The sequence below is a fragment of the Collinsella ihumii genome, assembly GCF_030385545.1.
Lineage (GTDB): Bacteria > Actinomycetota > Coriobacteriia > Coriobacteriales > Coriobacteriaceae > Collinsella > Collinsella ihumii.
Genome location: NZ_JAUEIQ010000001.1, coordinates 286523 through 398982 on the forward strand (window position 1 = coordinate 286523; position 112460 = coordinate 398982).

A 112460-nucleotide genomic window follows, 5' to 3' on the forward strand; every position below is an offset into this window, starting at 1 on the left:
CGATGCACGTCTGCGCGGGGGCGCCGAGCGCGGTCAGCGCGGCGGCGAGGGGGACGAGCTTGGTGAGCGCCCCGTGCGCCAGGGCGGCGGCCGCGTATCCGGCGATGGCATCATGCGGGGTGACGGGCAGGGCGCACACCGCCTCCATCTCGATGGCGGCGGCGCGGGAGCTCCAAGACGCGATCGCGTCGGCCGCCATGGCCACGGAGGTCGCGGCGAGCACGACCGCGGGGGCGATGTTAAACGTCGGGTTCAGGCTCTGCGCGGCCAGGTAGAGTGCAAGCGCCGCGACGAGCGGGCCGATGACCGCTTTCGGCCCTCGTCCGAAATACATCTGCATGAACGCCCTACAGCTCGTCATGGCCCAGCACGCTCCTAATCGATGCCGGCGAGATCTCCTCGCCGGAAAACGTCTTGCGTGTGCGCCCGGCGCCGTCCGTGCGCTCGAGCACCAGCACGCGGTCGCAGGTGAGGCACACGCTCTCCAGCACGTGCGAGGAGAACAGCACGGACCCGTGCTCGCGGTAGCCTCGGATGAGGCGGTACAGGTACTCGGTGCTCTCGAAGTCCAGCCCGTTCACGGGCTCGTCGAGGATGAGCAGGTCGGGGGAGAGCGCGAACGCGGCGATGAGCGACGCCTTCTTGCGGCTGCCGAGCGACAGCTCCCGCAGGGGCGTCTCCACGTAGCGTTCGAATCCGAAGCCCTGCACGATGCGGGAGCAGTCCGCGAGCGGCGTGCGGTAGGCACGAAACACGAACGACAGGTACTCGAGGAAGGTGAAGTTGCCGAAGGCCCGCTCATCGGAAAACACCATGATGCGGCGGCGCTTCACGGCGCGGTCCGTGAGGCCCACGCGTCGTCCGTCGAGGCGGGCCTCGTCATAGCGGCAGGTGCCCAGCACGCCGGCGATCGCCTTGAACAGGGTCGTCTTGCCCGCTCCGTTCATGCCGATGACGCCGACCACCTCGCCGCGTGCGATCGAGAGCGCGACGTCCTCGATGACGGGGTCGGCCGTTCCGTACCACGCGGAGAGCCCGGAGATTCCGAACAGCTCGGAGGTCTCCATGACTAGCGCCCCTCGCGGTCGCGGCGGGCGGCGATGCGCGCGCCCTGGGCCATGATCGCGGACAGGGAGCCGCAGAGCAGAAGGCCCGAGACGTTCATGGTCGCCAGGCAGATGAGCGCGGCGATGCCGAGGATGATGGCGATGGCGATGCGGATATAGACGTGGCGGCTCATGGGATGCTCCTTTTGTCTGGTTCCTGCGGTGCATCCCGAGCATCGCAAAAGAGAGGGCCCCGTGCATATTTGTCCGTGAATCGCAGGGTATTGTCCGCGAATTGCGGGTGGGTTTTCGTCCGTTCGGGGGGGCGGGTGCGCTCGGCACGAAAGCGCTAATCGCGCACGCCGTCGAAGCACATGGTCGCGATCGCGCAGAAGCTGTCGTCGGTGCTGGTGAGCGACAGGCTCCCATCGTAGCGGTCGAGCGTCGCCTCGACGCTTTTCAGACCCCAGCCGTGATGCTCCGCGTCCTCCTTGGTGGTCGCGATGCGGCCCTCGCCGTCCGCCTCGACCGGCCCTGTGGCCGTGTTCTCGACCTTGATGATCACCATGTTGTTCACGCGCCTTGCCGTCAGGCGGACGGTGCGCGCACGGCCCTCGGGAACCTGCGCGGCGGCTTCGATGGCGTTGTCCAGCAGGTTTGCCACCACCGTGCTGAGGTCCGCCGGTCGGATGCCGGTGTTGGGAGGCAGGCAGACGTCGAAATCCGCGGCGATGCCCAGCTCGGCGCAGCGCGCCTGCTTGAGGGCGAAAAGATGGTCGATGGCCGGATCGCCCGTCCACGCGGCGCTGCCGCCCGCGTCCTGCGGCCCTACGAGCGCGTCGATGTAGGCGCTCACGGCGGGCATGTCGCCTGCGCGCGCATAGCCCTTCAGGGTTGCCAGGTGGTTGCGAAAATCGTGGTAGAGACGGGAATTCTGCTCATACGACTCGCGGAGCGTGCGGTAGTTGCGCTCGAGGAGCTCCGCTTGCGCCGCCGCGGCGTCTGCCAGGCGCTGCTGCTGGGCCGCATGGGCGTTGACGGCGTTTATCGGGTAGAGAAGGATGAGCGTGGCGCAGATCACGAGCCGGACGGGCGCCCCGGCATCGCCCGCCGCGCCCGCCTCGCCTATGGTCGCTACGGTGAGTGCAAGGCAGGCGACCGCCGCGAATCCCAGGCGCTTCAGGCCCGGGGTCGACAGCGGCGTCAGGCGGTCCGATTCGCCGGCGGGGTCTTCGCCGGACGCGCTGAGGGCGAGCGCGAGCGCCGACCCGATGACATGGGGCAGGACCGGGTCGAGATGGGAGAACGCGGCGGGGGCGGCTGCCGCCAAGGTATCGCCGCAGGTGAAAGCGGTGGCCGCGGCGGCGTAGGCGGCAAGGATCGACGCCTGGGCGCCGCGGCGGGAAAGCAGGATGAGCCCGATGGCGAGCGCGACGGCAAGCGCCGCCTCCCCCGAAAGGGGCAAAGAGCCGATGAGGTCCACGGCACCCGCTATCGCGCCCGCGACGGCGCCGAGGGCCGCGGCGATGAGCCGCTGGCGCCTGTCGGTTTCAAGCAGGGCGAGCGCGGCGGGGGCGGTCAGCGCGCCGAGCGCCGCGAGCAGCGCGACGTGCGCGACGAGGGGCGCGCTCATAGCTTCGACCCCCAAAAGACGGCGAGCGCCCGCTTCGTCTCCTTGAGGCGCCCGCGGCTGATGGGCAGCTCGGTGCCGTCCAAAAGGAGGGCGGACTGCCCGCGCACGCGCTTGACCTTCGTGAGGTTCACCACGATGCCCCGGTCGATGAAGATGAACTCATCGGAATCGAGGGCGCAGACCAGCTCCTGCAGGCTCATGCGCACGCGCGATTCCGATCCCGCATGGTGGATGACGCAGTCTTTGCCGCTGCGGTCGATGTAGTCCATCGCGCGGTAGGCGATGCGCTCCATGCGGCCCGCGCGCTCGAATGCAAACGAACGGTCCGCGTCGACCGCGATGATGCGCAGGGCGTCGTCGAGCGCGCGCGGCAGGCGCTGATCGATGTCCGATTTGGGGACGTAGCGAAACACCGAAAGCTCGAAGGCGTCTATGGCGTATTCGGTGTGCGAGGTGATGAAGATGATCTTGGCATCGGGAAGATGGGGCTTGATCTGCGCGGCGAGGTCCATGCCGTCGACGTTCGGCATCTCGATGTCGAGAAGCAGCAGGTCGAAATGGGTCCCGTCCTCGATGATGTCATACAGGAGCGCGTCGCTGCGCGTATAGGGAACTACGTCGGCCTGGAGGTGCAGGCGCGCTGCGCTGGAGCGCGCCTGCTCGCTCGAGCGCTCCAGCGAGGGCTGCTCGTCATCGCAGACGGCGATCTCGATCATGTGGCTCACCTCCCAATGAGGCGGACGGTCGTGCTATAGCATAGCGCTGATTCGAGGGCGACGTGACGAACGCGCCCGATGCGCTGTTTGCGCGGGATGTGGCCCCTTTTGCGTCGCCTGGCGTGCGGGGCGGCTCTCACGGTAAGATGGAGATACGGTACGTGCTGTGAGAATGCAGCAGAAAGGGGCGCGCGGCATGTCATCTACGCAGTTGCAAGGCATCATCGACGCGGCGGAGGGGCGCGTGACGGCGGATACGCTGTTCACGAACGCCCAGATCGTGGACGTGTACGGCCATCGGGTCGTTTCCGGTCGGGTGGCGGTGAAGGACGGGGTCATCGTGGGCGTCCTCTTCGATGGCCGTGACGACGATGCACGCTACGACGCCGAGCGGGTCGTCGACTGCGAGGGACGCTATCTCTGCCCGGGTCTCATCGACGGCCATCTGCATATCGAGTCGTCAAACATCCGCCCGGCGGAGTACGCGCGCATGGCGCTCGCCCGCGGCACGACGACCGCCATCGCCGACAGCCACGAGATCGCCAACGTGTGCGGCCTCGACGGCCTCGCGTTCATGATCGCCGACGCCCGCCGCGCTCCGCTCGACATCAAGTTCATGATGCCGTCTTGCGTGCCGGCGCTGCCCGACGAGCAGGCCGGCGCCGAGATCTCGGCGGCCGACATGGAGGCGTTTTTCGCAGAGCATCCGGGCGAGATCTTCGGTCTGGGCGAGATGATGAACATGCCGGGCGTGACGGGGGCGGATTCGGAGACCTGCGCGCGCATCGATGCCGCCCGCCACACGGTTACCGGCCTGACCGACGGGCACGCCCCCTTGGTGTCGGGCCTCGACCTGAACGCATACGCCGCGGCGGGCATCATCGCCGACCACGAGTGCACCCTGCCCGAAGAGGCGCTCGACAAGCTGTCGCGCGGCATGTACATCATGCTGCGCGAGGGCACGTGCAGCCATGACCTGGAGCAGCTCGCGCCGCTTCTGATCGAGGACCCCGCGCGCTCGCGGCGTTGCTGCTTCGCGACCGACGACCGCGCGCCCTCCGATGCGCTGGCGACCGGCATGATCGACAATGCCTGCCGCCTGGCGATCGAGCACGGCATCGATCCGGTGCGCGCCATCTCCATGGCGACCCTGTCGGCGGCCGAGTGCTTCGGTTTCGATCACGGGATGGGCGATGCGCGCGAGCGTCGCGGCGCGGTGGCGCCCGGCAAGCGCGCGGATTTGCTGCTGCTCGATGACCTGACGTTTGCCGAGGCCCCTGCCGCCGTGTATGCGGCGGGCGTGCTCGTCGCCGAGCACGGGCGCTTCGTGGGCGAGATCGCCCCGGCAAACGATGAGGTCCGTCGGCTTGCCGACGAGCTGCGCGGCTCGGTGCATCTGCCCGAGCTCTCGCTCGACGTGTTCTCCTATCCGTTCCGTCCGGGCGAGGCGGTCATCGACGTCATCCCGGGCAACGCCGTGACTGGGATCGCGCATCCGGAGTCGGCCGACGGGCTGCGCCGCATCGCGCTCATCGAGCGCCACGGGCGCGGCTGCTTTGCGCAAGAGGCCGGCGCGGACGGCGACGGGCCCGCGGGGTTGGGCCTTGTGGGCAAGCATATCGGATGCGGATGGCTTCGCGGCTACACGATCACGGGCGGCGCCATCGCCTCGACGATCGGTCATGACTCGCACAACATCTGCGTGGTCGGCGACAATCCGGAGGACATGCTTGTCGCCGTGAGCAACGTGCACCAGGGCGGGCACGTTCTCGTTCGCGACGGCGAGGTCGTCGCCCGCATCGACCTGCCGCTCGGAGGGCTTATGAGCGAGGGGACCGCCGAGGAGGTCGCCCAGGACCACGAGCGCTTCATGGAGCAGGCGCGCGCTATGGGCATCGAGCCCCCGCTCGATCCCATCATGGGCGTGATCTTCCTGCCGCTGCCGGTCATCCCGACGCTGCGCATCCGGCCCGAGGGCATGTTCGACGTCACGACGTTCTCCTACGCGAGCTGACGTCGCGGGGGCGACATCGGTCGCATCAGCCTACAGATCATGATTTCGGGCGGCCGCACGGCCGCCCGATTTGTTTGCGCGCGGAGTGCCCGCAGCCTGCTTGCGGCCTACAGGATGCGCACGCCGGCTTTCTCGCAGCGCATCTTCAGCTCGTCCGGCAGGTCCCCTTCGGTCACGATGACGTCGAGGTCGCTGATATCGCAGAACGTGAACGTCGATGTGCGGTCGACCTTGCTCGAGTCGAGCAGCATGATCCGCGTGTCGGCGCGCGCGATGGCGACCCGCTTGAGCTCGGCCTCCTCGTCGGAGCCGCAGGTGAACCCGGAATCCGGGGAGTAGCCGGAGGCGCCGATGAACACTTGGTCGAAATGCATGCGCGAGACCTCGCGCACCGCTCGGCTCCCGTGCAGGCACATGTTGAAGCGGTTGAGCGCACCTCCGGGGACGATCGTCTTGATGTAGCTGTACTTGCCGAGTTCCAGCACGTTGTAGATGCCGCAGGTGAACACCTGGAGCTGCACGTCGGGAAGGCTCGCGGCAAGCGCGGCGACCGTGCTGCCCGAGTCGAGGTAGACGTGCGTGTTCGCCGCGATGAGCCCCGCCGCCTTGCGGGCGATGGCGCCTTTTGCCGCGACGTTTCTGCTGCGGCGCAGGTCGATGAGGCCGTCCGCGCCGACCGCGGTCTCGATGGAGCGCACGCCGCCGTAGATGCGCACGAGGCGGTGCTCGGCGTCGAGCGCCTTGATGTCGTTGCGGATGGTCATCTCCGACACCTCGGGGAAGGCGTCCTTCAGCTGCGTGATGGTGGCGCTGCCCTGGTTGTTGACCAGGCGCACGATGGCCTCGCGGCGTTCGTTCATCATGGGCGTGTCCTTTCGGTTCTCATTGAAATTCTAAAAGACCTCTCGAGTATTCGCCTCGTTTTTCAGAAAAGACTTTAGAAACTACAATTAAAGTTTGAGAAAGATGCTATAAACACTTGCTACAGTCGCTAAACAGATATAAATTCTAAAGTGTCATATAGCTCTCAGCGATCAGAGGGAGACTGATTGTCATGCTCGAGCCGATGCGGGATCTGCTCATCGAGGCGAAGCGGGGCGGATATGCTGTCGCGGCGCCCAACGTGTACAACGAGGAGAGCGTCAAGGCGGCGTTTCGCGCGGCCGAGGAGCTCGACGCGCCCATCATCCTCGACGTGGGCTTTGCCATGGATATCGAGGTGACCGGCGATATCGCGCGCTTCGTCGGGGCGCGCCACCCCAGGATCCCCTGGGCGCTCAATCTCGATCACGGCGGGCCGTTCGAGCACATCATGCGCGCCATCCGCGCGGGGTACAGCTCCGTTATGGTCGACCGCTCGACGCTTCCGTTCGAGGAGAACGTCGCCCAGACCGCGGAGGTCGTGCGCATCGCCCATGCCGTCGGCGTCTCGGTCGAGGCGGAACTCGGGCATGTCGGCGTGGGAGCGGAGTACGAGCAGACCCGCGACGCCGGCCTCACGCGCCCCGAGGAGGCGTCGGCGTTCGTCGAGCGCACGGGCGTCGACTGCCTCGCGGTCGCCGTGGGCACGTCGCACGGCACCTACAAGGGCACGCCGCATCTCGAGTTCGACCTGCTCGAGACCCTGAGCGGCATGCTCGATATCCCGCTCGTGCTGCACGGCGGCTCGGGCACCGGCGACGACAGCCTGCGCCGCGCCGTGAAGACGGGCGTGCAGAAGGTGAACCTGTACACGGAGCTGGGCGAAGCGTGGTTCGATGCGCTCGAGCGCGAGCTCGCCGAGCGCGCGCAGGCGAGCGTCAAGAAGAAACCCGCCCAGGTTATGGAGGACAGCTGCCGTGACGGCTATCAGCAGAAGCTCATGCACTACATCAGGCTGTTCGATTCGGCCGGCAGGATCTGATACCGCCTTCGCAACCGTTGTGCGCCGCCGGGCGTGAGGTCGCGGCGGCAGAAAGGGGAGACCATGAAACCCATCGTCACCGAGACCCGCGCGGCCATCATCGCAGGCGTCCGCGACGCCCGGATCGTCACGCGCCGCCTGCGCGACCTCGCTCCGCATGACGTGCTCGTCAAGATCCTGTCGTGCAACCTGTGCACCTCGGAATTCGGTCTGTGGAGCGGCAAGCGGACAAACCGCCCGCTGCCCATGACGTTCGGCCATGAGTGGGCGGGCGAGGTGCTCCAGGTCGGCGAGGCGGTGCGCGGCATCGAGCCCGGCGATTTCGTGGGCGGCTCGCACGAGTACGACCCCTATTCGGACGAGGCCCGCGCGGGTCGCACCTCGGAGGCGCCGGGCGTGAAGTCTTACGACACGCAGTGGGACGACGGCTACTTTGGACGCTACGAGGGCTGCGCCGAGCATGTCGTGCAGTCGCAGGAGTCCATCTACAAGTTCGCGCATCGCATCCCGGCTCCCGAGGCGGGCTTCCTGGAGCCGCTCGCGACGGTGGTGAACGGCCTGCGCAAGATCGACCCGCACGAGGGCGAGACGATCGTCGTGATCGGCGCGGGCACCATGGGCGTGCTGAACGCCCTCGTGGCGGCGCGCAGCGGTGCGCGCGTCATCGTGACCGAGGTGAGCCCCGAGAAGGTCGGCGTGGCCGAGCGGCTCGGGCTCGAGGTGGTCGACGGCTCGGCGTGCGACGCCGTGGAGGAGGTCCGCCGCCGCACCGGCGGGCGCGGGGCCGACAGCGTCGTGATCGCCGTGGGCCTCACGCTCGCCGACCAGCAGGCCTTCGCCATGCTCAAGAAGTTCCACGGCAAGGTGCTCTTCTTCGCGGCGGGCTACCCCGCGCCCGAGGTCGGCGTCGACGTGAACAAGATCCATTACGGCAAGATGGAGCTCTACGGGACCCTCATGGCCGACTACGTCGACTTCAAGGAGTCGTGCCGGCTTCTGGGCGAGGGCATCATCGACGTGTCGACGCTCGTGAGCGCCCGCTACCCGTTCGACGACATCACGGCGGCCTTCGAGCACGCCGTGCAGCCCGGCGGCTACCGCACCGCCGTCATCATGGGGAAGGAGTGACAGATGGCCCATCAATTCACCGTGCCCGGCCGCATCGTGACGGGAGAGGGCGCGCTCGAGGCGTCGCTTGAGGTGCTGCGGTCGTTCGGCACGCGCGCCTTCGTGGTATGCGACCCGCTGATGGTATCGCTCGGCAATCTCGAGGTGCTGACAGGCGCGCTCGCCTCGGTCGGCATCTCGTGCGAGGCGTTCAGCGAGATCACCGGCGAGCCGACCGACGAGATGGTCGCGCGCGGGGTCGAGCGCGCCCGCGCCTGGCCGTGCGACATGTACATCGGGCTCGGCGGCGGCAGCCCCATCGACGCCATGAAGGCCATCGCCTGCATGGTCGCCCTCGACGCGGATATCGACGACCAGATGGGCGCCGAGATCGCCTGCGACCGGCCGCCGCTCGTGGCGATTCCCACCACGGCGGGAACCGGGTCGGAGGTGACGCGGTTCACCATCATCAGCAACACGCGCGATGACGTGAAGATGCTGCTCGCCGGTCCCTCGGTCATGCCGGACGTCGCCATCGTGGATCCGCGCTTCACGCTCACGGCGCCGGCCGACGTCACCGCCAACGCGGGCGTGGACGCGCTGTGCCATGCGCTCGAGGCGGCGACGTCGAGAAGGATGCAGCCGATGAGCTACACCTTCTCGGTCTCCGCCATCAGGCGCATCTTCGCGAACCTGCCGGCGTGCTGGCGCGACGGGGCAAACGTGGGGGCGCGCGAGCAGATGGCCATCGCCGCGACGGAGGCGGGCATCGCCTTCTCGAACGCCAGCGTCACGATCGTGCACGGCATGAGCCGGCCCATCGGCGCGCTGTTCCATGTGCCGCACGGCCTGTCGAACGCCATGATCGTGCTCGAGTGCCTGCGCTTCGTGGTCGACGGGGCCTATCCGCAGTTCGCCGCCGTCGCGCGCGATGCCGGCGTGAGCCGCGCCGAGGACGATCGGGCGGCCGCCCTGGAGCTGCTCGACGCGCTGCAGGGCCTGCTCGAGGAGCTGCGGATCCCGACGCTGCGCGAGCACGGCATCGATGAGGCCGCGTTTCGGGCGCAGATCCCCAAGATGGCGGCCGACGCCATGGCGAGCGGCAGTCCCTCCAACACCATCAAGCCGCTTTGCGCGGCAGACCTCGAGGCCATCTACGATCGCCTTATCAGCGCATAGGCGCCCATGGCGTCATCCGGCGCGAGCGCAGCCGGTCTGGCGCCGCTGTGCGCCACGCGCGTGTCATGGAGACGTAAAGGTATGGTCAGACAGCCCGGATTCCTGTTAGGTCCGGGCTGTTTTTGGGTAGGAAGCCCCACAGTGTGCTAAAGGATAGGAAATGAAGGGAATGCCCCTATGATCAAACTCATCGCATCCGATATGGACGGCACGCTGCTCGACGAGCGCAGTCAAGTGCCGCCCGAGACCTATGACCTCATCCGCGCGCTGCGCGAGAAGGGCGTGCGCTTCGCCGCCTCCTCGGGCCGTCGCTACGATCGCCTGTGCGAGTTCTTCGAGCCCGTGGTCGACCTGATGGATTTCGTCGCGTCCAACGGCGCGCAGGTGTATGCGGAAGGCGAGCTCGTCGACCGCGAGGTCTATTCGCACCTGGCCATAAAAAGGCTGGCGCGCACCGTCGGCATGTTCGACAACCTGCACCTGGCGCTGTTCGACCGCACGAAGTCCTACCTGCTCGACGACGAGGGCAAGTTCGTGCGCGAGGTCGACAAGGACCTTCCAAACGTCGAGCGGATCTGGGAGCTGCCGAGCGCCGAGGTCAACATCATCAAGGCGAGCGTGTTTTGCGACGACGGCGCGGTGATGGATTACGCGTACGTGCTGTCGCGCGAGCTGGGCGACGAGTTCGTGTTCGCGCCTTCGGGCAATGCGTGGATCGACGCCATGCAGGTGGGCGTGTCGAAGGCGACCGGCATCGCGCAGCTCATGGACCATTACGGCATCGCGCCCGAGGAGGTCATGGCCTTCGGCGACTCCATGAACGACTACGAGATCATCCGTCTCGTCGGATGCGGCTGCGCGATGGCGAACGGCCGCCCCGCCCTGCGCGCCGTGGCGGATCGCGTGGTCGGCTGCAACCGCGACCATGCCGTGCAGGCGGAGCTGCGCCGCGTGCTGGAGAGCTTGAGCTAACTGAAAAAGGGGGCCGAATAGATAGGCGGAGGGGCGCTGGCCGACGACATGCACGGCCAACGCCCCTTCATGTGTTCAAACGAACCCGTCCCCAACGAACCCATCAGCAGGTGCTAAGGCGTTCGAGGATGACGCTGGCCACGCCGTCCTCGTCGTTGCTCGCGCAGCACATGTCCGCCGCCTCGCGCACCTCGGTCTCGGCGTTCGCGACGGCCACGCCGAGACCCGCAAGCTCGATCATGCTCATGTCGTTGAAGTTATCGCCGAACGCGACGGCATCGGCAGCGCTCATGCCCAGCTGATCGCACAGCCACGCCATCGACGCCGCCTTGGACGCATCCTTGTCCATGACCTCTATGTTCATGGGGTAGGAGCGGGTCACGGTGATGTTGTCGACATGGCGGAGCGCCTCGACGATGGCGTCGCGGTCGCTCGGGTCGTACCAGTACATGGCGAGGCGCTCGAGCGTGTCGACGCGCGCGATCGTCTGCTCGGGCTCCTCGTCGACCGGCGTGCGGTTCCAGCGCATGGATGCGAGCGTGCTCGGGTCCGGGACGAACTCCGCCATGCGGTCGTACAGGTCGCGGCGCAGGTAGCTGTGGCCGTCGGCGAAGATGTCGAACGTCACGTCGTGGTCGCGCGCGATGTCCCAGACCGCAAGGGCGCTCTCGGGCGCCAGGGGGACCAGGCGCAGCGCGGTGGCCGCGTCCGCGGTCTTGTTCTCGGGGTCGAGCCTGCTGACGACCGCTCCGTTCGAGCTGATGGCATAGTGCACCGCCGGGTGGCCGAGCACCTCGGGCGGAATGCCCACGAGCGCGCGCCCCGTGCAGGGGACGAACTCGATGCCGCGCGCGGCAAGCGCGTCGAGCGCTTCCAGGGAGCGTACGCTCACGGCCTTGGTGCTCGTGAGGAACGTTCCGTCCATGTCGGAAAACACAATCATGGCGTCCCTTTCGTAAGGCGCGCGGGGGCTGCGCGGACCTTTTGGCTCTACAGGCGGTACATGAAGTTGAAGACGTCCTCGCGCTGGACGGTCACGGTGACGCCCGAGAGCTCGCCGGCTTCGGTGAGCGCGCCCTGCAGCTCGTGGAAGTCGAGCTTTGAGGCGGAGATGTCGGCAAGCATGGTCATGGTGAAGATGTCGTCGAGGATGGACTGGGTGATGTCGCGGATGTCGACGTTCGCCTCGCCCAGGACGCGCGTGACGCCGGCGACGATGCCCGGACGGTTCTTGCCCAGCACGGTGATGACGATACGGTTGGATGCGGTCTCGGCCATGGGGGACCCTTCTCTTATGCGGTGAATATGCGACCCCATTGTACCGATTGGCGGCAACGCGTGCGCGCACGGCGGGCAATGTGTGCGAGACATTGTGATGAAGCGTATGAGGGGGGGGTGCTGGGTAGGATGATAAGTAGTCGAGCGATGGGAGGAGCCATGGAGACGGTCGGAATTTCATTGGCGCAGATCGTTCTGGGCGTGCTTGCGGTCGCGCTCGCCGCCGCGGGCGCAATCCTGCAGAGGAGACACGGGCATGTGTACTCGCAAGCTTTGCTGCAGCGCTGGCCTCGGTTGTCCTGACGGTCGTGTACTTCAAGTGCGAGGCCGAGACGGGCGACCTCGCGGCGATTCTCGACACAGCCGATGCGTTCGTGCTCTGCTCGGTCGTGCTGGGCGTCATCGTCCTCGCGCTCGATGCGGTGGCGCTCGCACGGGCGGGACGGCGGGGCTGACGTGCGGTCCGCGCGCCTGCATGCAGCGTTGCGTGTGCCTTTTGTGGCCATGATGCGGATGTGGTATTCTAGGCAGGCTGTTTTGTCTTGGTCGGAAACCAAGACACCCCTTATGTCCTGATTGGTAACCAGGACAACGAAGAAGAGGAGCCCTGCCATGAAGTCTGGAATCCATCCGGAGTACGTCGAGTGCACGGTGCGCTGCAGCTGCGGCAACACCTTCAAGACCCGCTCGACCAAGTCCGAGATCGTCGTCGAGCTCTGCAATGAGTGCCACCCGTTCTACACGGGCCAGCAGAAGTTCGTCGACACCGGCGGACGCGTTCAGCGCTTCGCCGACAAGTTCGGTGGCGCCGCCCAGGCCGCTCTCGAGCGCGAGGCCGCCAAGAAGGCCGCCCGTGCCAAGAAGGCCGAGGAGGAGCAGGCCAAGCGCGCTGCTGAGCGTGAGGCCAAGGCCGCTGCCAAGGCCAAGCGTGCCGCCGAGTTCGAGAAGAAGGCTGCCGCCGAGGCCGCCAAGGCCCCTGCTGTGGCTCCCGCCGAGGAGACCGCTGCTGAGGTCGAGGCCACTGAGGCCGCTGCCGAGTAGCATCTGCTGCACAAGCTTCGAGCTAAAAAGGGTCCCGCCACGCGGGACCCTTTTTGCAAATCGGGGACGCACCTTCCGCGTGCACAAGTGCACGCGGAAGGTGCGTCCCCGATTTGCACTCTTATGGCTCGCGGTTTTCCTTTGGCTTGCGTTCCTTGGCGGTGAGCTCGTTCGCGTCGAGACGGAAGATGGCGACCCGCGCGAGCCCCTCCGGCGAAAACGATGCGGCGGAGCCCGGGGCGGCGTGCTTCATGATGCGCTCGAGGGCGCACCGGCGCTCGGTCTCGTCCTCGACCGCGCGGACGGTGCCGTTTCCCATGATGCTTGCATAGGAGCGCGAGTATGCGCAGCTGTAGTCACCGACGATGTTGCCCCGGTCGCAGTCGAGCTCGAACGCGACGGGCACCCCGCGGTCCCCGCCCGCATAAAACGCGTCCGCCTTGCGGCCCTCGCGCGCGGAGTGCAGGTAGAAGCAGGGGAGCGCCTGATCGGCCTCCCACACGTAGCCGAAGTTCACCGGGACGATGAACATCCCTTCCGCATCGACGACGCCGAGGCGCAACACCTGGCACGCCTCGATGATGGCGCGTATCTGCGCGGGGTCGGTGACGGCGCGTTTGCCGAGTCGCATGGGGCGCATGGTTCCTCCCTGGTTGTCGCGGAGCACGATTACTCCATGGTAGCGCTTCGTTGATGGAGTGAGACGCTCCGAGTGCGGGATGGATCGTGCAGCCCCCTCGTGAAGGCGTCAGGGGGTCAATGACACAAACTGGGCAGTTTGACACGCTAAAGGGGTCAGCAGAAGCTGTTAGCGTGCCAAATTGCCCATTTTGTGTCATTGACCCACCTTGGCTGACCATTCCCGATGCTATGTGGCGGCGCGACCGCGTGTTCGCAGCGTGGGTGTTCTGGGGAACGCGTCGAGCACATGCCGCCGCTCGGCTGCCTTATTCGAAAGCAACTATAATGGAGGCTTGGTAATCCACACGACAAGGGGACATATGTCTGTTCGATTCCTTTCCCTGCGAGCGAGTCTCGCGGTTACCTGCGGCCTGATGCTCTGCGCGACCGGGGCCCTCGTGCCCGTTTCCGCTTTCGCCGCCGATGAGACGGCTCCGGCGATCGGCGCGCCCGCGCCCGCAGATGCGGAAGATGCCGCCGACGACCTGCCGGCAGGCGACGATTCCGCTGGCGACGCCGACGCGGAGCTGTCCGGCTCCGATGACCCCGACACCGACGGCGGCTCCGATGCGGTCGATCCCGAGGATCCGGACGCGCCGGGAGATGCGGATGATCCGGGTGATCCAGAGGATCCGGATACACCCGAGACTCCTGACAATCCCGACAACCCCGATCAGACCGGACCCGAGGCTCCTGCGGGAGGCACCGGCTGGTCGGCATGGGCGGGCGAGCGCTACTGGTACGACGACGGCGTCATGGCCCGCGACAAGCAGGTCTACGACCCCGAGACGGACGCCTGGTACTGGTTCGACGCCGACGGCACGATGGCGACGGACAAGGACGTGTTCATCCCGGTGTCCAACGAGGACCGCTCCCGCGGCAAGTGGGTGCGCTACGACGGCGAGGGCCACATGGTCAAGGGGGAGGACTTCCGCTACGGCGGATGGTATTACCTCGATCCGATAACCGGTGAGATGGCCAAAGGTTTCCGCTATATCGAGCAGAGCCAAAAGTGGGTGTTCTACGACTACACCACCGGAAAGATGCTCTACGGCGAGCAGGGTATCGACGGTAGCTGGTACTACCTCGACGAGGTGACGGGCGCGGTGACGTACGGCTGGCGCTACCTCGCGTCCCAGAACAAGACCGTGTACTACTCGTGGCCCGCAGGAACCATGGTCCACGGGGATTGCCTGATCGGCCAGACCTGGTACCGCTTCGACCCCTATACCGGCGCGCTCGCTGGCGGCCAGCAGCGCCCTTCCACGACGATCCCCGCCGGGTTCGCGTCCGCGCTGCCCCTCGACACGCTGCTGAGCTCCGAGGGGGTGGACTCGGTGCGCATCCTCGGCGACAGCATCATGGCCGGTCTGGGGGCTCCCGGGTTCGTCCCGGGCTCCGAGAACCTCCTGTTCTCCCTCGATGGCGAGTCGTATTACGAGCCGTCCGCGTCGGTCGACTGCGCGGCGAACCGCCTGCGCTCGGCGCTTGCCGCCCGCGGTGCGACCATGGTGAACGCAAGCGTGAGCGGCAGGGGGAGCATGAACTTCTTCAACCGCTTGGGCGAGGACGCGCTGGGCGATGAGGACGCGGCCATCGTCATCTTGGGCACCAACGATCGCGGGGCGTACGACCGCACCGAGACGCTGACGGATTTTCGCAGGTATGCCGAGGAGCTGCTCACACGCGTGGCGGAGCGCTACCAGGGCCGCATGATCGTGCTGTCGAGCATGCCGGTCGTGCGCGAGACCTACAACTTCTCGCTCGCCGAGGTCTCGAGCACGCTGAGGTCGCTGTGCTCCGAGCACGGCTGGGCATTCGGATCGCTCTACGATGCGTACCGCTACGTCGCCTCTGCCGAGGGGTTGCCGCTGGAGGCCTTTTATACCGACGGCACGCATCCCAACCGCCTGGGGCAGGAGGTCCTCTGGAGCGCCCTGAGCCAGGTGCTGAAGATGTAGGGATGCGCCGACCGACCCGCCTCGCACGGCATGATGCCCTGCGAGGCGGGTCTCGGCGATTTTAGGGCGCGTCTCGCCCGGCGCCTTCGGTGCGCGGCGGACGCGCGGTATGCTTATCCCATTGTGTCGGCTATCGGGTATCGGTGCGGAGGTGCGGGTACATGGCGTCAAGCATCTTCAGGGAAAAGAGCCTCAAGCGCATTTCTTCCTCAGAGCAGCTCAACGATTACATCAAGGTGTCCCAGCCGAGCGTCTGGATCGCCTTGGCCGCCGCCGCGGCCTTTGTCGTGGCGGTGCTCATCTGGTCTGTTGCGGGCACGGTGCCCACGAGGGTGGAGGCCGTGGCCGTGGAGGACGGCGGCGGGCTCACATGCTACCTGTCGACCGAGGACGCTGCGGACGTGGCTCCCGGCATGACGGTGGAGCTCTCGACCGGCGAGCACGGCGCCGTCGCTGCGGTGGACGACCTGCCGCTTTCCGTCGAGGAGGTCTCGCAGAGCCTGACGAGCGACTACGCCCGCGACAGCGTGGTCACGTCCGACTGGAGCATCCCGGTTCAGATCGATGTCGACGGGGCGCTCGAGCCGGGGCGCCTCTACCAGGTCTACATCACGACGGGCTCGGTGAGCCCCATATCGTTTTTGCTGAGCAGCTAGGGGAGGGCCATGGCGAACACGATCGCGCGCGTGCCCATCATCATGCAGATGGAAGCGCTCGAATGCGGCGCCGCCAGCCTGGCCATGGTGCTCGCATACTACAGGAAATGGGTCCCGCTCGAGCAGGTGAGGCTCGACTGCGGCGTCTCGCGCGACGGCTCGAACGCCGCGAACCTGCTCAAGGCCGCGCGGGCCTACGGGCTCGAGGCCAAGGGCTATCGCTTCGAGCCTGTGGCGCTGCGCGAGCACGGGCAGTTCCCCTGCATCCTCCACTGGAACTTCAACCACTTCGTCGTGCTGTGTGGCTTCAAGGGCGACCGCGCGGTGCTCGCCGATCCGGCGCGCGGCAGCGTGACGGTGACCATGGAGGAGTTCGACCAGGCGTTCACGGGCATCTGCCTCATGATGAAACCCGGGCCGTCGTTCGAGCCCGGCGGAAAGCCCCACAGCGTGCTCGGGTTCGCGCGCGAGCGCCTGCGCGGTTCGGCGCCGGCGTTCGCCATCGTCATCGCGACGACGCTGCTCGTCACCGCGACGGGTATCATGACCTCGGTGTTCTCGCGCGTCTTCACCGACCGCATCCTCACGGGCGACAATCCCGACTGGCTCTATCCGCTGCTGGCGCTCATGGCGGGCGTCGTGGTGGTCCAGGCGGCGGTGAGCATCGTGCGGGCCGTCTGCATGGAGCGTATCGAGGGCAAGTTCGCCATCGTGGGCAACGCGACCTTCATGTGGCACGTGCTGCGCCTGCCCATGGAGTTCTTCTCGCAGCGCATGGCGGGCGACATCGCGTCGCGCCAGGCGACCAACGCGACGATCGCCTCCACGCTCATCTCCGCGGTGGCCCCGGCGGCGCTGAACCTCATCATGCTCGTGTTCTACCTGGTCGTCATGCTGCGCTACAGCGTGGTCCTGACGGTTGTGGGTCTGGCGACGACCGTCATCAACGCCGCGGTCGCGCGCATCGTCTCGAACAAGCGCACGAATATCACGCGCGTGCAGATGCGCGACGAGGGCAAGCTGGCGAGCACGACCGTGGCGGGCATCGAGATGATCGAGTCCATCAAGTCGTCGGGCGCCGAGAACGGCTTCTTTGCGCGCTGGGCCGGCTATCAGGCGTCGGTGAACTCCTCCGAGGTGCACGTCCATCGCGTGAACCAGCTTCTGGGCGAGATCCCGACCCTCGTCCAGGGCATCGCCAACGCCGTGGTCCTCGTGATGGGCTGCGCGCTGATCATGTCGGGCGAGTTCACGCCCGGCGCGCTCATGGCGTTCCAGGGCTTTTTGGCCTCCTTCCTGGCACCGTGCCAAAGCCTCATCGCGACGGCGCAGAGCCTGCAGGAGATGCGCACGAACATGGAGCGCATCGAGGACGTGATGGACTATCCGGTGGCGGTCGACCCCGAGCCGGGAGAGCGCTCGGTGCACGACGTCCGCGTGTCGGGCGGCATGCCGAAGACATCCGTGACCTCGGGGGACGTGCGCGACCTTGCGCAGGCTGGATCCGGCCCCGCATCCGCCGCGGCATCCGACGCGGAGGGACTCTCCTTCGACAAGCTGTCCGGTCGCCTCACCATGGAGCACGTGACCTTCGGCTACTCGCGCCTCGCCGCCCCGCTCATCGAGGACTTCAGCCTGGACCTCAAGGCGGGCGGCAGCGTGGCGTTCGTCGGCCCCTCCGGCTGCGGCAAGTCGACGCTCGCCAAGCTCATCTCGGGCCTGTACGAGCCGTGGGAGGGCGCGATCCTATTCGACGGCAAGCCGCGCGAGGCATATATGCGCGAGGTCCTGACCGGGTCGCTTGCCGTGGTCGACCAGGATATCGTGCTGTTCGAGGACACCATCGCCAACAACATCAAGATGTGGGACAGCTCGATCGAGGACTTCGAGATGATCATGGCGGCGCGCGACGCCCATATCCACGATGCGATCATGGAGCGCGACGGCGGCTACAGCTACAAGATCCTCGAGGGCGGCCGCGACTTCTCCGGCGGCCAGCGCCAGCGCCTGGAGATCGCGCGCGTGCTCGCGCAGGATCCGACCCTCATCATCATGGACGAGGCCACCAGCGCGCTCGACGCCAAGACCGAATACGACGTCATGCGCTCGGTGCGCGACCGCGGTATCACGACCATCGTCGTGGCGCACCGCCTGTCGACGATTCGCGACTGCGACGAGATCATCGTGCTCGATCGCGGGCACGTCGTCGAGCGTGGGACGCACGAGGAGCTGTACCGCGCGGGCGGGCTGTACACCACGCTGGTCACGAGCGAGTAGGGGAGGCGAAGATGGGACTGTACGACGAGCAGATCAAGCAGCGCAAACGCAACGACGAGAAGCGCTTCTCCGACTCCTTCGCCGACCTCGCCTCGGTCATCATGGGCGAGAAGGCCGCCGCCAAGACGCTGAACGAGCAGGAGAAGGCCACCAACGCCATCGGCGAGATCCTCAAGTTCTTCCATGCGCCCGCAGGCGAGCTACCCGCGCATCCGGGCGGCATCGACGACCAGATCGAGTACCTGTGCCGGCCGTCGGGCATCATGCGGCGCACGGTTGAGCTCGAGGGCGGCTGGTATAGGAACGCCTCCGGTCCCTACCTCGGCTTTTTAGAGGACGGGTCGCCGGTGGCGCTCATCCCGCACGGGAACGCGGGCTACCGGTATTTCGACTGGGGCGAGCAGCGCACGGTGGACGTCGACGCCGCAAGCGCGAAAAGACTGCAGCGCGAGGCCATCTGCTTCTACCGGCCCCTGCCGCTGCGCGAGCTCGGCGTGGCCGATCTGGCACGCTTCGCCCTCGACTCGTTCACGCCCGCCGACTACGCCATGATCCTCGTGGCCACGGGCGCCTCGACGCTGCTCGGATTCGTCACGCCGGTCATCACGCAGTTCCTTTACGGCACCGTGATCCCCGTCGGCGCCTCGACGGCGCTGATGTCGACGCTCGTGCTGCTCGTGGGCATGGCGCTGTCCTCCTCGCTCATCAACATCGTGCGCAGCGCGGTGCTCGCGCGCATGCAGACGCGCCTTTCCGTCTCGATCGAGGCGGCGGTCATGGCGCGCGTCCTGTCGCTGCCTGCGTCGTTTTTCAAGCGCTACGGCTCCGGCGACCTCGCGAGCCGCGTGCAGGGCGTGCGCCAGGTCTGCACGGTGCTGTCCGACATGGTGCTGACGGTCGGCTTGAGCTCGGTGTTCGCGCTGGCGTACCTTGTCCAGGCCATCGGGTTCGCCCCGCAGCTCGTGCTGCCGTCGCTTATCGTGACCTTGGTGAACATCGCGATCGTCGTGGTGTCGGGCCTCGTCAAGGCCTCCTTTGCGCGCCGCCAGCTGCAGTATTCGGCCAAGAACTCGAGCGTGGTGCTGGCGCTGATCGGCGGCATCCAGAAGATTCGCCTCGCCGGTGCCGAGCGGCGCGCCTTCGCCCATTGGGCCGACGGGTATCGCAAGCAGGCGAGCTGTCAGTACGGGCTGCCCAGGGTCGCTGTCGTCGGCCCGGCGCTCACGGCCGCCATCACGCTTGCGGGCAACATCGTGATCTACCATGTGGCTGCGACGGCGGGCATCGCGGTCGCCGACTACATGGCGTTCAGCTCGTCGTACGGCATGGTGTCGGGCGGCGTGGCCCAGCTCGCGTCGCTCGCGCTGGTGGTGGCGCAGATCCAGCCGCTGCTCGAGATGGTCGAGCCGGTGCTCAAGGAGGTGCCCGAGGTGTCCGAGGGCAAGCGCGTGGTGACGCGCCTGTCCGGCTCCATCGAGCTGTCCCGGGTGAGCTTCCGCTACACCGAGGGCGGTCCCGACATCATCCACAACCTGTCGCTACGCATCCGTCCGGGCCAGTATATCGCGGTGGTCGGCGAGACCGGTTGCGGCAAGTCGACGCTCATGCGCCTCATGCTCGGATTCGAGAAGCCGCGCAAGGGCGCCATCTACTTCGATGGGCGCGATATCGACAAGATCGACCTGCGCTCCCTGCGTCGCCATATCGGCGTGGTGATGCAGGACGGCAAGCTGTTCCAGGGGGACATCTTCTCGAACATCGTCATCTCAGCACCCCAGTTGACGCTGGACGATGCGTGGGAGGCGGCCGAGATGGCGGGCATCGCCGACGATATCCGCGCCATGCCGATGGGGATGCACACCATCATCTCCGAGGGCAGCGGCGGCATCTCGGGCGGCCAGCGCCAGCGGCTCATGATCGCGCGCGCCATCGCGCCGAAGCCGAAGATCCTGTTTTTCGACGAGGCGACCAGCGCGCTGGACAACGTGACGCAAAAGATCGTGTCCGACTCGCTCGACAGCCTGCGCAGCACGCGCGTCGTCATCGCGCATCGCCTGTCGACGATCCGGCACTGCGACCGCATCCTGGTCATGCGGCAGGGCGGGATCGTGGCAGACGGCACCTACGACGAGCTGCTGGAGACCTGTCCGTACTTCGCCGACCTCGTGAGCAGGCAGCGCGTCGAGGCGTAGATGCGGGTTGTGCCCGTGCGGGGTCCGGCCCCGCCATGGGGCTTAGGGCTACTCGATCGTGAGGATGTCGATGAAGCCCGTCATCTCGAAGATCTCCATGATCTCGTCGTTCACGCCGGTGAGCGTGAGGCTCGTGCCGCGCGCGGCGCTCTGCTTCTGGGCGGCGAGCAGCACGCGCAGGCCCGCGGAGCTCACGTACTCGAGGCGGGAGAAATCGAGCACCACGTCATGGGTGCCGTCGATGGCGGGAATCAGCTCCTCGTGCAGCTTCGGGCTCGTCGTGGTGTCGAGTCGCCCCTCGAGGGAAAACGTCAGGATACCGTTCTGTTCGGCGCGCGTAACGTTCATGTCTTCGGATCCTTTCGGTTGCGGCGCAGACGCGCCGTGAGCTCAAGTTCCCATTGTAGGCCACAGGGGACGGGTATGATGGGGCTGAAGCGTTTTCGTATGAAAAGGGGGAGCCATGGATACACCGGTGCGGTTTCGCTTCGCTGAGCGCGAGGACACGCCGCTCGTGCTCGAATTCATCATCGAGCTTGCGCGCTATGAGAAGCTTGAAGACCAGGTGGTCGCCGATGTGGAGACGCTCGAGCGCGAGCTGTTCGACGAGGGCGGGGCGCAGGTCCTGATCGCCGAGGTCGATGGGCGGCCGGTCGGGTTCGCGCTGTTCTTCCACAACTTCTCGACGTTTTTGGGCAGGCGCGGCCTGTACCTCGAAGACCTGTACGTGCGTCCCGCGTGGCGCGGCCGCGGGATCGGGCGCGCGCTGCTGGCGCGCCTGGCGCGCATCGCATGCGAGCGCGGGTGCGGCAGGCTCGAGTGGTGGTGCCTTGACTGGAACGAGTCGAGCATCGGGTTCTACCGATTTTTGGGCGCCGAGGCCATGGACGAGTGGACGGTTTATCGAATCGCGGGCGACACGCTCCGCCACCTCGCCCACGAGTCCGCCCCCGAGTAAGTGCAAACTGAAGGTACGTCCCCAATTTGCAAAAATGCAAATTGGGGACGTACCTTTTGTTTGCACTCGTGTGTCTACCAGGTGTTTGGGGAGAGGATGCCATGAAGATCACGGTACTGATGGAAAACGCCACGCCTTCGAGTCGGTTTGTGGCAAAGCATGGGCTGAGCCTGCTGTTGGAGGCCAACGGGGCGCGCGTACTGTTCGATATGGGGCCCGACGGCAGCTTTCTCGACAACGCGCGGACGCTGGGTGTCGATGCCGTGCATGTCGACTGCGCCGTCATCTCGCACGGGCACTACGACCACGGGGGAGGCCTGCGCGCGTATCTGGAAGCGAGCGAGGCCGCGCAGGCGGACGCGCCCATCTACGTGCGACGCGGTGCGTTCGCCGAGCACGTTTCGGGGACGGCCGATCACCATCACGATATCGGGCTCGACGCTTCGCTCGGCACGTGCCCGCGCCTGGTTCCGACCGATGATATGCGCCTGCTTGGACGCGGCATGATGCTGTTCTCGGGTGTCGAGGGCGCATGGCCGAGGCCCTCGTCGAACGGCCGGCTGCTCGAGCGGCGCGATGCGGGGCTCGTGCCGGACCCCTTTGTCCACGAGCAGAGCCTGCTCGTCCATGAAGGCGATCGCTACCTGCTGGTCTCGGGGTGCTCCCATGCGGGCATCTTGAACATCATGGACCGCGCCGAGGCGCTGGCGGGCGCGCCGATCGATACGGTGATCGCCGGCTTCCACCTTACGGCCCCGAGCGCGGGAGGCGTGCCGGATGCGTCGTCGGTGCGCGAGATGGCGCGCGAGCTCGCGCGCAGGCCGACGCGGTATGCGACGTTTCACTGCACGGGGCTCGATGCCTACAGCATCCTCCGCGATGAGCTGGGCGAGCGCATCCGCTACCTCTACACCGGGTCGTCGGTCGAGCTGTAAGGTACGATCGGCTGTCCGAGGCGGAGCCGGGTCATGCGCGCATCCCCAATCGCGGCTGATTCTGTGCATTCCGGCCGGGTGATACCGCCGGTGTTGCAGCCGAGACCTTCCCAGAGAGGCATCGGCCACATGCTGCCGCCCCGAGCGCGATCCCGGCCCGCTCGCCTACATGATGCGGGTCGATTCGAGCGCGTGCTCGAGCTTCTCGTTCGCGCGGATGACCGGACGGCGGGCGACGAGGCCCAGCAGCAGCGCGGGTACCAGGTACAGCGCGAGCAGCCCCAGCTCGATCCAGAAATCGGCGCCGTACATCCCGAACATGGCCGACCTCAGGGTCCCCTCGGCGTGCACGAACGGAAGCCAGGGGTAGACCGCCTGGAACGCCGCAGGCAGCATCTGGGGCGGGAACGTGCCGCCAGCGCCGGCGACCTGCAGGACCATGAGGACGACGGCGATCGCCTTGCCCACATCGCCGAACGAGGTGGTGAGCGCGAAGATGATGTTGACGAACACGAGCGACGCGACGCACCCCGCGAGCAGGAACAAGGCGGGATGGGCGCACTGGACGCCCAGATAGCACAGGTCGCCTCCGCAGATCAGAAGCGCCTGCGCGATGCCGGTCCCGGCGAACAGGGCGAGTCTGCCCAGATAGGACTGCGTGAGCGTGCAGCCGGTCTCGCGGAGGGCGGCCTCGCTGGGCGTCGCCTTCACGAGCGCGGCGAGCACGACGCCGCCGATCCAGATGGAGAGCGTCGTGTAGAACGGGGCCATCGCGGATCCGTTGTTCTCAACCGGGTACACGGCATGGCGCTCGACCGTGACGGGGGACGCCACGAACGCGCCGAGCTCGGCCGGCGAGGTCAAGAGGATGGAGCGCAAGCTGTCCATATCCGAGGATGCGAGGGCGTCCCCGATGCGCCCGGACAGCTGGTCGAGCGCGGATGCGCGGTCCTCGAGCTCGCCTGCCGCCGTATCGAGCGCCGTGCGGGCGTCGGCAAGCCCCGCGCCGGCGTCGCGCGCCGCGGCTCCCGCGGCGGACATGGTCGCAGAAAGGCTCTGCATCGTGGTGTCGACGCCGGCGACCGAGCTCTCGATGCTTGCGGCGACGTCGCTCAGCGTGCCGCGCAGCGAGTCGTTGTACGCGCCTTGCGCCGACGCGAGGCTCGCCCGGGCGTCGTCGACGAGCTGCGCGAGCTCGCCGCGCGCCGCGTCGGCGTCGGTCAGGGAGCGCTCGATGTCCTGCGAGGTCTGCTGCAGGCCGCTCGACAGCTCCTCGAGCTCGGCGATCGCTTGCTGCACGCGCTCGTTTATGCCCTCGATGGTCACGCGGATCTCGTGGACGCGGCTGAATTCGACAGAGCCCACCTGGAAGTGGTCCTCGTAGCGTTTCACGAGCGTATCCTGCCCGTTCAGGCTGTCCGACAGCTTGCGCAGCGCATCGATACGCGCCCGCACGCTCTCGTCGATCTCGCCGAGCGCCCCGGAGAGTTCGTTCGCCTGGCCGGAGGCGGTGTCGAAGGCCGCGTCGATGGCGTCGCCCACGTCGTCGAGACCCGAGGTGCTGCCGGCGAGCGCACCGTCCACGGCGCCGACGGCGTCATCGATCGCGGCGTCCAGACCGCGCAGGCCGTCCGCGCTCTCGACGAGCGCATCCTCAAGCTCGCGGTTGGGGGCGCTCGCCGCGTCGAGCGTCACGACGCTGGTGTCGAGCAGCGCCTGCGAGGAGCCGGCGAGGGAGGAGAACGACCGGGCGATGCCGGCCGTCTCCCTGAGGGTCTGGGACGCGCCGCCGAGCGCTCCTTCGAGGTTGGCAGCGGCGCCGGCCAGCTGGTCGTCGTCCAAAAGACCGCTCAGCTCCTCGAGCGCGCCGGCGCCCACGTCGGTCACGGCCTCGGCGAACCCACTGTCGATGTCCTGCTGCACGGCGGCCGACGCCTTGTTCGTGACGATCTGGGCGATGGCGTTGGCCTTCTGGTTCTGATAGAACGGCACCTCGGCTTGGCGCGGATCGCTCGAAAGCCCGCTCAGCAGGCATGTCGAGAAGTCCTCCGGGATGATCACCGCGGCGTAGTAGGCGCCCGAGCGGACCCCCTCGATCGCCTCGTCATGCGTGGTGGGCGTGTAGCCGATCGACGTCGATTCGGTCAGCTCGGACACCACGCGGTCGCCGAGGTTGAGCTTGACGGGGACGAGCTCGCCCTCAAAGCCCGCATCGTCGTTGGCGACGGCGACCTTGAGGTTGCTCGTCTCGCCATAGGGGTCCCAGCTTCCGGCGATGTTGAACCATGCGTAGAACGAAGGGACCGTGATGATGCCGACCATGACGACGATGCTGATGGCGTTCGCGTAGGCGTGGCGCGCGTCACGACGGATGAATGCCCAGATGCGGTTCATGGAGCTTCACGACCTTTCCGAGTCGGAGGGGAAATGGCTGCCCGTGCCGGCGCGCCCATGCGCCGCTGCGTGCACCGCCGCAACCGGTGCCGCCAGGCTGTGCAGGTACTCGATGACGATGAGGTAGGCGCACGAGCAGGCAAGCGAGACGATCCAGCAGATGAGCAGCGGGAGCTTCGCGGGCAGCACGAAAAGCGCGAGCAGCAGCACGGCGGGGACCCATCCGAGGGCGATGAGGCCGCGGTGCACGAGGCGCGGGTAGGCCCGCTCGAATCCGCGGGCGCGGGCGGGATCGGCGAGCAGGGCGCCCGCGCCGCCGAGATTCTCGGGCGCGCGGACCGCCTCGGTGGCGTCGGTGCGCTCGGCGATCATGAGGTCGGTTTGCGCCAGGCGCCGGTCGAACAGGGTGTTGATGCGCAGCAGCCGGCGACGGGCGCCGATGCCGACGATGAGCGCGGGTGCGCAGAACAGCATGAGGACGGCGAGGTTCTGGACGTAGTACATGCCGTAGAAGCCGGCGACCGCCTCGCGCATGGCGTCGATGCCGTAGGTGAACGGCAGCCAGGGGTGCAGCGCCCGGAAGAACCCGGGCATCATCTCGATGGGGTAGGTGCCCGCCGCTCCCGGAATCTGCAGCACGACGAGCAGGACGCCGAGCGCCTTGCCGATATGTTTGAACGAGACGGCGAGCGCGTAGACGATGAGCACGTAGACGAGCGATGCGACCATGCCGGCGAACACGTACGCGACGGGCGAGACGCACTGGATCCCGAGGAGCACGTCGCCGGTGCAGCAGATGATCGCCTGGATCTGCCCGAGTGCGGCCAGAAGCAGCCAGCGTCCGAAGAACGCCTGGTAGGGGAGCACGGTCCCGATGCCCTCCGCGTCGACTTCGAGCTTGTAGATGGCGACCAGCACAAAGCCGCCGACCCACAGGGCGAGGTTCGTGTAGAACGGCGCCACGCCCGAGCCGTAGTTCTCGACCGGGAAGACCGCCTTGTCGACCATGGTCGCGGGCGACCCCATGAAGGAGCCGACGCGCGTGGGGTCGAGGTCGACGAGACGGGAGAGCTCGCTGGCCGCCTGCGCGCTGCCGAGCGCATCGAGGTCGTCGGCGAGGCCGCGCACCCGCGCGGACGTGTCGCGGATGGTGCCGGACGTGTCGCGCGCTGTCGAGGCGGTCTGGTCGAGCAGCGTGTCGAGTTGGCCGAGCAGGGAGGAGGCCTGCTCGGTGAGTGGGCGGACGGATGCGAGCGCGCCGGACAGGCGGCCACCGGCGCTGGCGAACGCGTCGAGCGACGAGGTGAGCTCGGGCAGGGCGCCGCCGGAAAGCTGGGCCTGCAGGTCGGCGATGCGCTCGGTGCCGTCCTGCACGGCGCCCGCGACCGAGCCCGACAGGTCGCGCACGTCTCCTGCGGCCCGCTTGATGTCGTCGGAGATCTGCTGCAGGCGGTCGAGCTGGGCATTCTGTGCGTCGGAGAGCTCCACGAGCGCCTGGATCTGGACGTCGAGCTCCTTGACGATATCGGTCTGGATGGTCGTCTGCTCGCCGTCTTGCGGGGTGAGGGTCACGATGGTGGAGCGGACGGTCTCGAGCGAGGTCTTGAAGGTCTGGACCGTTCCGTCGAGCGCACGGATCCGCGCGATGGCGGCATCGACGGTGCTCTGTGCCCACGCGACGTCGCCGGCGAGCGCGCTCAGGTCGTAGGCGGAGGTCGAGGAGATGCGTGCGATGGTGCCCGTTCCGGTACCGAGGGCGTCCGAGAGCGTCGACGCCATCTCCCGCATGCCGCTCCGCGCGTCGCCCAGCGTGCCCAGCGAGGAGTCGAGGGTGCCGGCGAGCGCGTCGGAGGTGCCGGCGATTGAGACGAGCGAGGCGCGCGCGTCGGCGATTGCGTCGCGCGACGAGGACAGCGTGGCGTCGAGCCCGTCGATGTCGCGGGAGAGGCCGTCGAGGGAGCTCGCGGTGTCGCGCAGCGCGCTTGCGGCACCCGTCGTACCCCGGTCGATATCGGCGAGCGCGCCGGCTGCCGCCCCCTTGAGCTTTTCGGAGGCGACCTCGCCCACCACGCGGACGAACTCGTTGGAGATCTGGTCCTCGAGGGTGGTCGCCCCGGTGTCGGTGACCTTGGGCGCGATGGCGTTTTCCTTCTCGTTGACGTAGTAGGCGATATGCGCCGGCTGCGCGTTCCCGTCGAGCACGCCCGCGAGCGTGGACGTGAAGTCGCGTGGGATGATGAAGGCGGCATAGGCATCTCCTGCCCGCACCTTGTCCGTCGCCTCCTCCTCGGTGTCTACGAACGTCCATCCGAGCTGGTCGTTTTCCTCCAAGCGCTCGCGCACCATCTCGCCCGCGTTCGTGGGTCCGCGGTCGGGGATGTCCGCGCCCGCGTCCTCGATCACGACCGCTACGGGCACGGTGCTCGTGTTCTCGTAGGGGTCCCAGTTGGCCAGGATGTTGATCCACGCGTACAGCGACGGGATGATGCATACGCCGAGGGCGATGACGACGGCGGCGGGGTTGCGCACGATGCGTTCGAGGTCGCGCGCGAAGATGCGAAAGACGGTTCTCATGGGTTCTCCTCGGCATCGCCTGGGCGATGCCCTCGACAGCACACTGCAGATACCCGTTTTCTTACCATGATTCCAATATTTTTGAGAAAAATTCAAAAAACTTAAGTGATGATACAATTTCGAGTGACCGAGGGAGATCACCGCGTCCGTCTCGGATGGCTCCGCGTTTTCCCCGATGAGGGCTTCGGCAGAGGGTACAGGCATGAAGAAACAAGTCGAGAAGCGCGACGCTGCGGGAGCGGCCGGCGCCCAGGCGCGGACGCGCAAGAGCGCGGCGACGCGCGAGCGCATCATGGCGGCGGCGACCGAGCTCATGCTCGAGCACGGGGGCACCGGCTTTCAGATCGGTGAGGTGTCGGAGCGCTGCGGCATGTCCAAGGGGTCGCTGTACTATTACTTCGCCGACAAGGGCGCGCTCGTGCAGGCGATCTTCGACCGCTCGATGGACGGGCTCGTCGCCGACGTCGAGGCCGCGGTGGCGCACGCCCCGTCGGCGAGCGCGTCGATTTTGGGCTTGGTCGAGGCGGTGGCGCGCGCGGTCCGCCCGGGCAGCGCGCTCACGTTGGCGCTCGCCCATGGCATCTGGGACGTGGAGCACGAGGTCCTGCCGCACATCAAGGAGCATCTCGACCGCATCATCGCCGTGCTGGAGGCCCAGCTGGAGCGCGCCAAGGGGGAGGGGATCGTGCGCCCGGGCGCCAACAGCCATCTGGTGGCGGTCGCCATCATCGGCGCCTTTGCGATCACGGAGTACGCGGGTGAGGTCGTCGACGAAAACGACGATCCCGAGGCCTTCGTCCACGGCGTGCTCGACGTCGTCTTCCATGGCATCGGCGCGGACGGGCAGCACTGAGCTGCTCATTAGATGGTTATTGGTTTATAAGGTGGTAAGGTGAAAGCTTATGAAACGTTGTCTTTTAATTGCATTACTACTGCTCATAGCATTTGCTTTTATCGTGCTATCCAATAGGTTCCTTCCAAGTACCCGGATTGGATGCTACCCGATAACCATCGGCTGACGAGGGCAACCACTGCTAAAAGTCGTGACAGGTTGGGGAGTAAAGCAGCTTTCGCAATACAGCTCGCCATCAACAGCGGAAAGCATGGCAAAGGCTCTATAGCTTGCATGTTCATCGTCAATCGAGCGCGTCGAACGTCCGCTTTTGCGTCGAGTGCCCCGCGCGTGGCACGGTAAGATGTATTCACGTTCGCGATGGAGAGGGAGTTCCATGGCAGATATCGATCGGGTGTATCGACAGATCGCGCAGATTGCCGAGAGGGAGGGCGCGCAGCGGGTCATCTTGTTTGGATCCCGCGCGCGAGGGACCAATCTGCCCAAAAGCGACATCGATATCGCCGTCGAGGGCTGTCCCCATCCAGAAGCGTTCGAGGATGCCGTGCAAAACGACCTCTGGTCGTTGCTCATGGTGGACGTCGTCAATCTCGATGAGACGGTTTCGCCTGCTCTGCGCGCAGAGATCGAGCGGGACGGAAGGGTGCTGTATGAAAAAGCTCGATAACTACCGCTCGGCGCTCAGGGTGCTCGAGCAGGCTCCTCTCCAGGACCGGACCAATGAGTTTGTGCAAAGCGGCATCATCGGCAAGTTTTCCCTTCAGTTCGAGCTCGGCTGGAAGCTGCTCAAGGCACTGCTGGTATACGAAGGGGATCAGGTCTCGGCGTCGGGCTCTCCCCGGGAGATCATCAAGCGTGCGTTTCGGTATTTCGACGGCATGGATGAAGAGGCATGGCTCTCCATGCTACGCGACCGAAACGACATGACACACATCTACGATGCGGTGCGCGCCTCAGCGCTCGTGGAGCGCATCGTTGATGACTACATCCCCGTTTTCCAGCGGCTTGAGGCATTCGTGCTCGAGCGCTATGCATCGGGCGAGCTCGACGAGCTGGCCTGAGGGGGCGTCTTCGCAGTTGCGCTGACGGTGCCGGAGCATTGGCAGGTGCCGATTTTTATCGACGCCACCGAGGGCATGCCCAGAAGATGTACCCAGATAACGGGCCCAGAACTGGCAGAGAAGAGCTCAAAGGAGGCTCTCACTGCAAGTTCTGGGCCCACGTGGCGGGTGTTCAACACTTCGTGCCGCCGGGGCGCCGGCGCCCTGCTATCCCTCGCGCACGGTGAACAGGTAGCCCACCGTGCCCGCATCGAAGGTCGCCTCAAAGAAGTACCGGTATCCGGGCTCGATCGTGAACACATATGCCCCATCAGACGCAGTGACCTGCACGTCCTCTCCGGGAAGGTTGATCGAGTTGGGGTCTGTAGCGCCCGCGATATCCGCTTCGCTCCAGCGGGTGACGCGGAGGTCGGAGGCGGGCACGTCAAAGGACACGGCGGCGTCGGTCGGGCCGTCAACCTGCGCGTCGATAAGGTCGTCCGCCTTGGCCTGAACCGGGTCGGCAACGTCCGCCGTCACGGTCACTCCCTCGCCGTTCTCCTCGTAGCTCCAGGTGTAGCCGTTGGTTTGCGGCATGAGCGAGACGACGGCCTGCTCGGTCCGGTACTCGACGGTCGCCTGCGCCGGCTCGGCGGGGTCGCGCTCCACGTTCAGCTCGGAGATCATGTCCGCGTACGGCTCGAGGTTTTCGGGTGCACCCTCGTCGACGATCTCGACGTCGGTGATGCCGGGGTATTGGCCCGGATAGCTCTCCAACATGATGCCGTTGCCGGTGACGCGCACGACGTTGCCGCTGGTGAGTGCGTCCGCGGAGGTCTCGTTGCCGTCCGCATCGACGATGCGCGCGGTGTCGAGGCCCGGGTAGTAGGGCGATTCGGTGTCCCGGTCGATGAACAGGACGCTGCCGTTGTCGAGAACGACGGCCAGCGCGGTGCTGCTAAACGATTGGGCCACGTCATCACTTCCTCGGTCGATCGACGTGCTCCCCTCGGTCGGGAGCGACGGTTGGGCGGAGCAGCCCGCGGTAAGGGCAAGGCTGGCTGCAAGCGAGGCCGTGGCGAACAGGGTGAGGCACGGATGCGTCTTCATGGCCGGTCTCCTCTCAGTCGGGGCACATCGTATCATGCCCGTCGTCTTGTCTGCCGAGGAAGGAGTCGAGGGCGGATATGCCCGCCTCGAGGCGCTCCTGGTGATGTTGCATATGGTTGCCGGGCCCCATCGCGATGTCGACGTCGCATCCATATGCGCGGCAGAGTTCCGCGCAGCGCTCCATGCGGGCCTGTACGCGCCGCATGATCGGGGCGCCCGAGCGCGGCTCCTTCTTGCCGAGCGAGAAGTACGCGTAGCGGCCCGCGCCGTCGAAGGGGTGCCGCTCGAGGTCCTCAACCAGCCCTTCATACCACAGCGAGCCGGAGAGGCTCGCGCAGGCGATAAGATGCGCGTCGCGGCAAAACGCGTGGAAGGCGAACAGCCCGCCGAGGGAGTAGCCGCAGATGGCGAGCGCACGGGGCCGGATGCCATGGCAGCGCTCGAGGGCGGGGACGACGGAATCGAGCAGCTCGCGGAGCGTGCGGTCGCCGTGCCCTCCGAACGGGGCGTCGCCATCGCGCAGGCCCGGCTCCGGCCACGGGGTGAGGTTGTCGCCCCATGCCGCGATCGGAATGCGCGCGACCGAGGCGCGTCTGCCCTGCGCGGCCTCGGCGATGCCGAAGGGATGCTCCGGCAGGTCGATGACGCAGATGAGGGGAGCGGTCGGCCCTTCGGCCCCTTGGAACACCTCGCATGTCTCAAGATCGATGCAGTCCATGATGCACACCTCCTCGTTCAGTATACGAGGCTCCCAGCCGTTTCGTTCCCGGCCCAAAAAGCACCAGCCCCTGCCCTTCGTGTGCGACAATGGTGAGCGCAGCAATCGGTTGGAGGAGGCGTGCATGAAGCAGGCGGTGGTGGGGCTTTTGGCCCATGTCGATGCGGGCAAGACGACCCTTGCCGAGGCGATGCTGTTCGCCGCGGGCGCCATCCGCACGCGCGGGCGCGTCGACCACGGCGACGCCCATCTGGACACCGACGCCATGGAGCGCGAGCGCGGCATCACGATCTTCTCCAAGCAGGCGCACTTCGACCACGACGGCACGCACTACATGCTGCTCGACGCGCCGGGCCACGTCGATTTCTCCGCCGAGGCGGAGCGCACGCTGCAGGCGCTCGACTACGCGATCCTCGTCATCGGGGCGAACGACGGCGTGCAGGGCCACACCGAGACCATGTGGGATCTGCTGGAGCGCTACGGCGTGCCCACGGTCCTCTTCGTGAACAAGATCGACCTGGCGACAGCCGATACCGCGGCGCTCATGCATCAGGTGCGCGCACGGCTTTCGGCTTCGTGTCTGGACGGGGTCGCGCTCGCCTGCGCGGCGGGGGCGAGCGTGCCGGAGGGCTGCGCGACGGACCCGGGCGCTCTGGAAGATGCCGCGGCGACCGACGAGGCGGCGCTCGACGAATACCTCGAGACCGAAACCCTGGCGCGCACGACGGTGCGCCGCCTGGTGTCGGAGCGGCGCGTGTTTCCCGTGCTGTTCGGCTCTGCGCTCAAGGGCGAAGGCGTCGAGGAGCTGCTGTGTTGTCTCGATGCGCTGGTTGACGAGCGGACCTGGCCCGACGAGTTCGCCGCGCGCGTGTACAAGGTGAGCCGTTCTCCCCGCGGCGAGCGGCTCGCATGGCTCAAGGTGACCGGCGGGACGCTGCGCGCCAAGATGTTCGTATCGGGCACCGAGCGCGGAGAGGCGTGGGAGGAGAAGATCGACCAGGTCCGCATCTACCAGGCCGAAACGTTCCAGACGGTCACCGAGGTCCCCGCTGGCCAGATCTGTGCGGTCACGGGACTCACGCATGTGGTGCCCGGCAGCGCGCTGGGCGCCGAGCCCGCGGGCATGGCGCCGCAGCTCGCACCGGTCCTGTCCTATCAGGTGCTTCCCGGGTCCAACGACGTGCACACCGTCGTGCGCGCCCTGCGCGAGCTCGCCGACGAGGATCCGCTGCTGGGCGTGTCGTGGCAAGAGCACCTGCAGGAAGCGCACGTGCAGCTGATGGGCGCGGTCCAGCGCGAGGTCATCCAGCAGACGCTCTCCGAACGCTTTGGGCTGGATGTCGAGTTCGGCCCGGGAGGCATCTTATATAAAGAGACCGTGACCGCGCCGGTCGAGGGCATCGGCCACTACGAGCCGCTGCGCCATTATGCCGAGGCGCACCTGCTGATCGAGCCGCTGCCGCGCGGCGCGGGCATCGAGGTGGGCACGAGGTGCTCGGAAGACGACCTCGACCGCAACTGGCAGCGCCTCATCCTCACGCATGTGCTGGAACGCGAACATCTGGGGGTGCTCACCGGCTCGCCGATCGCCGACGTGCGCATCACGCTGCTCGCTGGCCGCGCGCACTCCAAGCATACCGAGGGCGGTGACTTCCGGCAGGCGACGTATCGCGCCATCCGGCACGCGCTAATGTGCGCGCGGGAGCAGGGCACCTGCATGCTGCTGGAGCCGTGGTATCGGTTCCGCCTGACGGTGCCTGCCGACAAGGTGGGCCGCGCGCTCGCCGACGTGCAGCGCATGGGCGCCGAGTTCGATGCGCCGGAGATTGCGGGCGACACCGCGCAGCTTGTCGGCACGGTGCCCGCGTCCGAGATGCGCGAGTACGCGCTCGAAGTGAGCGGCTATACGGGCGGCATGGGACGCCTGGCGCTCGAATACGCAGGGTACCGGGCGTGCCATGATGCCGAGCGCGTGATCGAGGAGGCTGCCTACGATCCGGAGGCCGATCTGCCCAACACGCCCGACTCGGTGTTTTGCAGCCACGGCGCGGGATACACGGTCAAGTGGTTCGATGTGGCCGAGCACGCGCATGTCGAGGTGGATCCCGCGCGCCTGCGCCCCTGGCGCAAGGCGGACGCGGCGTTCTTCTCGCGCGGGTAGCGGGGGATTGCGCGGGCTGGCGGCGGGTCTTCCGGCGCGCTGGCCTGCCCGGATTTTGGCATGTATAAAGCGCTGATAAACCAGCAGGTAGCGAGCATTCTCATGCATAAAAATCAGACCGAAGTAAAACCCATCAAGGACATAGGTTGAGTTTGGTGCGATTTTTGAGTGCCTTTTCACCCTATGCGCCGTACCCCTCGACAAAACCGCAGGATTCAACTGGGCTTTTGTCGAGAGGTATGGCGCATGTGGACAGAAGGCACTCAAAAATCGCACCAAACTCGTATACATGGCTTTTGGGCCGAACACCATGGCAGATGCTCGACGGATCTCATGCCGGCGATCGATGCGGACTGAATCAACGATCGTTTCCCGAGGCGAGTGCACCCAGCTGAAAGACGTGGAGCTTCCGCAGGCGCCCCCACCACCCACTCCATCCAACTAAAACATTTCCAGCACTTTTCCAAACCGTTAACGGACGGTTCGATGCTTTACTTAACCAGAGTGCTGGTTTATACCATTATCCACGGAGGATGAGATATCTAGGAGGTACGGAAGATGGCAACCGAATCGAATCGTATGCCCATGATGGGCCGCAGGCGGTTTATCGGCAGCGCCCTTGCGGTGAGCGCCCTGACCGCGCTTGCCGGATGCAGCGGCGGCACCGGGTCCACGAGCGGGTCTGCGCCGGCCGGCGATACGGGCAGCGCCTCGTCGGGCGACAACGTCATGAGCATCTACACGAGCGAGCCTGCGTTCATCGATCCGTACAACGCAAAGGAAGTCCAGGGCACCATGGTTGTGCTCGCGTGCTTCGACACGCTCGTCTCCTGGGACTGGGACACCAACACCGCGGTGCCCCTGGCCGCAGCCGAGCTTCCGTCGCTTTCGGACGACAAGCTCACCTACACCTTCAAGCTGCGCGAGGGCATGACCTTCCACAACGGCGATCCCGTCGATGCCGCCTCGTTCAAGCGTGCATGGGAGCGCCTGGCCGACCCCACGATGTCCACGCCGTCCGATATCGGCTACCATCTGCAGCCGGTCGCGGGCTATCAGGACATGGTCGACGGCAACGCGACCGAGATGAGCGGCCTTGCCTGCCCCGACGACCTCACCTTCGAGGTGACGCTCACCGCACCCATGGCTGACTTCCTGGCCGTCTGCTGCCACCCGGGCCTCTCGCCCGTGCCGCAGGCCGCCATCGACGACCCGGCGACCTTCCTCGAGCAGCCGATCGGAAACGGCCCGTTCATGCTCGATGAGCCCTGGCAGCACAACCAGTACATCTCCTGCTCCCGCTTCGAGGATTACTACGGCGACGCGCCCAAGCTCGACGGCGTGTACTTCGCCATCCATAGCCAGCCCGACACGGCGTTCAACGAGTTCGAAGCCGGCTCGCTCGATTTCGCCCAGATTCCGTCCGGCCGCATTCAGCAGACGATCGACGCGTACGGTCAATCGGATGACGGCTACACGGTCGAGCCGGGCAAGCAGGTGCTCGTGGGCAGCCAGGTCTCCACGTACTTCATCGCCCTCAACACGCAGGACGATTTGCTTTCCAACGTGGACTTGCGCCGCGCCGTGTCGCTCGCGATCAATCGCCAGAACATCGTCGACACGCTGTTCGAGGGGACGCGCGAGGTGGCCGACACCATCTTCCCGCGTGCCATCGACTCCGACGACGAGGACATCTGGCAGTACTGCACCTACGATCCCGAGCAGGCCGCCCAGCTGCTCGACGCAGCCGGCTACCCGGCGGCCGACGACGGCAGCCGCGGGCTCACGCTCACGCTGAGCTACGACAGCGGGCGCGGCCACGAGGACATCATGAGCTCCATCCAGGCGGACCTCGAGGCCGTGGGCATCACGGTCACCCAGGACACGGCAGAGTGGGCGGTGCACCTCACCAAGATGAGCGAGGGCTCGTTCCAGATGGCGCGCAGCGGTTGGACGGCGGACTATCCGACCATGGACAACTTCCTGTACCCCAACTTCTACAGCACCGCGGCCGACAACTACCCGCACTACAACAACCCCGAGGTCGACGCGGCGATCGACGCCGCGCGCCAGATCGAGGACGAGGACGAGCGCAAGGCCGCCTATCGCAAGGTCTGCCATATGATCGGCGAGGACATGCCGCTCGTGCCGATCATGTACTACGCGCATAACTACGTGGGCTCCGAGCGCGTCCAGTCGTTCTACTACGACGCGCAGCAGCATCCCGACTTCAGGAATGCCGAGCTGGCGTAAGCGATTTCGCCTTTCTCGTGCCGTCCCGCGATCCCGCCATCCTCCTTGTATCGTTGCGGACGGCGTCATGAACCTGCCCCTGGCCACCTTTCTCCAACGGCCAGGGGCATCGCTGTATCGAGCGGTCGGGTCCGTTTTCGATGGCGGGCCCGATGGCGGGTATCGGAAAACGAGGGACGGGTGCCATGGGCCTGCCGTTTGCCAGGGAGGCGGCAGGCCCATGGCACCCGTCCCGATCTGCTCGTCGGTCAGCCTACTTGAGCATCCAGATGAAGCTCCAGCTCGGCATGTCGACGGTGGTGACCTCGGCGGTCGTGCCGCTCATCAGGTCGGTGTGGGTCGCCGTCTCCGGCATCCAGACCGTCTTCGCGTCGTCGCTGAAGTTGAAGACCGCGTGCAGCTCGCGCCCGCCGGCGCGGCGCACGATCCACAGGATCGAGGTGTCGCTGTAGTCCTTGGTGCAGACCTCGGCCTCGGCACCGAAGATCGCCTCGGTGCGGCGGATATCCTCGAGCTGCGCGAGCGCGCTGAAGATGCGCTGCTGGATCGTGCCGGGCTTCTCGATGTTTTCCGTCAGCCCCCAGTCGAACGCGCCGCGGTGGATGTAGCGGGAGTCGGCGGCCTTCTCGGGATCCTCCTTGTAGGAGTAGTCGTTCACCTGGCCGATCTCGTCGCCGCTGTAGATGATGGGCAGGCCGGACTGGGTGAACATGTAGGCGTGCAGCATGATGTCCTTGCGGATGGCCACGTCCATGGCCGCCTCGTCGCCCTCGAAGCCCGCCGCCTCGATGCCGCACATGGACGCGGTGGTGCCGCAGAAGCGCGCGTCGCCCGTCACGGGATCGGCGTTGTACAGCTCGCCGCGCGAGACGCTGCCGGGCGCGACGCCGCAGAAGTAGTCGTTCAGGAACTGCTTGTGCGGCACCTCGGCCATGCCCCATGCGGACAGCGTGCCGTAGTCGAGGCCCCAGCCGATATCGTCATGGCAGCGCAGGTAGTTCAGGAACGTGTACTCGCGCGGCAGCCCGAAGACGGCGTCGAGCTGGGAGCGCAGCAGGCGCGTGTCGCGGCAGGCCACGGTGTTCCAGGTCGTCGCCATGGTGGTGACGTTGTAGAGCATGTGGCATTCGGGCTTCTCGACCGTGCCGAAATACGGCACGACCTCCACCGGCGCCATGACGACCTCGCCCAAAAGCACGATGCCCGGGCAGACGATCTCGCCGATCATGCGCATCATGCGCACGATGGTGTGGACCTGCTTGAGGTTGCGGCAGTTGGTGCCGAGCTGCTTCCAGATGTAGGGCACCGCGTCGATGCGGATGATGTCCATGCCCTGGTTCGCCAGGAACAGGAAGTTGTACATCATCTCGTTGAACACGCGCGGGTTGCGGTAGTTGAGGTCCCACTGGTAGGGGTAGAACTGCGTCATGACGCACTGGTCGAGCTCGGGCAGGTAGGTGAAGTGGCCGGGCGCGGTGGTGGGGAAGACCTGCGGGACGTCGCGGGTGTAGCGGTCGATGATGCCCTGGTCCTTCACGAAGAAGTAGCGGCTCATGTACTCGCCCTCGCCGGCGCGGGCGCGGCGGGCCCACTCGTGGTCCTCGGAGGTGTGGTTCATGACGAAGTCCATGCACAGGCTGATGCCGCGCTCATGGCACTCGTCGGCGAGGTGGGCAAGGTCGTCCATGGTGCCGAGCTCGGGCTTCACGCGGCGGAAGTCGGAGACCGCGTATCCTCCGTCGGAGCGGCTCTTGTCCGCCGGCGTGTCGAGGAACGGCATGAGGTGGAGGTAGTTGACGTTGCACTGCTGGACGTAGTCGAGCTTCTCCTCGACGCCCTTGATGGTGCCGGCGAAGTTGTCGATGTACATCTGCATGCCGAGCATGTCGCTCGCGCGATACCAGGCGCCGGCGGCCTCGCGCTGGGCGTCGAGCTCCTTGAGCTTGGTGCTGCGCTCGTCGAAGAAGTGCTTCATCTGGTCGCAGAGCTCGGCGAACATGTCGCCGTTGTCGTAGAGCTCCATGTAGAGCCAACGCAGCTCGTCGTGATGGCGGGCGAGGCGCTCGGCGAAGATTTTGTCCGCGGCCTCCTTCTGGGCCTTGGTCATGCGGGCGCTTGCAGGCTTTGTGGCTGCGGGGGACGCGGTCTTGGGCGCGGCCTTCTTCGCGGCGGCCTTCGGCTTGGGTGCGGCCTTGGCCTTGGGCGTCGCGGCGGTCGGCTTCTTGGCCGTCGATGTCGCGGAGTCGGCCCGCGGCGTCGTCTTCTTGGTCGCGGCGGTCTTCGTGCCGGCCGCCTTGGACGTCGCCTTCTTTGCGGCCGACGGCTCCTTGCCCGCGGCGCTCGCGGAGCCGGATGCGGCGCGGGTGGCCGCCCTCTTCGCGGCGGGCTTGGCCTTCGGGGCTGCGGGGGTGTCGGTTACGACGGTTTCCTGCGATGCGGCAGGTTTAGGAGTCTCTGCCATGTGACGTGTTCCTTTCGCGGCGAAGCATGGGAAAATGAACGGGACAATTGTATGCTCTCGCGCGTCACCCGCATGCCGGACCGATGCAAAATAGCCCGATGAGCTGCAAGGATGTATATTTTCAACGGCATCCAGCAGGCATGAGGGAACATTATGTGTAATCGGTTTCACATATGGGCGAACCGTATCCGGCAGGACGGCGGGACGGGATGCGGCGAGGCGGGAAGGGGTTTCTCATGGCTATCGAGAAGGTCGCAATCGTCGGCAGGGGAGCGGTCGGGCTTCTGCACGGCACGGTCATCGCCGAGCATCTCGGCTGCGACGCCGTCGAGTTCGTGATGGATGACGAGCGCTTTGCGCGCAAGGGCGCCGATGCTGTCATGGTCAACGGGTCGCCCTGCCCGATCCGGACGATCCCGGCGAGCGCGGCGACGCCGGTCGACCTGGTCATCCTGACTGTCAAGGGGCCGGGGCTCGCGGGTGCCCTCGACACCATGGAGCCGCTGGTGGGCCCCGACACCAAGATCATGTCGCTGCTCAACGGCGTGATGAGCGAGGAGCGCGTGGCGGAGCGCTACGGCTGGCAGCGGACCGTGATCTCCATCACGCAGGGGATGGACGCCGTGTTCATCGGGGGAGAGCTCACGTTCTCGCATCCGGGCGAGATCCGCTTCGGCGCCGCCCCGGGCACCGAGCCGGGCGTGGTCGAGGACATCGACGGGTTCTTGGACCGCGCGGGCATCGTGCACGCGGTCGAGGAGGACATCCGCCACCGGATCTGGACGAAGCTCATGCTCAACGTGGGCGTGAACCAGACCTGCATGGTGTACGGCGGGACCTATGGCTCGGTGTGCGATGAGGACGGCGAGCAGTACCGCAGCCTGGTCGCCGCCATGCGCGAGGCGCGCGTCGTGGCGCGTGCCGAGGGCGTCGCGGTGACGGAGGACGACCTGACCCAGATGGTCGAACTGCTCCGGACCCTCGATCCGGAAGGCATGCCCTCCATGGCGCAGGACCGCATCAACAGGAAGCCGACAGAGGTCGAGGAGTTCTCGGGCACGATCATCCGCCTAGCCGAGCGCCACGGCGTGCTCGTGCCGCAGAACCGGTGGCTGTACGCCCAGATCCGCGCCATCGAGGCCGCCTGGTAAGCTCGGTCGTGCAGGAGGGGGTTCGTTGGGGACGGGTTCATTTCAACCCATGGCGGCGCGCGGAGCGCCGCCATGGGTTGAAATGAACCCGTCCCCAACGAACCCCCTGCCGGCTCACACCCGCATGCTCTGGTCGCGCACCGAAATGAAGAGCTCTTGGCGCTGGTCGGCGCCCCCGCGGAACACGCCCGCCTCGATGGGGCAGTCGGAGAAGTCGCGCCCGTGCGCGAGCTCGATATAGTCGTCGTCGACGTCGCGGTCGTTGGTGGGGTCGATGCCGCGCCAACGGGATCCGTCGTGCACCTCCACCCAGGCGTGTGTGGCCCCGTCGCCCACGATGAGGCCGTTGACGTAGCGGGCCGCCGCGCCCAGCGACCGCAGCGCAGCGATCAGGATGTGTGCGTAGTCCTGGCAGACCCCTCGACGCTGGGCGAACGCCTCGGAGGCGCTGGTGGTAGTAAACGTCGACCCCGGCTCGTAGGACATGGCCGCATGCAGCGCGCCCGAGATGCGCCGCACGCAGCCCCACAGGTCGCCCGCCACATCCGCTGAGTCCCGCCCGGCCGCGTCGCGCGCGAAGGCCGCGATGCCCTCGTCACAGGCGGCGAGGGCGGACGGCCGCCGGTACATGGGGTGCGCGTGCTCGCAGGGCTGGTCGGCGCGGTCGACCAGTACCCGACCGGCGGACAGAAACGAGAACTCGTCGTGCTCCGCCGCGATCCTCCCGGCGAGCACGGCGTTTCCGAACCCGTCGGTAAGCTCGAGCAGCCGCGTGTCGGGTGTCACCACGGTCTGGGTGCTCAAGACCGTCTGGCCGCCCGCGCTTTTCGGGCGGCACCGCAGCAGGAAGTCGTGCTCGCGCACGGGCTCGCTCAGATGGAGGGCGGTCTCGAACGAATAGCTGAGGATGCGCATACGCCTCACCCCGTCCTATGCGAAGATGCCGTTCGCGCACGCGATCATGCGCTCGAGGCCCTTGTCATCGACATTCTGGGGAAACGCCGGGTCGAAGGCCTGCGCCGCCAGCTCCTTGACCGCCTGGCGGCTGTAGGAGGCCCCGGTGCGGTCCAGCCTGCTGGCCAGGCGGTCGACCTCGTGCGGAATGCCGTCCAGCCGGTAGCGCAGGCGCGCGCACAGGTCGATGCGCTCTACGGTCATGCCGCATTTCACCAGGCAGCGCGCCGCGTCGTCCACCACGAAGTCGTCGATGCACCCCTTGAAGGCCATGATGTTGTCCTGGACCAGCTGCAGGTCGAGCAGGGGGCTGTCCGACGCGCTCGAGGCCTCCAGCGCGTTGACCGCCATCTGGATGTAGCCGAGGCTCTCGGTTCCCAGCGCGTCGCGGCAGGCGATGGCGTTGTCGTAGGCGGCGTCCATGGAGCGCGCCACCGACGAGGGGTTGTCGCGGTTGAACAGGCACCGCTGGAAGAACTCCAGCGGCGTCTCGGTCTCACAGTTGAATCCCAGGTCGACGAGCTGCCCTTTCCAGTCCCCGTCGATATCGTCGAGCGCCCGGTCCGCGACGCGGTCGTAGGCGGTCAGGATGAATCGCTGCGTGGTGAAGACGCGTTCCAGGTAGCGCCCCAGCCACAGCAGGTGGTCTATGCGGTTCAGCGAGAGAGTACCCATGTGTCCTTGAAACCTCCTCCTTGGCTTGAATTGACGATGGCCGAGCCCTCCTGCCGCGCGTAGCGCGTGAGGCCGCTGGCCCAGACGGTGGTGGTGGGGCCGCTCAGCACGAAGGCGCGCAGGTCCGCCTTGCGGGGCACGACCTCGCCGCCGATGTAGGTGGGCAGGCAGGTGAAGTCGACCACCTCCTGCGCGATGAAGCGCCGCGGCTCTGTGCGGATGGCGCGCTTCATCGCCTCGAGCCCGTCGGCATCCAGGGTGGATCCGAAGACGACCCCGTAGCCTCCCGCCTCGGCGACGTCCTTGATGACGAGCGAGTCCGCATTGTCCAGCACGTAGGCCATGTCGTCAGGATAGAACGGCAGGTAGGTGGGAGCGTTTTGCAGGATGGGCCGCTCGCCCAGGTAGTACTCGACCATCTTGGGGACGAAGTAGTACAGGCCCTTGTCGTCGGCTGCGCCGTTGCCCGGTGCGTTGACGATCGCCACGGACCCCGCGCGGTAGGCCGCCATGAGGTTGGGGACGCCGATGAGGCTGTCGGGGCGGAAGCACAGCGGGTCCAGGAACTCGTCGGACAGACGACGGTACACGGCGCCCACCCGGCGCATCGCCGCGGCATCGCGGTAGTACAGCCTGCCGTCCTCGCAGAACAACTCGTCGGGGGTCGCCAGCAGCGCATCGGCCTGCTCGGCCAGGTAGGCGTGCTCGAAGTACGCGGCGTTGTAGCGTCCCGGGGTCAGCACCACGTTGATGCCGCCGCGGTTCACGTGGTTCATGACCTCCTTCAGCCTGCGCCCGTAATCGCGGTTGTCCACCACGGGCACGCGCCGGAACGTGGTGTCGTCGCAGCGGCGGCACAGGCTGCGGGCGATGAGCGGGTAGGAGGCGCCCGACGGGATGCGCAGGTTGTCCTCGAGCACGTACCAGCTGCCGTCGGTCCCCTCCACCAGGTCGATGCCCGAGATGTGGCTGTAGATGCCGCACGAGGGCGTCACGCCTTCGCATTGGGGGAGGTATCCCGAGCTCGCGAACGCGAAGTCCTCGGGCACCACGCCCTCGCGCACAATCTCCTTTGCGCCGTAGATGTCGCGCAGGTACGCGTTCAGGGCGTCCACGCGCTGGGCGAGGCCGCGCTCGAGCGTGGCCCAGGTGCGCGCGTCGATGATGCGCGGGATCGCGTCGAAGGGGAAGAGCCGCTCGTTGAAGGTCCCGTCTTTATAGATGCCGAACTTCACGCCGTAGCGCGCGAGCTGCTGGTTGATCTTGGGCGTGTGGGGGACGAGCCCGGTGTAGGGGGCGACGTCCGTACGGCCGGCGGGGTCGTGTGCATCCATGGGGTCCTCTTCCGTAGCAAACCTGTCGAGCGGTCCGTCCGCTCGATTCCGAGTATCGGTGTCATTTATTTCCGGAAGAAGAACGGGGCCGAGGTGGTCCAACGCGTTGCGATTCTGTTGCCATTCGGAAAACTGCGGGCCGGTGCGGGTGCAAATTCGGGGACGTACCTTCCGCGTGCATTTTTGCAAACTGGGGACGTACCTTCGGGGTGCATTTATGCAAATTCGGGGACACCCCTTCGGCGGGCCGTCGCCCCGCTATTGCTCCGAGCTCACGTAGCTCTCGTCGATGGTGATCTTGGCGACGGTGCGCGGGTAGTGGTCGCTTACGATCTGCTTCACGCGGCGGCGCAGCTGCTCCTCGGAGAGTTCGAGGTCGGCGGGGCGCACGCAGTCGAAGATCACGTTGGTGTGCGTGGGCCCGGGGACCGTGCGCAGGTCGTGGATGGTGATGCGCGGGTCGATGATCTTGACGGCCTGGTCGATCCAGTTGCGCATGTCGGTGACGGCGGGGTCGTCGGTCACGATGGGGTCGTAGTGCAGCGTCACGATGAGGCCGTCGTCGTTCTTGAAGTCCTGCTCGATGTTGTCGATCAGGTCGTGGCTCTCCATGGGGTCCGCCTCCACGGGCATCTCCACGTGCGCGCTCGCGAACTGGCGGCCGGGACCGTAGTCGTGCACCATGAGGTCGTGGGTGCCGAGCACGCCGGGATAGCTCATGATCTTGGCGCGGATGTGCTCCACGAGCTCAGGCGAGGGCGCTTCGCCCAGCAGCGGGTTCACCGTGTCGCGCACAAGGCCGATGCCGCTCCAGATGATGAAGACGCCCACCGCGGCGCCCACGATGCCGTCGAGCTGGATGTCCGCATAATGCGCCACCACGGAGGAGAGCAGGACCGCCGCGGTCGAGATGACGTCGTTGCGCGAGTCCACGGCGGTCGCCTGCAGCGTCTCGGAGTCGATGCGGCGCCCGATGGAGCGGTTGAAGGCTGCCATCCACAGCTTGACGACGATGGAGAGCAGCAGGATGACCACGAGCACGCCGTTGAACTCGACCGGCGTGGGATGGACGATCTTGTCGACGGAGGAGCCGACCAGGTTGATGCCGATGGCGAGCACGAGCGCGGCGACCACGAGCCCGGCCAGGTACTCGTAGCGGCCGTGGCCATAGGGGTGCTCGGGGTCGGCGGGCCGGCTTGCGAGCTTGAAGCCCAGCAGGCTCACGATGTTGCTCGCCGCGTCGGACAGGTTGTTCACGGCGTCGGCGACGATGGAGACCGAGCCCGCGACAATGCCGATGGCGCCTTTCGCCACGCACAGGGCCACGTTGCACACGATGCCGACAATGCCCGCGAACTGGCCGTAGCTCGTGCGCACGGCGGCGTCGCCCGTGTTGTCGCAATCGCGCACAAAGCGGCGTACCAGCCAATCGATCATGATGCCGACCCCTTCCATCGTCCATACGAGACGACCCCGCCGGTCGGGCGGGGTCGTATAACAAATAGCAGATTGTAGAGCTTCGCGGGGCGAGATGCCAGCCGAACCCTTCCCGGGGGTGCAAATTCGGGGACGTACCTTGAGCGTGCATTTTTGCAAATCGGGGACACCCCTTCGGTATGCACCGCATCCGGTACGGTTGCCGCGCGGGCCGTACAGCAGGCAGGTTTTTCATGAAAAGTGCGACGCTCTTTTTCGCCTACCTGCGGAAACGTCGATTCGGGTCCCCTGCGTTCATGAAAAAGTGCCCAGCGCGCATCGGGGACGCCCCTTCCGCAGGCGCTTTTGCACGCGGAAGGTACGTCCCCAAATTTGCAAAAGTGCACGCGGAAGGTACGTCCCCCGATTTGCATTCCGTCCCCCGATTTGCATTCTTAGCTGTCTAAGGAGTAGTAGCGGCCGAAGGCGTCTGCCGCGAGGATCGCGTCGCACACCATGTCCGGGGTGACGGCGACAGGAAGGTTCCCCATGGTTTCGGTCGGCGCGCACGCGCTCTCGGCGACCGCCATGATGCGTTCGCGGGAGATGTCCTCGACGCCCAGGTCCTCGAGCGTCACGGGCAGGCCGACCTCGAGGCAGAAGCCGAGCACGCGTTCGAGCAGCTCGGTCGGGGCGTTTTCCAGCACGAGCTGCACGAGCGTGCCGAAGGCGACCTTCTCGCCGTGCATCGCGTGGCCGGTCTCCGGCAGCAGGCCCATGCTGTTGCTGACGGCGTGCGCCGCCGCCAGGCCGCAGCCCTCGAATCCGATGCCCGAAAGCAGGGTGTTCGCCTCGATGACGCGCTCGACGGCCGGCGTGCAGCAGCCCGCCTCGAGCGCGACCTTGGCCTTCACGCCGTCCTCCATCAGGGTGTCGAAGCACAGGCGGGCGCAGGCGAGCGCGGTGCCCGTCGCCTTGCCGCCCGCGCAGGTGTTGGCATCGGAGTCGACGCAGGCCTTCGCCTCGAAGTACGTGGCGAGCGCGTCCCCCATGCCCGCGACGATGAGGCGCACGGGCGCGCCGGCGATCACCGTCGTGTCCATGAGCACGATGTCGGGGTTTGCCGGCAGGTATAGGTAGCGGTCGAGCGCACCCGTATCGGAGTAGATGACCGACAGCGCGCTGCACGGCGCATCGGAGGACGCGGCGGTCGGGCAGACGACGACCGGCGCGCCGAGATAATAGGCGACCGCCTTGGCGGTATCGAGCACCTTGCCGCCGCCGATGCCCGCCACGACGTCGCAGCCTGCCTCGCGCGCGACCGCGCAGAGCCGCTCGATCTCGCGCTCGGTGCATTCGCCTTCGAACCGCTCGAAGGCGATCTCGGCGTCGACGTCGGCGAAGCCGCGCTCGATTTTGGCACCCAGGCGCTCGATGCCGGTCGCCGTGGCGATGGCGAGCAGCTTGGATCCGAGCGGGGCCGCATGCGCGCCGAGCTCGCACAGGGCGTCGGGTCCTTGGATGTACTTGCCGGGGCTGGTATAGATGCGAGTCATGGATGCTCCCCTTATCCTTGAGAGGTTGATGCCACCTATTGTAGGGAAACACCGATCAAGGCGTTCGCTTGACGAGCCTGAGACGCCCGTGGAGGCGGGATTGTATATTCCTGCCCCCATACTGCATAAAAATCTGCTCAAAATAAAACCCATAAGGGTCATAGGTTGAGTTTGTCATTGTTTTTGAGCGCCCTTTCTGCACACGCGTTGCACCCTTCGGCATTTCCCCAGTTGAATCCTGCGGAAATGCAAACGGGTGCGGCGTGTGTGGCGAGATGGCACCGAAAAACAATGACAAACTCGTATTCACTCCTCCGAGAGGGCCCGGTCGGGCACGCGACCCGCCCCGCGCCCCGCGCCGCGCACCCGCAGGCGACAGACGGCTGGCAGCACGCCCCCGCGCGGGACTCCCGCCCAACATCTAGGTCAAGACCCCAACTTGCGCCATTCTCGTGTTCGACATCGAACGCGTTGTGGATTCTTCGTTGGGCCGGTGCCCCACGCCAAAAAGGACAACCGCAGCTCACGCGCTCAGGCGCATTTTCGGACCCTCCTGTCCCTTCAGCAAAAGTTAAATGACTCGAAAAAAGCACATTGCGGCTGACCTGCCAAAACACAATATGTAGTAGGGGGTGCCCAGAAGTTCCCCTGTATGTTGTAAGGATGGATGACGTATAGTTGGTATCCGGCACTGCTTGCCTCCTGCCTCGCGGGGGCGTCCCAGACTCGGCGGCACCGTTTTGCGGGGCGGATGGCGGGCGGTGCTGGAGAAGAGCCGGGCAATCGGATTCGCGCCGTCGGGTGCGAAAGGGCCGGTCGGCGCTCTCCGGGCACGAACATGACTATCGAAGGGCATCGATATGAAAATCATCAAGCGCAACGGTACCGAGGTCGCATTCGACATCGAGAAGATCTCGAACGCGATTCGCGGCGCCAACCGCGAGGTGAAAGAGCGTGAGCGCATGACGGAGCGCGAGATCGTCTTCGCGTCCCAGAACGTGGCGGAGGCATGCGAGAACGCTGGCCATACCGTGTCGGTCGAGGAGATCCAGGATCTCGTCGAGGACGAGATCATGGCGCTCGACCACTACGAGGTCGCCCGCCACTACATCATCTACCGCTACGTGCAGAGCCTGAAGCGCCAGAAGAACACCACCGACGACAAGATCCTGTCGCTCATCGAGTGCAACAACGAAGAGGTCAAGCAGGAGAACTCCAACAAGAACCCGACCGTGAACTCCGTGCAGCGCGACTACATGGCCGGCGAGGTCTCCAAGGACCTGACCCAGCGCGTGCTGCTGCCCTCCGACGTGGTCGACGCCCACAACGAGGGCCTCATCCACTTCCACGATTCCGACTACTTCGCGCAGCACATGCACAACTGCGACCTGGTGAATCTCGACGACATGCTGCAGAACGGCACGGTCATCTCCGGCACGCTCATCGAGCGCCCGCACAGCTTCTCGACCGCCTGCAACATCGCCACGCAGATCATCGCCCAGGTGGCCTCGTGCCAGTACGGCGGCCAGTCCATCTCGCTGACGCACCTGGCGCCGTTCGTCGACGTCTCGCGCCAGAAGATCCGCGGCCAGGTGCTGCGCGAGCTCGAAGAGCTCGGCGTGGACGCCTCCGAGGACAAGATCGCCTCCGTGGTCGAAGACCGCCTGCGCGACGAGATCCGCCGCGGCGTGCAGACCATCCAGTACCAAGTCGTGACCCTTATGACCACCAACGGCCAGGCACCGTTCGTCACGGTGTTCATGTACCTCAACGAGGCGCGCACGCCCGCCGAGAAGCACGATCTGGCCATGATCATCGAGGAGACCCTGCGCCAGCGCTACGAGGGCGTGAAGAACGAGGCCGGCGTGTGGATCACGCCCGCGTTCCCCAAGCTCATCTACGTGCTTGAGGAGGACAACATCCACGAGGACTCCCCGTACTTCTACCTGACGCAGCTCGCCGCCAAGTGCACCGCCAAGCGCATGGTGCCCGACTACATCTCCGAGAAGATGATGCGCAAGTACAAGCTGTCGAAGGGGGAGACCGAGGGCAACGGCGACTGCTACACCTGCATGGGCTGCCGCAGCTTCCTGACGCCCGACCGCTCCGGCAACGGGTTTGACAACGTGGCGCGCGCCAAGAACTACGAGCCGGGCAAGCCCAAGTACTACGGCCGCTTCAACCAGGGCGTCGTGACCATCAACCTGCCCGACGTCGCGCTGTCGTCCCACGGCGACGCGGACAAGTTCTGGGAGATCTTCGACGAGCGCCTGGAGCTCTGCCACAAGGCCCTCATGTGCCGTCACGAGCGCCTGAAGGGCACGCTGTCCGACGCGGCGCCGATCCTGTGGCAGTACGGCGCGCTCGCGCGCCTGGACAAGGGCGAGACCATCGACAAGCTGCTCTACGGCGGCTACTCCACGATCAGCCTGGGCTATGCGGGCCTGTACGAGTGCGTGAAGTTCATGACCGGTGCCTCCCACACCGACGAGCGCGGCAAGGACTTCGCCCTCAAGGTCATGCAGCACATGAACGACAAGTGCGCAGAGTGGAAGGCGGCGTCCGACATCGACTTCTCGCTGTATGGCACCCCGCTCGAGTCGACGACCTACAAGTTCGCCAAGTGCCTGCAGCGCCGCTTCGGCATCATCCCGGGCGTGACGGACAAGGGCTACATCACGAACTCCTACCACGTGCACGTTTCCGAGGAGATCGACGCGTTCGACAAGCTGAAGTTCGAAAGCGAGTTCCAGCAGCTGTCGCCCGGCGGCGCCATCTCCTACGTCGAGGTGCCCAACATGCAGGACAACCTCAAGGCCGTCATCCGCGTGATGCAGTACATCTACGACAACATCATGTACGCGGAGCTCAACACCAAGAGCGACTACTGCCAGGTGTGCGGCTACGACGGCGAGATCAAGATCGTGGAGGACGACGGCAAGCTGGTGTGGGAGTGCCCCAACTGCGGCAACCGCGACCAGGAGAAGCTCAACGTGGCGCGCCGCACCTGCGGCTACATCGGCACGCAGTTCTGGAACCAGGGCCGCACCGAGGAGATCCGCGACCGCGTGCTGCACCTGTAGTTCCGCGGTTCTACCGAACCGCGGAACTGCTCGACGCTGCGCGGGCATCTGACGGGCGATCTGTCCCTCACTTGTCGGGCATGGCCTTAAGGCCTATGCCCTCCTCGTTCGGGTCACCTCGCCTCGTCAGATGCCCGCTCGCTGACTGAGTACTCTACCTAGAGGGCTGCTGTCGACATTGCATGATGGATCGTTGCTGGCACGGTGAGAAGTGGAGCACGCGTGAACTACGCCGAGATCAAGAACTTCGATATCGCCAACGGGGAGGGCGTGCGCACGACGCTGTTCGTCTCCGGATGCAGGCGCGGCTGCCCGGGGTGCTTCAACTCCGGCGCATGGAGCTTCGAGGCGGGCGAGCCGTTCACGCGCGAGGTGGAGGATGCGATCATCGAGAGCCTGGCGCCCGGCTACGTCGACGGGCTCACGATCCTGGGCGGCGAGCCCATGGAGCCCGAGAACCAGGCGGGGCTCGTCGAGTTCGTCGAGCGCGTCCGCGCGCGCTATCCGCGCGGCTGCGGCAAGACCATCTGGTGCTTCACGGGCGACACGCTCGACGAGCTCATGGAGGGCGGCCGCCATCGCACCGAGGTGACCGACCGGCTGCTCGCCTGCATCGACATCCTGGTCGACGGGCCGTGGGTGCAGGAGCTCTACGACATCACGCTGCGGTTCCACGGGTCGTCCAACCAGCGGGTGATCGACCTCAACGCCACGCGCGAGGCCGCGGCCGAGCTGGGCGTGCCGCTGTCCGAGGCCGTGCGCCTCTGGCAGGACGAAGAGGTCTACAGCACGCACACGATGTAGGCACGACCCGCCGCCGGGCCCGTCTCCAATGGCGGGTCCGGTGGCGGGCGTCGTGGTGGTACGATAACGCAGTCAGCGGCATGCGTTCGAAGGGATGTTCATGGTCGATCAGGAAAAGGTGCGCCAGGCGATCAGCCTGCTGCTCGAGGGTATCGGCGAGGACCCGATGCGCGAGGGGCTCATCGAGACCCCCGACCGTGTGGCGCGCATGTACGCCGAGCTCGCGGGCGGTATGGACCAGGACCCCGCGACGCATCTGGCCAAAACGTTCGCGGTCGAGGCGGACGACATGGTGATCGAGCGCGACATCACGTTCTACTCCCTGTGCGAGCACCATCTGCTGCCGTTTTACGGGAAGGTCGCCATCGGCTACATTCCCGACGGGCGGGTGGCGGGCCTCTCCAAGCTCGCGCGCACCGTCGAGGTCTTCGCGCGCCGCCTGCAGCTGCAGGAGCGCCTGTGCGCCCAGATCGCCGACGTCCTCATGGAGGATCTCGGATGCCGCGGCGCCATCGTGCTCATCGAGGCGGAGCACATGTGCATGACCATGCGCGGCGTTCAGAAGCCGGGCACCAGTACGGTCACCTGCGCCCGCCGCGGCGCGTTCGCGGAGGACCCGTCGCTCGAGGAGCGCTTCTTCCGCATGCTGGGGCGCTAGTGGAGCGCTGCGGAAAGGCCGCCTGCGCGGCCATGCCCCGGGCGGATGCCGTCTGGCGCCACCCGGTCTTTCAGGGACATCTCGCTCGCATACAGGAGCTCGAGCGCACGCGCGCCTTCTGCCGCCATGACCTCGCGCACCTGATGGACGTGGCGCGCATCATGTGGATCGGCGTGCTGGAGGAAGGCGCGGACCTGCCGCGCGACGTCGTCTACGCCACGGCGCTTTTGCACGATATCGGGCGCGCGGCGCAGTACCAGACGGGCGAGCCGCACGATGTCGCCGGGGTGCGCATCGCGCGCGAAATAATGGGTACGGTAGATGGCGACCGTGCATTCTCGCCTGCGGAGCAGGACCTCATCGCAGATGCCATCGGCGCGCACCGCGTATCCGATGCGGCCGTCTCGCCGCTCGGCAGCCTGCTGTATCGGGCCGACAAGCTGTCGCGCCCCTGCTTCGCCTGCCCCGCACGCCCCGAATGCAACTGGCCGACAGAACAGCAGAACCTCGCCATCCGCATCTGATGGGGGCAAAGGGCTGGACGCCCTTTTGACCCTCTCGCATGCGGGGCGGGGACGAAAGGGGAGATTGCCATGGGCAAGAAGCATCAAAAGCATCTGCCGGAAAACGCCACGCCGACCGAGGGCGCGGAGCTCGCGCGGCGCGAGGCCGGGCTGCCCGCCACGAGGACGGCCATAGCCCGCTGGACGGCGGCCGACCTGTCCGGAGCCGATAAGATCCAGATTGACGGCCTGGAGGTCTTCGCTAACCACGGCGTATATTCCGAGGAGCGCGCGCTCGGCCAGAAGTTCATCGTCTCGCTCACGCTCTACACAAGCCTGCGCGAGGCGGGGCGCACCGATGACCTGCGCGCGTCGATCGATTACGGCAAGGTGTGCCACGAGGTCGACGATTTCCTGCGCGACCATACGTTCAAGCTGATCGAGGCCGCGGCGGAGGGCGTTGCCGATCGCCTGCTCGCCCGCCACGACGCGCTCGTGGGCGTCCGCGTGCGCCTGGAGAAGCCCTGGGCCCCGATCGGCCTGCCGCTGCGCACCGTCGCGGTGGAGATCGTCCGCACGAGGTAGCGGCTTCCATCCCAGGCGTGACAACAAGGCGGGGAATCGTCAACCCGGGCGGTCAGGCGGCCGCCCGGGTTGACGATTCTTCTGTCGTGCTGTCACGCCCGCACGCAACGATGTCCGCACGCCGTGGTACTATCGTCGATATATCGACGAGAGGAGGCGGGCGATGGAGTACCGGGAAACGGAACGCATCGAGTTCAAACGCACAGTTACCGAACGTATCGTCAGGACAATCATCGCATTTGCAAACGGAACCGGTGGAGACATCTATATCGGTATCGACGATTTTGGCCGGGTGATCGGCGTCGACGATATCGACAGCGAGATGCTCAAGGTCTCGAACCTCGTGCATGATGTCATCTGCCCACCGCTCGCGCACCTCGTGCATATCGAGCCCGTCAAGCTCGAGGGCAAAGACACCGTGCTCGTGTCCGTCGAGGCGGGTGATGAGAAGCCCTACTACCTGGCTTCAAAGGGCCTGGTTCCGGCTGGCGTGTTCATCCGCCTGGGGCCTGCGACCGTGCCGATGGGCCGCCGGGACATCCGGCGCATGATCCGCGAAGCCGACGATGATTTTTTCGAGACGCGCCACGCAAGGGTGCAGGAGCTCACCTTCGACGAGGCCGGGCGCGTCTTCCGGGAGCACGGCGTCGAGTTCTTCCCGGAACGCTTTCGGGCGCTCGGCATGCTCGCCCGCGACGGGTTCTACTCGAATCTCGCCCTGCTCGTCTCCGACCAGAACCCCTTCACCCTGAAGTGCGCCGTCTTCAACGACGACGCCGGCACCGAGTTTTTGAACCGCATCGAGTGCGAGGGCTCGATCCTCGGCCAGTACGAGCGGGCGCTCGGCTTTTTGCGCCTCGCGAACAACCTCAGGTCGTATTTCCCGTCGAACACGAGGATCGATCAGCGCGACTATCCTGATGACGCGCTGCGCGAGGGCCTGCTCAACGCCATCATCCACCGCGATTACGATGAGAGCCTCTGCGTACCCACGCTGGTGAAGATGTGCCGCACGGAGCTTTCGTTCACCTCGTTCGGAGGCCTGTTCGGCATCACCGCGCAACAGGCCATCACGCGGGAGTCCTCGCCGCGAAACCCCCGGTTGCTGGCGCTGTTCGGCCGCTTGGGAGAAGTCGAGGCGTACGGGTCCGGCCTTCCCAAGATCTGGAAGCTGTATGAACACGAGGGGCTTGCAGCGCGTATCGAGGCAGAGGGCTCCTTCTTCACGCTCGTGCTGCCGAACGTCAACACGACGCGCAACCCGCACATGAGCCTGACGGCGAACAGCGGCCCCGATCTTCGCGGGGGCCAGGAGGCTTTCGACGAACTCGATGCGATGGGGGCTCTGCCCGTGCGCGTGAAGGCGGCATATGACCGGGCGCGTGCGGAGAGGTGCGCGCTCGATCGTGCACAAGAGGGAACTCGCGCGGCGGACGCGGCCGGACGGGAGGTCGCCGGCGCCCCGGCGGGCGTTCGGGTCAAGCATATGGAACGCATCGGGGACAGCCCTGCGGATACGGGCCCGCGTCGTCTCGAGCGGTTCATGATATCCTTCGCACTCGAACGAGGCGATTTCTCGCGCGAGGAAGCTCAGCGGGCGCTTGACGTCGGACGCGACACGGCGCTCAAGGTCATCAACGGTATGGTGGCCTCCGGAGCGCTGGTCAAGTCGGGGCGCGCCCGGGCGGTTCGCTATCGAGCTTCGGATGAGCTGCGGCAACAGGAAGCTGTCGGGTAGTCCGAGAGTCCCAGGATGCGGGCGGATACGGCGCCGACCCGCGCCCGCGCCCGTTCGTCTCGAATACCTTTACCGATGCTGACAGGGGCGAATGCGCTTTCTACAATGGTTCAAGATCTTCGACCGTTGACGTGAGGAGGCAGCACCATGCGCGATCCTTGCGACTCCGAGCGGGAGTCCATCGAGCCCCGCGAGCCTGCGGATTCGGCCTGGGACGCCTTCGCGCCGCGGCGCATGACGGAGCTTGCCGAGGAGTTCTCCTCATGCCGCCAGGTGTTCATCGCGCTCGGCAACGAGAGCCGCCAGCAGATCTTCATCGAGCTGCTGCGCCATTGGGGAGGCATGCGCGTGGGCGAGCTCACCGTGTGCGTCAACCTGTCGCGCCCGGCCGTCTCGCATCATCTCAAGGTGCTGCGCGAGGCGGGCCTCGTAGATATGTACGAGATGGGAACCAGAAACTTCTATCACGTGAGCGCCGATCTGGCCCTGTGGACGCGGATGGCGCGCCTGGCAGGCGACGCGGAGGGGTTCGTGAGACAGGTCGCGCGCCGCGCCGAGAGTGCGGGGGATGGCTGCGGCGGCAAGCGGGTCGAATAGGAATCCGGAGAAAGGGGAGAGGGTGCCATGGAAATCGATACGAGCTCTTTCGGGACGGTCGATGCGCTTGCGCGCTGGGACGATGCCCATCTGCTTGACGCCATGGAGGCGCGCCATTCGGTGCGCAGCTACCGAGATAAGAGAATCGATGCCGATGCGCTGCGGGAGCTCCAGTCCGTCATAGACGGCTGCAACGAGGCGGCAGGGCTGAGCTTCACGCTCGTCGCAGACGACCCGTCCGCGTTCGACGGCGCCCTCGCTCACTACGGGTCGTTTCGCGGGGTGCGCAACCACGTGGCGCTCATCGGGCGCAAGGGCCCGCGCCTGGATGAGACGGTCGGGTATTACGGGGAGCAGGTCGTGCTCGCCGCCCAGCTGCTGGGCCTCAACACCTGCTGGGTCGCCATGACCTACCGCAAACGGGGCGCCGCCCGCACGATGCCAGGCGAGGCGCGTCCGGCGATCCTCGCGCTCGGGTACGGCGAGACGTCCGGCGCGTCCCATAAGGTCAAGCCCGTGACGAGCCTGTGCCGTGTGCCGGGCGGACCTGCGGCCATGCCGGAATGGTTCGCAGCCGGCATGCGTGCCGCCCAGCTCGCCCCGACGGCCATGAACCAGCAGGCGTTCTCGTTCGAGCTCGTCGAGGGCGAGGTGCCCGGCGTGCGGGCGCGCTTGGGGCTGGGGCCGTGTGCAAAGATCGATCTGGGCATCGCTCGCTGCCATTTCGAGATCGGCGCGCGCTCTGTCGTCGCGCTGGCGGTGGGTAGCGGCGCGATAAGTCGAGGGGTCTGCCGCACGCGGCTCACGATCGGCGAAGCAGCGCGGAAGCCTCGCGATTCCTCGGGCAGTAGGTGTCGAGCAGCGCGTGGAAGCGCGCGTTGTGGCTCGGCTCGATGAGGTGCACGAGCTCGTGGGTGACGACCATCTCCAGGCAAAGCGGAGGATAGGCCGCCAGGCGCGCGTTGATACGGATGGCACGGGTCGCAGGCGTGCACGACCCCCAGCGGGTCTTCATGGACCGGATGCTCCAGCTGCTCGCATGCACGCCCATGGTCGCCTCGACGCGTTCGACCACCTCGGGCAGCGCGCGCTCGATCTCGCGCCGATACAGCTTGTCGACGAGGCGCCCGTACTCGTCGGGCGACATGCGGGCAGGCACGGACGGCCCGTCCTGCAGCATGGCTCTGAATGTCGAGGGGCGCGCCGCAGCGCCGTGGTGGATGCCCGCGTCATCGAGCGCGCGTTCCGTCGGCACCGGCGCTCCCCACAGCATGACGGTTTCGAGCTCTTCGGGGTGGAGCGGGGCGGAAATGACCTCGCGTCTGCGCCGCACGCGCTCGACGATCCACGCGCTCTTGCGGTCCAAGAACTCCTGCGCGGTGGCAACGCTCGTGCGCGCGGGGATGCTCATCGCCACGGAACCGTCCCCGCGTACGCGCAGGTTGAGGTTGCGCACGCGCTTGCGCGTGACGGTCACGGGGATGCGCTGTCCGGCGCCATCGACGTAGAGCGTGAAGGTTGAAGCCGAAAGGGCTGCTGTGCGTTTCATGCGGCACAGCATAGCACGCTCGCCTGCCCTGTGCGGACCCTGCCGTGAATTCTCCGTGACGCAGCGGCGGTTTGCCGTGGTCAGGCGCTTAGGCGCCCGCGGCGGCGAGAGGGCATGCGGGGTCGCGTCGCTATAATGGGTGCCCCTTGCACGCGCGGCGCCCCGTCGCCCGATCGGAAAGGACAGATGACCATGATCAAGGTTGCGATCCTCTTCGGTGGCATCTCCACCGAGCACGATATCTCGCTCAAATCCGCCGACAACGTCATCGCGCAGCTGCCGCGCGACCGCTTCGAGCCGGTTCTCATCGGCATCGACCGCGACGGCGCGTGGTTCCACTATTCGGGCGATGTCGCGGATATCGTGTCCGGCGCATGGGAGGACCACGACGTGAACCCCGTGGTGCTCATCCCCGGCTGCAGCGAGGACGCGCGCGGCGGCTTCATGGAGCTTGTCCAGGGCGAGTTCGTGGAGCTGCCGGTCGATGTGGCGCTGCCCGTGCTCCATGGCCAGGGCGGCGAGGACGGCACGGTGCAGGGCACGCTCGAGGCATGCGGCGTGCCGTACGTCGGCTGCGGCGTGCTCGCCTCCGCGGTATGCATGGACAAGGACGCGTCCCACCGTCTGGCGGCAGCCGCCGGCGTTCGCTCGCCCAAGTGCGAAGTGCTCTACCGCGGCGCCTCCGACGAGGCGTGCCACGCCGTCATCGAGAAGTGCGGCGGCTACCCCGTGTTCGTGAAGCCCGCTCGCGGGGGCTCGTCCATCGGCGTCTCCAAGGCCTCCGATGAGGCGGCCTACCGCGCCGCGCTCGATGCCGCGTTCGCGCTCGACGAGAAGGTCGCCGTCGAGGAGGCCATCACGGGTGTCGAGGTGGGGTGCGCCGTCATGGGCGACTCCATCCACGGCATCACGATGGGCGAGGTCGACGAGATCGTCATCACTGGAGATGGCTTCTTCCGTATCCATCTGGAGAAGGATCCCGGCGCCAATACCGAGCTGCGCTGCCCTGCCGAGCTTCCAGCCGATGTCATGGCCCGCGTCCGCGAGGCGGGTCGCACGGTCTACGAGGCGCTCGGTTGCTCCGGGTTCGCGCGCGTGGACCTGTTCGTGACGCCGGAGGGCGAGGTCGTCTTCAACGAGGTTAACTCCACGCCGGGCATGACCTATTACTCGCGCTTCCCGCAGATGATGCGCGTTGCGGGCCACGATCTGGGCGAGGTGCTCGCTGAGTTGATCGACGCCAAGCTGCGCAGGTAGCGTCAAGGGCGCGTGCCTGCCGATTATCTGTAGAGCCCAGGCGGCCGGACCGCTCAACGGCGTGGTGGGATCGGGGTATAATGCCGGAGTTTTCGGCACTATACCCCTGTTTTATATATTGCGTTTAATAGAATACTTCTTGAATTACTGTCTGAACGAATTTGGGACTTTTGGGTACATGTTTTCCGGTTGGTTGAGTAACCCACCGTTTGCATATGGCAACATATCTAAATCAGTATGATATACATTATGCTGATGAGGGTCTACTCGGCGGACCGGAAAACATGTACCCAAAAGTCCCTTTTTCGTTTCGTGCCGATGCTCAGATGCCGGTATCTGAGTAATTCGTGGTCCGCACTGCGTGAAATCCCGGCATGCGGCCGCTTACAGGCGCTGCGCCTGGTCTTTCAGCAGGCCGGACGCGGTTTCAGCTGCGTTGTTCGCCTGTTCGAGGAAGTTGCGGTACGAGTCCGTGAGGTCCCTGATCTCGTCGATGCTCATGCCGCCCGACGCCTGCTCGAGCTCCCTGTCTGCAAGGGCGTCGCGATCGCGTGCTGTGGAATCTGCCATGATCTCATCCTTTCATCGGGCGGGGCGCCGGGCCAGCAGGTGCCGACCGGCTGCTTGCGCGACCTGCCCCGGCTCCGGGCCGGGAACTTTTCTGGGCCATTGTACTCGAATTTGTGTGCATATCTCGCTCGATGGCACGAATGCGCCGCGCGCGGCATGATTGCGGCGCATGGGGTATAGTGACCACTGCATGTCTGCGCCCACAAGGGGCGAGACGGTATGACAGAAACGAGGATGCACATGTCCAACGACGGCAAGAAGGTCCGCGCGCACTACCGCGGCACGCTTGACGACGGCACGCAGTTCGATTCCAGCTACGATCGCGGCGAGCCGATCGAGTTCACCTGCGGCGCCCATCAGATGATCGCCGGTTTCGACGCGGCGGTGATGGATATGGAGGTGGGCGAGAAGAAGACCGTCCATATCCCGGCCGACCAGGCCTACGGTCAGCACCGCAAGGAGCTCGTCTTCAGGATTCCGGCCGATCAGGTGCCCAACATCGACCAGGTGCATGCGGGCGACCACGTCTACCTGTCCGGCCCCGCGGGCCAGCCGATCCCCGCGGTCGTGCTCGAGGTGAACGACGAGGGCGTCATGCTCGACGCGAACCACGAGATGGCGGGCAAGGACCTCAACTTCGAGATCGAGCTCGTCGAGGTGTTCGACTAGAGACGAGCCATCCGCATCGCGTCGCGCTTCATGCCGCTTTACCGCAAGCCCTGCACCGCTGTCCGGTGCAGGGCGATTTGTTTGATATAACAAACTTTTTGAGGTAGTATGAGTTCGCTATAACTAACTAACCGATCGAAAGGGTTGCGACATGCGGTTGCGCGAATCGGGCGAGGATTATCTCGAGGCCATCTTGGTGCTCCAGCAGGAGCGCGGAGCTGTTCGCGCCATCGACATCGCCGAGCATCTCGGGGTGACCAAGGCAAGCGTCTCCAAGGCCCTGTCGACGTTGGAGGGCAAGGGATTCATCGAGGTCGTCAAACGCGACGTCCGGCTCACCGAGGTGGGGGCGCAGGTGGCGCACGAGATCCTGGAACGGCATGTCTTCTTCCGCGACCTGCTTATCGCAGCCGGCGTCGAGCCGGAGCTCGCGGCCGAGGAGGCCTGCCACATGGAGCACTGCCTGTCCGAGGACAGCTTCCAAAAGCTCAAGGCGCATATGGCCTAGTGGTGCAATGGGGGACGGGGCCGGTTCAACCCACGTCGGCGCAGCGCGCCGCCATGGGTTGAACCGGCCCCGTCCCCACATGACTCATGTGAGCGCCGACCCTCTAGACCCCCTTCACCCGCATGGCGCGCATCGCGTTCAGGATCGCGATGATCGCCACGCCGACGTCGCCGAACACCGCGAGCCACATGTTCGCCACGCCGATCGCTGCGAGCAGCAGGATCGCGATCTTCACCGCGAGCGCGAACACGATGTTCTGCCACACGATGCGCATGGTCTTGCGCGCGATGCGGATGGCGCGGGCGATTTTGGACGGCTTGTCGTCCATGAGGACCACGTCGGCGGCCTCGATGGCGGCGTCCGAACCCATGGCCCCCATGGCGATGCCCACGTCCGCGCGGGTGAGCACCGGCGCGTCGTTGATGCCGTCGCCCACGAACGCGAGCTTGGCGTCGCCGCGCTCGAAGCCGAGCAGGCGCTCGACGGCGCTGACCTTGTCGGCGGGCAGGAGCTGGGCGTGGACCTCGTCGAGCCCGAGCTTGCCGCCCACGGCCTCGGCGACGTCGCGCCGGTCTCCGGTGAGCATGACGCACTTGGTCACGCCGGCGGCGTGCAGGTCGCGTATGGTCTGCTCGGCATCGTCTTTCACCACGTCGGCGATCACGATGTGGCCGATGTAGCGGCCGTCGACCGTGACGTGCAGGATGGTCCCGGTCAGGTCGCATTCGTGCCAGCGGGCGCCGTGCTCGGCCATGAGCTTGTCGTTGCCGACCATGACCACGTGCTCGTCAACGTGCGCGGACACGCCGTGGCCCGACTCCTCCTTGACGTCGCGGATGCGCGCCTGGTCGATCTCGCCGGAGTACGCCTGGCGCACGGACACCGCGATGGGGTGATCGGAGAACGCCTCGGCATATGCGGCGTTGGAGAGCACGTAATCGGGGTCGACGCCCGCCTCGGGATGGATGGCGACCACGTTGAACGTGCCGTTCGTGAGCGTGCCCGTCTTGTCGAACACCACGGTATCGACCTTGGAGAGCAGCTCCAGGTAGTTCGAGCCCTTGACGAGGATGCCGAGCTTGGAAGCGCCGCCGATGCCGCCGAAAAACGACAGCGGCACGCTGATCACCAGGGCGCAGGGGCAGGAGACCACCAAAAACGTGAGGCCGCGCAGGATCCAATCGGACCAGGCGCCCATGCCGAGCAGGGGCGGGATCACGGCGAGCAGCACGGCGGCGCCGGTGACGATCGGCGTGTACCAGCGGGCGAAGCGCGTGATGAAGTTCTCGGTCCGCGCCTTCTTCTCGCTCGCGTTCTCCACGAGCTCGAGGATGCGCGAGACGGTGGACTCACCGAACGGCTTGGTCGTGCGGATGTGCAGCATGCCGGTCATGTTGATGCAGCCGGAGATGACGTCGGCGCCCGGCTCCACGTGGCGGGGGATGGACTCGCCGGTGAGCGCGGCGGTGTCGAGCTGACTTACGCCCTCGGTGATGACGCCGTCGATCGGCACGCGCTCGCCGGGCTTGACGACGATGATGTCGCCGACCTGGACCTCATCGGGGTCGACCTCGACGAGCTGCCCGTCCTGCTCGATGTTGGCGTAGTCGGGGGCGATGTCCATCATGTCGCTGATGGACTTGCGGCTCTGGCCCACGGCATAGCTCTGGAACAGCTCGCCGACCTGGTAGAACAGCATGACCGCGGCGCCTTCCGCCATGTGCGGCTCGGCCTCGGGGAAAAACACCATGGCGAAGGCACCGATGGTCGCCACCGTCATGAGGAAGCTCTCGTCGAACGCCTGGCCGTGGCGGATGTTGCGCCATGCCTTCTGCAGGACGTCGTAGCCGGCGATGAGGTAGGGGATGAGGAAGAGCGCGAAGCTTGCGTACAGGTCGCCGGGCGCTCCGAAGATGGCGCCGAGCACGCCGAGCTCTTCGACGGCGTACACGACGATGAAGATGACGAGCGCGAGGACGATGCGGTTCCTCCAGCGCTTCTGTTTCTTGTTCATGGTTCGATCACCTGAATGGGTCTATACTTGCCGTGTCAACGGTATGAGATGTGCCGGTTGATTCGAGCCGCCCGCGCCTGCCCGCGCGGTCGGCTTTTTCGTATCCTCTAACGCAGGATCTCGCAGTCGGGCTCAAGATCGGCGGTGAGCTTGACCACGCGGTCGAGCACCTCGTCGAACCGGTCGTCGGCGGCGGTGAGGGTGAGCTTTTGCGTCATGAAGTTGACGCTCGCCTTCTCGACGCCGTCGAGCTTCGAGATGGCATCCTCGAGCTTCTGGGCGCAGTTGGCGCAATCGATTTCGTCGAGCTTGAAGGACTTGCGCATGATGGTTCCTTTCGGTCGTTATTCGCAGATATGGCTCATGCCCTGGTTGAGCATGGTGTACACGTGGTCGTCGGCGAGCGAGTAGTTGATGTTGCGGCCGTCGCGCCGGAATTTGACGAGGTGAGACTGCTTGAGGATGCGCAGCTGGTGCGACACGGCCGACTGGGACGTTTCCGTTGCGGCGGCGATGTCGGCCACGCACAGCTCGCGGCCCATGAGGGCGTAGAGAATCTTGATGCGCGTGGTGTCCGAGAACACCTTGAACAGGTCCGCGAGGTCGTACAGAAGCTCCTCGTCGGGAAGGTCCTCAGGCGAGCAGGTCGTGGCGAGCTCTGCGGGCTCATGGGCGGTGGCCGTCATGTCTCCGCCGTCCAATTGTTGCTGAGGCACGCTCATTTTTGCCTCCTTTCTCATATGAACAGACGTTCATATTTCTGTCAGCTCCGATTATATGAGCGCATGTTCATATGTCAAGGGGTTTTTCCAGGTGATGGGTTGGCTGGGGACGGGTTCGTTTCAACCCGTCGCGCACAAAAACGCGGGCCCTTGCCGGACGGTATTCCGGCAAGGGCCCGCGTTGCAAGCGGATATGAAACGTCTCGCTTACGCCTTGAACATGCTCTTGCGATTGAACTCTGCCTGCACGGTGCGCAGCATGAGGTCCGTGTCGTCGAGGCCGAGGTGCTGCTCGGCGGCGTCGGCGGCAAGCGTGCCGCGGCGACGCGCCCAGTTCTCCAAGCTCGCCGGCGCGCTCTCGCGCGGCAGGGTGCGGACCTCCTCGTCGATGGAGCGGCAGATCTGGCGCGTATCGATGGGCAGGATCTTGCCCGCGCGGCGCAGCTCGGCGTAACCGGGCAGATGCATCATGAACCACGAATCCTCGAACGCCGCGTTGTGCGCCATGTACGGATACTTCTTCATGAGCTTGATGAGCGTCTTGTGCAGCTCCTTGTCCTCGCGGAACGGCGTCTTGCCCTCGACGTCGGACCACGTGATGTGGTGGATGTCGGCCAAGGGGATGCCCGCCTCGCGGTACATCTCGGGCAGGCCGCAGTAGTGGGCCTCAGCATCATGGGGCACCGCGTCGCTCGTGAGCTCCATGATCTCCCAGCCCACGTTGATGATGTAGCCGCGCTCCGGCGCGCGCCCGGTGGTCTCGATATCGATGCCGAGCACGCAGCCCTTGATGGGCTTGCGGACCCATTCGACCGCGTAGGCGTCGCGGTCGCCGCGGACGGCGCGCGCCACGACGCCGGCGCCGCGACCCTGCAGCTTGCCGATGCCCGCGCAGGTGTCGGCATCGGAAAGCGAGCGCGCGAGCAGCGGGGAGGACAGGTTGCGCAGGCGCGCCTCTCCGATCTGGTCGCACAGCTCGCGGTTGCGGTCGGCGAGCTCCAGGATCACGTCGAACGAGAACCCGGGCTCGTCGTTCACGCGCCACTCGTCGATGAGGGCCTTCATGGCCTCCTCGCCGCGCTGGCGCTCCGACTCCATGGCGTCGTAGTCGCCGTAGATGAACATGGGGATAAAGGGCTGCATCGAGTACTCGAGTGCCTGATTGACGTTCACGCTGCTCACCTCTCGTGTTCTTGTGAATAGTTTGCCTTGTGCAACTAACGTGGATACAATACCGGAACTTGTGTTGATGCCGGAACATCCTCGGTCGTTTCACACACGGCGTACAAATGGGTACTAACCTTATCTGCCGGAAGACGATTATACGAAAGGGAGCTGCGCTCCATGGAACTTCTTCTTCATCTGCTCGAGCATGCGGTCGAGGACACCTTACCGCTCGTGCCGTTCCTGCTGATAACCTATCTGGCGCTCGAGGCGCTTGAGCACGCGGCGGGCGAGCGCGTCAACGCGGCGGTGCGTCGTGCGGGCGCGGCGGGCCCGGTGGTGGGAGCGCTGCTCGGCATCGTGCCGCAGTGCGGGTTCTCCGCCATGGGCGCGACGCTGTACGCGGGACGCGTCATCACGCTTGGCACGCTCGTCGCGGTCTTCTTGTCGACATCCGACGAGATGCTGCCGATGCTTCTGGCGGAGCGGACCGACGCCGGCTCGCTTGCGTTCGTGCTGCTCGCCAAGGCGGCGGTCGCCGCGATCACCGGCCTGGGCATCGATTTCGGCCTGCGCGTGCTGCGCAGGAACGCGCGCGCCCACACCGCGCTGCGCCGTGCCGCGCGCGGCGCCGAGGCGGGGCGCGACCTGCTCGACGAGATGGCCGAAGCGGGCGAGGGCGCCTCGCACATCCATCGCCTGTGCGAGCACGACCACTGCGGGTGCGATGACGATGCCGACCATCACGACCATGCGCATGAGGGGCATGGGCACGACCATGGTCACGGCGCCCTGCGCTCGATCGTGCTGAGCGCCGTGTCCCACACCGTGCAGGTGACCGTGTTCATCTTCGTTGTGACGTTCGCTCTCATCGCGATCCTCGAGACGGTGGGAGAGGGCGCGCTCGCCTCGTTCGTCGCCGGTAACCAGGCGCTCGCGGTGTTCGCCTCGGCGCTTGTCGGTCTCGTCCCGAACTGCGCGGCAAGCGTGGTTATCACGCAGCTGTACCTGGAGGGCATGCTCGGGTTCGGACCGCTCATGGCCGGCACGCTCGTGTCGGCAGGCGTGGGCTTTTTGGTGCTGTTCCGCACGAACCACAACGCGCGCGAGAACGTCATCATCTTGGCCCTGCTGTACGTGATCGCGGTGGTCTGGGGCCTCGTGCTGATGGCAGCGGGGCTGTAGAGCGCGCGGATGGGTTCGTGCGGAGGCGAAAGGTCGCCTCGGAGCGTCTCTTCCGTGCGAACGGGCCGTCCGCTTTCATTTGCTGGCAGTAAAAGTGGCTAGAAATTTCTATTTTGCTGTAAGAAACCCCGTGCCGATGTGCCTGGAGCCTGTGCTTCCGGTTCATCTCCCCTTGACGGGGCCCGATTCGGGACGAATGTGCCTCTCATCCCGCCGTCAGAACCAGCCAATATAGCCAAACCGGCCGACTCGGACATCCGAGCCGGCGCGGGTCAACAGCAAATTCGAAATATCTAGCCACTTTTGCGCAACGTGGCGCAACCGAGGGTGGCGTAGGCCATGTTCGGTGCGATGGCGGATTTGCGCTGCCGTCTTCCGGAGCTGTCCGGTGGCACCTCATGCACGGGAGGGCGCCTCCATGGAGACCGCGCATCGACAGTGGGCCGTGCGACCAGCGTTTCACGAAGCCAGGAGCTGCGACAGGTTGCGGACGAACCGCTCGCGATCCTCGTCGGTAAACGCCGTCGGCCCCCGTGTGCGCCCGCCGGCACGCCGCACCTTCTTCTCCTCGTGGCGGATGAACAGGTCCATGTCGATCGTCGCCCTCGAGTACACGCGCCCGCGCACCCCGATGGCCGCCGCCCCGCGCCCGAGCACCATGCTCGCCAGCCCGATATCCTGCGTGACGACCACGTCGTCAGGCTGCAGGCGCTCGACGATGGCGAAGTCCGCACTGTCGGCACCGATCGACACATCGACGATGTCGACCCAAAACCCGGGGCGATCTGCCGTGCGCCCGCGGGCATGCTCGGCGTCGCGTGGGTCGTCGCGCCCGATGTGCCGCGCAAGGTTCTGCGTGGTGTTGCCGACGATGACGACGGGCACATGGGCGCGCCGCGCGCAGGTGAGCGCCTCGCGCAGAACGGGGCAGGCGTCAGCATCTATATAGAGGGTGCGGATGCAGGCCATGCGTCTCCTTGCTCGTCGTCCGTGCACCACGGTCGCGGTGCGCCTCGCTTTCGCTGAGAGCATCGATTATCGCACATGCGAATCATGGAGAGCCATCAAACCGTCGGGCAGGCGAAGGGTGCACCAACCGGCACCCCCCCCCGAAAGGCGCCGCCTACCGCGCGTGCGCGACGATCGCGTCGCGCAGCCATGCGGCGCAGCCCTCGACGGAGCGGTCGTAGTAGCTGCGGAACCGATCGTCTGCCACGTAGCTCTCCGCCAGCCCGCGATGCGCCTCGGCGGAATAGGCGGGCCAGGTGTAGCCCAGCCAAATGCGGTGCATGCTGCAGACCCGCTCGCCCGTCTCGCCCGCGGGATCGTCTCCCGCGCCGACTGCCCTCTCCAACTCGGAGCGGATCTGCTCCTCCAGCGCACGGAAATCCGCATACTCCTGCTTGCTCATCTTCAACATCTTCCTGTTGCTTTCGTCGACCGCGTCGTCTCCATAGCGTTCGCGCGCCTCGGCTCCGTAGCGCTCCTCGTTCTTGTCCACGAGATCCCGTTTGAAACCTTCGAACTTCTCGATATCGGTCATGGACCCAGCTCCTTCCAAAGTCGCGAGCGTTCGCTCGACGGTGGCGATGAGGCGCGTCAGGCGGCACTGCTCGTCGCGCAGGCGCACGAGGTGGCGTGCGAGCAGCTCGGTGCGCTCTGCGGACGAAGTGCTCAGCAGCGGGCCGATGTCGCGCACCGCCACGCCGCAGCGGCGCAGCAGCAAGATCTCCTGCAGCCGATCGGCGTCTGCGCTGCAGTACAGCCGATAGCCGCGCTCACTGCGGCCCGAGGGCGCAAGCAGCCCCGCCTCCTCGTAAAAGCGCAGCGCGCGCGTGGTGATCCCCGCCATGCGCGCGAGCTCCCCGATGCGGTATCCGTTCATGGCCCCTCCTTCGAGCTCCACGATAGCGCTTTACGTAACGGTAAGGTCAAGACCGAATCGTCCCGTTTCAAGCGCGAAAGGATGGGCTGATAAGCTGGAGGGGAACATCGCGCATCGACGCGTTCGAAGCATGCTCGGTACGGGAGGGATTGCGATGAGAAGGCAGATGAGGCATCGCGTTACGGCAGCCCTGGGCGGGATTCTTCTGCTGTTCACGCTCGTCGCTGCCGTCCTCGTCGCGACGGGTGCGGTGAACATGACGTCCGCCGAGCGCCCGGAGCATTACATGGACATACTCTTCGTCGACGACGGATCGCATGTTGATTGCGACGGGGACGGCATTGAGGACGGCCAGGACATTCTCGGGGCGGCGCTCGCGTATGTTCGGACCCGGCCGCGCTATCGAAGCGCATATTACGCGAACGGATATCCGGATGACGGCTTCGGCGTGTGCGCAGATGTCGTGGCGTTCGCGTTGCGCGATGCGGGCTATGACCTGCAGAGGCTCATCGCCGATGATATCGCGGCTGCCCCGGAGGCGTATGACGTGGAGACGCCCGATGCCGCCATCGACTTCCGCAGGACGGGCAACCAGCTCGTGTACTTCGAGCGCCATGCCCAACGCCTCACGAACAATCCGGAGCTTCTCTCCTCGTGGCAGCCTGGGGACATCGTGATGTTCGAGGGGCACGTGGGCATCGTCTCCGACTATCGTAACAGCCGCGGCACACCCTATGTGATCCACCACCAAAGCGCGTTTCAGCTGCGCTACGAAGAGGACCTCCTGGAGTCCCGCTGCGGCGACATCGTGGGGCATTTCCGCATGGCCGGTTGACGGCATCCCCGTCATGCGCGCATGTCTCCCGATGGCGGACACGTGCCGTCTTTCGCCCGCGTCTGCCGGCCGTTTGCCGCTATGCCAAAGGATTTGGGCAGCGCGTTCGCCTCGCCTGTGCTGCTGTGGGGGTACACGGTAGGTAGCCGCATGGGCCGCGGCAAAGTGGAAGGATGCCATCATGAACGTGAGCGAGCAGATCAGGCGCGGGCGCGAGGCGCTGGGGATGTCGCAGGCGGATCTGGCCGACGCCATCTGGGTTTCGCGCAACACCGTATCGAATTGGGAGACGGGCGCGACGACGCCGGATATCCAAAGTTTCATCCTCATGAGCGCCCTGTTCGGCGTCACGATCGACGAGATGGTGAAGGGCGATGCGAACGTGATGGCGCGGGCCATCGCGCGCGATCGGAATCGCCTGCTGGTGGTGGGGCCGGAATTGTCCGATCCGAGTGCCCAAGGGGCTGATTCTGAGCGGGTTTCCACCGTGGAGGCTGCCGGCGCACAGGATGCCGACGCGCCCATCACGCTCACCATGCCCGAGCCGCAGGGCAGCGTGGTGTTCGGCAACTACGAGCGCATCGATGCCGTGCGCGCCGGCATGCCGGAGTTTCGCCTGGTGCGGACGTTCGCGCTGTTCAGCATGAGCAACTATCGCATCGAGAACGGTGCGGGAGAGGCCGTGGGCACCATCCATCGAGGCAGGGCGACCTTCGATCCGGTGTATCAGCTGCGCGTGCCGGGGTTCGAGCGCGTGCAGGTGAGGCGCGAATGGAAGCCGGGCGAGTTTCGAACCGTCTACACCATCGAGGGCGAGGGCGTGGGCGTCGAGGGCGCGGTGCTGGGCGACGAGTTCAGCATCTGGCGCCAGGGCGGACGCATCGCCACGGTGACGGCGCTGCGCTCGTCGGGCCGTCCGGTCTTTCGCATCGAGCTTGAGGACGATGGCGCCCGCCCGCTCGCATTCGGAGTCGCCATGATATTCCTGCTGCTGCGCGACTTCGACCGCAACTGGGTGCGCACGAGCGGGGAGTAGGGGGCACGGGCCGGGCGGATCCCGAGGTCCCGTATGCGTCAGATTGGGAAACCGCACCGCATAACCGCAGGAACGAGGGGGTCAGTGTTTCCTGAAAATGAATTTGGTATCAAATTGGGAAGTACGAAAGGGAAGCGGCCATATTTGACAAGCCTGTGACCTGCGTTTTTTCCACACGATCGATTCCGGAGGCCTCGGAAGGGGTATCCGATTCGCTCATACGTGGCCCTTATTGCCCAAGACTTGATACCAAATTCAAAACGAAGCGTCCGCAGGCCCTGGTTAAACCTTTTACCAAGGTGCGGTTTTGCACGCGGGCGGATGCGGCGACCTCCCCGTGCACTCCGGGAGCCTAGAAGCGCGCTCGCGTGTGCCCTTGCGCCATTGGGGCACAAACGGCACGATGTCGCCCCCGTGAACCCGTGTCCAAAAGCGACCCCGTCCCAAAATGTACCACTACAATGGTGGCGTCTTTGCACCGCGCGCACCGGGAGGCTCGTATGGGGACGGCCCCGCTTATCTTCAACATGCAACGGTTCTCGACCCATGATGGGCCGGGGATCCGCACCACGGTGTTCTTCAAGGGCTGTCCGCTGGCGTGCGCATGGTGCCACAATCCCGAGTCGCAGGCGTTCGCGCCCGAGCTCATGGTGGACGAGGAGCGCTGCCGCAGCTGCGGCCTCTGCGCGCGGGCCTGCCCGCAGCGCGCCATCGAGATCGACCCGGAGCGCGGCGTCGCCCGCACCGATCGTGCCCGCTGCACGGCGTGCGGGGCCTGCGCGGACGCGTGCCCGCAGGGGTTGCGCGAGATCGCCGGCGAACCCGCGCCCCCGCCCGCCGAGCTTGTCCGCCGTCTGCTGCGCGACCGCATGTTCTACGAGAAATCGGGCGGCGGCGTCACGCTGTCGGGCGGGGAGTGCCTGGCACAGGACATCGATTACCTGGTCGAGCTTTGCCGCCTGCTGCGCGAGGAGGGCGTGCACGTGGCGGCTGACACGTGCGGCGCGGCACCCCGCGCGCATCTGGAGCGGCTGCTGCCTTTCGTGAACCTCTGGCTCTATGACATCAAGGTTGCCGACGAGACGACCCATCGGGCGCTCACGGGCGCGCCGAACGGGGCCATCTTGGAGAACCTGGCCTACCTCGCGGAACACGGCGCGCATATCAACGTGCGCATGCCCATCGTCGAGCCCGTGAACAGCGGCGACGACGATATCATCGCCGCCGCGGAGGCCATCAAGTCTTATGCGGGGCTGTGCCCGGTTAGCCTGCTGCCGTATCATACAACGGGTAATGGAAAGTACGCGCGCCTGGGTCGCGCCGCGCCGGCTGGCGCGTTCGCGGTGCCCTCGGCGCAGACGATGGAGCACCTGCGCGACCTGCTGCGCGAGCGCGGCTTATTGCAGGTGGAAATCGGGGGTTGATATGACAGGGAACACCGATACGGGGGAGGTCGCCATGGAGGCGGGCAAGCCGACGGGCGTCGAGCAGCCCGCCGCATCCTCCACGCTCGACGACCCGCGCTTCCAGGCGATCCGCGACGCGCTCGCCGCGGTGCGCTCGCATGCCGCGCCCACGCGGACCACGTCGCATGCCACGTGGGAGGACGACCGCGGCATGAACGAGCGCGTGAAGCGGCTGCGCCATCAGTCCGAGACCACCCAGCCCTACCTCGACATGGAGCGGGCGCTCATCGAGACGGCGACCTGCCTGCGCTACGAGGGCACGGTCTCCATCCCTGAGCTGCGCGGCCTTGTGCTGCGCGACTACTTCGCGCACAAGAGCATCTCCATCGAGCCGGGCGAGCTTATCGTGGGCGAGAAGGGGCGCGGCCCGCAGGCGGCGCCTACCTTCCCCGAGCTGTGTTGCCATACGCTCGAGGATATGCACAACATGAACGACCGCGAGCAGGTCAACTTCACCGTCACCGAGGACGACCTGGCCGTGCAGCGCGACATCGTGATCCCGTACTGGACGGGCCGCGCGAGCCGCGACGCCATCATGCGCGCGCAGGAGCCCGCCTGGCACGACGCCTACGAGGCGGGCATCTTCACCGAGTTCTACGAGCAGCGCGCCGGCGGGCACACCTGCCTGGGCTCCGAGCGCGGCGTGCGCGCGGGCTTCGGCGAGATCCGCGCCGACATCGAGGCCGCGCTGGCGGGCCTCGACTACCTGGCCGACGAGCACGCCGTGGCCAAGCGCGACGAGCTCTCGGGCATGCTTATCGCCCTCGAGGGCGTGCAGACACTTGCCATCCGCTACGCCGAGCTGGCGAGCGCCATGGCGGTCGATGAGTCCGATCCCGTGCGCGCCGCCGAGCTGTCGCAGATCGCCGAGAACTGCCGCGTCGTCGCGACCGAGCGCCCGCAGACGTTCTGGCAGTGGATCCAGCGCTACTGGTTCATCCACCTGGCCATCACGAGCGAGACGAACCCGTGGGACGCCTACACGCCCGGCCGCCTCGACCAGCATCTCATCGGCCACTACCGCGCCGACGTGGCGTCTGGCGCGCTCGACCGCGACCGCGCGCTCGAGCTGCTGGAATGCCTGTGGGTGAAGTTCAACAACCAGCCCGCGCCGCCCAAGGTGGGCGTGACGCTCAAGGAGAGCGGCACGTACAGCGATTTCGCCAACATCAACACCGGCGGCATCACGCCCGATGGCACCGACGGCGTGAACGAGGTGTCCTACCTCATCTTGGACTGCATGGACGAGATGATGTTCATCCAGCCGAACTCCAACGTGCAGATCTCGCGCAAGACGCCGCGCCGCTTCCTGCTGCGCGCCTGCGAGGTGGCGCGCGCCGGATGGGGCCAGCCGGCCTTCTACAGCACCGAGGAGATCGTCGACGAGCTGCTGGCGGCCGGCAAGAGCCTGGCCGATGCGCGCCGCGGCGGGGCGTCGGGCTGCGTGGAGACGGGCTGCTGGGGCTACGAGGCCTATCCGCTGACGGGCTACTTCAACCTGCCCAAGATCCTCGAGGTCACGCTGCATAACGGCGTGGACCCGCGCACGGGCAAGCTCATCGGCCTCACGACGGGCGACCCGCGCGGTTTTGCCAGCTATGACGAGCTGTTCGACGCCTACTGCGCCCAGATGCGCCACTTCATCGACATCAAGGTGCGCGGCTCCAACATCAACACGCAGCTGTGCGCACGGCTGAACCCGGTGCCGTTCATGTCTATCATGACCGAGGACTGCATCGCGCGCGGCCAGGACTACAACGCCGGCGGCGCGCGCTACAACACCACCTACCTGCAGGGCGTGGGTATCGGCTCCATCACCGACGCGCTGGCGTCGCTGCGCCTCAACGTGTTCGACGAGCACCGGGTGCCGATGGGCGAGATGATGGATGCGCTCGACGCGAACTTCGAGGGCGAGCGCTTCGCGGCGCTGCGCGGCATGGTGAGCCGCCGCACGCCCAAGTACGGCAACGACGACGATTACGCCGACGACATCATGCGCTCGGTATTCGCGTGCTTTCGCGACGCGGTGACCGGGCGCCCCAACATGCGCCGCGGCGAGTGGCGCGTCGACATGCTGCCCACCACCTGCCATATCTATTTCGGCGAGGTCACGGGAGCGTCCCCGTCGGGACGCCTGGCGGGCGAGCCGGTCTCCGACGGCATCTCGCCGGAGCGCGGGGCGGACGTGAACGGCCCGACCGCCGTGATCGCGTCGTGTGCCAAGATGGATCACGCCTCCACGGGAGGCACGCTGCTGAACCAGAAGTTCGCGCCGGCGGCCATCGAGGGCGAGCGCGGCCTGGAGAACCTGGCCGACCTCGTGCGCACCTACTTCGACATGGGCGGGCACCACATCCAGTTCAACATCATCGATCGCGCCACGCTGCTCGACGCGCGCGAGCATCCGGAGAACTACCGCGACCTCATCGTGCGCGTGGCGGGCTTCTCCGAGAAGTGGTGTAACCTGGGCCGCGAGCTGCAAGACGAGATCATCAACCGTACGGAGCAGGCGTTTTAGCGGCTCTGGGGAGACGCTGAACCATTCGTATCACGGGAAAGGATAAGCATCATGCATAAGGAATTGGCCCTCATCGGCTGCGGCAACATGGGCAGCGCGATCGTGAAGGGCATCGTGGGCGCGGGCCTCATCGACGCGTGCGACATCGTGGTGTCGGACGTGAGCGAGGCGGCGTCCTCGCGGCTTGCCGGTGAGCTGGGGTGCGCGGGCACCTGCGACAACGTCGAGGCGGTGCGCGACGCGGCCATGGTCATCATCGCGGTGAAGCCGCAGTATCTGGACGACGTGGTGCGCGGCCTTGCCGACACCGTGGCGCCCGATGCGCTCGTGGTGTCCATCGCCGCCGGCGTGACGCTCGCGCGCCTGGAGGGCCTGTTGGGCTCCGAGCGCAAGATTGTGCGCGTGATGCCCAACCTGCCGGCGATGGTGCTTGCGGGCATGAGCTCGCTGACACCGAACGCGCAGGTGAGCGCCGAGGAGTGCGCGCGCGTGCAGGAGCTGTTCGAAAGCTTCGGCCGCGCCGAGGTGGTGCCCGAGCACCTCATCGACGCCGTGATCGCCGCGTCCGGCAGCTCGCCGGCGTACGTATGCGTGTTCATCGAGGCCCTGGCCGATGCAGCCGTGGCCGAGGGCATGCCGCGCGCGCAGGCCTACACCTTCGCCGAGCAGGCGGTGCTGGGCACGGCGAAGTACCTGCTTGAGACCGGGGTGCACCCGGCGGTGCTGAAGGACATGGTGTCCTCGCCCGCGGGCACGACGATCGAGGCCGTATCCGCGCTCGAGTCCGGCGGTTTCCGCGCCGCGGTGATCGACGCCGCCCGCGCCGCGGCGGCGAAGAACCGTGCGATGTAGCGCCGCGGATTGTCGGATTGTAAGGCGGTGGGAACCCTGATGACCAGACATCTCTATCTTGTGCGCCACGGTGAGACGCTGTTCAACGTCAAGGGGCTGATTCAAGGCTGGTGCGACTCGCCCCTCACGGATCTCGGTTGGGAGCAGGCGCGTCGCGCCGGGGCGTACCTCGAGCGCGAGGGCGTCGTGTTCGATCACGCATACGCCTCGACGCTCACGCGGACGCAGCGAACGCTCGAATGCATCACCGGTATGCCCTATAGCTGCGAGGACGGTCTTCGCGAATGGTATTTCGGCACCTTCGAGGCGGAGCATTCCAACATTATGTTCCCCAAGCCCTGGGGCGACTTCTTCAAGCGCTTCGGCGGGGAGGGCCAGATGGAGGTCAGGAGGCGCATGGTCGAGACGCTGTCCGAGATCATGCGGCGGCCCGGTCACGAGTGCGTGCTCGCCGTGTCCTCCGGTTCGTCTTGTCGCGAGTTCCTCGCGCACGCGCTGGGCTATGAGGATAGCGGCAGGGTCGACCTGCCGGGCAACTGCTCCATCATGCTGTTTTCCTTCGATGGTTCGGCCTTCTCGCTCGATCGCATCGTGACGAGCGAGGAGCAGAAGGAGGGCTGAGGCCGTCCGGACGAAAAGAGCGCCCGCAGGACTCGCGAGAATCCTGCGGGCGCTGGTATTCTGAGGCGCCATGTCGCGCTCACGTCGGGATGGGTTGAAACGAACCCGTTCCCAAATGACCCATTAGGAACGGGCGATGCGGTGGATGAACAGGCCGCTGCGGAGCTTGGGCTCGAACCAGGTCGACTTGGGCGGCATGAGCAGGCCCGCATCCGCCACGGCGAGCAGCTGGTCGATGGAGGTGGCGTACATCGAGAACGCCACGCCCTCGGCGCCCGCGCGGCGCTCGAGCTCGTCCACGCCTCGGATGCCACCCACAAAGGAGATGCGGGGGTCGCTGCGCACGTCGCCGATGCCCAGCACCGGGGCGAGCACTCGCTCCTGAAGCACGGACACGTCGAGCGCGGAGACGGGGTCTCCGTCGGCGATCTGGGAGGCGAGCTCCTCGCCCAGGGCCAGCTGCCACCAGCGCCCATCGGTGAACATCCCGAACGCTCCCGCGGACGAGGGGACCACCGCCGTAGGGGCGGCGTCGACGGTGAAGCCCGCTTCGCGCACGCGTGCGAGCAGCTCGTCGACGGTCAGCCCCGCACGATCTGCCACCACGCGGTTGTACGGCAGGATCGTCAGCTGGCTCGCCGGGAACAGGACGGACAGGAAGAAGTTGAACGGCTCCTTGCCGGTCAGCGTGCCGGCGGCGCGCGCCTCGTCGCGCATGGCCTGCGCGACCTTCACGGCCGATGCGGTGCGGTGATGCCCGTCGGCGATGTAGGCGCACGGGACATGCTCGAACATGGCGTGGATCGCCTCGACGGCATCGGTGCGCGCGACCTCCCACACGATCTGCTCCACGCCCTCGTCGTCGGTGAAGCGATAGATCGGCGAGGACTCCTTCGCCGCGTTGATGATGATGTCGAGCACCGGCTGGTCGCGGTAGGTGAGAAAGATCGGGCCCGTCTGGCACCCGAGCGCGCGCATGTGCTCGATGCGGTCGCGCTCCTTGTCCTCGCGCGTGAGCTCATGGCGCTTGATGGTGCCGTCCTCGTATTCGTCGATTGAGCAGATGGCCACCACGCCCGTCTGCGCATGTCCGTCCATCCGCAGCTCGTAGATGTAGTAGGCGCGGTTCGAATCCGAGAAGTACGTCCCGTCCTCGATGCGCTGCTCGAGCATCTCGGCTGCGCGGGCGTAGACCTCCGGCGCGTACATGTCCTGATCCGGTGCGAACTGCGTCTCGGGACGATCGATGTTCAGGAAGGACAGGGGCCTCGTGCGCACGTATTCGGCTGCCTCCGCGCGGTCGAAGACGTCGTAGGGCAGGGCCGCGACGTCGGAGGCGTGCTCAGGGACGGGGCGGATGCAGGGGAAGGGGAGGACGCGCATGGGATGCCTTTCTGATCGTGGATCGGCCGGTCGAACCACAGCCATCATACCGCAGGGCACGCGCCGCGCGTGGCGTGCGTAGCGGGGAGCCCCATGATGTAACCAAAGGAAAGACGTTGGGTGTATTCTTATACACCTGTTGCACACCACGAGGGAATGCGAGCTCCACCTATGGGATTTATCGAAACGGCGCTGCAGATGGTCACGCTTGCCATCCCCATCCTGATCGGCTACGTGGCGCATAAGCTCGGCTTTCTGGGCGGAGATTTCGACAGCGCGCTGTCCAAGCTGGTGATCAACATCACGCTGCCGTGCATGATCCTGGTCTCGGTGTGCGGTCGCGAGCTGCCGCCGGCGACCGAGCTGCTGCAGCTGCTCGCCCTGTCCGCCGCGGGCTACGTCATGGCCGTCATCGTGGCGCTGATCGCCCCGAGGCTGATGCGCGCGCCCGAATCCGGCGCATACAGCTTCGTCATCGCGTTCGGCAATGTGGGCTTCATCGGTTTCCCCGTGCTGAGCGCCGTGCTCGGACCCGACGCGGTGCTCTATGCCGCCATCGCGAACATCCCCTGGTACATCCTGTCGAGCAGCATCGGCATGCTCATGATCTCGGGCTTGCCGGAAGGCGGCCTTGCCAAGGCCCTGCGCGCGAGCGCGAAGCGGCTCGTCTCGCCCATGCTCGTGGCGAGCCTGATCGTGCTGGCGTTCGCCCTCGTCGGCATCAACGATTTCGGCGTGGTCGGCGACGGCCTGTCCAACGTGGGCGCCTTCACGACGCCCGCGGCGCTGCTGATCTGCGGCTCGTCGCTGGCGAACTATTCGGCGCGCGAGATGCTGAGCAACTGGCGCGCCTACGTGGCGACCGCGCTGAGGCTGGTCGGCGTGCCGCTGCTGCTGTTCGCGACCCTGCGCGGGTTCGCCGCGACGCCGCTGATCCTGTCGGTCATCGTGCTCGGCCAGGCCATGCCGGTAGCGACGAACGGCATCCTGTACTGCCTCATGTACGGCATGGACGCCAAGCCGGTCATGCAGGGTATGTTCCTATCGGTGTTCGCCTCGATCCTCACGATCCCGCTTATGGCGCTCATCGTCTAGGGAAGCACTGACCAATTGCTTTCGCGGCGGTCGGTCCCGTGGCGAGGCGGATGCGGGCGAAGGCGAGGAAGGCGCAGTGTACCTGCGCCGACGCAGCCTGAGCCCGCAGGCGCCCGGCACGGGGCCGACCGGTGCGGAATGAATCGATCAGTGTTTCCCTAGGCAAATGGAAGGCGCCCCTTCCCGCAGACGGGAAGGGGCGCCTTTGTGCTTCTCGTCACCAGAGCTCGCGGCGGGTCAGTTCGGTGAGCACGCGCTCCACGCGCTCGATGTCGGTGCGCGGCACGAATTCGTCCGGCTTGTGCGCGCGGGCGAGCGAGCCCGGCCCGTAGCTCATGCAGTTGCTGTTGGCGCAGCGCCCCGCGATGACGGCGGTGTCGGTGTAGCCCGTGAAAAAGCCGACCTCGGCGGGCGCGCCGCAGGCCTCGGTGCTTGCAAGCAGGGCGGCGAGCAGCGGCGAGTCGGGGTCGCGCTCGACGGCGGGCCGGTCGCCGGTGATGACATAGGTGCCGCGGGTGCCCGGCACGGCGCCCTCGGCGGCGGCGCACGCCTCCTCCACGATGCGGCGCGCGGCCGCCGTGTCCGTTGGCGGCACGAGGCGCATGTCGATCGAGACCTGGCAGCGGTCGGGGACGACATAGGGCTGGTAGCCGCCCGAGATCATGCCGAACGTGACCGTCGAGGGACCCAGCTCCTCGTGCGCGGGCAGTTGGGCAAACGCACGGCGGATGTGGCAGATGGCCTCCGCCATGGCCGCGATGGCGTCCGCTCCCTGCCAGGGCTGGCTCGCGTGGGCCGTCACGCCCTCCATCGTGAGCTCGAACCACGTGCGCCCCTTGTGCGCGACCTGGATCTGCCCGTCGGTGGGCTCGGTGTCGAGCACCCACTCGCCGGAGCCGACCCAGCCGGCCTCGATCGCGGCCTCGACGCCGCGCATCAGGTCCTCCTCGTCCACCGAGCAGATGAGCGAGAATCCGCGCCGGGGCAGCGCTTGCTTGCGCTCGACCTCGTCGAGCAGCGAGAACAGCGCCGACAGGGCGCATGCGAGCCCGCCTTTCATGTCGCAGGCGCCGCGTCCGTACAGCCGCCCGTCGCGCACGACCGCGCCGAGCGGCGGCGTGTCGTCGCTCCATCCCTCGCCCAAGGTCACGGTGTCCATATGGCAGATGTAGACAAGCCGCTCCTCGTCGGTGGTGCCCGGCACGGTGACCATGAGGTCGCAGCGTCCGGGCAGCACCTCGAGCTCCTCGATGTCCACGCACGCCGCGAGCTCGGAGGGCATCTGCGCCAGCCGGTGCTCGACCAGCTGCTTGATGGCCTGCTCGATCTCGCCCTCATATGCCCCGGGGTCGGAGCTGTCGATCCCCACGAGCTGCTGCGCGAGCTCCCAAGCGGAATACATGTCGACTCCTCGTTTCGGTTGCTGGTGCTACTTGATGACGCGCACGCGGTAGACGGCGGGAATCCTCTTCAGCGCCTCGATCGTGCTGCTGTCGAGATGCTCGTCGGTGTCGAACATGGTGTAGGCGTTCTCGCCTGCGCTCTCGTTGACCATGCGCTGGACGTTGGCGTTGTCGTCCGCCAGGATCCGCGTGATCTGGCCGATCATGTTCGGCACGTTGGCATGCAGGCAGGCGATGCGGCTCGCGGCGCGCGCCTTGCCCATGGAGCAGGCCGGATAGTTCACGGAGTGCGCGATGTTGCCGTTCTCCAGGTAGTCCTTGAGCTCGGAGATCGCCATGTCGGCGCAGTTGGCCTCGGCCTCGCCCGTGCCCGCGCCGGAATGCGTGGTGATGAACGTGTTGGGCATGAGCACGGTCTTCGGCGTGGCGAAGTCGGTGGCGAACCAGGACAGCTGCCCGCGATGCAGGGCGGTGTCCACGGCGTCCTCGTCCACGATGGTCTCGCGCGCGAAGTTGACGAGCACCGCGCCCGGGGCGAGCAGGTCGAGCTGCTCGGTGGAGATCATGCCGACGGTGTCGGCCTTGGACGGCACGTGGAGGGTGAGGTAGTCGCACCCGCGGCACAGGTCCTCGAGCGTGCCCACGCGCTGCACGTCCTGGGAGAGCGCCCACGCGTGCTCGACGGAGATGAACGGGTCGTAGCCGTACACGTTCATGCCGAGGCTCACGGCTGCGTTGGCGACCTTGGAGCCCACGTTGCCCAGGCCGATGACGCCGATGCGCTTGCCCTTGAGCTCGTGGCCCACGAACGCCTTCTTCGCCTTCTCGGCGTTGACGAGGATGTCGGGGTCGCCGGCGTTGTTCCTCACCCATTCCATGGACTGGACGATGCCGCGGCTGGACAGGATCATCATGGCGATGACGATCTCCTTCACGGCGTTGGCGTTGGCGCCGGGGGAGTTGAACACCACGACGCCGCGCTTGGCGTACTCCTCGACGGGGATGTTGTTGACGCCCGCCCCGCAGCGCGCGATGGCGCGGATGCCGTCGGGAAGCTCGTAGCCGTGCAGGTCGGTGGAGCGCATGAGGATGGCGTCGGCGTCCTCGGTGCGCTCGACGAACTCGTAGCCCTCGCCGAACTCGACGTTGCCGTCCTTGGTGATGTCATCGATGGTCTTGATGTAGCGCATGGAACGATCTCCTTTGTCGATCTTCGTTGTGTTGCCGTAACGGTCGAGAGGGGCCCGCGTGTCAGCGGGCTACGAAGATCGCGTCTGCGTGCGCCGGTTCTCTTCGAACTCGGTCATGTACGCGGCGAGCGCCTCGACCGACGCCATGTCGACGGCGTTGTAGATGCTCGCGCGCATGCCTCCCACGAGGCGGTGCCCCGCGATGCCCTCGATGCCGCGCTCGCGCGCGCCGGCGATGAAGGCGGCGTCGAGCTCGGGGGAGGCGGTCCTGAACGTCACGTTGGCGATCGAGCGCGAGGCGGGCTGGGCCGTGCCAAAGAACAGGTCGATGCCGTCGAGCAGGCTGTAGAGCAGCTCCGCCTTGGCGCGGTTCCGCTGCTCCATGGCGGCGAGCCCGCCGGTGCGTTCGATCCAGGCGAAGACCTTGCCGCACAGGTAGATGCCGAACGTGTTGGGCGTGTTGAGCATGGAGCCCTTCGCTGCCTGGGTGCGCCAGTCGAGATAGGTCGGGCAGATGGGCAGCGCCGGACCGTCCTCGATCAGGTCCCGGCGCACGATGACGACGGTCACGCCCGCGGGGCCCGCGTTCTTCTGCGCGCCCGCGTAGACGACCCCGTAGCGCTCGATGTCGAGCGGCATCGAGAGGAAGCAGCTCGACACGTCGGCCACGAGCGGCACCTCGCCGGTGCTCGGGAGCTCGTGGTACATCGTGCCGAAGATGGTGTTGTTCTGGCAGATGTGGATGTAGTCGAGGTCGCCGCATGCGGCGCGCTCGGCGACGGGGGAAAGATCGGGGATGCGGTCGAAGTTCGTGTCCTCGCTCGAGGCGAGCGCGACCGCCTCACCGTAGCGGCGGGCCTCCTCCCATGCCTTCTTGGCGAAGTTGCCCGATACCACGTAGCCCGCCCGCCCTCGACGCATGAGGTTCAGCGGGATGGCGGCGAACTCGAGCGTCGCCCCGCCCTGCAAGAAGAGCACCTGGTAGGTGTCGGGAATGCTCAGGATGCGTCTCAGGCAGGCCTCGGTCTCATCGTAGATGCGCTGGTATGCGGCCGAACGGTGGCTCATCTCCAGCACGGACATGCCGCATCCGCGGTAGTCGATCAGCTCGGACGCCGTCTGCTCGAGCACCTCGAGCGGAAGGGCGGCGGGGCCGGCGGAGAAGTTGTGCACGCGTGCCATATATACGCGACCTCCAGACCTGAGTCGATTGCAAAGTGCGCCTAACTCTAGCATAGCAAAGTATTTTATGCGTTTTCGTTAACCGGTGCGTAATCTCGCATGGGGGATTGGTGCCGGCTCGGATGCGGTAGCGGGAAACGTGTACAATAACGTTCAACTTGAAGTTTAAGGATTGCGAGGCAGGCCATGGCGACATATGTTACCTCCGATGCGCACGGCCATCTGCGCGCATTCGATGCGGCACTCGAGCAGATCTCCCTTGGCGCCGACGACAGGCTCTACGTGCTCGGAGACATGGTCGACCGCGGACCCGATCCGGTGGGCGTGCTGCGATTGGTCCGGAGCCTCCCCAACGCGCAGGTCCTGATGGGCAACCATGAGGACATGCTGCTCAACACGATCTCATCGGGAACGCAGCTCGATCTTCTGACCTGGGAGATGAACGGCGGCTCGTCCACGGCCGCCGGCCTCGACGCCTGCCCGCACGACGAGTACGTGGACATCATCCGCTGGATCTCGGCATTGCCGCTGTTCGACGTGGTGAACGCGGGTGAAAGGACGTATCTGCTCGCGCATGCCGGCATCGACGCGCTGGGTCTGCGCGGCTATCTGGCAACGGCCGGCTTCAGCGCGGACACCGGATACGGCGACGTGCCGGAGGACGTGTGGCGCGCGGCGCTCGCCGAGCAGGATCCCGAGGACCTGCTGTGGACGCGCGGGGCCTTCTGGGGGGAGCCGACCGGCCTGGTCGGTCCCGACGGGCGCGGCCCCGTCGTCATCTCGGGGCACACGCCGACGGTGCTGCTGGCGCGCTACGCCGAGATGATGGGCGGGCCGGTGCTCAACGAGGACGATCGGGCGAACATGGTCGAGGTCGGAGCCTGCTGGGACACGTTCGGTGTGGCCGACCGCATCGACATCGACTGCTCGGCCGCCGCGGGCGCGCCCCACGGGCGCGTGGGAATCATGCGCCTCGACGACCACGCCGTCTTCTACGGGACCATCGAAGAGGGCGCCTGACGCAGAAGGGGCCGCTGTATCCGCCCATGTGCAGAATCGCACCTTGATAAAAGGTTTTACCAAGGTGCGCGGATGCCCTGTTTTGAATTTGATATCAATTCTTGGGCAATAAGGGCCGCCTCCGGGCGGATCGAGTGCCCCTCACGGGACCGCTGGAATCTATCGGTCAAAGAAACCGCAGGTCACAGGCTTGTCAGATATGGCCGTTTTCCCTCTGTACTTTCCGAATTGATACCAAATTCATTTTCAAAAAATAGTAACCCTCTCATTCCTGGAGTTTTGCGGTGCGGTTTGCCCACTGCGCGCATACGGGGCCCGGAATCTGCCTGCCCGTCGCGTGGCGGCGAAGCGCGAAAGGCGCCCCCGGAAGGCCACGGGCCCGTATCGGCCAATAAAAGGTTTCCTAGGCGAAGGGGTCGGCTCGGCGCGTGATCTCCTTGCGGATCTGGGCGTATTGCCAGACCAGCAGGCAGAGCAGCAGCGCCATCACGGCGAGGTAGCTCGCCACGGCGCCCGCGAGGCCGAACAGGTTCACGAGCGCGAGCGGCAGCGCGACCGACGCCGCGAACGCGATGAGGTACAGGCGGATCACGTCGCTCTGGCGCCTCAGCACGGTGATGATCGCGTACAGGAAATCGATGACGGCCGTGACGCCGCCGGCGGCGACCATGCAGTAGGCGAGCGGGCGGAACTGCTCGAAGTCGACGCCGTACATGAAGCTCATGAGCGGGATGCCGATCGAGCCCAAAAAGATCCCGCACACGATCGAGATGATGACGACCACGCCCACGACGGCGCCGATGATGAGGTCGAATCGACGGCGCTTGCGCGGGTTCGACCAGATGCTCGCCAGGCGCACGAGCTGCGGCTTGTAGATAAAGCCCGTCGCCAGCAGGATTCCCTGCGCCGGGAAGTACAGCGCGTTGAAGTAGAGCTGGTTCTCGTAGGCGATGGACCCCTCCATCACGAACTTGGGCATGCTCTCGATGAGGTTGAACATGAACAGGGCGCAAAACAGCGGGAAGCCCTGCGTGAACAGGCGCGCCACCTCCTTCATGCTCGCCGGACGCGACTTCTCGGTCTCAAGCAGGGCGAGCGGGACGGTGACGAGCACGAAGGTCGCGGCGGCGGCGATCGCCATGCCCGCCGAGGCGATCTCCAGGCTGCGCGTCACGAACAGGAGCACGGAGAACGCCGCCACGATCGCGACGGAGCGCAGCGCCTGGCTGATGCCGGCGAGATAGAGCTTGTCGGCCTGCTGGAGCCGGCCCTCGTAGACGTCGGCGACGCCGTCGAGCACCTTGTAGACGAACACGCCCGCGCAGATGGTCGTCATGGAGGCGTCGTAGTCGCGCAGGGCGCAGTACAGCGCGCCGACCGCAAGAGCGGCGATGCCCGTCAGCCAGCGGTTGATCTGGTAGGAGGAAAACGAGTTCGCCTCCTCGATGTCCGAGACCTGGTAGTTGCGGATGCCGTAGTTCGACGCGATCATCAGCAGGGTGCCCACGACGAACGCCATGGAGAACATGCCGGCGCCCTCGACGCCGGCAAGCTGGGTCGCCACGACGGTGAGCAGCGGGAAGGTGAACCCCCAGACCGAGGTGCCGACGGTGTTCCACAGGTAGTCGCGCGTGGTGCTGCCCTCTTCGTACTGGGCCTCCTGCTCAGAGAGGGAGCCCTCGTAGACGGATTGCAGCAGGCGGTTCCACCAGCGGTTGACGAGACGGGCGATAGGGCCGGTGCGATGCGGGCGCGACGGCGTGCGCGCCGGCGTCGCGGGCGGCACGGAGCTTGCGGGAACGGTGCGGTACTGCGGCTTGCCGACGGCGCGGGCGGCCGCGCGAGCTGCGCGTCGGGCGCGCAGGCGGTCGAGAAGTGAGAGAGCCATGAGCCTCCAGAAGAATCGATGTCCCCCACATGATACGTTGCCGTCGGCTCCCCTGTGAGGGAAGGGGCCACATCTGCCGTTTCGTTCCATATTGGTAGGGGGCCGCCGGGGTGGCGCCGAATCGCGGCGCGGAGATGTATCGATCGGCGTCTTCCGAGGAGGGGGTCAGTGACATAAAGCGGACCGTTTGCCCTTCCCGGAAGACGCGCTGCCGCGGCGAAGACAGTTCGGCGCAGATAGCCATGCGCCGGTTTCATGGCGACGGCGCGTTTTCATGACGGCTGTTGCGGTATGCTGATGGTGTTGATATCGAAATTATTTTCCATTCCGGTTTTTCATCGCGAAGGAGTCCCATGGATCTGCTCGCATTCATCTTGGCGCTCGCCCCGATCCTGTGGCTGGTGGTCGTCCTGCTCGTCTTCAGGCTTCCCGCGTGGAAGGCCGCCATCGGCTCATTTCTCATCGCCTGCGTCCTCGCGTTCCTCTTGTGGCATCTGCCTCTGCGCGAGGTGGCGACGGCGAGCCTCGAGGGCTTCTGCATGGCGCTCTGGCCGATCGTCTTGGTCATCATCGCCGCGGTCTTCGCCTAAAACCTGTGCGTGAGCACGGGTGCGATGGATGTGATCGGCAGGATGATCTGCTCCATCTCGAGCGACCGCCGTATTCTCGCCCTGCTGATCGCCTGGTGCTTCGGCGGCTTCATGGAGGGCATGGCGGGCTTCGGTACCGCGGTCGCCATCCCCGCCGGCATGCTCGTGGGCCTCGGGTTCAGCCCCTTGTCGTCGGTGCTCGTCTGCCTGCTGGCCAACGGCGTGCCCACGCCCTACGGGTCCATCGGCATCCCGACGGTCTCGCTCGCGGGCCTCGTGGGGCTCGACCCCGCGCGGCTCGCCTTCACCGAGGCGATCCAGCTCGCCCCGTTCTTCATCGCGGCGCCCTTCCTGATCGTGCTCGTGGCGGGGTCGGGCAACACCCAGACCGCCTCGTTTGCCGTCCGCATGCGGGGCGTCGGCGTCATCGCCCTCGTCTCGGGCGTGTCGTTCATCGTGCCCACGGCGGTCGTGGCCGCGCTGGTGGGACCCGAGCTCTCGGTCGTGGTCGGCTCCATTTGCTCGCTTGCCTGCACGGCCCTGCTGGGCATGCGCGCAGAGCGGGCCGACGTGCTCGACGCGCGGTTCCATATGAAGGTCGACCGGTCGCAGGCGGTCGGCATCCGCGAGGCGCTCGTCGCCTGGTCCACCTTCATCTTGATCTTCGTGCTCCTCATGGGGACCTCGAAGCTCGTGGCGCCCCTCAACGCTTGGCTCGCGCAATTCAGCTCGACGGTCGTCGTGTACACCGGCGCGGACCCCGGCTCGCTGTCGTTTTCCTGGGTGAACACGCCCGGCGTGTGGATCATCGTCGCCGCGCTGGCGGGCGGGCGCATCCAGGGCGCGGGGGCGGGCCAGATGGCTCGGGTGTTCGCCGCCACGGTTCGGCAGATGATGCCGACGGTCGTCACCATGCTCGCGGTGCTCGGGTGCGCCAAGGTGATGGGCTACGCGGGCATGATCTCGTCCATCTCCGCGTTCTGCATCCAGATGACCGGGGGCCTCTATCCTCTGGTGGCTCCGTGGATCGGCATGGTGGGCGCCTTCGTGACCGGCTCGGGAACGAGCTCCGGCATGCTGTTCGGTCCCGTGCAGGCGCAGGCCGCCTCGGCGCTCGGGGCCGATCCGTACTGGGTGGTCGCCCTGAACGAGCTCGGCGTCGCGGCGGGCAAGATGCTCTCGCCGCAGACCCTCGCCATCGGCCTCGCCTCGGTGCGCGTGGTGGGGAAGGACGCGGAGCTCCTGCGCTCCGTCCTGCCGTATGCGCTGGGCTTTTTGGTCGCGATGTCGCTGATCGCGATGGCGGGCACGATGCTGTAGGGGAGCGGTTGGCCCTCGGGCTACCGACCGGTTCATTCCGCACCGCGTGCCATGTGGTGCAACTCCGACCGGGTGATACCGTCGGAGTTGCAGATGGAGGTGCGCGGATCCGGCGCGGCGCGGCAGGGGGCCGTTCGGCGGGCCATCGAGCGCCCCGGCGAAATGAAACGCACCTTTATACCATTTCTCGGAGCCTCGTGCGACCCTCGAATAGGTATCCGGTACATTTGTGCCCTGTTGCTGTTCTTTCACCGATATCTCGCTATACGGGGAGTCACTTGTGCAGGTATTATGTAGCAAGTGCGCTGTCCTCTCGGGACAACGCCCCATCCAACGTGGGTTTATTTAGTAAGGCGCCTTGCGCCAAGCATTGCGCCGAGTATGAAAGGTTGCTGCTTATGATCGAGACCATACTGTTGGAATCGGGCATCGACTGCGACATCGATCGCGTGCACGTCGACTGGAGCCCTGCCAAGCTCATCGAGCACGCCATTTCTCACCACGAGGGCTACCTCACCTCGACCGGCTCCCTCTCGGTCAGCACGGGTGCCTTCACCGGCCGCTCCCCCGAGAATCGCTACATCGTCGACGCCGGGGCCGCCGAGAAGAACGTCAACTGGAACAGCCCCACGAACAAGCCGATCGACGACAAGACCTACAAGCGCGTCCGCAAGAACGTGACCCGCTACATGTCCCAGCGTCGCCACCTGTTCGTCATCCGCGGCTACGCCGGCGCCGACCGTCAGTACGCCCGTAAGGTCATGGTCGTGTGCGAGCGCGCGCATCAGGCCCTGTTCATCCAGAACATGCTCGTTCGTCCCACCAAGGACGAGCTCGAGGTCTTCGGTCGTCCCGAGATCCTGGTCTTCGCCGCGCCTTCCTACGTGTGCTCTCGCGACCGCGACGGCGTCGAGCCCGCGGCCGTCATCCTCGATATGAACAAGAAGAAGATCGTCGTGGCCGGCACCGGGTACTGCGGTGAGATCAAGAAGGCCGTCTTCACGATGATGAACTACCTGCTGCCCATCGAGGACGGCGTGCTGCCCATGCACTGCTCGGCGAACGTCGACCCCAACACCGGCAGGACCTGCATCCTGTTCGGCCTGTCCGGCACCGGCAAGACCACGCTGTCGGCCGACCCCGAGCGCCTGCTTATCGGCGACGACGAGCACGGCTGGAGCCCGCGCGGCGTGTTCAACATCGAGGGCGGCTGCTACGCCAAGACCATCGACCTCACGCGTGAGCGCGAACCGGACATCTTCGACGCCATCCGCTTCGGCTCGGTGTCCGAGAACGTCAAGCTCGACCGTCGCACCCGCGCCGCCATCTACTCCGACAGCTCCATCACCGAGAACGGCCGCGCCGCCTATCCGCTCGAGCACATCGAGCGCGTCGTCGAGTCCGGCACCGGCGAGATCCCGAGCGTCGTGCTGTTCCTGACCGCCGACGCCTACGGCGTGCTGCCCCCGATCTCCAAGCTTTCCCGCGAGCAGGCCATGTTCCACTTCCTGACCGGCTACACCGCCAAGGTCGCCGGCACGGAGCTGGGCGTCAAGGAGCCGCAGCCCACGTTCTCCGCGCTGTTCGGCGAGCCGTTCATGCCGCTCGACCACATGGTGTACGCCTACCTGCTGGGCGAGAAGATCGCGCAGAACAACACGCGCGTCTACCTCGTGAACACCGGTTGGACCGGCGGCCCCTACGGCGTCGGCCACCGCATCGCGCTGTTCCACACCCGTGCGCTCGTCAAGGCCGCACAGACCGGTGAGCTGGACATCGCGGGCTATCGCCACAACGACCTGTTCGACGTCGAGGTGCCCATCGCCTGCCCCGGCGTTCCCACCGAGCTGCTCAACCCGCGCGATACCTGGGAGGATCCCGAGGCGTACGACCGCGAGGCCGAGGCGCTGGCGCAGAAGTTCAAGGACAACTTCAACACGCGCTATCCGGGCGTCGACCTCAAGGAGCTCGCCAAGAAGAACCGCTAAGGCGCATCACCGCCCTTGCCTTCTTACGAACCCGCCCGCCGCACTCGATTGCGGCGGGCGGGTTCGCCGTTTTCGGGGCGCGGGCGACCGGATCGCCGCCTGCCCATCTCCTCCTTTGTCGCGTCTGTGAAGACCGGTTGACCGCGTTTGACCTGCGGGAACACATCGATAGAATGAATGTTGACGCGTTAACAAGTTCTGGATGGAAGGAGGCCTCGTGGAGACGGAGCGATTCGAGGATTTCGTGGGCCTCATCACGCTGATCTCCAAAGAGATCCAGCGCATCAAGACGGTCGAGGCCTCCAAGCTGGGCCTCAAAGGGTCCGACATCATGTGCTTGTACTACCTGGGGCAGCATGAGGAGGGGCTGACCGGATCCGAGCTTGCGCGCGAGGCGGACATCACGCGCGCCGCGGTCTCGCGCACGCTAGCCCATCTGGAGGAGGACGGTTTCGTCGAGGTCGCGGGCGAGCAGAAGACGGGGTCGCGCTACCGGGCTCCGGTGCGCCTGACCAAGCGCGGCCGCGAGGTCACCGATACGGTGGGTGAGATCATCCGCCGCGTCGTCGCGGAGGCGGGCGAGGAGCTTGGCGACATCCAGCGCATCCAGATGTACCGCTCGCTGAACCTCATCCTCGAACGGCTCAAGGGTATCTCGCGCGACTGATCGCGAAGGCTACTGTTCAGGGTTTCCCGCGCGCTGGCAGTTCGGGCAGATGCCGGTGAAGATGGTGCTGTGCCCCGTGACGGCGTAGCCGGTGCCGGTTGCGACGGCGTCGTCGGCCGACTCATCATAGGGGAGCGTGGCGTCGATGACGGCTCCGCATTCGGTGCACACGACGTGCGCGTGCGCGTCGAGACGCAGGTCGAAGCGGTCGCCGCCGGGCGCCTTGACGCAGGTGATCGCATGGGTGTCTTCCAGAAGGCGCAGATTGCGGTAGACCGTGGCCCGGCTGATCTTGTCGTCCTGGCGACGGACGTCGAGGTAGATGTCCTCGGCGGTGGGGTGGTCGTTGCGAGAGCGCACCGCGTCGAGCACGAGCGTGCGCTGCTTGGTGTTCCTGCGCTGCACCGTCATGGCGCCCTCCTTTTCAACTGACCTCATGTGCATTTCAGCAAAAGAAAAAGCCCGAATCAAGGTATGGCGTCCGTCTCCATAAAATGACACCTGCTTTGGTGCTTTTTTGGATGGGTCATGTGGGGACGGGTTCGTTTCGACCCATCCCCCTAAAAGGCGCCGCTAATCGACGTCGCCCTCCACGAAGCCCTCGTCGACATAGAGCGGCCCGTTGTCGGCGGCGCTCGTGGCGAGCTGGTCGCAGCGCTCGTTGGAGGTGTGGCCGGCGTGGCCCTTGACCCACACGAAGGTGACCTGGTGCTGCTGCTTCGCTGCGAGCAGGCGCCGCCACAGGTCGGGGTTCTTCACCGGCTTCTTCGCCGCGGTTTTCCAGCCGCGCTTCTGCCAGCCCTCGATCCAGTGCTTGTTGAACGCGTTCACCACGTACTGCGAATCGGAGTGCAGCTCGACGGTGCAGGGGCGGTTGAGCACCTCGAGCGCGGCGATGACCGCCATGAGCTCCATGCGGTTGTTGGTGGTGCGCTCGTATCCGCGCGACAGTTCGAGCACGTGCACCTTGCCCGAAGGAGCGGTGTAGCGCAGCACGGCTCCGTATCCGCCGGGGCCGGGGTTGCCGCGTGCGGCGCCGTCGGTATAGATGGTGACGTTCAAGCGTTGGATCCTTTCTGAACGGACATCAAGCCGAACCATTATAGAGTGATGCCGGGCTCGTAGCGCGCCTCGAACGACGTCTCGTCCGCGATCACGGGAATCTCGCGCTTCTCCTCAAGCCAGATGCGGTTGGCGAACCGTCGGTAATACGCATGGAGCTCGTCAAGATGGACGATGACCTGCTTCGGAGTTCCCTGGATCTCCATCTCGACCGAGCCGTCGGACAGATTCATGACCCAGCCCGTCATGCCGTGCTCGCGCGCGAGCCCCATGTTGGTCCAGCGGAATCCCACGCCCTGCACCTCCCCGGTGAAGCGCAGGTAGAGTCGGATGGGACGCTCCTCGTGCAGCGGGTCGCCGATGCGGTCCTGCATGGTTTCGATGAGCTGTGCCTCTTGGGGGCTTCGCACCGTGGGCGCCTTCGTGTCGTCTGCCGAGCCCCATGCGCGAATGCGATCCAACAGTCCCATGTGCGGCCTCCATCTCCCGGACGTTTCATCCAGTGTAGCGGTTTCGAAGGGCAAGGGAGGTCTTTGGTCACAGGGGACAAGGTAATAGGGGATAATGGGGGAGAAAGACGACATGGAGGAGACGTACATGGAATTATTGGTCTACCTAGGCATCCTGCTTGTGATAGCCGCCGTCATATCGCTGGTGCTGTCGTTTTTGGGCACGGTGCTCGTCGGCGCGCTACGTCTGCTGCCCGTCGTGTTCGTGGCGCTCGCCATCGCCGTGTTCGTCCGGTGGTATCGCGACCGTCACTGATCGGGGCTGTCTCCCTAAGGAGCCTTATCGAAGTTTCCCTTGGCAAACGTTTTGCAATATGCAACAATCCCGATAGCAATTAACGGGCTGCGACTATGTTGGGGAGCCATCATGGGAAAGACGGTTATCAAGTTCTGCAAGAAGTGCTCGGGCATCTCGCCGAAGGACCTCAAGGGGACCATCGACAAAAGCTACTGGAAAGAGGGCTGCGTGCACGCGTGCGTCAAGAAGAAGGACGCCGACTCCGGGCGCACGTTCGCGCGCATCGACGGCAAGCTCGTGGTCTGCTCTTCGAAAAAGGAGCTGATCAAGAAGATGAAGGACGCGGTCGCCTAGGCGGTGCGTTTTGGCGCCGGGTCCTGCTTCCAGGGGGCGATGGGTTGTACAGGAGGATGAATGCAGTATCGAATCGACCCTAAAAGCGGCAACAGGATTTCGGCGCTGGGGCTCGGCTGCATGCGCATCCCGGGTTTTGCCCTGGGCAAGCCCGACGCCCGGGCGGCCGCCTCGATCATCTCGGCGGCGGTGGAGACGGGCATCAACTATCTGGACACCGCCTACCTGTATCCGGGCAACGAGGCCGTCGTGGGGGCGACGCTCGAGAAGCTCAGCATGCGCGACCGGGTGTTCCTGGCGACCAAGCTGCCCCATGCCTCCTGCAAGCGCGCAGACGACTTCGATCGCTTCTTCGACGAGCAGCTGCGCCGTCTTCGAACCGATCATATCGACTACTACCTCATGCACAACATCACGAGCCCGGGCCAGTGGGAACGGGTGCGCGGCCTGGGGATCGAGGACTGGATAGCCGCCCAGAAGGAACGGGGGCGCATCCGCCAGATCGGATTCTCCTTCCACGGCAGCGCCGTCGACTTCCCGGTGGTGCTCGACGCCTACGATTGGGATTTCTGCCAGATCCAGTACAACTACGCCAACGAGCATTATCAGGCGGGGACCGCGGGCCTCAAGGCCGCTGCCTGGCGGGGGATGGCCGTGTTCATCATGGAGCCACTGCTCGGGGGCCGTCTGGCGACCAAGCTTCCGCGCGCGGCGCAGCGCGTCTTCGACGCGGCGTCCCATGGGCACCTGACGACGCCCGTCGCATGGGGGCTATCGTGGGTGTGGAACCATCCCGAGGTGACCATGCTGCTTTCGGGGATGACGAGCGCCGAGCAGGTTGCCGACAACGCCCGGATCGCCTGCCGCGCCCTGCTCGGCAGCATGGGGAAGTCCGAGCTCGGGGTCGTCCAGGAGGCGCTCGGCCACATCGAGCAGGCCAATCGCATCCCGTGCACCGGCTGCAGCTACTGCATGCCCTGCCCGCACGGCGTCAACATCCCCGGATGCTTCGCCGCGTACAACGCGAGCTTCGCCCACAGCTGGTTCACGGGCGTGCAGCAGTATTTCACGGCGAGCGCCATCCGCACCGGCTCGCCGCGCCTTGCGAGCAACTGCGTGGGGTGCGGCGCCTGCACGCGCCATTGCCCCCAGCGGATCGACATCCCCGAACGCCTGCGCGACGTGCGCCGCAGGCTCCAGCCCGGACCGGTCGACTGGGTGCTCAGGGCCATGGCCGAACGGTAGGGAACGCTGGTTAATTCCGATCGGGAGCGCCCGCATGGCCCCTGCCGCGACCTCTTCCGGGCGAAAGTGGCTAGAAATTTCTATTTTGCTGTAGCTGAGCTTGGATGGAGGGGTCGGAAGCCCGCCGCCGGCACCGATTTCTCCCCGGGAGCGCCCGATTCGGGGATCTTTGGGTCCAGAAACCAGCTTCGCAGCCAGCCAATTCAGCCAAAACGGTTTATACGGACATCTCCGCCGCGCCCGGCTTACAGCAAAACAGAAATTTCTAGCCACTTTTCCCACGGAGTGCGGCATCCCCCGGGGTCCTCCGGCGCAGCAGAGGGAAGGACGGTGCGTTGGCCAGCGCTTCCCTAAGAAGCTGGCCCTCCCCATCGTTGGGCATGCGCGCACTTGGGTATCATAGCCTCGTGAGTCGAACCGCTACGAAGGAGCGAACCCATGGCCAACGACCATGAAGACCTGTTCAGATTGCTTCGCATGATGGGGATGCCCGTGCCCGAGGACAGAGACGGCGACGACGCCATACCGGTGGACGCGGTGATCGGCGACGCGGACGATACCGAGGGGGACGACAAGAAGGGGACGTCGGCCTCGAGCGGCTCAGGGGGCGGAAAGCGCCGCTCGTCGCGCGGGCCGCGAGGACATGCGGGAGGCGACCTGCTCGACCGCTTGGCGCAATGGAGCAAGCGGGCCCTGATCGTGGCCTGCATCGTGCTCGTCGTCGTGCTCGCCGCGAGCTACTGGTGGTTCCATCCTGCGCTCAACCTGCAGAGCCCGCAGGTCTGGAGCTGGATTCTGGGAATCGCCGCCGTCGCGGCCTTTGCGCTCAAGGTGCTCTCGATGCGCTCGACGAAGCACGAGGTGCTGCTGCGCCGCCTGATCATCGTGCCGATCGCCGTGATCGCGGCGTTCGTGGTGGGCGTCGTCGCTGGATTCCCGTTCATTCCGGGCAACGCGGAGCGCTACGCCACGGTGCTCGAGACGACCGACGGCGATTTCGCCGAGGACATCCAGGAGGTCGATTACGCCGACGTGCCGGTGATCGACCGCGCGTCGGCCATCCTGCTCGGCGCCCGCGCCATGGGCTCGATCCCCGAGTACGTGAGCCAGTTCGAGATCTCGGATGCCTACAGCCAGATCAACTACCAGGGCCGCCCGGTGCGCGTGAGCCCGCTGATCTACGCCGACCTGTTCAAATGGTTCTCGAACCGCGAGTCGGGCATCCCGGCCTACGTGCTGGTCGACATGGTGACCCAGGAGGCCGAGGTCGTCCGGCTGGACGAGCCCATCAAGTACAGCGAGTCCGAGCCGCTCGCGCGCAACGTCGACCGCTACGTGCAGCTCAAGTACCCGACCTACATGTTCGACCAGAAGTCGTTCGAGCTCGACGAGGGCGGCACGCCGTGGTGGGTCTATCCCGTGCAGCGCCGCACCATCGGCCTGTTCGAGGGCACGACCATCCAGCGCGTGGTGCTCGTGAACGCCTGCACCGGCGAGACGGCGGACTACGCGGTCGAGGACGTCCCCACGTGGGTCGACCGCGCGTATCCGAGCGACCTCATCATCCAGCAGTACAACTGGAGCGGGGCCTACGTGAACGGCTGGCTCAACTCGTGGCTGGGCCAGCGCGACGTGGTGCGGACCACGCGCGGGACCGACGGCGAGCTGGGCTACAACTACCTGGCGCAGGGTGAGGACATCTACCTGTATTCCGGCGTGTCGAGCGTGACCGCCGACAGCTCGAACGTCGGGTTCATCCTCGTGAACCAGCGCACGGGCGAGTCCCACTTCTATCCCGTCGCGGGGGCGACCGAGGACTCCGCGATGGCGAGTGCCGAGGGCGAGCTCCAGAACCTGCGCTACCAGGCGACGTTCCCGCTGCTGCTTAACGTGGCCGGTCAGCCCACGTATTTCATGGCCATGAAGGACGATGCCGGCCTGGTGAAGATGTACGCGATGCTCAACGTCGAGCATTACCAGAATGTCGCTACGGGCTCGACGGTCGCCGCCTGCCAGGATAGCTATCTGCAGATGCTCGCTGCGGACGGAACGCTCTCCGATGAGCAGGCCGAGGCGTCGGGCGTGCAGCAGCGGGTCGAGGGCAAGATCGCGACGATCGCGCAGGCAGTCATCGACGGCAACTCCCATTTCTACGTAACGCTCGAGGGCTCCTCCGACATCTACGATTTTGCCCTGCCCGACCTGCTTTCCATCGTGCGCTACCGGGTGGGCGACCAGATCGCCTTCACCTGCACGGCCGAGGAGGCGCCGACTGCCGACGGATCGCAGGAGGATGAGGACGCGACGGCGGTCGCCGAAGATGTTGGCGCGGCGCTGGTGCGTCCCGTGACGGCCATCGAGCAGTAGGCGCGCTTGTACCGCAAGACGACCCGGCGGCTGATGCCGGGCCGTCTCGGATAGAAAGGTGGAGCCATGATCATCACGACCACACCCAACGTCGAGGGGTACCGCATCAGCGGGTATTACGGCATCGTGTTTGGCGAGGTCATCGCAGGCATCGACTTCATCAAGGATATCGGCGCGAGCCTGCGCAACCTGGTCGGCGGGCGCAGCAAGGGCTATGAGGACGAGCTGATCTCCGCGCGCGAGGAGGCGCTCGACGAGCTCGGCCGGCGCGCTTCCGAGCTCGGGGCCCACGCCGTGGTGGGCGTCGACCTTGACTACGAGGTGCTCGGCCAGGGCGGCATGCTCATGGTCACGGCGAGCGGCACCGCGGTGACGCTCGAGCGCGTGTCGTAGCTTTTCAATTGGCGGGGTTGGCCCCGTCCTGGAACGTCCCGGCTCAGCGGACTTTATTCAGGCGGTCACGCAGGATAAGGACCGCGCCGAGGTCCGGCTCGTGGACGGGGGCGACGAGCCGGCAGCAGGAGGGGAGCGCGTCGGCAAGCGGATTCAAGATGAGATCGCCCGCGTTGAAGGTGCCGCCGATATAGGCGACCGGAACCGCTGCCGGGCTGTCTGTGAGGTCGCGGAACAGCTGGCGCACGATGGCGCCGACCATATCCGCCTCCTCGGCAGCCGCGCGTTCAAAGATCGCCCGGGCGCTCGAGTCGTCTGCGCACGCGGCTTCGCTTGCCAGACGGCTGAGCGCGGCCGTCTGCGTGCGGTCGGCGAGCAGGGTGCGGGCGCGTCCGATGATGTCGAAATCGCTCTCGAGGGCAAGCTCGCGACGCACCAGGTCGTACAGGGGTCCTCGGGCATCGCGGCCGTCGGCCTGCCGCGTGAAGGCGCGCAGCACCTCGCGACCCATCCAGCCGCCGCTGCCCTCGTCGCCGATCTCGAAATCCCAGCCGCCGCAGCGCACGGTGCGCCCTGCGCGCACGCCGAGCGCGATGGAGCCGGTGCCGGCGATCAGGGCGATGCCGTCGCGCATGTCGAGTCCGGCAGCCCAAGCGGCCTCGACATCGTTGACGAGCACATAGGGCCGCCCCTGCGCGATATCGCGCGCGGCGTCCTTCGCGGCGCGGTCCGCCTCGGCATCTTCGCCGAACCCGCAGATGGAAAACCCGATGCCAAAGCGCGGGCCCAGATGCCCGGTCGCGATGGCGCGCTCGGTTCCCTCGGCGAGCACCGCGCGCATGCCCGGCAGGCCCGCCTGCGCATAGTGGCAGGTCGGCAGCACGATGCGGTCGACCTGCCGAAGGCTTTCGTCGTAGATGGAGAACGCGGTCTTGGTGCCGCCCCCGTCGATGCCGAGCCAGCGCATCTACGTGAGCGCGAACCAGATGGCCGCGATGATCACGATCACGACGATGACGGCGGCGATGGCGCCGATGAACTTCACGCGCGAGTCGCGCGTGCGCTCGCGGACGTTCGCCTCGGTTTCCGCGAGGGCCTGGACCTGCTGCATGAGCTCGTCGTGCTCGGCGGTGTCGGCGGCAAGCGATGCGGCGATGCGGTCGGTGACGTCGGGGTTGTCGTGGATCTCGGCGGCCTTGGTGATGGTGTCGTCGGCGTCGGCGATCTCTGCCTGCGCCTCCTCTTGAGCCCGCTGCTGATCCCGGTAGGCGCGCTCCTGCTCGGAGATCTTGCTCTTGAGGGCCTTCTGGCGGTCGGCGGCCTCCTTGCGGGACGCCTCGAGCGCATCGCGCGCGTTGCCCGTCTCGTCGGCGATGCCGCGGAAGGAGTCCTTGGCCTCGGCGACGGGCCTCTCGGCCTCGGCAAGCGCGGACTTGGCGGCCAGAAGCGTCGCTTCGGCGTCCGCGGTCACGCGCGGCAGGTTCTCCTTGGCGCGGCGCAGCTCCTCGGTGGCGTCGGCGATCTCGGCGGAGAGCTGGTTGTCGCGCACGCTGTAGGCGGCGGAGTTCGCCGAGGGGTTGCGCTGCAGCTCGGCGTATTCCTCGCGGAGCGTGTTGAGGCGCGCGTTTGCCGCCTCGACCGCATGCTGGGCCGTCTCGATGTTCGTCGCCTTGGCCTCCTGCGCCTTCTCGACGGCGCGCTGCGCGTCGGAAAGGCGCCGCTTGAGGCGGTTGGCGGCGTCGCGGGCGGATTCCTCGCGGTTCTCGGCGGCCTCCAGGGCCGACTTGAGGCGCTTTTCGGTCGCCTCGTCGCTCGCGCGCATGTCATCGAGCTGCTTTTTGAGCATGTCGATGTTGTCCTGGATGGTTTTCTGGAGCGCCTGAGCGGCCTTGATCGATGCCGCGGCGCTCGACTTGCGCGTCGTCTGCTCCTGGATGATCTCGGGATAGCGCTCGGTGACGTCGCGACGGTGCTCGAGCTCGGCAGTCTGGTCGGTGATGCGGTGCTTGAGCTCCTCGAGCTGCTCGCGCGCCTCGGCGTGGGCGCGCTTGGCGTCGCTCATCTCACGCACGGCGCCGACGCCCTGCCTGATGAACGCGTTGACCGTGCTCGCGGCCTCCTTGGCGGCGACCGACGCGGCGCTTGCCGCCTCGGACGCGGCGCGCGCGAAATGCTCGCCTTTGGACGGGCCGTGCTGCTCGGGTTCGGCGGGGGCGGGGGAGGGTGCGGCGGAGACGGGCGGCATGCTGCCCGTGTTGCCCGCGCCTCCCTCGATGACCTCGAATCCCTCGGGCAGCGGCTCGGGGTCATCGCCGAAGTTCTCGTACTCCTCGCGCGTCAGAAAGCGCGGCATGCTGCCGTAGTACTCCGGCTCCGCGTCGTCGGCAGCGGCATGCGGGGCCTCGGGCTCATCGCCGTCGGCCTCGTCTGCGCCGTCCTCATCGAGGTCGGCGGGCAGGTCGTCCTCGTCTTCTGCCGGGGTCTCGTCGTCTGCGGGCTCGCCTGCGTCAGGGGCGCTGTCCTCAGGGTCGTCACCCTCGGCATCGTCCTCCTCGTCGATGGCATCGTCCTCGTCCTCGGCGAGGTAGAGCGGCTCTTCTGCTTCGGGCTCCTCGTCGACGGCGGCGTCCGTCTCGGCGGCCTCATCGCCGTCGTCGACCGACGCGCCCTCCTGCGCCTCTTCGCCTGCCTGTATATCTTCGTCCCAAACGCCGGGCTGTTTGGTTGTACGCTCGTCGCTCATGGTCGCTCCATCTCTCAAACGCGCCGCTATGGCAGCGCGCATATGTTTCACTGCACCATAATAAACCCTTGAGGGGACACGCGGGGATGGCGCGGCGCGCGTCTGCGAGCGTTTACGTCAAGTACAAAAACGGCGCGCGGATGTTGCGCGACCCGATTGACTTGGAGCGCGGTCCAGGTTCTACCATATGCGCAGGGCCGCGCCGTGTGCTGCGGTCTTTCGTGTTGTGCACGCGTACAGAGGGGAAAACAGATGCTGTACAAGGACTTTCAGGGCATGAAGCTGTCCGCGCTCGGCTTTGGCGCGATGCGCCTGCCGGTTGTCGACGGCGACGACACCAAGATCGATCAGGCCGCGGTCGACGAGATGGTCGACTACGCGTTGGAGCAGGGCGTCAACTACTTCGACACCGCGTGGGGCTATCATGGCGGCAATTCCGAGATCGCGATGGGTGCTGCGCTCGCCCACCATCCGCGCGACTCCTTCTACCTCGCCACCAAGTTTCCCGGTTACGACCTGTCGAACATGGACAAGGTCGAGGAGATCTTCGAGAAGCAGCTCGAGAAGACCGGTGCGGGGTACTTCGATTTCTATCTCATCCACAACGTGTGCGAGATGAATATCGACGAGTACCTCAATCTCGACCACGGCATCGTCGCCTACCTGCTTAAGCAGAAGGAGGCCGGCCGCATCCGCCATCTGGGATTCTCCGCCCACGGCGCCATCCCGGTGATGGAGCGCTTCCTGGAGGCGTACGGCGAGCACATGGAGTTCTGCCAGATCCAGCTGAACTTCCTGGACTGGGAGTTCCAGGACGCCAAGGGCAAGGTCGAGCTGCTGAGCAAGTACAACCTGCCCGTGTGGGTCATGGAGCCGGTGCGCGGCGGCAAGCTTGCGCAGATCACCGATGAGGAGAGCGCGCACCTGCACGAGCTGCGCCCCGACGAGTCCACGGTCGCGTGGGCGTTCCGCTTCATCCAGGGCATCCCCGAGGTCTGCGTGACGCTGTCCGGCATGTCAAACTTCGAGCAGCTGAAGGAGAACATCCAGACGTTCTCCGAGGATAAGCCGCTGAACGAGGAGGAGTCCGCGGCGCTGCAGGCGGTTGTGGACGAGATGCTCGGTCGCGGCACCGTGCCGTGCACCGCGTGCCACTACTGCACGAGCCACTGCCCGCAGGGGCTCGACATCCCCAAGCTGCTGGAGATGTACAACGAGGCCATCGTGACCGGCGGCAAGGGCGGGTTCATCCCCAGCATGTACGTGAACACGCTGCCCGAGGACAAGCGCCCGGACGCCTGCATCGGGTGCGGCAGCTGTGCGGCGGTCTGCCCGCAGCAGATCGACATCCCCGGTACGCTCGCGGACTTCGCGGCAAAGCTCGCTGGGTAGATGCGCGGCACGACCTGTGACTGAGGGCGCCCGTCGGCCATTTCGGCCGACGGGCGCTTTGTTTTGCGCGGCTGCATCCCATCCCTTTTCTGAACGATCTTCCGATTTCGTCGGCCGGCCTAAAGCTTTCCTCAATCTTCGCCTCGTAAGATGTGCTCAGGGTGGCCACCCGGATATATCTACCACTTGAGGAGGCATAGGATGGGAACACGGAAGAAGACGATGATGAGAACGCTGGCGGTCGCGAGCGCGTGCTGCGCCGTCGTCGGATCGGCAGCGGTGCTGGGCGCGTCTCGAACGGCGAGCGCCGATCCGGTCGAGCAGGGTGTCGTCATCACGTTGGGCGCCGAGCTGAGCAGGCGAGACGGCATGATTACCTACGCTGTCGGGTCATATCGGGCGCTTGACGGGACCGCTGATCCGGGGGAGTTCGCGCCCGATCTGACGGTCATCGTGCCCGAGCCAATCGCAGAAGACGGAGCATCGGGGTCCGAGGTTTAAGGAACCAACGATCGATTCATCTCGGGCCGCCTCGCTCTGCGCAAGGCGACTCGAACTGAGGGGATGAGTATGAGAATCCTACTGGTAGAGGATGCGCGTTTGGTCGCCGAGCCGCTCGCCCACGCGCTCGGGCACGCCGGCTATGCCGTCGATGCGGCTTGCGACGGTGCGCGGGGGCTCGAGCTCGCGCGCACGGGAGCCTATGACGCCATCGTGCTCGACATCATGCTTCCGCAGCTCGACGGCCTGTCGATGCTCGCAAAGCTGCGCCGCGAGCGCATCGACACGCCGGTCATTTTGCTGACGGCTCGTGGCGATGTGCGCGATCGCATACGCGGGCTCGATGCGGGCGCCGATGACTATCTGGCAAAGCCCTTCCACGTGGACGAGCTGCTGGCGCGTATCCGCGCCGTGTTGCGCCGCCGCGGAGCGCCCGACACGGCAACGGCCATTCAAGAGCTGAGCCTTTGCTACGTTCCCGAATCGCGCGAGCTGCAGCATGAGGGCGTGTCGGTGGCGCTCACACCCAAAGAGGGCCTGGTGCTCGAGGCGCTGATGCGCACTGCCGGGCACACGATCACGCGAGAGCGCCTTGAGCTCGCGGTGTGGGGGCCGGACGACGCGGCGTCGGACACCCGGCTGGACGTGCAGGTGTCGCTCGTGCGCGCGAAGCTGCGCGCAGTCGGCGCGCCCGTGCGCATCCGGGCGGTGCGAGGCATGGGCTACGTGCTGGAAGAGGAGGGGGAGAGCCGTGAAAGATCATGAGCTCAAGCGTTTTCGTCGTCGCATCGTCGCTGCGGCCGCAGGGGCGCTCACGGTTTGCGTCGCGCTCTGCATGGCCGCCTTGTGCTATGTGGTGGTGGACGCGAATCTCAGCGATTATCGCGCGAGGCTCGAGGACGCCTCGAACGCTCCGTTCTCGGGCGTTTCGGCGGATAGGCTCGATGCCCGCGAGGTGACGCTGCCGTCCGGCGGGATCTATCCGTCGGAGACCGTTTGGAGAGCCCTTGTAAACGATGCGGGCGAGGTGCTGGAGGTGGCTCTGCCCGCGGCCGGCGATCAGTTCACGTGGACGCCCGACTCGGAGACGACGTTCACCTCGAAGGACTTATCCGAGCTCGTCGGCCTGCGTGACGAGAAGGGATCCGCGCCGTTCGAGTATGCCGGCTGCACGTGGCTGGGCACCTGGCAGCCGGCGGGGGAGTCGGAGGACGGCATCATGGTGTCGCCCACCGGCGCGATTGAGGACGCGGAGGTCGCCGCGGATGCCGCCGGTTCCGATGCGGGCGATCGGGTCTATACCTTCATCGATATCTCCTATCATTACGACTACCTGCGAGGAATCGCGTTTCGCTGCATCGCTGCGACCATCGTGCTGTCGGTGGCGTCCGCAGCAGTCCTTTGGATCGCCGCCGGCCATCTGCTGCGCCCCGTGTATGCGGCGCGCAAGCGGGAGCAGGAGTTCGTCATCTCGGCATCGCATGAGCTCAAGACGCCGCTCATGGCGATGATGGCAAACTGCGACGTGCTGGAAGCCGAGGCCGCAGGCGATGGGCGCCTGGCTCCATGGATCGCGAACATCCGCTCTGCCGCTGACGGAATGGCGGACTGCGTGGCGACCCTGCTGAATGCGGCAGGTGAACGGTAGGGAAGCGCTGGCTTATTGGCCGATACGGGCTTGCAGCCTTTCCGAGGGCATCTTGCGTGCGCTGCTACTACGTGACGGGCGGATTCAGGGGCTCCGTATGCGCGCGGTGGGGAAGCCACAGCACGAAACCGCAGGAAAGAGGGCTCAATATTTATTGAAAATGAATTTGGTATCAAGTTGGGAAGTATGAGTGGAAAACGACCATATCTGACAAGCCCATGACCTGCGGTTTCTTTATCCAGCCGATCTCGGAGGCACCGGGAGTTGCCTCCGATCCGCTCGTGAGCGGCCCTTATTGCCCGCGAGTTGATACCAAATTCAGAGTAAGGCGCCCGTGCACCCTGGTAAAACCTTTTACTAGGGTGCGGTTTCGCACGCGGGCGGATACGGCGTCCCCTCGCGCGCCCCGGGGCCCGGTCGGCAGGGAAAGACGCGCGCGGGGTCGCACCTGCCGCCCGGACATCTAGGTGTCCGCCACGGAACCAACCACTGTGAAAACAATCAATCAGTGTTTCCCTTGCCGCCGAGGGATGCGCAAGGCATGATGCAAACTCGTCCGCATCTGCTTCTCAGTAGGCATAAGAAATATCGCGGGCGACGACGCCGTTTCCAACTTCGGCGAGCTCTTCAAAACGTATAGCCCCGCCACCATCACGAGAGCGGTGTAGATATGGGCGATCGGCTATCGGTAAAAGCGTAGCATATCGGTCTTGAAGACATTCTTCTACGCGTCGCAGATGCGTCCGTGGTTAAGCGCGATGAAGTTCGCGAGCTTTCTCAGCTCCCTATTGGGAAGGTTGCTCCCGTTGCTGGCAAGGATACAACCGCCGTCTTCGGTCAGCCAGAACTTCGTGGCATGCTCCGTTGGCCTGCGAACGGCGACATGGATGTGAACCGGCTCGTCGGGTTCATTCATCCAAAAGAACAGAACGTAGCGTCCGAGTGTGAGGATCGTCGGCATCAGGCGGCTCTCCATCCGCTTTCGGGATCGCTTGCGAACTCAAAGATGAGGGGCGCATTGTCGCGCAGGAACGACTCGAGGTCATCGAGGTCGCTCTCGGAGAACCCGTCGACATCGAGCCAGCGGTATGCGGGCATAAGGCAGCGCGCGCTGTCGAAGCCCCAATTGCGGGGACGCTCTATGAGGATCTCGACCGTGCAGTCATCGCGTATGTCGCTGTATGCGATGACCGTCTCATCAGGGAATTCAGCATAGGGGCGGACCAAGATTGCCTCCATCGTTCGCTCGGAAACTATACGAATTGTACCCGCAAAGGTTATGACCATGGAATTCAAGTTCAGCATCCAAGAGCATCAGACGCGTGAGGCGGATTCGGTGGCGCGCGTGTTCGACGGGCAGCCCAAGCCAGCCGTATCTTCGGAATTGTGGAGGAGCGGGCGATAGGGATTCATCCCGCATATGTCACCATAGTAGAATGGCTGGTCGAAGCATCGCTGTAACAAGGAGGCCTCATGGACCAGAGCCTGTTCACCTACGATATCGTCGCCGAGGATCCCAAGACGCATGCGCGCGCGGGCATCCTGCACACGCCGCATGGCGATATCGAGACGCCCATCTTCATGCCGGTGGGTACCAAGGCCAACGTTAAGGGCATCCCCACCGAGACCGTGCGTGCGCTCGGTGCGCAGATCGTGCTCGCCAACACCTACCACCTGGCCATGCGCCCCGGCGAGGACCTGATCGATGAGCTCGGCGGCCTGCACACCTTCATGAACTGGCACGGGCCGATCCTGACCGATTCGGGCGGCTTCCAGGTGTTTTCCCATGGCGACGCCGTCAAGCTGACCGATGACGGCGTGCGCTTCATCGCAACCGACTACGACGGGTCGCATATCTTCTGGACGCCCGAGGACAATATGGCGATCGCCCAGAAGCTCGGATCCGACATCTGCATGCAGCTCGACCAGTGCCCGGGCTATCCGGCCACGCGCGCCTACGTCGAGCGTGCCGTGGAGCTCTCCAGCATGTGGGCGGAGCGCTGCTACGCCGCGCACTCCCGTCCCGACCAGGCGCTTTTCGGCATCGTGCAGGGCGGCATGCATCTCGACCTGCGCCTGCGCTCCCTGCGCCATCTCGAGGAGTGCGGAGACTTCCCGGGCTACGGCATCGGCGGCTATTCGGTGGGCGAGGACCACGAGACGATGTTCGAGTCGTTGACGCCGCTTGCGTCCGAGTACATGCCCAAGCACAAGCCCCGCTACCTCATGGGCGTGGGCAATCCCACGACGCTGGTGCGCGGCGTCGGGATCGGCATCGACATGTTCGACTGCGTGCTGCCGACGCGCACCGGGCGCATGGGCACGGCGTTTTCTCACGAGGGCCGTCTGAACTTCCGCAACGCGCGCTTTGCTCGCGACGCGGGGCCCATCGACCCGCAGTGCACCTGCCCGGTGTGCACCGGCGGCTACAGCCGTGCGCTCATCCGCCACATGGTGACGCAAAAGGAGATGCTCGGCGGCATCCTGCTGTCGATGCACAACATCTATTTCCTGCTCGACCTCATGCGCCGTGCGCGCCAAGCCATCATCGACGGCCGCTATGCCGAGTTCCAGCAGGAGTGGATGGACAGCCCCGCCGCCCAAGATTACTGATCGATATTTCCCGAGGAGGGGACCGATCAGCTCGCGCCTTCCTCCTCGGGATGGGGGCGAAGAGGGGCCGATGACATAAAACGGGCTGTTTGGCACGCTAAAGGGGGTCTGTAAAAGGAGTTAGCGTGCCAAACGGTCCGCTCTGTGTCACCTGCCCCCGCGTCGTTCTTCGCGGAAGACGCGGGGGCGCGTTTGGGCGAGGGCGCCGCCGTGTGCGGAAATGAATCGATCGATGTCTCGCTAGGAGAGCAGGCGTTCGCAGAAGAGCCGGTAGTCGGCCTCGTTTTGGTCTGCGTAGGCCTGCGAGAACTCCCAGAGTGCATCGTCGAAGGCGTTTCCGTCTCCCAGATACGCCGCGATGGCCACGCCGTCCCCGGTGCGCGCGTGCGCGTGCGCGAGCGCCCAGGCGCACAGGCGCGCCGTGCTGGCAAGGCCCTCCTCTCCGATCTTCTCGAGGTCGATCGAGCCTTTGCCGTTCCACAGCTGGCGCACGTAGTAGTCGCGCGTGCGGCCGCAGGGAAGCTCGATGCCCGTCCATCCGAGCAGGATGTCGCTGGTCGATTGGATGAGCTTCTGCCCCTGGACGACGCGCTCGCCGTGGGACGAGAACGGGGCGGCGCGATAGAACCGCTCGACCACCGACGCCCCCGCTTCCTTGATCTGCAGAACCAGCGGATCGTCTCGGTCCTTGCCGTGCAGCAGCGCCACCCAGGCGCGGGTTCCCACGCTGCCCACGCCGACGACCTTGCGCGCGATGTCGTCGGGACGGTACCGGTTGACCAGGCAGCGCTTGTCATACGAAAGGTTATCGAGATAGCTGGCGTACAGCGCTCCGATGCGGCGGGCCACTTCGGCGCTGTCGGCCCCTTCGAACCGGCCGAGGTCGTCGAGTGGGACGAGCTCGGGCGGCTCGCTGAGAAAGCGCATCGTCCCGTCCTCGCGGCAGCGGGCGAGCCTGTCGGCCGCCCGGACGTTGTCCTTTGCGCGCGCCTTCTCTATGGCGCGGCGGAGCGTCTTGCTCTGCTTGCCGTTGAGCTCCTCCTCAAACTGGCCGACGGTCTGCTCGACGTCGAGATGCGCGTACCAGATATCGAGCTCGCGCATCTCGGCGAAGCGCGCCATGTTCTTGCGGTACGCCTTGGCGCAGGCGCGCACGGCATCCTCTCGCTCCGACGGGTCGAAGCCTCGGTCGCGCCCGCAGATCTCGACGCTCGCGGCGAGGCGCTTGATATCCCATTCCCACGGGCCGGGAGCGGTCTCGTCGAAATCGTTGATGTCGAAGACCAGGTGCCTGGTGGGGCTCGAGAAGATCCCGAAGTTCGCGATGTGCGCGTCGCCCACGCACTGGACCTCGATGCCGGTGCTCGGCGTGCTCGCCAGGTCGTGCGCCATGATGATGGCGCTGCCGCGATAGAACGTGAAGGGGGAGGCCCCCATGCGCTCGTAGCGCAGCCCGATGAGTTCTTGGACGCGCTCGGAGGACTGCTCCTCGATCAGGTCGATGACCTCGTCGCGGTGCTCCTCGACAGTCCAGGCCCCGTGCGAGGAGCGGGGGCATGCCTCGCGCGCGGCGCGTCCGCGCTCGCGGCGGGTGAGGTCGTCTCCGCGCTGGCGGCGGTCGGGTGTCGTCTTGGGCATGGCGGGCTCCTTTCTTCTGGGAGATGCCGGTCGGCCCTGCGCACCCGTCGGCGCCGTACCGGGCGCGCGGACACCTGGCCGATGGTCCCCTCGGCATCATTGTTGCACGTCATCGTTGCAGTGTGATTGCGCTTTTCAATCATCTGTGGAGGGGTCCCATATTACGGCTCTCCATGCAAGGCGGTGTGCGAGCTGAGCTATACTCAACAAGCTATTGATTTGCAGATCTGAGGGAGGGGCCGGCATGGGTCGTCTCGGATATATCTTTCGCTGTATCGCCCATATGGATTACGGTGCGCTGTTCGATACGGTGAGCCGCGTGCACGAGAAGAGCCGCAAGAATCGCGCCTGGCTGTTCTTCGATATCGTCAAATGCGGCTTCAAGTTCGGCGCGGGCTATAAGGACTACGACCTGCTCGAGTTCTACAACATGGACGATGCCCACCGCGCGACCTTCGTGACGCGCGGCGTCAACAACACCATCGTGCGGATGCTGAACGACCCCGAGTACTACCACTGCATCGACGACAAGTTCGAGTTCTACACCAACTTCTCCGACTACCTGCACCGCGGGTGGCTGCACTTCTCGGCTTGCCCCAAGGAGGACTTCATCGCCTTCATGGCCGATCGCGACCAGATCATGGCCAAGCCGAGCGACAAGTCCTGCGGCCAGGGCGTCGAGAAGCTCAAGAAGGCGGATTTCGATTCGCTTGACGCCATGTACGACTACCTGAAGCGCGCCGATATCGACCTGGTCGAGGACGTTGTCGTCCAGCATCCCGCCATGGCCGCCATCAATCCCGGCTCGGTGAACACCATCCGCGTCTATACCATCCTGGCCGACGGCGAGCCGCACGTGATCTACGCGTGCATCCGCATGGGCAACTCCGACCGACCGGTGGACAACATCAACGCGGGCGGCATGTACTCGGTGGTCGACCTGGAGACCGGCAAGATCGCCGGGCCCGCCTGCGACAAGAACTACCATGTCTACGAGCGCCATCCGCGTACGGGTACCCTGTTGACCGGCTACCAGATCCCGCTGTGGGACCAGGTCATGAGCCTGTGCCTCAAGGCGGCGACGCGCATCCCGCAGATGGGTTACGTGGGCTGGGACGTGGCCATCACCGAGGACGGCCCGCTGTTCATCGAGGCCAACAACCTGCCGGGACATGACGCCTTCCCGCAGATGCCCTCGCAGGCGCCCGACCATATCGGATTCAAGCCCGAGTTCCAGAAGTACCTCAAGGGACTGTAGGGAAACACCGAACAATTCGGGAGCAGATCGCCCCGATCCAAATGCAAATTGGGGGACGTACCTTCCGCGTGCATTTTTGCACGCGGAAGGTACGTCCCCCAATTTGCACCGCCCGCGGGGAGCGGCGCGCACTATTTCACGGGCGAACGGGGAATACTGCTAATAAGGTGCCCATCCGGCACCTTCATCTGTTGAACCCGACGCAAGGAGCCGCCCCATGTCCGATGACGACATCCGTCCCGATTCCTCCCAAGCCGATTCTGCTTCCGGCGTTTCGCACGCCCCGCTCGGCAACACCTACCACAAGGGCCCGGTCATCCTTCGCGGGCAGATGATTCCGAGCGAGACCACGACCGGGAAGCTCCTGGCCTCTGAGGAATCCACGGACTGGCTCCACATGGACCCGTGGCGCGTCATGCGCATCCAGGCGGAATTCGTCGACGGATTCGGCGCCCTGGCCGAGCTGGGCCCTGCGGTCTCCGTGTTCGGTTCCGCGCGCACGCCGCGCACCGACCCCATGTACAAGGCGGCGCGCCAGGCAGGAAGGCTCATCGCGGCCCGCGACGTCGCGGTGATCACAGGCGGCGGGCCGGGCATCATGGAGGCCGCCAACCGCGGGGCGGCGGTGGCGGGCGGCACGTCGGTCGGCTTGGGCATCGAGCTGCCTCACGAGCAGGAGCTCAACGCCTGGGTCAACCTGGGCATGACGTTTCGGTACTTCTTTGTGCGGAAGACCATGTTCGTGAAGTATTCCTCGGGCGCCATCGTGTTCCCCGGCGGATTCGGCACGCTCGACGAGCTCTTCGAATTGCTCACGCTCGTGCAGACCCATAAGGTCAAGCGGGTTCCGGTGGCTCTTGTGGGCACGCAGTACTGGCAGGGCCTGTTTGACTGGATCACCGGCACCGTGCTCGAAGAGGGCAACATCTCGCAGCTCGATCCCTCGCTCATGCAGATTACCGACGATGTCGAGCAGGCGGTGGACGTGGCCGTGTCGGGCATCGCGCGGTAAGGTTCGGCGCCGTGACCGCGCGAAGGCGGCCGACACGGAGCGGATCGATCGGCGTGCTACGCCCGCGGTAGGATGGGCCCGTCTGCCGCCCTGAGGACGCCCGTCGTGTCGAACGCGGGCGTGAAGCTTTCGCTCACGGCTCCGCCTTCCTGCCAGAAAACCGTGCTGAAGCCCAGGTCGTCGGCGTGGTCGAGCACCATCTCGTACTCCTCGTCCGTGACGGCGCGCGCCATGGCGCCGCCATCTGTGCGCATCCGCTCGTTGGGGGTGTATTGGTTCATGACCGAGATGGGCATATCGCCCGCAGCGTTCCATATGAGGTCAAGCACGCGGCATGAGTCGTCTGCGTGCCCCGGCAGCACGAGATGGCGCACGATGATGCCCTGCTGCATGATGCCATCCTCGTTGTAGACGACGCCGCCGCGCGCGGCAACCTGCGCCGCCATGCGGGCCAGGGCGCGTGACGCCTGCTCGGGATAGTCCGGTACGTGGGAGAGCTCCCGGCCCAGCGAGGCGTCTGCGTACTTGAAGTCGGTAAGCCAGATGTCCACGATGCCGTTGAGCTCCCGTACCGCCTCGGTGCGCTCGTATCCGCTCGTGTTGTATACGATGGGGATGTGGAGGCCCCGGGCGCGCGCGGCCCTGAGGGCGTCGGGCAGCAGATGCGCAAAGTGCGTCGCGGTCACCAGGTTGATGTTGAGCGCGCCCTGGTCTTGCAGCTCGAGCATGATCTCCGCAAGCCGCTGCTCGGGCACGTCGATGCCGAAATTGCCCGTCGAGATCTCGTGGTTCTGGCAGTAGATGCATTTGAGGGGACATCCGCTGAAAAAGATGGTGCCCGATCCCGTCTCACCCGATATCGGAGGCTCCTCCCATAGGTGGAGGGCGGCGCGGGCGAGCCTGAGGGTGGACCCTGCGCCGCACACGCCGGTTGCGCCGGCGGTGCGGTCCGCGCGGCAACGGCGGGGGCAGAGCTCACATGAAGCGAGCGAGGCGGGCGCCAGCAGCGTGCGATCTGCGTTCGGGGTGGGGTCGCCCAGATCGAGTTCCATCAGGTGGGCGGGAAGCATGAGCCCGCCGCCGTAATCGAGCGTGAAGACGCCGTGGTCTGTAAAGCCGCAGGACGCGTAGAGGTCGACAGCCGGCTGATTGTGGGCGATGACGTCGAGGCGGATGGAGCGCATGCGTCGTGCGCGCGCCGTGCGGATCGCGGCGTTGACGAGCGCGGCGCCGATGCGACGGCCCCGGGCGGCGGGATCGACGGCAAGCAGGTGGATGCAGGCGATGCGGTCCGCGGGTTCCGCGATAAGCCAGGGGACCAGATCGTATTGAGGGTCCTGGCTCGTGTCGAGAACGAAGGCACCGAGGATTGCGCCGCTTGCGTCCTCAGAATCGTCCACAGCGATAAAGAGGTCGCCTGCCTCGATGGCCGCGGACAGATCGTTGGCGGTCGGGTGGAACTCCATGTCCCAATGGGCGTTGTAGGGGGAGGTGCGCGTGGCGTGCACAACGCGTTCATACACATGGATTACCGGTGTGCTGTCGGTTGGTACGGCGGGGCGAACGATCATACGAAAAACCTCTTCACATGAAAAAAGCGCCGGTCAGGCGCTTAAAGAGCCTTGATACAGGCGTGTGCTTCCATCTTCCACCACACATCGATACAAGTCAAGACTGGTAATGCGAACGGCGTGCTTTATGATAAAGATGTCCCGCCCCACGCGGAGCAACTGGGTGAACCGTCGAGTTTATTTAGGGAGCCCACACAGTCGCGCCTAGTACAGGTATCCTTCGTTGTTAAGGACGCTGGAACGGACGATGAGGGCACCCACCTTGTAGAGGTGGGTTCATTTTCGTGAAGCGTGGGGCGGCCCATTTTTTGCCAAGTTTGTTGTTGACAGCGAAGATTTGCTTGCTATCATAAACACTTGTCTCGGGGACGTAGCTCAGCTGGGAGAGCGCTGCCGTCGCATGGCAGAGGCCGAGGGTTCGATTCCCTTCGTCTCCACCCTTGATTCGCCAAGAGCTCCTACGCAGGTAGGAGCTCTTTTTTGTTGCCCGTTGAGGGGAATCGAACCCCGTTCGGGGCGCGGAGCGCGTGAACGGCGGAGCCGTTCGCCGCGCAGCGCGCGAGGCCGCGCCAGCGGCCGAAGCGGATGCGGCCGCGCAGCGGACGCGGATTCCCTTCGTCTCCACCCTTGATTCGCCAAGAGCTCCTACGCAGGTAGGAGCTCTTTTTCGTTGCCGCCGCAGGGGAATCGAACCCCGTTCGGGGCGCGGAGCGTGTGAACGGCGGAGCCGCATCTCCGCGCAGCGCGCGAGGCCGCGTACGCGGCGGATTGATGGTACGCTATAGGAACGCAGCCTCATCCACGGTACGCTATAGGAACGCTTTCGGGTGAAAAACGTGCCTATACCGTACAGTCAACAAGGCAGCGTTCCTATAGCGTACTTTCGATTCGGACCGATCCATGGGGCGTGCGATGGGATGCGCGTGAAAAGTGCCCCCAGGGCGGGTCTCAACCGACATCGGCCATCCAAATCAGCGCGTCCCTACGCGAACACCTCAGATGGGAAACGGGTATACTTCTGCAGATATACCAGTCCCGGTTGTCCGGATGATATTGAATCGGAGGCCTGTCATGGCCGATCAGAATAGCACCCCGCTTACCGACGAGGAGCGCGCCGAGCTCGAGGCCCTGCGCGCGGAGAAGGCCGCCCGCGAGGAGGCCGAGCGCGCCCGCAAGGAGCGCGCCGAGCTCGAGGCCCTGCGTGCGGAGTCCAAGAAGGCGGAGCAGGCCGAGTCCGCCCCCGCCCCCGCACCTCAGCCGAAGAATCAGGCACCGGCCCCGCGCCCTGCCGACCACGAGCCCCGCACGTTCGGCCAGCGCATGGTCATGACGCCCGAGGAGACTGACGACGACGGCATTCCCAAGATGCCTCCCGCCCAGAAGATCATCATCCTTATCGTCATGGTGTGCTTCATCGGCGGCGGCATCTACATCTGGCTTTCCAATTCCGGCCTCATCTAGCAACAAATAAGCCGCTGCGCGCCGGCAGCGCCCGCCACAAGGCGCACATGCGCGTTCATCACGGTAAAGGAGCAATCATGGCTTTGACAGATGCGTCGCGCCCGACCGATATCACGATGCTCACCGACCTGTATGAGTTGACGATGGCCCAGGGCTTTTGGGAGAACGGCAAGCAGGACGAGCAGGCGTGCTTCACGGCCTTCTACCGCGATCATCCTTTCGGCAGCGAATACGCGGTGATGTGCGGTTCGGCCGAGCTCGCTGACCTGGTGGAGAACTTCCGCTTTACCGATGAGGACATCAGCTACCTGGCGAGCCTGTCCGCACCTGCCGGCGGCAGCCTGTTCAGCCCCTCGTTCTTGAACTACCTGCGCGATTTCAGGCCCCATGTGGACATCGACGCGGTGCCCGAGGGCGAGCTGGTGTTCCCGCGCGAGCCCATGGTGCGCGTGAGCGGCTCCATGTTCGAGTGCCAGCTGCTCGAGACGGCGCTGCTCAACACGATCGGCTTCGAGACGCTCGTGGCCACCAAGACGGCGCGCGTCGTCGCGGCGGCCAAGGGAAGGCCGGTCGCAGAGTTCGGCCTGCGCCGCGCGCAGGGTCCCGACGGCGGCATGGCCGTCGCGCGCGCAAGCTACGTCGCGGGCTGCGCCTCGACCTCGAACGTGCTCGCGGGACGCAAGTACGGCATCCCCGTGTCGGGCACGCATGCGCACAGCTGGGTCATGACGTTCGATTCCGAGCTCGAGGCGTTCCGTGCCTTCGCGAGCTCGAGTCCCAAGAACTGCACGCTGCTGATCGATACCTATGACGTGCGCGAGGGCGTCGAGAACGCCATCGTCGTGGCGAAGGAGATGGAGGCGCGCGGCGAGCGCCTGGCGGGCATCCGCATCGATTCGGGCGACCTGGCCAAGCTCTCGGCCTATGTCCGCAACCGTTTCGACGAGGAGGGGCTCGACTACGTCAAGATCGTCGTGTCCAACGACCTGGACGAGTACACCATCCAGTCGCTGCTCAACCAGGGCGCGCCGGTCGACAGCTTCGGCGTGGGCACCAAGCTCGCGACCTGCTACGACCAGCCCGCGCTCGGCTGCGTCTACAAGCTCGCCGCGCATCGCGCCTCGGCCGATGACCCGTGGACGCCGGTGCTCAAGCTCTCCGAGCAGCCGTACAAGCGCACGATTCCCGGCATCCAGAAGGTCCGCCGCTATGTGGACGAGACGGGTAGCCCGGTGTGCGACATGATCTATGACGAGTCCTACATCGAGGGCGACGGCACGACGCTCGTGGCCGTGAACGACGCGGCGCTCGTTACGAGCGTGCGCGACCTTTCGTACCATGAGCTGCTGCAGCCCGTGGTGCGCGACGGCGCCGCCGCGGCTCCCCGCGAGTCGATCGAAGCCGCCCGCGCGCGCTGCAAGGACGCGCTCGATGCGCTCGACCCCGTGTACAAGCGCTTCCTGTACCCGCAGTCCTACATGGTGGGCATGGAGCGCGGCCTTGCCCGCGTGCGCGACGAGCTGGTGCGCGAGCGCATGGCGGCGAGCAGCTCTGCTATCCCGTGGAAGCGCATCTAGGGAAACGCTGATCTGTTCATTCCGCGCCGGTCGGCCCCGTGGCGGGCGCCGCGAGAGTAATCGATCAGCGTTCCCCGAGCTGGACGAGGAGACGACAGGGCGGCTCTTGTCGACGTGGGCGGATGAGCGCTTGTCCGCAAGACGGCGGGAGCCGCCCTGTTCCTGTGAACACCCAATCCCCGTGTCAACGAAAGGCATGTCATGACCTCTGATCGCAAGACCATGGTCGTCAAGATCGGATCCTCCACGCTGGTGGGGGCCGATCGCGCGCTGCGTCGCGACTTCATCGCCGATCTTGCCCGGCAGGCCTCCGAGCTCGCCGACGCAGGCTGGAACCTCGTCGTGGTGAGTTCGGGCGCCATCGCGTGCGGCGCGCCGGTGCTCGGCTTTGCATCCAAGCCCACCGACATGCCGAGCCTGCAGGCCTGCGCCTCGGTGGGGCAGTGCGTGCTGTCGGCCGCCTACGACGAGGAGTTCCGCGCTCGCGGACTGCTCACCTCGCTCGTGCTGCTCACGCGCCACGACACGGCGCGCCGCAACTCCTACCTGCACGCGCGCGACACGCTCACCCGCCTCGTCGAGCTCGGCGTCGTGCCGGTCGTGAACGAGAACGACACGGTCACGGTCGACGAGATCCGCTTCGGAGACAACGACACGCTCGCGGCGCTCGTGAGCTGCCTGGTCTCTGCCGACCTGTGCGTCACGCTGTCCGACATCGACGGGCTCTACACGGCCAACCCCATGGAGGACCCCACCGCCGCGTTCATCCCGCGTGTGGAGAAGATCGACGCCGGCATCATCGCGTCGGCGGGCGATTCCTCCACATCGGTGGGAACGGGTGGCATGATCACCAAGATCCGCAGCTGCCGCATCCTCATGACGGCGGGCATCGCGAGCGTCATCTGCTCGGGTTCCGAGCCCAACGTGCTCGTTCGCCTCGCTGCGGGCGAGCAGGTCGGCACGCTGTTCGTGCCGCCGGTGGAGCGGCTGGACATCGCCCCGCGCAAGCTGTGGATCGCGCTGGGCGACTCGACGCATGGCAGCGTGACGGTTGACGCGGGCGCTGCGGATGCGCTCGTGCGCCGCGGGTCGTCGCTGCTGCCGGTGGGCATCACGCAGGTCGAGGGGGCATTCTCGGCGGGCGACACGCTCGACGTCCGCGACGAGCGCGGGCTCACCATCGCGCGCGGCCTCGCCCAGGCGGGCTCCGACGAGCTCAAGCTCGCGGCCGGTCGGCACCAGGACGAGATCGCGTCAAACCGCCTGCTGGCGGCACTTGCCGGCAAGCCGGCCATCCATCGCGACGAGATGATCGTCTTCGCGTGATGGCAAAGGAGGCGGCCGGCGCGTCCGGACGTCTGACATGAAAGCGCGGCGCCGCCCTCGACGTCTTTGGGATGTCGAGGGCGGCGCCGCGGCGTATTGGGGGAGGCTGCGGGCGGTCCTATCTCGTGCGGCCGTGCAGATGCCCCGCGTCGCGCGCCTCCTCGTACAGGTGGCGGAACACGCGGTCGCCGTGCAGGCCGTCGTGTTCGAACTCGTTGGTGACCCAAGGGTGCGCGTTGCCGACGCGCGACAGCGTGTCGAGCTGCAGACCGGAGTCCACGTACATGTCGTCGAAATAGACCGCGGCGTGCAACGGCACCTCGTTTTGGGCCAGACGCACCGGGTTGTACACGGGATCGAACTCGATGTCCTCCATGAGCAGGCCGACGGCGTCGGCGAAGGGCCTGAGCTCGGGCATGTCCTCGAACATCCAGGGGAAGCACGCCTCGCCGGTGAACATCAGCGGCCGGGCGTCCGCATCGAATTCCGCGCGCTTGCCCTTCTCGACGGCCGCGGCCCACCGGATGGGGGCGCAGGTCCCGTCCGCGTAGATGAGCTCCTGCAGGGTCCAGTACAGCGGGTTGGTGCGCGTGGTCGTGCGGTCGAGCACGCCCATGAGGAAGCCGTCGGAGAGCGCGGGCTCGCTGCCGACCGTGCCGTCGCCCTGCTCGAAGGCGGTGTCGAACAGCCAGTGCATGCGCTCGAAGCTCGGCTTCATGCCGAAGTCGCTGCCCAAAAGCTGCAGCCGCTCGACCGTGAGCGGGCTGCCGTCGGGCAGCGCCACATCGCATGCGGCAACGATGTCGGCAACGGCGGCGACGCGCTCGACATCGCCCGGGTAGCGCTCGTAATACTGGCGGGTCTTGGCCGCCATGCGCGGGAACGTGTGCTCGTAGACCTCGGCGGCGCTGGCGGGAACATGCGGGATGCCGCCGCAGGTGAACGACGCCGCGATGCCGGTGGGGTAGCTCGACAGGTACGCGAGCGTGATGAACCCGCCGTAGCTCTGGCCGAGCGTGGTCCAAGGTTTGCCGCCGAATTGCGTGAGGCGCAGGTACTCGAAGTCGCGCACGATGGACGGCGCGAGGAACCGCTTGAGGTAATCCGCCTGGGTGCGCGCCGGGTCGGCTCCGGATGCCTGGGCGCGCCGCGCCAGCTCCGCCATGGTCTGCCCGCTCACCCGGGAGCTGCGGCCCGTGCCGCGTTGGTCGGGAAGGACGACGCGGTAGTGCTTGACCGCCTCCGCGATCCATCCGTCGCTGGTCGGGGAGAGCGGGCGAGGGCAGGCGCCGCCCGGTCCGCCCTGGAAAAAGACGAGCAGGGGCAGGTCGTCGTTCACATGCTCCGGCGCGCACACGACGCGGTAGAACAGCTTGATGGATTCGGGGGCGCCGGGGATCTCCGCCGGAAACGCGCCGACGCGCATGGTCATGCCCATGGCGAGCAGGGCGGGTTCCAGCCCGCGCCAATCGAGCGGGACGTCGATGCTGTGGTCCTCGACATACAGGCCGGGGACGTAGTAGCTTGCAAGCTGGGCCATGCGGACTCCTTTTGTACGGACCGTTAACCGCGCGGGATGCGGCCGGCGAGAGGTTCTGACAGGGTAAACTGTACGGTATCGAGATCCATTGTAGGGCGATAAGCGCCGAACACACGCGATCGGAGGTGCCCTATGGCACAAGATATCAGGGAGTACGTCGAGCAGCTTGCGCGCGCCGCCAAGGAGGCCTCGCGCTCGCTCGGCTTTGCCGACAACGAGAGCCGTCAGGCCGCGGTGCGCGCCATGGCCGCCGAGCTGCGCAGCAGGG

The 112460-nt window shown here is 66.0% G+C and carries 100 protein-coding genes, 1 tRNA gene and 3 pseudogenes (2 of these 104 running past the window's edge); 60 read left to right on the plus strand and 44 right to left on the minus strand.

All coding sequences use genetic code 11. The features are described from left to right. The 5 genes from QVN30_RS01275 to QVN30_RS01295 form a co-directional block, all read right to left on the minus strand. On the minus strand, positions 1–361 hold the 5' end (the start) of the coding sequence (locus QVN30_RS01275; RefSeq protein ID WP_289835107.1) for a hypothetical protein. It extends 665 nt beyond the left edge of the window; only the first 361 of its 1026 coding nucleotides appear in the window; it begins with the start codon at positions 359–361; its stop codon lies off the left edge, out of view. Then, positions 348–1067 (minus strand): ATP-binding cassette domain-containing protein, encoded by a 720-nt coding sequence (locus tag QVN30_RS01280; protein WP_289835108.1) that lies wholly within the window; start codon positions 1065–1067, stop codon positions 348–350. The genes QVN30_RS01275 and QVN30_RS01280 overlap by 14 nt, the downstream gene beginning before the upstream one ends. A 2-nt stretch (positions 1068–1069) precedes the next feature. Then, positions 1070–1240, minus strand: coding sequence for a hypothetical protein (locus QVN30_RS01285; RefSeq protein WP_154018726.1), 171 nt, complete (start codon positions 1238–1240; stop codon positions 1070–1072). Between the two features lie 155 nt (positions 1241–1395). Beyond that, positions 1396–2679, minus strand: coding sequence for a sensor histidine kinase (locus QVN30_RS01290; protein WP_289835109.1), 1284 nt, complete (start codon positions 2677–2679; stop codon positions 1396–1398). Continuing rightward, positions 2676–3395 (minus strand): LytR/AlgR family response regulator transcription factor, encoded by a 720-nt coding sequence (locus QVN30_RS01295; protein WP_204571083.1) that lies wholly within the window; start codon positions 3393–3395, stop codon positions 2676–2678. The genes QVN30_RS01290 and QVN30_RS01295 overlap by 4 nt, the downstream gene beginning before the upstream one ends. A gap of 196 nt (positions 3396–3591) precedes the next feature. On the opposite strand from QVN30_RS01295, the gene QVN30_RS01300 reads away from it, so the two are divergent. Further along, positions 3592–5409, plus strand: a complete 1818-nt coding sequence (locus tag QVN30_RS01300) for an adenine deaminase (protein WP_289835110.1) — start codon at positions 3592–3594, stop codon at positions 5407–5409. 107 nt (positions 5410–5516) lie between these two features. On the opposite strand, the gene QVN30_RS01305 is transcribed toward QVN30_RS01300, so the two are convergent. Next, a complete protein-coding gene (locus QVN30_RS01305) occupies positions 5517–6272 on the minus strand; it encodes a DeoR/GlpR family DNA-binding transcription regulator (RefSeq protein WP_204587786.1) in 756 nt (251 codons plus the stop codon). 191 nt (positions 6273–6463) lie between these two features. Between QVN30_RS01305 and QVN30_RS01310 the strand changes: the two genes are divergently transcribed. The 4 genes from QVN30_RS01310 to QVN30_RS01325 all read left to right on the plus strand — a co-directional run bounded on the left by QVN30_RS01310 (position 6464) and on the right by QVN30_RS01325 (position 10570). Then, positions 6464–7312, plus strand: a complete 849-nt coding sequence (locus QVN30_RS01310) for a class II fructose-bisphosphate aldolase (protein WP_289835111.1) — start codon at positions 6464–6466, stop codon at positions 7310–7312. A 63-nt stretch (positions 7313–7375) separates the two neighbouring features. Continuing rightward, the gene (locus QVN30_RS01315; RefSeq protein WP_289835112.1) at positions 7376–8440 is read left to right on the plus strand and encodes a zinc-dependent alcohol dehydrogenase; all 1065 of its coding nucleotides are present in this window, start codon (positions 7376–7378) and stop codon (positions 8438–8440) included. Between the two features lie 3 nt (positions 8441–8443). Then, positions 8444–9598, plus strand: a complete 1155-nt coding sequence (locus QVN30_RS01320) for an iron-containing alcohol dehydrogenase (RefSeq protein ID WP_204587782.1) — start codon at positions 8444–8446, stop codon at positions 9596–9598. A gap of 177 nt (positions 9599–9775) precedes the next feature. Further along, the gene (locus tag QVN30_RS01325; protein ID WP_289835117.1) at positions 9776–10570 is read left to right on the plus strand and encodes a Cof-type HAD-IIB family hydrolase; all 795 of its coding nucleotides are present in this window, start codon (positions 9776–9778) and stop codon (positions 10568–10570) included. Positions 10571–10673: 103 nt separating this feature from the next. Here QVN30_RS01325 and QVN30_RS01330 read toward each other — a convergent pair whose 3' ends face one another. Together QVN30_RS01330 and QVN30_RS01335 are read right to left on the minus strand one after the other, a co-directional pair. Continuing rightward, a complete protein-coding gene (locus tag QVN30_RS01330; RefSeq protein WP_289835119.1) occupies positions 10674–11513 on the minus strand; it encodes an HAD family hydrolase in 840 nt (279 codons plus the stop codon). A 47-nt stretch (positions 11514–11560) separates the two neighbouring features. After that, positions 11561–11848 carry an ACT domain-containing protein gene (locus QVN30_RS01335; protein ID WP_066834204.1) on the minus strand — a complete coding sequence of 96 codons (288 nt, stop codon included), beginning with the start codon at positions 11846–11848 and terminating at the stop codon, positions 11561–11563. Between the two features lie 159 nt (positions 11849–12007). Here QVN30_RS01335 and QVN30_RS01340 point away from each other — a divergent pair, with 159 nt between their 5' ends. The 3 genes from QVN30_RS01340 (at position 12008) to rpmE (ending at position 12889) form a co-directional block, all read left to right on the plus strand. Then, complete coding sequence (locus QVN30_RS01340; RefSeq protein ID WP_289835121.1) at positions 12008–12151, plus strand: hypothetical protein; 144 nt, start codon at positions 12008–12010, stop codon at positions 12149–12151. 5 nt (positions 12152–12156) lie between these two features. Further along, the gene (locus QVN30_RS01345) at positions 12157–12303 is read left to right on the plus strand and encodes a hypothetical protein (protein ID WP_289835122.1); all 147 of its coding nucleotides are present in this window, start codon (positions 12157–12159) and stop codon (positions 12301–12303) included. A gap of 157 nt (positions 12304–12460) precedes the next feature. After that, complete coding sequence (rpmE, locus tag QVN30_RS01350; RefSeq protein ID WP_289835124.1) at positions 12461–12889, plus strand: 50S ribosomal protein L31; 429 nt, start codon at positions 12461–12463, stop codon at positions 12887–12889. Between the two features lie 121 nt (positions 12890–13010). Here rpmE and QVN30_RS01355 read toward each other — a convergent pair whose 3' ends face one another. After that, positions 13011–13529, minus strand: coding sequence for a pyridoxamine 5'-phosphate oxidase family protein (locus tag QVN30_RS01355; RefSeq protein ID WP_289835126.1), 519 nt, complete (start codon positions 13527–13529; stop codon positions 13011–13013). Between the two features lie 361 nt (positions 13530–13890). Here QVN30_RS01355 and QVN30_RS01360 point away from each other — a divergent pair, with 361 nt between their 5' ends. From QVN30_RS01360 to QVN30_RS01375, 4 genes are all read left to right on the plus strand, one after another. Continuing rightward, positions 13891–15531: an SGNH/GDSL hydrolase family protein gene (locus QVN30_RS01360; RefSeq protein ID WP_289835128.1), complete on the plus strand. Its 1641-nt coding sequence runs from the start codon at positions 13891–13893 to the stop codon at positions 15529–15531. 161 nt (positions 15532–15692) lie between these two features. Further along, the gene (locus QVN30_RS01365) at positions 15693–16187 is read left to right on the plus strand and encodes a hypothetical protein (protein ID WP_289835130.1); all 495 of its coding nucleotides are present in this window, start codon (positions 15693–15695) and stop codon (positions 16185–16187) included. A gap of 9 nt (positions 16188–16196) precedes the next feature. Further along, complete coding sequence (locus QVN30_RS01370) at positions 16197–18464, plus strand: NHLP family bacteriocin export ABC transporter peptidase/permease/ATPase subunit (RefSeq protein WP_289835131.1); 2268 nt, start codon at positions 16197–16199, stop codon at positions 18462–18464. An 11-nt stretch (positions 18465–18475) separates the two neighbouring features. Further along, positions 18476–20656 carry an NHLP bacteriocin export ABC transporter permease/ATPase subunit gene (locus tag QVN30_RS01375; RefSeq protein WP_289835132.1) on the plus strand — a complete coding sequence of 727 codons (2181 nt, stop codon included), beginning with the start codon at positions 18476–18478 and terminating at the stop codon, positions 20654–20656. Between the two features lie 48 nt (positions 20657–20704). Here the strand turns inward: QVN30_RS01375 and QVN30_RS01380 are convergent, their stop codons facing one another. Continuing rightward, positions 20705–21004, minus strand: coding sequence for an STAS domain-containing protein (locus QVN30_RS01380; RefSeq protein ID WP_204564013.1), 300 nt, complete (start codon positions 21002–21004; stop codon positions 20705–20707). Positions 21005–21119: 115 nt separating this feature from the next. On the opposite strand from QVN30_RS01380, the gene QVN30_RS01385 reads away from it, so the two are divergent. After that, complete coding sequence (locus QVN30_RS01385; protein ID WP_289835133.1) at positions 21120–21614, plus strand: GNAT family N-acetyltransferase; 495 nt, start codon at positions 21120–21122, stop codon at positions 21612–21614. 101 nt (positions 21615–21715) lie between these two features. Continuing rightward, positions 21716–22549, plus strand: a complete 834-nt coding sequence (locus tag QVN30_RS01390) for an MBL fold metallo-hydrolase (RefSeq protein WP_289835135.1) — start codon at positions 21716–21718, stop codon at positions 22547–22549. 165 nt (positions 22550–22714) lie between these two features. Here the strand turns inward: QVN30_RS01390 and QVN30_RS01395 are convergent, their stop codons facing one another. Together QVN30_RS01395 and QVN30_RS01400 are read right to left on the minus strand one after the other, a co-directional pair. Beyond that, positions 22715–24943, minus strand: coding sequence for a YhgE/Pip domain-containing protein (locus QVN30_RS01395; protein ID WP_289835136.1), 2229 nt, complete (start codon positions 24941–24943; stop codon positions 22715–22717). A gap of 6 nt (positions 24944–24949) precedes the next feature. Continuing rightward, the gene (locus tag QVN30_RS01400) at positions 24950–27517 is read right to left on the minus strand and encodes a YhgE/Pip domain-containing protein (RefSeq protein ID WP_204587762.1); all 2568 of its coding nucleotides are present in this window, start codon (positions 27515–27517) and stop codon (positions 24950–24952) included. A gap of 202 nt (positions 27518–27719) precedes the next feature. Here QVN30_RS01400 and QVN30_RS01405 point away from each other — a divergent pair, with 202 nt between their 5' ends. From QVN30_RS01405 to QVN30_RS01415, 3 genes are all read left to right on the plus strand, one after another. Then, the gene (locus QVN30_RS01405; protein WP_158095675.1) at positions 27720–28370 is read left to right on the plus strand and encodes a TetR/AcrR family transcriptional regulator; all 651 of its coding nucleotides are present in this window, start codon (positions 27720–27722) and stop codon (positions 28368–28370) included. A gap of 376 nt (positions 28371–28746) precedes the next feature. Next, on the plus strand, positions 28747–29037 hold the full coding sequence (locus tag QVN30_RS01410) for a nucleotidyltransferase family protein (RefSeq protein WP_066834232.1): 291 nt from the start codon (positions 28747–28749) through the stop codon (positions 29035–29037). Beyond that, positions 29021–29431, plus strand: a complete 411-nt coding sequence (locus QVN30_RS01415) for an HI0074 family nucleotidyltransferase substrate-binding subunit (protein ID WP_289835142.1) — start codon at positions 29021–29023, stop codon at positions 29429–29431. Before QVN30_RS01410 ends, QVN30_RS01415 begins: the two co-directional genes overlap by 17 nt. Before the next feature lie 207 nt (positions 29432–29638). Here QVN30_RS01415 and QVN30_RS01420 read toward each other — a convergent pair whose 3' ends face one another. Both QVN30_RS01420 and QVN30_RS01425 read right to left on the minus strand, forming a co-directional pair. Beyond that, positions 29639–30520: a hypothetical protein gene (locus QVN30_RS01420; protein ID WP_289835144.1), complete on the minus strand. Its 882-nt coding sequence runs from the start codon at positions 30518–30520 to the stop codon at positions 29639–29641. A gap of 13 nt (positions 30521–30533) precedes the next feature. Next, positions 30534–31238: an alpha/beta hydrolase gene (locus QVN30_RS01425; RefSeq protein WP_289835146.1), complete on the minus strand. Its 705-nt coding sequence runs from the start codon at positions 31236–31238 to the stop codon at positions 30534–30536. 124 nt (positions 31239–31362) lie between these two features. Here QVN30_RS01425 and QVN30_RS01430 point away from each other — a divergent pair, with 124 nt between their 5' ends. Then, positions 31363–33399, plus strand: coding sequence for an elongation factor G (locus QVN30_RS01430; RefSeq protein WP_289835148.1), 2037 nt, complete (start codon positions 31363–31365; stop codon positions 33397–33399). A 558-nt stretch (positions 33400–33957) separates the two neighbouring features. After that, positions 33958–35652 (plus strand): peptide ABC transporter substrate-binding protein, encoded by a 1695-nt coding sequence (locus QVN30_RS01435; protein WP_289835150.1) that lies wholly within the window; start codon positions 33958–33960, stop codon positions 35650–35652. Between the two features lie 253 nt (positions 35653–35905). Here QVN30_RS01435 and QVN30_RS01440 read toward each other — a convergent pair whose 3' ends face one another. Further along, positions 35906–38113, minus strand: coding sequence for an alpha-amylase family protein (locus tag QVN30_RS01440; RefSeq protein ID WP_289835151.1), 2208 nt, complete (start codon positions 38111–38113; stop codon positions 35906–35908). 236 nt (positions 38114–38349) lie between these two features. Here QVN30_RS01440 and QVN30_RS01445 point away from each other — a divergent pair, with 236 nt between their 5' ends. Further along, positions 38350–39264, plus strand: coding sequence for a ketopantoate reductase family protein (locus tag QVN30_RS01445; protein WP_289835152.1), 915 nt, complete (start codon positions 38350–38352; stop codon positions 39262–39264). A 114-nt stretch (positions 39265–39378) separates the two neighbouring features. Here the strand turns inward: QVN30_RS01445 and QVN30_RS01450 are convergent, their stop codons facing one another. The 5 genes from QVN30_RS01450 to QVN30_RS01470 all read right to left on the minus strand — a co-directional run bounded on the left by QVN30_RS01450 (position 39379) and on the right by QVN30_RS01470 (position 45199). Then, complete coding sequence (locus QVN30_RS01450; protein WP_066834252.1) at positions 39379–40179, minus strand: transglutaminase family protein; 801 nt, start codon at positions 40177–40179, stop codon at positions 39379–39381. Positions 40180–40194: 15 nt separating this feature from the next. Further along, positions 40195–40893, minus strand: coding sequence for an alpha-E domain-containing protein (locus QVN30_RS01455; protein WP_289835153.1), 699 nt, complete (start codon positions 40891–40893; stop codon positions 40195–40197). Beyond that, positions 40875–42227 (minus strand): circularly permuted type 2 ATP-grasp protein, encoded by a 1353-nt coding sequence (locus QVN30_RS01460; protein ID WP_289835155.1) that lies wholly within the window; start codon positions 42225–42227, stop codon positions 40875–40877. Before QVN30_RS01460 ends, QVN30_RS01455 begins: the two co-directional genes overlap by 19 nt. Positions 42228–42485: 258 nt before the next feature. Beyond that, positions 42486–43664: a cation diffusion facilitator family transporter gene (locus tag QVN30_RS01465; protein WP_066834258.1), complete on the minus strand. Its 1179-nt coding sequence runs from the start codon at positions 43662–43664 to the stop codon at positions 42486–42488. Between the two features lie 434 nt (positions 43665–44098). Then, positions 44099–45199: a glycerol dehydrogenase gene (locus QVN30_RS01470; RefSeq protein WP_289835157.1), complete on the minus strand. Its 1101-nt coding sequence runs from the start codon at positions 45197–45199 to the stop codon at positions 44099–44101. 860 nt (positions 45200–46059) lie between these two features. Here QVN30_RS01470 and nrdD point away from each other — a divergent pair. The 8 genes from nrdD (at position 46060) to QVN30_RS01510 (ending at position 54064) form a co-directional block, all read left to right on the plus strand. Beyond that, positions 46060–48282, plus strand: a complete 2223-nt coding sequence (gene nrdD / locus QVN30_RS01475) for an anaerobic ribonucleoside-triphosphate reductase (protein ID WP_087199843.1) — start codon at positions 46060–46062, stop codon at positions 48280–48282. Between the two features lie 222 nt (positions 48283–48504). Then, the gene (gene nrdG / locus QVN30_RS01480) at positions 48505–49086 is read left to right on the plus strand and encodes an anaerobic ribonucleoside-triphosphate reductase activating protein (RefSeq protein ID WP_204588441.1); all 582 of its coding nucleotides are present in this window, start codon (positions 48505–48507) and stop codon (positions 49084–49086) included. A gap of 100 nt (positions 49087–49186) precedes the next feature. Beyond that, positions 49187–49744, plus strand: coding sequence for a GTP cyclohydrolase I FolE (gene folE / locus QVN30_RS01485; protein WP_289835158.1), 558 nt, complete (start codon positions 49187–49189; stop codon positions 49742–49744). A 32-nt stretch (positions 49745–49776) separates the two neighbouring features. Continuing rightward, positions 49777–50268, plus strand: a complete 492-nt coding sequence (locus tag QVN30_RS01490; RefSeq protein WP_289835159.1) for an HD domain-containing protein — start codon at positions 49777–49779, stop codon at positions 50266–50268. Between the two features lie 69 nt (positions 50269–50337). Beyond that, a complete protein-coding gene (folB, locus tag QVN30_RS01495) occupies positions 50338–50832 on the plus strand; it encodes a dihydroneopterin aldolase (protein WP_204571114.1) in 495 nt (164 codons plus the stop codon). Positions 50833–50995: 163 nt separating this feature from the next. Beyond that, the gene (locus QVN30_RS01500) at positions 50996–52570 is read left to right on the plus strand and encodes an RNA/DNA-binding domain-containing protein (RefSeq protein WP_289835161.1); all 1575 of its coding nucleotides are present in this window, start codon (positions 50996–50998) and stop codon (positions 52568–52570) included. Positions 52571–52717: 147 nt separating this feature from the next. Next, positions 52718–53167, plus strand: a complete 450-nt coding sequence (locus tag QVN30_RS01505; RefSeq protein ID WP_289835163.1) for an ArsR/SmtB family transcription factor — start codon at positions 52718–52720, stop codon at positions 53165–53167. Positions 53168–53194: 27 nt separating this feature from the next. After that, a complete protein-coding gene (locus QVN30_RS01510; RefSeq protein WP_087199830.1) occupies positions 53195–54064 on the plus strand; it encodes a nitroreductase family protein in 870 nt (289 codons plus the stop codon). Here the strand turns inward: QVN30_RS01510 and QVN30_RS01515 are convergent. Next, a complete protein-coding gene (locus QVN30_RS01515) occupies positions 53970–54716 on the minus strand; it encodes a M48 family metallopeptidase (protein WP_289835164.1) in 747 nt (248 codons plus the stop codon). The genes QVN30_RS01510 and QVN30_RS01515 overlap by 95 nt on opposite strands. A 192-nt stretch (positions 54717–54908) precedes the next feature. Between QVN30_RS01515 and QVN30_RS01520 the strand changes: the two genes are divergently transcribed. Next, positions 54909–55973: a D-alanine--D-alanine ligase family protein gene (locus tag QVN30_RS01520; protein WP_289835165.1), complete on the plus strand. Its 1065-nt coding sequence runs from the start codon at positions 54909–54911 to the stop codon at positions 55971–55973. Positions 55974–56357: 384 nt separating this feature from the next. Here QVN30_RS01520 and QVN30_RS01525 read toward each other — a convergent pair whose 3' ends face one another. Beyond that, a complete protein-coding gene (locus QVN30_RS01525) occupies positions 56358–56543 on the minus strand; it encodes a hypothetical protein (RefSeq protein ID WP_289835166.1) in 186 nt (61 codons plus the stop codon). A gap of 240 nt (positions 56544–56783) precedes the next feature. On the opposite strand from QVN30_RS01525, the gene QVN30_RS01530 reads away from it, so the two are divergent. Together QVN30_RS01530 and QVN30_RS01535 are read left to right on the plus strand one after the other, a co-directional pair. Further along, entirely contained in the window at positions 56784–57212 is a 429-nt protein-coding gene (locus QVN30_RS01530; protein WP_204571146.1) for an FKBP-type peptidyl-prolyl cis-trans isomerase, read from the plus strand. A gap of 151 nt (positions 57213–57363) precedes the next feature. Then, a complete protein-coding gene (locus QVN30_RS01535; RefSeq protein ID WP_204571120.1) occupies positions 57364–57720 on the plus strand; it encodes a metal-dependent transcriptional regulator in 357 nt (118 codons plus the stop codon). Between the two features lie 103 nt (positions 57721–57823). On the opposite strand, the gene QVN30_RS01540 is transcribed toward QVN30_RS01535, so the two are convergent. The 4 genes from QVN30_RS01540 to QVN30_RS01555 form a co-directional block, all read right to left on the minus strand. Then, positions 57824–59734, minus strand: a complete 1911-nt coding sequence (locus QVN30_RS01540) for a heavy metal translocating P-type ATPase (RefSeq protein ID WP_289835167.1) — start codon at positions 59732–59734, stop codon at positions 57824–57826. A 107-nt stretch (positions 59735–59841) separates the two neighbouring features. Next, positions 59842–60060: a cation transporter gene (locus QVN30_RS01545; protein WP_066834292.1), complete on the minus strand. Its 219-nt coding sequence runs from the start codon at positions 60058–60060 to the stop codon at positions 59842–59844. Positions 60061–60078: 18 nt separating this feature from the next. Beyond that, the gene (locus QVN30_RS01550) at positions 60079–60420 is read right to left on the minus strand and encodes an ArsR/SmtB family transcription factor (protein WP_087199962.1); all 342 of its coding nucleotides are present in this window, start codon (positions 60418–60420) and stop codon (positions 60079–60081) included. A 243-nt stretch (positions 60421–60663) separates the two neighbouring features. After that, on the minus strand, positions 60664–61629 hold the full coding sequence (locus tag QVN30_RS01555; RefSeq protein ID WP_204565156.1) for a 3'-5' exonuclease: 966 nt from the start codon (positions 61627–61629) through the stop codon (positions 60664–60666). 171 nt (positions 61630–61800) lie between these two features. Here QVN30_RS01555 and QVN30_RS01560 point away from each other — a divergent pair, with 171 nt between their 5' ends. Next, positions 61801–62805: a putative manganese transporter gene (locus QVN30_RS01560; protein ID WP_289835168.1), complete on the plus strand. Its 1005-nt coding sequence runs from the start codon at positions 61801–61803 to the stop codon at positions 62803–62805. 459 nt (positions 62806–63264) lie between these two features. Here the strand turns inward: QVN30_RS01560 and QVN30_RS01565 are convergent, their stop codons facing one another. Together QVN30_RS01565 and QVN30_RS01570 are read right to left on the minus strand one after the other, a co-directional pair. Beyond that, complete coding sequence (locus QVN30_RS01565) at positions 63265–63774, minus strand: YaiI/YqxD family protein (protein ID WP_289835169.1); 510 nt, start codon at positions 63772–63774, stop codon at positions 63265–63267. A gap of 154 nt (positions 63775–63928) precedes the next feature. Beyond that, positions 63929–64690, minus strand: a complete 762-nt coding sequence (locus QVN30_RS01570) for a MerR family transcriptional regulator (RefSeq protein ID WP_289835170.1) — start codon at positions 64688–64690, stop codon at positions 63929–63931. Positions 64691–64856: 166 nt separating this feature from the next. Here QVN30_RS01570 and QVN30_RS01575 point away from each other — a divergent pair, with 166 nt between their 5' ends. From QVN30_RS01575 to QVN30_RS01600, 6 genes are all read left to right on the plus strand, one after another. Then, positions 64857–65525, plus strand: a complete 669-nt coding sequence (locus QVN30_RS01575) for a DUF1287 domain-containing protein (protein ID WP_289835171.1) — start codon at positions 64857–64859, stop codon at positions 65523–65525. 181 nt (positions 65526–65706) lie between these two features. Beyond that, positions 65707–66561, plus strand: a complete 855-nt coding sequence (locus tag QVN30_RS01580) for a helix-turn-helix domain-containing protein (protein WP_204571126.1) — start codon at positions 65707–65709, stop codon at positions 66559–66561. A 500-nt stretch (positions 66562–67061) separates the two neighbouring features. Beyond that, positions 67062–67985, plus strand: coding sequence for a glycyl-radical enzyme activating protein (locus tag QVN30_RS01585; protein WP_289835172.1), 924 nt, complete (start codon positions 67062–67064; stop codon positions 67983–67985). 1 nt (position 67986) lies between these two features. Next, complete coding sequence (hypD, locus tag QVN30_RS01590) at positions 67987–70545, plus strand: trans-4-hydroxy-L-proline dehydratase (protein ID WP_289835173.1); 2559 nt, start codon at positions 67987–67989, stop codon at positions 70543–70545. 51 nt (positions 70546–70596) lie between these two features. Further along, positions 70597–71397 carry a pyrroline-5-carboxylate reductase gene (gene proC / locus QVN30_RS01595; RefSeq protein ID WP_289835174.1) on the plus strand — a complete coding sequence of 267 codons (801 nt, stop codon included), beginning with the start codon at positions 70597–70599 and terminating at the stop codon, positions 71395–71397. A gap of 39 nt (positions 71398–71436) precedes the next feature. Beyond that, on the plus strand, positions 71437–72018 hold the full coding sequence (locus QVN30_RS01600; RefSeq protein ID WP_066834358.1) for a histidine phosphatase family protein: 582 nt from the start codon (positions 71437–71439) through the stop codon (positions 72016–72018). A 123-nt stretch (positions 72019–72141) separates the two neighbouring features. Here QVN30_RS01600 and QVN30_RS01605 read toward each other — a convergent pair whose 3' ends face one another. Beyond that, positions 72142–73401 carry a DUF1015 domain-containing protein gene (locus QVN30_RS01605; RefSeq protein WP_289835175.1) on the minus strand — a complete coding sequence of 420 codons (1260 nt, stop codon included), beginning with the start codon at positions 73399–73401 and terminating at the stop codon, positions 72142–72144. 171 nt (positions 73402–73572) lie between these two features. Between QVN30_RS01605 and QVN30_RS01610 the strand changes: the two genes are divergently transcribed. Continuing rightward, positions 73573–74496 carry an AEC family transporter gene (locus QVN30_RS01610; protein WP_289835176.1) on the plus strand — a complete coding sequence of 308 codons (924 nt, stop codon included), beginning with the start codon at positions 73573–73575 and terminating at the stop codon, positions 74494–74496. A 217-nt stretch (positions 74497–74713) separates the two neighbouring features. On the opposite strand, the gene QVN30_RS01615 is transcribed toward QVN30_RS01610, so the two are convergent. The 3 genes from QVN30_RS01615 to serC all read right to left on the minus strand — a co-directional run bounded on the left by QVN30_RS01615 (position 74714) and on the right by serC (position 78271). Continuing rightward, a complete protein-coding gene (locus QVN30_RS01615; RefSeq protein WP_289835177.1) occupies positions 74714–75898 on the minus strand; it encodes a M20 family metallopeptidase in 1185 nt (394 codons plus the stop codon). Positions 75899–75925: 27 nt separating this feature from the next. After that, on the minus strand, positions 75926–77089 hold the full coding sequence (locus QVN30_RS01620) for a phosphoglycerate dehydrogenase (RefSeq protein WP_087199794.1): 1164 nt from the start codon (positions 77087–77089) through the stop codon (positions 75926–75928). A 69-nt stretch (positions 77090–77158) separates the two neighbouring features. Beyond that, on the minus strand, positions 77159–78271 hold the full coding sequence (gene serC, locus QVN30_RS01625) for a 3-phosphoserine/phosphohydroxythreonine transaminase (RefSeq protein ID WP_289835179.1): 1113 nt from the start codon (positions 78269–78271) through the stop codon (positions 77159–77161). Between the two features lie 186 nt (positions 78272–78457). Between serC and QVN30_RS01630 the strand changes: the two genes are divergently transcribed. Further along, positions 78458–79291, plus strand: coding sequence for a metallophosphoesterase family protein (locus QVN30_RS01630; protein ID WP_289820980.1), 834 nt, complete (start codon positions 78458–78460; stop codon positions 79289–79291). Between the two features lie 403 nt (positions 79292–79694). Here the strand turns inward: QVN30_RS01630 and QVN30_RS01635 are convergent, their stop codons facing one another. Further along, positions 79695–81179, minus strand: a complete 1485-nt coding sequence (locus QVN30_RS01635; protein ID WP_289835182.1) for a lipopolysaccharide biosynthesis protein — start codon at positions 81177–81179, stop codon at positions 79695–79697. Positions 81180–81532: 353 nt separating this feature from the next. Between QVN30_RS01635 and QVN30_RS01640 the strand changes: the two are divergent. From QVN30_RS01640 to QVN30_RS01650, 3 genes and pseudogenes are all read left to right on the plus strand, one after another. Next, positions 81533–83089 (plus strand): annotated as a pseudogene (locus QVN30_RS01640) (L-lactate permease). 398 nt (positions 83090–83487) lie between these two features. Further along, on the plus strand, positions 83488–85077 hold the full coding sequence (pckA, locus tag QVN30_RS01645) for a phosphoenolpyruvate carboxykinase (ATP) (protein WP_239456131.1): 1590 nt from the start codon (positions 83488–83490) through the stop codon (positions 85075–85077). Positions 85078–85294: 217 nt separating this feature from the next. Continuing rightward, positions 85295–85744: a MarR family winged helix-turn-helix transcriptional regulator gene (locus QVN30_RS01650; RefSeq protein WP_204537606.1), complete on the plus strand. Its 450-nt coding sequence runs from the start codon at positions 85295–85297 to the stop codon at positions 85742–85744. 9 nt (positions 85745–85753) lie between these two features. On the opposite strand, the gene QVN30_RS01655 is transcribed toward QVN30_RS01650, so the two are convergent. The 3 genes from QVN30_RS01655 to QVN30_RS01665 all read right to left on the minus strand — a co-directional run bounded on the left by QVN30_RS01655 (position 85754) and on the right by QVN30_RS01665 (position 87276). After that, complete coding sequence (locus tag QVN30_RS01655) at positions 85754–86155, minus strand: Fur family transcriptional regulator (RefSeq protein WP_204565124.1); 402 nt, start codon at positions 86153–86155, stop codon at positions 85754–85756. 162 nt (positions 86156–86317) lie between these two features. Beyond that, positions 86318–86806 carry a ribonuclease HI gene (rnhA, locus tag QVN30_RS01660; RefSeq protein WP_289835183.1) on the minus strand — a complete coding sequence of 163 codons (489 nt, stop codon included), beginning with the start codon at positions 86804–86806 and terminating at the stop codon, positions 86318–86320. A gap of 38 nt (positions 86807–86844) precedes the next feature. Then, on the minus strand, positions 86845–87276 hold the full coding sequence (locus QVN30_RS01665) for an acylphosphatase (RefSeq protein ID WP_066834375.1): 432 nt from the start codon (positions 87274–87276) through the stop codon (positions 86845–86847). Between the two features lie 112 nt (positions 87277–87388). Between QVN30_RS01665 and QVN30_RS01670 the strand changes: the two genes are divergently transcribed. The 5 genes from QVN30_RS01670 to QVN30_RS01690 all read left to right on the plus strand — a co-directional run bounded on the left by QVN30_RS01670 (position 87389) and on the right by QVN30_RS01690 (position 91912). Then, positions 87389–87571, plus strand: coding sequence for a hypothetical protein (locus QVN30_RS01670; protein ID WP_147569711.1), 183 nt, complete (start codon positions 87389–87391; stop codon positions 87569–87571). 111 nt (positions 87572–87682) lie between these two features. Then, the gene (locus tag QVN30_RS01675; RefSeq protein ID WP_066834379.1) at positions 87683–87907 is read left to right on the plus strand and encodes a hypothetical protein; all 225 of its coding nucleotides are present in this window, start codon (positions 87683–87685) and stop codon (positions 87905–87907) included. Between the two features lie 60 nt (positions 87908–87967). Further along, positions 87968–89152 (plus strand): aldo/keto reductase, encoded by a 1185-nt coding sequence (locus QVN30_RS01680; RefSeq protein ID WP_289835184.1) that lies wholly within the window; start codon positions 87968–87970, stop codon positions 89150–89152. A 438-nt stretch (positions 89153–89590) separates the two neighbouring features. After that, complete coding sequence (locus QVN30_RS01685; protein WP_289835185.1) at positions 89591–91519, plus strand: Tat pathway signal sequence; 1929 nt, start codon at positions 89591–89593, stop codon at positions 91517–91519. Between the two features lie 66 nt (positions 91520–91585). Further along, positions 91586–91912 (plus strand): heavy metal-binding domain-containing protein, encoded by a 327-nt coding sequence (locus QVN30_RS01690; protein WP_087199772.1) that lies wholly within the window; start codon positions 91586–91588, stop codon positions 91910–91912. 43 nt (positions 91913–91955) lie between these two features. Here the strand turns inward: QVN30_RS01690 and QVN30_RS01695 are convergent, their stop codons facing one another. Next, positions 91956–92879, minus strand: coding sequence for an N-acetylglucosamine kinase (locus QVN30_RS01695; RefSeq protein ID WP_289835186.1), 924 nt, complete (start codon positions 92877–92879; stop codon positions 91956–91958). Continuing rightward, the gene (locus tag QVN30_RS01700; protein WP_289835188.1) at positions 92880–94655 is read right to left on the minus strand and encodes a hypothetical protein; all 1776 of its coding nucleotides are present in this window, start codon (positions 94653–94655) and stop codon (positions 92880–92882) included. It lies immediately after the preceding gene. A gap of 252 nt (positions 94656–94907) precedes the next feature. Here QVN30_RS01700 and QVN30_RS01705 point away from each other — a divergent pair, with 252 nt between their 5' ends. The 4 genes from QVN30_RS01705 to QVN30_RS01720 all read left to right on the plus strand — a co-directional run bounded on the left by QVN30_RS01705 (position 94908) and on the right by QVN30_RS01720 (position 98196). Then, entirely contained in the window at positions 94908–96047 is a 1140-nt protein-coding gene (locus QVN30_RS01705; protein ID WP_289835190.1) for an aldo/keto reductase, read from the plus strand. A gap of 201 nt (positions 96048–96248) precedes the next feature. Beyond that, positions 96249–96548 (plus strand): hypothetical protein, encoded by a 300-nt coding sequence (locus QVN30_RS01710; protein ID WP_289835192.1) that lies wholly within the window; start codon positions 96249–96251, stop codon positions 96546–96548. Between the two features lie 69 nt (positions 96549–96617). Next, entirely contained in the window at positions 96618–97313 is a 696-nt protein-coding gene (locus tag QVN30_RS01715) for a response regulator transcription factor (RefSeq protein ID WP_289835193.1), read from the plus strand. Further along, the gene (locus QVN30_RS01720) at positions 97300–98196 is read left to right on the plus strand and encodes a histidine kinase dimerization/phospho-acceptor domain-containing protein (RefSeq protein WP_289835195.1); all 897 of its coding nucleotides are present in this window, start codon (positions 97300–97302) and stop codon (positions 98194–98196) included. Before QVN30_RS01715 ends, QVN30_RS01720 begins: the two co-directional genes overlap by 14 nt. Positions 98197–98920: 724 nt before the next feature. On the opposite strand, the gene QVN30_RS01725 is transcribed toward QVN30_RS01720, so the two are convergent. Further along, on the minus strand, positions 98921–99157 hold the full coding sequence (locus QVN30_RS01725; protein WP_289835197.1) for a DUF4160 domain-containing protein: 237 nt from the start codon (positions 99155–99157) through the stop codon (positions 98921–98923). After that, positions 99157–99435 (minus strand): hypothetical protein, encoded by a 279-nt coding sequence (locus QVN30_RS01730; protein WP_289835199.1) that lies wholly within the window; start codon positions 99433–99435, stop codon positions 99157–99159. Before QVN30_RS01730 ends, QVN30_RS01725 begins: the two co-directional genes overlap by 1 nt. A gap of 234 nt (positions 99436–99669) precedes the next feature. On the opposite strand from QVN30_RS01730, the gene tgt reads away from it, so the two are divergent. Next, positions 99670–100809: a tRNA guanosine(34) transglycosylase Tgt gene (gene tgt / locus QVN30_RS01735; protein ID WP_289835202.1), complete on the plus strand. Its 1140-nt coding sequence runs from the start codon at positions 99670–99672 to the stop codon at positions 100807–100809. Between the two features lie 240 nt (positions 100810–101049). On the opposite strand, the gene QVN30_RS01740 is transcribed toward tgt, so the two are convergent. Then, positions 101050–102447: a DUF2252 domain-containing protein gene (locus QVN30_RS01740; RefSeq protein ID WP_289835204.1), complete on the minus strand. Its 1398-nt coding sequence runs from the start codon at positions 102445–102447 to the stop codon at positions 101050–101052. 244 nt (positions 102448–102691) lie between these two features. On the opposite strand from QVN30_RS01740, the gene QVN30_RS01745 reads away from it, so the two are divergent. Continuing rightward, positions 102692–103705 (plus strand): sugar-transfer associated ATP-grasp domain-containing protein, encoded by a 1014-nt coding sequence (locus QVN30_RS01745; protein ID WP_087199755.1) that lies wholly within the window; start codon positions 102692–102694, stop codon positions 103703–103705. Between the two features lie 217 nt (positions 103706–103922). Continuing rightward, positions 103923–104717 (plus strand): LOG family protein, encoded by a 795-nt coding sequence (locus QVN30_RS01750; protein WP_289835205.1) that lies wholly within the window; start codon positions 103923–103925, stop codon positions 104715–104717. A gap of 56 nt (positions 104718–104773) precedes the next feature. On the opposite strand, the gene QVN30_RS01755 is transcribed toward QVN30_RS01750, so the two are convergent. After that, positions 104774–105769 (minus strand): radical SAM protein, encoded by a 996-nt coding sequence (locus QVN30_RS01755; RefSeq protein ID WP_289835258.1) that lies wholly within the window; start codon positions 105767–105769, stop codon positions 104774–104776. 60 nt (positions 105770–105829) lie between these two features. Further along, positions 105830–106288 (minus strand): annotated as a pseudogene (locus QVN30_RS01760) (GNAT family N-acetyltransferase); the annotation flags it as partial. 364 nt (positions 106289–106652) lie between these two features. Here QVN30_RS01760 and QVN30_RS01765 point away from each other — a divergent pair. The 4 genes from QVN30_RS01765 (at position 106653) to proB (ending at position 110652) form a co-directional block, all read left to right on the plus strand. Next, positions 106653–106725 (plus strand) — tRNA-Ala (locus QVN30_RS01765). A 634-nt stretch (positions 106726–107359) separates the two neighbouring features. Next, positions 107360–107749: a hypothetical protein gene (locus tag QVN30_RS01770; RefSeq protein ID WP_289835207.1), complete on the plus strand. Its 390-nt coding sequence runs from the start codon at positions 107360–107362 to the stop codon at positions 107747–107749. Between the two features lie 77 nt (positions 107750–107826). Next, on the plus strand, positions 107827–109326 hold the full coding sequence (locus QVN30_RS01775) for a nicotinate phosphoribosyltransferase (RefSeq protein WP_087199747.1): 1500 nt from the start codon (positions 107827–107829) through the stop codon (positions 109324–109326). Positions 109327–109527: 201 nt separating this feature from the next. Next, positions 109528–110652 (plus strand): glutamate 5-kinase, encoded by a 1125-nt coding sequence (proB, locus tag QVN30_RS01780; protein WP_289835208.1) that lies wholly within the window; start codon positions 109528–109530, stop codon positions 110650–110652. A gap of 118 nt (positions 110653–110770) precedes the next feature. Here proB and QVN30_RS01785 read toward each other — a convergent pair whose 3' ends face one another. After that, positions 110771–112192 carry an alpha/beta fold hydrolase gene (locus QVN30_RS01785; protein ID WP_289835209.1) on the minus strand — a complete coding sequence of 474 codons (1422 nt, stop codon included), beginning with the start codon at positions 112190–112192 and terminating at the stop codon, positions 110771–110773. 117 nt (positions 112193–112309) lie between these two features. Here QVN30_RS01785 and QVN30_RS01790 point away from each other — a divergent pair. After that, positions 112310–112460 (plus strand): annotated as a pseudogene (locus QVN30_RS01790) (glutamate-5-semialdehyde dehydrogenase); its annotated part runs 1151 nt beyond the window's last position; the annotation flags it as partial.

What these genes read in the sequence shown, in the direction of transcription:
- QVN30_RS01725 (WP_289835197.1), bottom strand. Translation starts at nt 99,157, where the DNA reads ATGCCGACGATCCTCACACTCGGACGCTACGTTCTGTTCTTTTGGATG.
- QVN30_RS01550 (WP_087199962.1), bottom strand. Translation starts at nt 60,420, where the DNA reads ATGACGGCCACCGCCCATGAGCCCGCAGAGCTCGCCACGACCTGCTCG.
- QVN30_RS01560 (WP_289835168.1), top strand. Translation starts at nt 61,801, where the DNA reads ATGGAACTTCTTCTTCATCTGCTCGAGCATGCGGTCGAGGACACCTTA.
- QVN30_RS01540 (WP_289835167.1), bottom strand. Translation starts at nt 59,734, where the DNA reads ATGAACAAGAAACAGAAGCGCTGGAGGAACCGCATCGTCCTCGCGCTC.
- QVN30_RS01380 (WP_204564013.1), bottom strand. Translation starts at nt 21,004, where the DNA reads ATGAACGTTACGCGCGCCGAACAGAACGGTATCCTGACGTTTTCCCTC.
- QVN30_RS01305 (WP_204587786.1), bottom strand. Translation starts at nt 6,272, where the DNA reads ATGATGAACGAACGCCGCGAGGCCATCGTGCGCCTGGTCAACAACCAG.
- QVN30_RS01285 (WP_154018726.1), bottom strand. Translation starts at nt 1,240, where the DNA reads ATGAGCCGCCACGTCTATATCCGCATCGCCATCGCCATCATCCTCGGC.
- QVN30_RS01750 (WP_289835205.1), top strand. Translation starts at nt 103,923, where the DNA reads ATGTCCGATGACGACATCCGTCCCGATTCCTCCCAAGCCGATTCTGCT.
- QVN30_RS01385 (WP_289835133.1), top strand. Translation starts at nt 21,120, where the DNA reads ATGGATACACCGGTGCGGTTTCGCTTCGCTGAGCGCGAGGACACGCCG.
- QVN30_RS01430 (WP_289835148.1), top strand. Translation starts at nt 31,363, where the DNA reads ATGAAGCAGGCGGTGGTGGGGCTTTTGGCCCATGTCGATGCGGGCAAG.
- proB (WP_289835208.1), top strand. Translation starts at nt 109,528, where the DNA reads ATGACCTCTGATCGCAAGACCATGGTCGTCAAGATCGGATCCTCCACG.
- QVN30_RS01710 (WP_289835192.1), top strand. Translation starts at nt 96,249, where the DNA reads ATGGGAACACGGAAGAAGACGATGATGAGAACGCTGGCGGTCGCGAGC.
- QVN30_RS01310 (WP_289835111.1), top strand. Translation starts at nt 6,464, where the DNA reads ATGCTCGAGCCGATGCGGGATCTGCTCATCGAGGCGAAGCGGGGCGGA.
- QVN30_RS01665 (WP_066834375.1), bottom strand. Translation starts at nt 87,276, where the DNA reads ATGGGACTGTTGGATCGCATTCGCGCATGGGGCTCGGCAGACGACACG.
- QVN30_RS01390 (WP_289835135.1), top strand. Translation starts at nt 21,716, where the DNA reads ATGAAGATCACGGTACTGATGGAAAACGCCACGCCTTCGAGTCGGTTT.
- QVN30_RS01730 (WP_289835199.1), bottom strand. Translation starts at nt 99,435, where the DNA reads ATGGAGGCAATCTTGGTCCGCCCCTATGCTGAATTCCCTGATGAGACG.
- QVN30_RS01410 (WP_066834232.1), top strand. Translation starts at nt 28,747, where the DNA reads ATGGCAGATATCGATCGGGTGTATCGACAGATCGCGCAGATTGCCGAG.
- QVN30_RS01620 (WP_087199794.1), bottom strand. Translation starts at nt 77,089, where the DNA reads ATGCGCTACATCAAGACCATCGATGACATCACCAAGGACGGCAACGTC.
- QVN30_RS01605 (WP_289835175.1), bottom strand. Translation starts at nt 73,401, where the DNA reads ATGCGCGTCCTCCCCTTCCCCTGCATCCGCCCCGTCCCTGAGCACGCC.
- pckA (WP_239456131.1), top strand. Translation starts at nt 83,488, where the DNA reads ATGATCGAGACCATACTGTTGGAATCGGGCATCGACTGCGACATCGAT.
- QVN30_RS01300 (WP_289835110.1), top strand. Translation starts at nt 3,592, where the DNA reads ATGTCATCTACGCAGTTGCAAGGCATCATCGACGCGGCGGAGGGGCGC.
- QVN30_RS01545 (WP_066834292.1), bottom strand. Translation starts at nt 60,060, where the DNA reads ATGCGCAAGTCCTTCAAGCTCGACGAAATCGATTGCGCCAACTGCGCC.
- QVN30_RS01375 (WP_289835132.1), top strand. Translation starts at nt 18,476, where the DNA reads ATGGGACTGTACGACGAGCAGATCAAGCAGCGCAAACGCAACGACGAG.
- QVN30_RS01470 (WP_289835157.1), bottom strand. Translation starts at nt 45,199, where the DNA reads ATGACTCGCATCTATACCAGCCCCGGCAAGTACATCCAAGGACCCGAC.
- QVN30_RS01525 (WP_289835166.1), bottom strand. Translation starts at nt 56,543, where the DNA reads ATGGCAGATTCCACAGCACGCGATCGCGACGCCCTTGCAGACAGGGAG.
- nrdD (WP_087199843.1), top strand. Translation starts at nt 46,060, where the DNA reads ATGAAAATCATCAAGCGCAACGGTACCGAGGTCGCATTCGACATCGAG.
- QVN30_RS01405 (WP_158095675.1), top strand. Translation starts at nt 27,720, where the DNA reads ATGAAGAAACAAGTCGAGAAGCGCGACGCTGCGGGAGCGGCCGGCGCC.
- QVN30_RS01400 (WP_204587762.1), bottom strand. Translation starts at nt 27,517, where the DNA reads ATGAGAACCGTCTTTCGCATCTTCGCGCGCGACCTCGAACGCATCGTG.
- QVN30_RS01695 (WP_289835186.1), bottom strand. Translation starts at nt 92,879, where the DNA reads ATGCGCTGGCTCGGCATCGACGGGGGCGGCACCAAGACCGCGTTCTCC.
- QVN30_RS01675 (WP_066834379.1), top strand. Translation starts at nt 87,683, where the DNA reads ATGGGAAAGACGGTTATCAAGTTCTGCAAGAAGTGCTCGGGCATCTCG.
- QVN30_RS01700 (WP_289835188.1), bottom strand. Translation starts at nt 94,655, where the DNA reads ATGAGCGACGAGCGTACAACCAAACAGCCCGGCGTTTGGGACGAAGAT.
- QVN30_RS01420 (WP_289835144.1), bottom strand. Translation starts at nt 30,520, where the DNA reads ATGAAGACGCATCCGTGCCTCACCCTGTTCGCCACGGCCTCGCTTGCA.
- QVN30_RS01325 (WP_289835117.1), top strand. Translation starts at nt 9,776, where the DNA reads ATGATCAAACTCATCGCATCCGATATGGACGGCACGCTGCTCGACGAG.
- folB (WP_204571114.1), top strand. Translation starts at nt 50,338, where the DNA reads ATGGGCAAGAAGCATCAAAAGCATCTGCCGGAAAACGCCACGCCGACC.
- QVN30_RS01515 (WP_289835164.1), bottom strand. Translation starts at nt 54,716, where the DNA reads ATGAAACGCACAGCAGCCCTTTCGGCTTCAACCTTCACGCTCTACGTC.
- QVN30_RS01690 (WP_087199772.1), top strand. Translation starts at nt 91,586, where the DNA reads ATGATCATCACGACCACACCCAACGTCGAGGGGTACCGCATCAGCGGG.
- folE (WP_289835158.1), top strand. Translation starts at nt 49,187, where the DNA reads ATGGTCGATCAGGAAAAGGTGCGCCAGGCGATCAGCCTGCTGCTCGAG.
- QVN30_RS01460 (WP_289835155.1), bottom strand. Translation starts at nt 42,227, where the DNA reads ATGGATGCACACGACCCCGCCGGCCGTACGGACGTCGCCCCCTACACC.
- QVN30_RS01610 (WP_289835176.1), top strand. Translation starts at nt 73,573, where the DNA reads ATGGGATTTATCGAAACGGCGCTGCAGATGGTCACGCTTGCCATCCCC.
- QVN30_RS01615 (WP_289835177.1), bottom strand. Translation starts at nt 75,898, where the DNA reads ATGTATTCCGCTTGGGAGCTCGCGCAGCAGCTCGTGGGGATCGACAGC.
- QVN30_RS01755 (WP_289835258.1), bottom strand. Translation starts at nt 105,769, where the DNA reads ATGGAACTCGATCTGGGCGACCCCACCCCGAACGCAGATCGCACGCTG.
- QVN30_RS01280 (WP_289835108.1), bottom strand. Translation starts at nt 1,067, where the DNA reads ATGGAGACCTCCGAGCTGTTCGGAATCTCCGGGCTCTCCGCGTGGTAC.
- QVN30_RS01360 (WP_289835128.1), top strand. Translation starts at nt 13,891, where the DNA reads ATGTCTGTTCGATTCCTTTCCCTGCGAGCGAGTCTCGCGGTTACCTGC.
- QVN30_RS01715 (WP_289835193.1), top strand. Translation starts at nt 96,618, where the DNA reads ATGAGAATCCTACTGGTAGAGGATGCGCGTTTGGTCGCCGAGCCGCTC.
- serC (WP_289835179.1), bottom strand. Translation starts at nt 78,271, where the DNA reads ATGGCACGCGTGCACAACTTCTCCGCCGGCCCCGCCGCCCTTCCGCTC.
- QVN30_RS01490 (WP_289835159.1), top strand. Translation starts at nt 49,777, where the DNA reads ATGCCCCGGGCGGATGCCGTCTGGCGCCACCCGGTCTTTCAGGGACAT.
- QVN30_RS01600 (WP_066834358.1), top strand. Translation starts at nt 71,437, where the DNA reads ATGACCAGACATCTCTATCTTGTGCGCCACGGTGAGACGCTGTTCAAC.
- QVN30_RS01510 (WP_087199830.1), top strand. Translation starts at nt 53,195, where the DNA reads ATGGAAATCGATACGAGCTCTTTCGGGACGGTCGATGCGCTTGCGCGC.
- QVN30_RS01290 (WP_289835109.1), bottom strand. Translation starts at nt 2,679, where the DNA reads ATGAGCGCGCCCCTCGTCGCGCACGTCGCGCTGCTCGCGGCGCTCGGC.
- QVN30_RS01630 (WP_289820980.1), top strand. Translation starts at nt 78,458, where the DNA reads ATGGCGACATATGTTACCTCCGATGCGCACGGCCATCTGCGCGCATTC.
- QVN30_RS01775 (WP_087199747.1), top strand. Translation starts at nt 107,827, where the DNA reads ATGGCTTTGACAGATGCGTCGCGCCCGACCGATATCACGATGCTCACC.
- QVN30_RS01330 (WP_289835119.1), bottom strand. Translation starts at nt 11,513, where the DNA reads ATGATTGTGTTTTCCGACATGGACGGAACGTTCCTCACGAGCACCAAG.
- QVN30_RS01455 (WP_289835153.1), bottom strand. Translation starts at nt 40,893, where the DNA reads ATGGGTACTCTCTCGCTGAACCGCATAGACCACCTGCTGTGGCTGGGG.
- QVN30_RS01655 (WP_204565124.1), bottom strand. Translation starts at nt 86,155, where the DNA reads ATGACGGTGCAGCGCAGGAACACCAAGCAGCGCACGCTCGTGCTCGAC.
- QVN30_RS01355 (WP_289835126.1), bottom strand. Translation starts at nt 13,529, where the DNA reads ATGCGCCCCATGCGACTCGGCAAACGCGCCGTCACCGACCCCGCGCAG.
- QVN30_RS01465 (WP_066834258.1), bottom strand. Translation starts at nt 43,664, where the DNA reads ATGATCGATTGGCTGGTACGCCGCTTTGTGCGCGATTGCGACAACACG.
- QVN30_RS01530 (WP_204571146.1), top strand. Translation starts at nt 56,784, where the DNA reads ATGTCCAACGACGGCAAGAAGGTCCGCGCGCACTACCGCGGCACGCTT.
- QVN30_RS01570 (WP_289835170.1), bottom strand. Translation starts at nt 64,690, where the DNA reads ATGAACGGATACCGCATCGGGGAGCTCGCGCGCATGGCGGGGATCACC.
- QVN30_RS01340 (WP_289835121.1), top strand. Translation starts at nt 12,008, where the DNA reads ATGGAGACGGTCGGAATTTCATTGGCGCAGATCGTTCTGGGCGTGCTT.
- QVN30_RS01295 (WP_204571083.1), bottom strand. Translation starts at nt 3,395, where the DNA reads ATGATCGAGATCGCCGTCTGCGATGACGAGCAGCCCTCGCTGGAGCGC.
- QVN30_RS01535 (WP_204571120.1), top strand. Translation starts at nt 57,364, where the DNA reads ATGCGGTTGCGCGAATCGGGCGAGGATTATCTCGAGGCCATCTTGGTG.
- tgt (WP_289835202.1), top strand. Translation starts at nt 99,670, where the DNA reads ATGGACCAGAGCCTGTTCACCTACGATATCGTCGCCGAGGATCCCAAG.
- QVN30_RS01370 (WP_289835131.1), top strand. Translation starts at nt 16,197, where the DNA reads ATGGCGAACACGATCGCGCGCGTGCCCATCATCATGCAGATGGAAGCG.
- QVN30_RS01770 (WP_289835207.1), top strand. Translation starts at nt 107,360, where the DNA reads ATGGCCGATCAGAATAGCACCCCGCTTACCGACGAGGAGCGCGCCGAG.
- QVN30_RS01565 (WP_289835169.1), bottom strand. Translation starts at nt 63,774, where the DNA reads ATGGCCTGCATCCGCACCCTCTATATAGATGCTGACGCCTGCCCCGTT.
- QVN30_RS01685 (WP_289835185.1), top strand. Translation starts at nt 89,591, where the DNA reads ATGGCCAACGACCATGAAGACCTGTTCAGATTGCTTCGCATGATGGGG.
- QVN30_RS01785 (WP_289835209.1), bottom strand. Translation starts at nt 112,192, where the DNA reads ATGGCCCAGCTTGCAAGCTACTACGTCCCCGGCCTGTATGTCGAGGAC.
- QVN30_RS01445 (WP_289835152.1), top strand. Translation starts at nt 38,350, where the DNA reads ATGGCTATCGAGAAGGTCGCAATCGTCGGCAGGGGAGCGGTCGGGCTT.
- QVN30_RS01575 (WP_289835171.1), top strand. Translation starts at nt 64,857, where the DNA reads ATGAGGCATCGCGTTACGGCAGCCCTGGGCGGGATTCTTCTGCTGTTC.
- hypD (WP_289835173.1), top strand. Translation starts at nt 67,987, where the DNA reads ATGACAGGGAACACCGATACGGGGGAGGTCGCCATGGAGGCGGGCAAG.
- QVN30_RS01450 (WP_066834252.1), bottom strand. Translation starts at nt 40,179, where the DNA reads ATGCGCATCCTCAGCTATTCGTTCGAGACCGCCCTCCATCTGAGCGAG.
- QVN30_RS01315 (WP_289835112.1), top strand. Translation starts at nt 7,376, where the DNA reads ATGAAACCCATCGTCACCGAGACCCGCGCGGCCATCATCGCAGGCGTC.
- QVN30_RS01520 (WP_289835165.1), top strand. Translation starts at nt 54,909, where the DNA reads ATGATCAAGGTTGCGATCCTCTTCGGTGGCATCTCCACCGAGCACGAT.
- QVN30_RS01740 (WP_289835204.1), bottom strand. Translation starts at nt 102,447, where the DNA reads ATGCCCAAGACGACACCCGACCGCCGCCAGCGCGGAGACGACCTCACC.
- QVN30_RS01580 (WP_204571126.1), top strand. Translation starts at nt 65,707, where the DNA reads ATGAACGTGAGCGAGCAGATCAGGCGCGGGCGCGAGGCGCTGGGGATG.
- QVN30_RS01705 (WP_289835190.1), top strand. Translation starts at nt 94,908, where the DNA reads ATGCTGTACAAGGACTTTCAGGGCATGAAGCTGTCCGCGCTCGGCTTT.
- QVN30_RS01320 (WP_204587782.1), top strand. Translation starts at nt 8,444, where the DNA reads ATGGCCCATCAATTCACCGTGCCCGGCCGCATCGTGACGGGAGAGGGC.
- QVN30_RS01425 (WP_289835146.1), bottom strand. Translation starts at nt 31,238, where the DNA reads ATGGACTGCATCGATCTTGAGACATGCGAGGTGTTCCAAGGGGCCGAA.
- QVN30_RS01335 (WP_066834204.1), bottom strand. Translation starts at nt 11,848, where the DNA reads ATGGCCGAGACCGCATCCAACCGTATCGTCATCACCGTGCTGGGCAAG.
- rpmE (WP_289835124.1), top strand. Translation starts at nt 12,461, where the DNA reads ATGAAGTCTGGAATCCATCCGGAGTACGTCGAGTGCACGGTGCGCTGC.
- QVN30_RS01440 (WP_289835151.1), bottom strand. Translation starts at nt 38,113, where the DNA reads ATGGCAGAGACTCCTAAACCTGCCGCATCGCAGGAAACCGTCGTAACC.
- QVN30_RS01670 (WP_147569711.1), top strand. Translation starts at nt 87,389, where the DNA reads ATGGAGGAGACGTACATGGAATTATTGGTCTACCTAGGCATCCTGCTT.
- QVN30_RS01500 (WP_289835161.1), top strand. Translation starts at nt 50,996, where the DNA reads ATGGAGTACCGGGAAACGGAACGCATCGAGTTCAAACGCACAGTTACC.
- QVN30_RS01680 (WP_289835184.1), top strand. Translation starts at nt 87,968, where the DNA reads ATGCAGTATCGAATCGACCCTAAAAGCGGCAACAGGATTTCGGCGCTG.
- QVN30_RS01435 (WP_289835150.1), top strand. Translation starts at nt 33,958, where the DNA reads ATGGCAACCGAATCGAATCGTATGCCCATGATGGGCCGCAGGCGGTTT.
- QVN30_RS01415 (WP_289835142.1), top strand. Translation starts at nt 29,021, where the DNA reads ATGAAAAAGCTCGATAACTACCGCTCGGCGCTCAGGGTGCTCGAGCAG.
- QVN30_RS01585 (WP_289835172.1), top strand. Translation starts at nt 67,062, where the DNA reads ATGGGGACGGCCCCGCTTATCTTCAACATGCAACGGTTCTCGACCCAT.
- proC (WP_289835174.1), top strand. Translation starts at nt 70,597, where the DNA reads ATGCATAAGGAATTGGCCCTCATCGGCTGCGGCAACATGGGCAGCGCG.
- QVN30_RS01505 (WP_289835163.1), top strand. Translation starts at nt 52,718, where the DNA reads ATGCGCGATCCTTGCGACTCCGAGCGGGAGTCCATCGAGCCCCGCGAG.
- QVN30_RS01365 (WP_289835130.1), top strand. Translation starts at nt 15,693, where the DNA reads ATGGCGTCAAGCATCTTCAGGGAAAAGAGCCTCAAGCGCATTTCTTCC.
- QVN30_RS01635 (WP_289835182.1), bottom strand. Translation starts at nt 81,179, where the DNA reads ATGGCTCTCTCACTTCTCGACCGCCTGCGCGCCCGACGCGCAGCTCGC.
- QVN30_RS01745 (WP_087199755.1), top strand. Translation starts at nt 102,692, where the DNA reads ATGGGTCGTCTCGGATATATCTTTCGCTGTATCGCCCATATGGATTAC.
- QVN30_RS01395 (WP_289835136.1), bottom strand. Translation starts at nt 24,943, where the DNA reads ATGAACCGCATCTGGGCATTCATCCGTCGTGACGCGCGCCACGCCTAC.